Raw genomic sequence first — 113,440 nt, forward strand, 5'->3', positions numbered from 1 at the left:
CGCCCGCCCCACGCCCGGAGGCCGCTCCTCCCGCGTCCGGCGGTGAATGCCCGCCGCACGACGACTTCGACGACCCCATCGCGTCCTGGTAGGGAACCAGGGCATGAGCGTGCCCCGCCCCAACCCCCTGCTGTCGGACCGCGACGTGGACTTCCAGCTCTACGAAGCGCTGGACACCACCGCCCTCTGCGCGCTGCCTGCCTTCCAGGAGCACTCGCGCGACACCTTCGCGCTCCTCCTGGACAGCACCCGCCGCTTCGCCCGTGAGGTGCTCGCCCCCACCTACCGGCCCATGGACGCCGCCCCGCCCGTCTTCGAACACGGCCGCGTGCGCGTCCATCCGGCCATGCGCTCGCTCTACGCCGGCATGGTCGACCTGGGCCTGCTCACCGCCACCCGCCCTCCCGACGTCGGCGGCCAACAGCTCCCCCTCACCGTGCACGCCGTGGCCAGCGCCTACCTCATGGCCGCCAACCTCAGCGCCTATGGCTACCTGGGCCTCACCATTGGCGCCGCGCACCTCCTGGAGGTCTTCGGCACGCCCTTCCTGCGCGACACCTTCATGGCCCGGCTGTACCGAGGCGAGTGGACCGGCACCATGGCCCTCACCGAGCCCCAGGCCGGCAGCAGCCTCGCGGACGTGAAGACGCGCGCCATGCCCGCGCCGGACGGCTCCTACCGCCTGCAGGGCTCCAAAATCTTCATCAGCGGCGGCGACCAGGACTTCACCGACAACGTCGTGCACCTCACCCTCGCCCGCATCGAGGGCGCGGAGGGCGGCACGCGCGGCGTGTCCCTCTTCGCCGTGCCCGCGCGCAGGCCCCAGGGGGACACCTTCGTCCCCAACGACGTCCAGGTGGCCGGCGTCATCCACAAGATTGGCTGGCGCGGCCTGCCCAGCCTCGTCCTCAACTTCGGCGAAGCCAATGACTGTCACGGCTGGCTCGTGGGCCAGCCCGGACGCGGGCTCGCGTGCATGTTCCAGATGATGAACGAGGCGCGCATCATGGTGGGCCTCAACGGCGTGTCCACCGCCGCCGTCGCCTACCAGGAGTCGCTCGCCTACGCGCGAGAGCGCCCCCAGGGCCGCCCCGCCGGCATCCGCGACACCACGCGCGCCCAGTCCCCCATCATCGAACACGCGGACGTGCGGCGCATGCTGCTGCGCCAGAAGGCCATCGTGGAGGGCGGCCTCGCGCTCCTGCTCACCGCCTCCACGCAGGCGGACCTCGCCCACCACGCCCCGGACGAAGCCACGCGCAAGCGCGCGCAGCTGCTGCTGGACCTGCTCACGCCCATCGCCAAGACGTTCCCCGCGGAGAAGGGCTTCGAAGCCAACGCGCTCGCGCTCCAGATTCATGGCGGCTACGGCTACTCCAGCGAGTACCTCCCGGAAGCGTGGCTGCGCGACCAGAAGCTCAACAGCATCCACGAGGGCACCACCGGCATCCAGGGCCTGGACCTGCTCGGGCGCAAGGCGGTGGCGGAGGGCGGCGCCGCGCTCCAGGCGCTCGACGAGGAGGTGCGGGCCACCACCGCCCGCGCCCGCGCCGCCGAAGTGGAGCCCGCGTGGAGCGACGCGCTGGAGGACGCGCTCCAGCAGGCCGCGGCCCTCACGCTGGAGCTGGGCGCGCGCGGCATGGCGGGGGAAGTGGACGTGATGCTCCGCCACAGCACGGACTTCCTGGAGCTCTTCAGCGTGGTGGCCGTGGCGTGGCGCTGGCTCGCGCAGGCCGCCGCCGCGAAGGAGGGACTCGCGCGCGCGCCCACGCCGGAGGACAGCGCCTTCTACGAGGGAAAGCTCGCCGCCGCGCAGTACTGGTTCGCGGTGGAGGTGCCGCGCGTGCCGCTGCTCGCCCACCTGTGCCGCACGGGCGAGGACTCCTACGCGCGCATGCGCCCGGACTGGTTCTGACATGTCCGTCTCCTTCCACCTGTGCCAGCCCGGCGCGGGCGCCTCGTGTGGCGCCTGCTGCGGCCTCTACAACTTCCGGGACCACTCGCGCGCGGCGCTGACCCGGCGGCTCGCCACGCAGACGGAGCGGCTCTCCCGCACGCCCCACACGCCCGAGGCCTACGCCGACGCCGCGCGCGAGCTCACCGCGAACCGGGACGCCCCCGCGCTCTTCCCCATCGTGCGGGTGTGTCCCCTGCTGGGCTTCCTGGACGCGGAGCACCAGCGCGTGGGCTGCCTGGGCCACCCGCTGGTGACGGGCGGCACGGACCTGCGCGACTGCGGCGTCTACCGCGCCACCGTCTGTGAGACGTTCACCTGTCCGTCCTTCGGCTGGCTCACCGACGCCCAGGCCCGACTGGTCCAGGCCGCGTGCGCGGACTGGTACCTCTACGGCCTGGTCATCACCGACGTGGAGTTCGTGCGCGGCTGCCTGAAGCTCCTCGAGTGGGAGCTGGGAGGCCCCGCGTCCCCGGACCTGATGCGCGAGCGTCCCGAATCGCTCGCCGCCGTGCGCCGCCTCTTCGCCCTCAAGGAGACGGCCCCCGGCCGCGACGGACAGGCCACCGTGTTCGGCCGCTTCACCCACGACACGGAAGGCGAACCCGCCCCGCGTTCACTCGACTACGCGGCGCTGGGCACGCGCGCCGCCCCCGAGGACGACGTGGTGCTGTGCCTGGGCTACACGCCCTCGGATGCGACGGAGCTGCTCACCGCCAGGGCGCTGGTGCGCGAGCACGTGCGCGCCGTGGCCGCCACCTTCCCCGCGTAGCCTCCGCCATCCAGTAGCCAACACCCCGCGGCACGCCGGACGCTTGCAACGGCAGGGGGCCGTCCGCAGGTTCGCCTGCGGGAGGGTCGGCGGATGGGTGGACGGTGGATGTGGTTGGGGATGGTGGGGCTGTGCTCGCTTGCTTCCGGCTGTCGGGAGGATGACACCGAGGACGCGGTGCCGGCGTCACCGACGACGATGCAGGCCCGCGACTCCGCGAGCGGCGGGCTGTTGGTGCCGGCCACACCCGCGCTGGCGCGGAACACCGTGGACGGCAACCGCGCCCCAAGCGGCGACGCGCTGCCCGCTGCGAACGCGCAGGTGCCTCCGGACACGGCGCCGCCACCCGGTGCCCTGCCGCGGCCAGGCCCCCGCGTGAACGAACCCGCGCAGGGCACCACGGCGCAGGCCCCGGCCCGTCAGAACGCCCAGGCGACCCCGAACGCCGCCCGGCCCCAGCAGGCCGCCCCGGCGAATGCGAACACCCAGCAGGCGAACGCCCCGCAGCGGCCCCAGGCCAACCCGGACGGCACGCCCGCGACGCAGGCGCCCGCCGAGGGCCGCGTGATGATTGGCGCCCAGGCCGTGCAGGCCAACGACGACGAGTCCTGGTACGAGGGCGCGGCCAAGGCAGCGCAGGCGGCGGTGACGGACACCTCCGCCAACCGGCCGCTGGAGCAGGTCGTCATCGCGTCCAGCACGGTGAGCGGCCGGGTCACGCGCGTGGGCAGGGACACCCTGCACGTGCGCGACGGCGAGGGCACCGTCTACGAGCTCCAGCTCGACCAGCGCAGCCGAGGCCTGCGCCAGGGCCAGCGCGTTCCCCTCAAGGAAATCCAGGAGGGCACGCCGGTGCGCGCGCAGTTCGTCCTCATGGGCGGCCGCACCGTCGCGCGCGACGTGCAGGTGCGGCGCTAGCTCGCGTTTCGTCCAACGCCCGAAACGACGACACCCGGGAAGCCATGAGGGCTCCCCGGGTGCCTGTGTTCGTCCCGGCCCCCTTCACGCGAAGAGAGCCGGGCTGGAAGCGGATGCGACTACCAGACGGCCTTGAGCGTCACGCCCGAGTAGGCGCTGTAGCCACGGATCTTCACGTAGTACTTGCCCGCGGTCGTCTTGGTGATGCTGCACGACTCGTTGTTGCCGGACAGGTACGGACGGCAGTCGTACGAGGTGGTCGTCGGCGAGGAGCCGAACTTCACGTGCATGTCCGCGTCGCCCGTGCCGCCCGCGGTGGAGAAGGTGACCGTCTTGTTCGCCGGCACGTCCACGGTGATCCACTCGTTGGTGAAGGAGCCGGAGGCGCCGGAGATGCCCGTCACCGGCACGTTGTTCTGCAGCACGTTGCCGCCACCACCGCCGGGAGCCGTGAAGCTGCCCTTCAGCGTCACGTTCGCGTACGTGGCGTAGGCGTTCAGCATCACGTAGTAGGTGCCCGCCTGGATGTTGGTGATGGTGCACGTCTCGGCGTTGCCGCTGGCGTACGGACGGCAGTCGTAGGTCGAGGAGTCCGGCACCGCGCCGAACTTCACGTACAGGTCCGCGTCACCCGTGCCACCGGAGATGGTGAACGTCAGCGCCGTGGCGCCCGCGGGGACCACCAGCGAGAAGTACTTGCTGTTGCCCGAGCTGTCGGCAACCGTCACGGCCGTGCCGTTGGTCAGCGGGGTGGAGGTCGGGGGCGTCACAGTGCCACCCACGCCCACCGCTTCCCAGGCGGTCTTCACCGCGTCCTGCGTGGCCTGGTCGTAGCCCAGGTCCGAGGCGGCCTGGATGGTCCACGTCTTGGCCTGCGCGAACGTGGTGCCCGCCGTGTAGATGTCGGTGTTGGCCTTGTACCAGATGCGAGCGGCCTTCTCGACGCCGATGGCAGGCACCGTGGGGCCACCCGAGCGGCGCGGGTGCACGCCACCCTTGGAGAGCAGCGCGAACGCCAGGTTCGGCACGCCGGAGCTGTAGTGCACGTCCGTGCCGGACGTCACGTTGGCCGCCCAGTCCTTGGACGCGCCGTCCTTCGCCGGGTCGTCCATGTAGCGCAGGGCGTCGTTCGGCGTGCCCGGCGTCCACACGTCCTCGCCCACCATCCAGATGTCCGCCGCGGTGCTCCAGCCGTTGACGCGGCTCTCGCAGACGGCGCCGAAGGTGTCGGACATCGCCTCGTTGAGGCCGCCGGACTGGCCGGAGTACGTGAGGTTGGACTCGTACTCCGTCACGGCGTGGGTCAGCTCGTGGACGGTGACGTCCGCGTCCTTGCCCAGCTCGATGGAGTTCACGCCGTCGCCGTCGCCGTACACCATCTGGGTGCCGTCCCAGTAGGCGTTCACGTAGTTGCGGCTGTAGTGCACCGTGCTGATGAGCGCCGTGCCCGCGTTGTTCAGCGAGTCGCGGTTGAACAGCACCTTGTAGCAGTCGTAGGTGTAGCCCAGCATGTCGTAGTTCATGTCGACATGCGAGTCACCGATGGCCGCTTGGCCCTCGCTGCGCTTGAGCGTGCCCGGGGTGCTGGTGCCGTTGTTCGCGCTGTACACCTTGCGATTGAGCGCGGTGTGGATCTCCGGCGCGCGCAGCACGATGGAGCCGTCCTGGGCGCTCACGTACACGCGGTCGCGCAGGGGCATCAGGTCGTTCTCGCCCGTGACCTTCACCTCGTACGCCAGGCGCAGCGCGCCTTCCTCGGTGCGCACGTACACCAGGCGGGGAGCACCCTGGACCTCCAGGCCCGTGCCCACCGTGGAGCTCAGCGCCGCATCCCGCGCGGACGCGGACGCGATGCGCGGCAGCGCGGACACGCTCAGGCCGTCGCGCGCGGAGCCGTTGGCGCGGAACACCGTGCCATCCGGACGCACGTGCACCACCAGCTCACCGCCGACCACTTCCAGGCCGTTCTTCGTCTGCGTGAAGCGCAGGTGCTGGTTGCCCTGCTCGTCGGTGTTCGACTTGCGCAGCACCATGTCGTCCGCGTTCAGCCGGAACGCCGGCGCCACGCCCGCCACCGCCTGGCGGCTCGCGTCCAGCGTGTTCAGCGTCCGCTCCACCCGGCCCAGCTCGCCCCGGATGCTGTCGGGGATGCCGTCCGCGTGCACGCCCAGCACCTGGGCACCACCGAGCGCGTTCAGCGTGCTCTGGATGTCCTCGCCCGACTTCTCCTGCTCAGGCGCCTGAACCTCTTCGCCCGTGGAACCCTGCGTACCGCACGCCGTCAGAGCCACGCCCAACCAGGCCGCGCCAATCGTCTTCAACAGTCGATGAGCCAACGCGATACCTCCAAGAAGAAACAGCGGGATGATACGTGACACACTTGAAATCATCAGAGCAACTACTTTTTGGAGAAAGTACGTTTAGCTACTTTCACCCGCCCAGCCGAACAAGACCAGAAAACCTGAATTGCAGTTCTGGAAAATTTCAACAACTTTGCAGCTCTTCACCGGCTCTCCCGAGGAAACGGACCTGGCCCCAGGATGTCTCAAAAAATGTTTCATGAGACGGGCGGGAGGATGCATCAGGGGGCTGACATGACGCGGAACGCCGGGCGCCGGTGGACGGGAGGGCTGTGCGTGGGGGTGCTGCTGGCGCTCACGGCCTGCGCGTCCCGAGCGCCGGTGGTGACGGAGGTGCCAGCGCCACCCACGTTGTCGGTGGCGCAGGTGGCGCGGCTCCTGCCCGCGAAGGTGAAGGGGGCGGAGCGCGAGGGTTGGGCGGGCGACGTGCTGGCGGCCCTGGACGCGGAGGCGATTCCCGCCGCGGCGCCGGAGGTGTGTCAGGTGCTGGCCATCATCGAACAGGAGTCCGGCTTCCAGGCGGACCCCGCCGTGCCGGGGCTGCCCAGGATGGTGCGTCAGAAGCTGGACGGCACGGCGGGACGGCTGGGTCCCCTGGGACGCCGGCTGCTGGAGGACGTCCTCGCGGCGAAGCCGAAGGGGGCGAAGCGCACCTTCGGGGCGCGGCTGGACACCCTGCGCACGGAGCGGGACCTGGACCGGCTCTTCCGGGACATGCTGGCGTACTACGAAGCGGAGTACCCGGCGGCGTACGCGGCCGCGGACCTGGCCAGCTCGCTGTTCGGCCCGTCCTCGTTCGCGGGGCAGAACCCCGTCACCACCGCGGGCTCCATGCAGGTCAGCGTGCGCTACGCGGTGCGGAAGGCGGGCCCGGACGAAGATCCGGTGGCGGTGCGCGAGTCGCTCTACACGCGCGCGGGAGGCGTGCGCTACGGCACCGCCCGGCTCTTGGGCTTCGAGGCCGCGTACGACGCACCGCTCTACCGCTTCGCGGACTACAACAGCGGCGTCTACAGCTCGCGCAACGCGGCGCTCCAGGCCCAGGTCAGCCGGCTCACCGGCGTCGCCCTGGCGACCGACGGCGACCTCCAGCTGTACGACAAGGAGGGTGAGCCGCGCGGCGAGGACAGCCAGAGCCTCAAGGCGCTGCTCCTCTTCCGTCAGCGCTACGCGCCGGACCTGAGCGAGCGCCGGGTGCGCCGGGACGTGGAGGAGGAGAAGACGGCGGACTTCGAGAAGACGGACACGTACCTGGCGGTGAAGCGCGTGTACGCGAACCGGACGGGACAGGCGCCCGCCTACGCCCAGCTGCCCCAGGTGACGCTCAAGAGCGTGAAGCTGAGCGGGGAGCGCTCCACCGCGTGGTTCGCGAAGTCGGTGGACGCCCGCTACCAGCAGTGCATGGCCCGCCACCGCCAGCCTGCGCGGTAGCGGGCCGCCACGTCCGGACTACGGCGTGGTGAAGACGGCGCTGAACGTGTCCGCGGTGACGGTGGGCAGCAGCTCCGCGGTGACGTACGGGGCCCGCGAGGGCTCGTAGTTCGGAGAGCCGTCCGCCATCACGCGCACGTAGTAGGTCGACCCGGGCAGCAGCAGGCCCGGCGGCAGGCGGACCTGCGTCCGGTCACCGGGCACGTAGAAGCGCTGCGTCGGGTTGGCGGCGAAGGTGTCCATCAGCTGGATGACGGACACGGTGTAGTTCCGAGGCGTGCCCAGGACGGGGGCCCGCCAGGTGATGACCGGCTGGTTGGAGCCCACGACGCGCGACACATAGGCATCCACGCCGTCGATGCGCAGCTCCCGCGGCGGCGAGAGGTTCGGCTGGATGGGGCCGGCGATGAGGTGGTCCAGCCGGTCGGTGACGAAGATGTTGCCGCTGGGGTAGTGGGTCCGGCCTCCCACGACGACGGGCGTCGCGGACCGGAACGAATAGCCGGCGGAGCCCACCACGCCCCAGCTGGACGGATAGGGATTGCCGTAGGCCAGCCGGCTCGCGATGACGCCATTCTCGCCGCGCGGCAGCCACATGTTGAGCAGCTCCCCCTGGTAGCCCACCCAGCCGTGCTGGTAGCCGAACGGCGCGGGCACCAGCGACAACGAGGGATAGTTGAGCGTGCCGCTGGGGTTCGCGTCCGAGCGCCAACGGGTGAACTCGTTCAGGCGCCACTCCAGGGAGAAGGGCGTCTGCCTCACGGGCTCCAACGTGGCCGCCAGCGGCAGCGGAGTGGTGCCGTCCGGCGTGAACGAGAACGACGGCAGGTGCGCGCTGCTCACCAGCGACTGGTACGCCAGGGTCCCGCCGCTCGGCAGCGTCCCGGCCTGCACGGAGTTGAACTGGTTCACGTAGATGCGGTCGCCCTTCGACGCATCCAGGACGGGCGCCCCGTAGCCGGTGCTGATGAACGCGGAGGAGTACGGGTCGACGATGGACGTGTCCCCGGCCTGGGCCCACACGTTCAACGAGCTGTACAGGTCCACGTCCGCGCTGATGAGCTGCACGGAGCTGCCCGGCTCGGAGATGGACGAATAGTCCTGCCAGGGATCCAGGTTGAAGAGCTCCGCCGACACGGGGGACTCGGTGACGGGTACGTAGAAGGCATCCGGCCGGCCGATGCGGTTGACGCCCAGGTCGAAGCGGCGCTCGCGCGTCAGGAAGTAGTGCCGGCTCGAGCGCAGGAAGTACTCACCGTCCGGAACGTTGTCGAAGCGCATGCCCCCCGCCACCGGCGTGCCGGTGTACCGGTCGAAGGCGACGCCGTTGGGGACGAGGATCTCCAGGTCGCGGCCGGCCAGGTTCTGGGGCACCACTGTCACCCCGGCGCTGGAGTGGAAGCGCGTGTCCGCCGTCACCAGCACGGACGTGCCCGCATCCACCGGACCGGAGCCCGCGTCAGGCTCACCACAGCCCGGCAGCATGTCCTCGTTGGCGATGACCGCCGTCCCCTCGCGGGGGTCCAGGGCGATTTCGGGAGGGTTCACCTCCTCGGAGGAAGGCGCGGCTTCCCCGCAGCCCAGCCAGGCAGCGCAGGTGGGGACGAGCAACAACGACAGACGTCGCAAGGACATGATGGGCCTTCGTGACAAGCAATCGCAATGATTGTCGGGTCCCGGCCCAAACCAGACGCCGCCCTCTATACGCGAAGGGTCTGACTTTCTGGATATTTACTTTTTGATGGGTAATTCAGGTGGGCGCATTTCAAGGCTTGCGCCCACCTCCGTCTGGCATTTACCGGCCCGGCGCCGTCGGCGGGGCGAAGCGCTTGTCGGAGAGCTTCATCTCCGTGACAGGACCGTACTTGCGGGCCACGTCGCGCAGGGCCTCCGCCTTGCCAATGAGGACGAACGTCAGGTCCTCCTGGGCGGGCAGGACGCGCTGGAGCACGGTGTGCACGCTGTCGCGGGTGGCCGCGGACACGGCATCCGCGAACCCGTTCACGTCCTGTGCGTCCAGCCCGTAGAAGGCCAGCTCCGACAGCTTCATGGCCAGTTGCTCCCCGGTCTCCAGCGTCGGAGGGAACTGCCCCAGGACATAGGCCTTGGCGGAGGCGAGCATGGCGTCGTCCATGCCGTCCTGGCGGTAGCGCGCGAGCACGTCCAGTGCCAGGTCGATGGCACGGCCCGTGGAGGCCGTCTGGGTATAGGACGTGAGGACGACGGTGCCGGGCTGGAGGGCCGTGGCCAACGAGGAGCGCGCACCGTAGGTGAGGCCGGTCTTCACGCGCAGCTCGGTGTTGAGCAGCGAGGTGAAGCGGCCGCCCAGCACGGTGTTGCCCAGCTCCGCCACGACGCGGTCCGGGTCGGTGCGGCGGATGCCGGTGTTGCCAATGGCGAAGTAGGTCTGGGTGGCGTCGGGCTTGTCCACCAGCAGCACGTGGCGGCCCTTCGTGGGCGCGGTGGGAGCCACCGCGGCGAACGACTGTGCCGCCGGGGCCCATCCGCCCAGCGCGGCCTCCAGCTTCGCGGCCAGCTGCTTCGCGTCGAAGTCGCCCACGACGGAGAGGATGAGCCGGTCCCCGCCCAGGTTCGCCTTCGCCCAGCCGAGCACGTCGCTCCGGCTGATGCCCGGCAGCGACGCCTCACTGCCCACCGCGGATCCGCCGTACGGGTGCGAGGGGAAGTGGAAGGCGTTGAAGTACACGCCAATGAGAACGCGCGGGTCGCCGTCCTTGGCGGAGGCGAGCTCGGACACGCGCAGCGCGCGGGCCTTCTCCAGCTCCTGCGCGTCGAAGCGCGGGCGCACGAGCATGTCCGACAGCAGCTCCACCATCAGCGCGGTGTCGCGGGACTGGAAGCCGCCGTTGAGGACGAGCCCCTCGCGCCCGGGGATGATCTCCAGCTCGCCGCCCACGCCGTCCACTGCGTCAGCGAACTGCTGGGCGTTGCGGGAGCCCGCGCCCTTCTGGAGCAGCTCGGCGGTGAGCGCGGCCAGGCCCTCCTTGCCCGCGGGGTCGGTGACGGCACCGCCCTTGAGCCACGCGCTGAAGGACACCAACGGCAGCTCGTGCTTCTCCACGAGGAGCAGCCGTACGCCATTCTTCAGCGTGACGGAGGTCGTCTCCGGCAGCGTCACGCCCTTCGTGGACAGCGGGACCGCGGGCGCGGGCGTGGCCGGTGCCGGGGCTTCCGGCGGCGTGGGCGCGGAGGAGGGAGCGGGCGTCGGCGCGGTCGCGCACGCGGAGGTGAACAGCAGCGCGGCGAGGGTGGAGCGCATCATGTGGGGACCCGAGAAACGAAGGCGGAAGGAAGCACTCATCGCGCGGACTCCTTGCTGGCCGGGGCAGCGGGAGCCGTGGTGGGGACGAGCCAGCCCACGGTGCGGTGGTCGGGGTTGAAGATGCGGGCGGCCAGCGCCTTCACGCCGTCGCGGGTGACCTGCTCGTAGCGCGAGGGCGCGTCGAACAGGGCCTTCCAGTCTCCCCGGAAGGTGGCGGCGTTCCCCAGCTCGCGGGAGCGGCCGCTGTTGGTCTCCAGCTTGCGCCAGAAGGTGGCCAGGGCCACGTTGCGCGCCTTGCGCAGCTCCGCGTCGGTGACACCGTCCTTCACCACGCGAGCCAGCTCCGCGGTGAGCAGCGCCTCCGTCTTCGCCAGGTCACCGCCCGGCGTCAGGTCCACGGAGAACCAGACGAGCGACGGGTCGAATCCCCCGGCCGTGGAGCTCCGGACGCGGATGGCCACGCGCGCCTCGTCCACCAGCTTGCGGTGCAGGCGCGACGAGTCCCCGTGCGAGAGGATGAGGCCCAAGAGCTCCAGCGTCTCCATGTCCGGGTCGTTGGCGGCGAGGCCGTGGTAGGCGACCTGGAGCAGCGGGGACTGCGCCAGCTTCTTCACGACGATGCGCCGCTCGCCCTGCTGTTCGGGTTCCTTGGTGCGCACGGGCTCTGGCGCGGGCTGCGAGGGGATGGTGCCCAGCGTGGCCTCCACCTGCTCGAAGACGCGGGCCGGATCCAGGTCGCCCGCGAGGACGAGCGTGGCGTTGTTGGGGGCGTAGTACGTCTTGAAGTACTGCTGGAGGTCCTCCATGCGCCAGGACTCGATGTCGGACGGCCAGCCGATGACGGGAATCTGGTACGGATGCGCGACGAAGGCGGTGGCCTGCAGCTGCTCCTGGAGCGCGCCGTTGTTGTCATTGTCCACGCCCGAGCGGCGCTCGGAGTAGACGACACCGCGCTCGGACTCGATGACCTTGGGGTCGAAGGAGAGCGACTGGAGCCGGTCCTGTTCCAGGTCCAGGATGAGGGGCAGCGCGGAGGCCGGGAACCAGTCCAGGTAGACGGTGACGTCCTCGGAGGTGAAGGCGTTGTTGGAGCCGCCGTTGGCCTCCATGACGCGGTCGAACTCACCGGGGCCGTACTTCTTCGCGCCGTTGAACATCATGTGCTCGAAGAAGTGGGACAGGCCGGTGATGCCGGGGCGCTCGTTGCGGCTGCCCACGCGGAACCAGTTGGCGAGCGCCACGTTGGGGATGTCGTGGTCCGGCCAGACGATGACGGTGAGCCCGTTCTTCAGCGTGCGGGCCTGGATGTCCGAGCCCAGCTTCGCGACGGGGGTGGAGGCGGCTGCGGGCTTCGCGGAAGGCTCGGCGACGGCCTGGGCCCCGGCCTGGGGCGCACCCAGGAGGGCCAGACAGGCGAACCACGACAACGGTGGACGGAACATCCTTGCTCCTGGGGAGGGACCACGGCGGCGCCCGGGAACGGGCGGCCACGCACCCTATTCCAGAAACGCCGCGTGGGTGCGCGGCTCCGGCTCAATCCTCGGGGGTCCCCGCGCCGAAGCGCAGCAGCCCCAGGAGCTGCGTGGGGGACAGCGCGGCCGCGCCGTCCGCCTCGGACAGGAGGCTGTCCGCCAGCTCCCGCTTCTCCGCGTGGAGGGCGAGGATGGCCTCCTCGATGGTGCCTTCGGAGACGAACCGCGACACGGTGACGGGACGCGTCTGCCCGATGCGGTGGGCCCGGTCGGAGGCCTGGTCCTCCACCGCGGGGTTCCACCACGGATCCAGATGGAGCACGTGGTCCGCGCCGGTGAGGTTGAGGCCGGTGCCGCCTGCCTTGAGCGAGATGAGGAAGAGCGCGCCCTCCCCTCGCTGGAAGGCCTCCACGCGGGCCTGCCGCTCCGCCGCGGGCGTCCGTCCATCCAGGTACTGGAACGAAATGCCCCGCGCCTCCAGCGCGTCGCGCACCAGGGCCAGGTGGCGAACGAACTGGCTGAAGACGAGCGCGCGGCCTCCCTCCGCCATCAACTCGTCCACCCGCTCCAGCACGCGCTCCAGCTTGGAGGAGGACAGCCCCGTGTCCGGATCCACCAGGCGGGGATGACAGGCGGCCAATCGCAGTCGGGTGAGCGCGGCCAGCATCTCGAAGCGCTGGTCTCCGCCAGGAGTTCCCTCGCCCAGCCGGGCCAGGGCCGCGAGCCGCACGTCGTCGTACACGCGCCGCTCGGCGTCCGACAGCGTGACGGGCACCACCGTGTCCACGCGCGGAGGCAGCTCGCGCGCCACGTTTGCCTTGGTGCGGCGCAGGAGGAAGGGGCGCACCAGCCGGGCCAGGGACGCGCGCGCATCCGCGTTCCGGTCCCGCTCGATGGGGACGGCGAACCGCGAGTGGAAGGACTCGCGCCCGCCCAGCAGGCCGGGGAACAGCAGGTGGAAGAGGCTCCACAGCTCGGACAGGCGGTTCTCCACCGGCGTGCCGGTGAGCGCCACGCGGGCCTCGGCCTTCACGCCGCGCAGCGCGCGGGCCCGGGCCGTGTCCGGGTTCTTCACCGCCTGCGCTTCGTCCACCACCAGCGTGGCGAAGGTCACATCCGAAAGCTTCGCGGCGTCCCTCGCCAGGAGTCCGTAGCTGATGATCAGCACGTCCCGGGGCCCCAGCCGGGCCGGCAGGGCGTCCCGGTCCGCGTCCTGCCAGACGTGCACGCGCAGCGACGGCGCGAAGCGGGCGGCCTCGCGCACCCAGTTGCCGCGCAGGGACGTGGGCGCCACCACCAGCGCGGGGCCGGCCGCCGCGCGAAACAGCAGCAGGGCCAGCGCCTGGACCGTCTTGCCCAGGCCCATGTCGTCCGCGAGGCACGCGCCCGCGCCCCACGAGGCCAGCCGCGCGAGCCACACGAAGCCCTCGCGCTGGTAGTCGCGCAGCTCCGCCTTCAGGCTCCGGGGCACGCGCACCGCGCGCGCGTGGGCATCACGGATGCGCTTCGCCAGTTGGAGCCAGTCCGGGGGCGCCTGGACGCTCGCGCCCGCCTTCTTCAGCGTGTCCAGCGCGGGCGCCGCCGCGGCGCTCACCTCCAGTCCCTTGCGCCCCGGGTGCGCCACGTCCGCGAGCGGGGTCAGCTGCTCGCGCAGCGCCTCCGTCAGGCGCATCCAGCGCCCCTTCCCCAGCGGGACATAACGCTGGCGGCGGCGCACGGCCTCCAGCAGGACCGCCAGCTCCACGCGCGCGCCCTCCAGCTCCACGCCGCCCTTCGCGCCGAACCAGTCGTGCTCCCGCAGGATCTGGACCCGCACGTTCGAGGTCTCCGGGCGCGTCACGGTCCAGGGCTGCTCCGCCCACTCCACGCGCAGCTCCGGACCCGCGAGCGGCTCCAGCGCCTCCAGCAACTGGAGCGCGTCCTCGGCGGTGTCGCGCGTGAAGTGATACATGCCGGTCGGCAATGACAGACGCGAGAGGAGCGCGTCCGCCTCCTTCCGCTCCGCGTCCAGGTCGCGCCGGACCATGACGCGCTCCTTGTCCCGCTGGCCGCGGACCACGGGAGCGCCCTCGCCCACGGGCTGGGGAGGCGCCTCCGGCAGGGGCCTCACGAGGAGCGAGACCTCCAGCGCGGAGTCCTCCACCGCGCGCAGCCGCGCCAGCAGGCCCGGGCTGGCCTCCACGGGGCGGGGCTCCAGGGCCGGCGGCAGCGCCACCGGGAAGGCCGCCTCCAGCGTGGAGAGGTGCTCCAGGAACGCGCCGCGCTGCCCCTCGGAGACGTAGGTGCCGTGGCTCGCCAGGGATTCGAGCAGGGCCCTTGCGTCGGGGGGCACGTTCACCAGGGTGACCCCCGGCGCGGCGGGCTCGACGAGCAGCCACGGCTGGGAGGTCAGCGGCCCCTCGGGAGGCGGCGTCAGGGCCTCCGCGGTCACGGGGCGCCCGTCCACCGCGGGCCGCAGGCGCAGGGCCTGTCCGTCCTGCTCCAGGGCGAAGCCCAGCGACGCCTCCCGCACCCGCGCCGGGGCGTCCGCGCCGCCGGCGATCCGGAGCCGGGGGCTGCGCGCGAGCGACCGCAGCGCCTGGAGCAGCAGCGCGTACGGCGCGCCGCCCCCCATGTCGTCCAGGGGCCCGTCGTATATCCCATACATCGCCGAGTGCCGATCCATCCGCTCCCCCGCGTCGAGGAGGGACCAGGCGCGGCGCTCATCCGGGTCCTGGAGCGACTGGAGCAGCTTGCCGCGGTCGTACCCGGCGACGGACTGGCCCTGGGTCAGGCCCCCCTTCTTCGAGGGGAAGTGCAGATAGGGCCGGAGCCGCCAGCCGCGCGAGGACTCCGGCTCCAGCCGGAAGGTGACGAAGCGCCCTTCCGCCGGGGCCTCTTCGCGAACCGTCCGCTCCAGGGCGGAGGCCGTCAGCGCGGACAGCAGCTCACGCCCCGGCGCTTCGAGCAACAGCTCCGCCAGCCGCGCGGCGAGTGAGGCCTGCTTCGGCTGCACCAGGAACGCCAGCGCCGCGTCGACGGCGGTCAGGGCATGGGCGCAGGTGGCCTCGGCGTCCCCGGGGCTGCACTGACAGGCCACGCCCGGGCGGCCCTCCATCAGGGCGCGAGGGTCGAGCCCGGTGAAGCCCTCGGCCTGGGCGCTCTCGAGGTGGTGCGTGGGGCGCCACAGCGCGAGCTCCGGGTCCTTCACGAGCAGCCGCAAGGGGCGCTCCGCGAGGATGACCGTGGGAACCGGGGACAACGAGCGGGGCAGGGACTGCTCGCGGATCCGCGCGCGGGCCCGCGTCAGCGCCTCCATCAGCGGGGCGAGGCGGCCATCCGTGGGCGGCGGCAGGGGCTGCGCGGAGGCTTCATGGGCCAGCCCGCGCGACACGCGCCCGGCCTCGTCGCGGACCCACTGCCAGGCGGCCTCCGCGAGCATCTCCTGCTCCGGGGCCGTCGCGCGGCGGAGCTTCGAGCTGCCCTCCAGCGCGTCCACCACCGTGGCCTTGCGCAGCGCGGGGAGGACGTACCGCGTGGAGGGGGCGGACAACAGGGGCGCCAGCACGGCCAGGGGCACGGCGCGGGCACGTCCGACCTGGTGCTCCACCAGCCACTTCTGGATGTCGGTGGGCGCGGAGGGCCGCGCGGGGGCCTCCACGCGGCGCTCGGAAACAGACGGCTGGGGCGGAGCAGCGCGCCGCACCTGGAGCCTGGAGGTCTGGAGCCACGCGAGCCCGACCGCGACCGCGTGCGCACAGACCCCCTCGTCCCAGTACGCGGCGCATTCACACTCGAGCAGCAGCCCCCGGGAGTCGGGGTCCACGCAGAGGGCCGCGTCGAACATGCGCCCGGAGCCTTCTTCGGTGACGGTCCCCCGGACACACTCCTGGGAGGGCGGCCGCACGTCCACCACATCCTGAAGGAGCCACCGCCGGGCCTGGGCGAACATCTCCCGGTCGGCCAGCTCCTGGAGATGTTTCCGGGTGATCCGTTGCCGGAGCGAAGAGGAGGACGAGGCTGGCGCGGAGGCGGAGCGGGAGGGCATCGAATGGAAAAACTACCCATGGGGTGGCCTTCCAACGAGCCTTTTCCTCAAGTCGTCACGCTGGAGCCTCCACGAGTGGACACCCGGCGGCCCGGCGAGCGCTCCCTTGACGCTCAGGCGCCCAGCACCTCCCGCAGCACGACCTGGAAGTAGTTCGTGCTGCCGACGTGCGCGGAGTACAGCCGGGCGGACTGGTGGAGGCGCTGGGCGACGGCCTCGAACTCCGCCTGGCTGACGTCGCGCAGGGACAGGTACAGGCGGGCGGCGGCGCGCAGGTAGGAGAAGAGGGCGTTCTTGTGGTGGCCGTCGGGCCGGCGCGCGAGGTGCCGGTAGAGCTGGGAGAACTCCTGGTCGACCTCGGCGTGGCGGGTGTCGCGGCAGAAGCCGGCGGCGGTGGCCTCGATGAGGAAGAAGAACGGCTCGTATTCCGGGAAGGGAGGCCGGGAGAAGTCAGGGGGCTGCTTGTTCCCGGTCCACAGCGCGGAGATGGGCTGCAGGCGCACGTGGGCGGTGACGTCACCGAAGCGCACGGGCACCTCGTCGCCCACGACCTTCACCTGGCCCTGCTCGTCCCGTTCCACGGGGATGAACAGGCGCATGGGGTCCTCCACCTTCACGCCCGCCTTCTCCAGTTCCGCCACCACGTTCGCGTCCATTGCGTTGATGAACCTCCGGGACACCCATCTACCGCGTCGCGCCCGGATGTGCACCCGGGACCCTCCCGTATTCCCAACCTGCCCCGCGGGCCCCCGTACCGGGAGTGCCGTTGACAGCGCGGATGCGAAGGCCTCGAATGACACACAGTCCTTCCAGAGGTGACTCATGTCACAACGCATCCCCCCGATACTCATGCTGTGTTTGGCGGCTGGCAGTCTTTTCACGGGATGCGGCGGAGGCAGCCTGGAAGCGGTGAGCACCTCCGAGTGCTCCACGGGCATGAAGTGGACGGGCGGAGACAGCGGCAACGCCCTGATGCATCCCGGTGGCAACTGCATCCAATGCCATACAGACCGGGGCGAGGGGCCGAAGTTCGTGGTGGCGGGGACCGTCCAGGCCACCGCGCACGAGGCGGACGACTGCGCGGGCATCGAGGGCGCCCAGGTCGTCATCACCGACGCCAATCAGAAGGCATACACCCTGACGGCCAATGCCTCCGGCAACTTCTTCCTCAAGGCCGAAGACGCGAAGAACTTCGCGCTCCCCTACACCGCCCGCGTCACCCACGGTGGCACCCAGTGGGCCATGAACAGCTCACAGGGCACCGGGGCCTGCGGCTCCTGCCACACCGTGGCCGGCGCGAATGGCGCCCCCGGACGCATCAGCCCCCCGTAACGACGCCGCCCGCCAGCGCGGACAAAAACAAAGGGCGCCGGACCGGAGTCCGACGCCCTTCAGATTCTTCGTACTGGTGTGCCCAAGGGCGGAATCGAACCACCGACACGGGGATTTTCAGTCCCCTGCTCTACCGACTGAGCTACTTGGGCGTACCGCGCACCGCGAGCGGCAGCGCCGATTTACGGTTACTGGCCCGCGACGTCAACCTCTTTCCGCCAGCCCTCCCCCCTCGCTCGACACTCAGGCCGCCAGCCGGGGCGCTTCGCCATCCCAGGCCGTGCAGCCCGCCGTCAGCCGCTGGCGCAGCTTCTGGCGCAGCCCCTGCTCGATCTGCCGGATGCGCACCGCCGTCACCCCGAAGCGCTTCGCCAGGAACTCCGCGCTCACCCCGTCCTCCACCAGCATCCGCTCCTTCACCAGCGCCCGCTCCCTCGCGTCCAGCTCCGGCCAGGCCGCCGCCACGCTCTGGTGCAGCTTCTCCGCCCATTCTCCCCGGTCCGCCTGCTCCTCCGCCGAGTCCTCGTCCGACTCCAGCATGTCCAGCCGCGTCACGTCCCCTTCCAGGCCCAGGGGCGCGTTCAGGGACACGTCCTTCGCCAGCGCGTCCGTCCCCCGCACCACGTCCTCCTCCTTCTTGCCCAGCGCCTCGGCCAGCCGCTTCGTCACCTCCGGGTGGCCCTCGCCCCAGCGGGCCTCCAGCCGCGCTCGCTCGCGCCGGAGCTGGAAGACGATCCACGGCGCGCGGCCCCCCGCCATACTCCAGGTGCGGGACACGTACGCCCGGATGCGCGCGCGGATCCACTGCTGCGCGTAGGCACCGAACGGCACTCCCCGCTCCTCGAACCGGCGCGCCGCCTCCACCAGGCCGACGTTGCCCTCCGACATCAGCTCCTCCAGCGACAGGCCCGTCCAGCGGTACTTCCAGGCCAGCCGACGAACCAGCTCCAGGTGCCCCCGCACCCGCATCTCCACTTCCGCCGAGTCCACCTCGGTCTCCACTCCCTCCACCGTCGTGGACTCAAGCTCCTCGTAGATGGCTTCCATGACGCGTACCTCCCCAATCAGTCCCCCGCGCACCCATCGCGCGGTGACGGACGTAGAGATAAGCGGGGACGACACTTTAAAAAATGAGCTAGTTTGGATGAAACCCTTCGGTTATTTCTAAGTCATGGCGTGGCTCAACTACCACCATCTCCTGTATTTCTGGACGGTTGCGCGGGCGGGCAGCATCGCCAAGGCGAGTGAAGAGCTGCACCTCGCCCAGCCCACCATCAGCGCCCAAATCAAGCTGCTGGAGGAGTCGCTGGGCCACCAGCTCTTCGAGCGCAAGGGCCGCAAGCTCGTCCTGTCCGACGTGGGCCGCACCGTCATGCGCTACGCGGACGAAATCTTCCGCCTGGGCAACGAGCTGAAGAACGTCGTCTCCGGCCTGCCCACCGGCCAGCAGCTGCGCCTCAACGTGGGCGTGCTCGACGTCATCCCCAAGCTCGTCGCCGAGCAGCTGCTCAAGCCCGCGCTGGATGCCGGGCCCTCGCTGCGCATCATCTGCCGCGAGAGCCCCCTGCCCCAATTGCTCGCACAGCTGGCGCTGCATGAGCTGGACGTGGTGCTCGCGGACGCGCCTGGCTCCGAGCCCGTCAGCGTCCGGTCCTTCAACCACCTGCTGGGCAAGTGCGGCGTGACGTTCTTCGCCGCCCAACCGCTCGCGCACCTGCGCAAGGACTTCCCGCGCTCGCTCGACGGCGCTCCCATGCTGCTGCCGTCGGAGGAGTCGTCGGTGCGCCGCTCGCTGGACCTGTGGTTCGAGCGGCTCGGCATCCGGCCCCTCATCGCCGGCGACTTCGACGACAGCGCGCTGCTCCAGGCCTTCGGACAGAAGGGGCACGGCATCTTCGCCATGCCCTCCATCATCGACGCCGAGGTGCAACGACAGTTCAACGTCACCGCCATCGGGCACACCGACGAAATCGAGCAGTGCTTCTACGCCATCACCGTGGAGCGCCGCCTGCGCCACCCCGCCGTCGTCGCCATCGCCGAAGCAGCGCGCTCGCACATCTTCGGCGGTTGAACCGCGTCACCCGTCCGCGAGGAACACCTCCGCGCCCGACACCACCGTGGCCAGCACGCGCGCGTCCACCAGCGCCGCCGCGGGCCCCTCCAGCGGATCCTCCGACAGCGCGACGAAGTCCGCGTCCAGACCGGGCTTCAGCCTTCCGCGCCGAGCCTCCTCGAAGGACGCCCACGCGGGCCCCACCGTGAAGCCCTCCAGCGCCTCCGCCGCGCTCAGGCGCTCCTCCGGATACCAGCCGCCCTCCGGCCAGCCCTTCGCGTCCTGCCGCGTGCGCGCCGCGTAGAGCCCCGCGAGCACGTCCGGGTTCTCGATGGGGAAGTCACTGCCCAGCGCCAGGTGCGCGCCCGCGTCCTTCAGCGTGCGCCAGGCGTAGGCGCCCCGGAGCCGCTCGCGCCCCAGCCGCGTCTGTGCCCAGGGCATGTCGCTGGTGGCGTGCGTGGGCTGCACGCTGGCCACCAGGCCCGCCGCGCCCAACCTCCGGATGTCCTCCAGCCGCAGGATCTGCGCGTGCTCCACGCGGTGACGCAGGGCCTGCGTGCCCGTCCGCTCCGCGCCTCGCAGGAGGACGTCCACGACCAATGTATTGGCACGGTCTCCAATGGCGTGGATGCACACCTGGAAGCCCCGCGACATGAAGGCCTGTGCCCGCGCTTCGAGTTCCTCGGGCGACAGGAGCAGCAGGCCGCGCTGGCCGGGCTCGTCGCTGTAGTCTTCGTGGAGCGCCGCGCCCCGGCTCCCCAGCGCGCCATCCGCCAGGAACTTCACCGAGCGCATGGACAGGTGACGCCCCTGCCATGGGCCCTGATCCAGATAGGCGTGCCGCTCACCGCCCTGCCCCGCCGCCATCGCATACACGCGCAGGGGCAAGGTCCCCGCGGCGTCCCAGTCCTGCAACATGCGGAAGGCCTGCAGGTCCATGCCCGCGTCGTGCACGCCCGTGAGCCCGACCTGCGCGCACCGCTCCAGGGCGGCTCGCAACCGGGTCTCCAATTGTTCACGCGTGGGCGCGGGAATGGCGGCCTCCACCACGTCCATCGCGTTGTCCACGAGGACGCCGGTGGGCTCGCCGTTCGCGCCCTTGAGGATGCGGCCTCCTGGCGGATCCGGCGTGTCCCGCGTGATGCCCGCGCGGCGCAGCGCCTCGCCGTTCACCCAGGCCGCGTGATGATCCACCCGCATGAGGAATACGGGCGTCGTGGAGAAGCGCGCATCCAGGTCCTCGCGGCCAGGGAACTCGGCGCCGGGCCACTCGTTCTGGTCCCAGCCCTTGCCGAGCAACCAGTCCCCCTGGAAGCTCGACGCGGGCGCCTTCGCCAGGCGCTGGAGGACGTCCTCCACCGAGGGCGCCTTCTCCAGGCGCACCGTGGTCAGGCTCTTGCCCAGGCCGTGCAGGTGCGCGTGCGCGTCCACCAGGCCGGGCACCACCGTGGCGCGGCCCAGGTCCACTTCACGCGCGCCAGGCCCCGCGGCGGCGCGCGCTTCCGCGAGCGTCCCCACCGCGAGCACCCTTCCGTCGCGCACCGCCAATGCTTCCGCGCGCGGACGCTCCGCATCGAGCGTCCACACGCGCTCCGCCCTGTAGACCGTGGTCTCCGCCGTCATGGCGCGGAAGACTACCCGCCGCCCTCGGGGAAGCCACCGTCCACGTCCGGCGCATTGACGGGACCCGCGGGGCCCGCCGGTTCGTTGGGCACGTTCTGGATGACTTCGCGGTTCGTGTCCGGGCCCTGGATGGGCATCTGGTCCTCAGTCCCCGGGGGCTGGGTGGTCCTGCAAGCTCCCGCCCCAACAGCGGACAGGCCCAGAGCAGCGATGATCAGCACGGCGCGGCGCATGAAACCTCCTGGAAGAAGAGCGAGAGGCTGACCCTAAGGAGGTGCGTCCTTCTCCAGCAACGCGCATCCCCTCCATCGTCCAGGACTGGATGCACAAGCGGGGCGCCGGGCCCTCCCTGCCCGCCTGCCCTCCAGGCCCCCGGCATCCAGACCCGGTCATCCGAAGGTCCGATGCACATCGTTGTCCGAGTGCGTGTGCGCGAGGGGGCACGCATTCGGGGGCGGACATGCGGGACCACGTCGACAGGATGAGCTGGCGCCGTCACGTCCTCTGGGGCTGGCTCCTGGCCCTCCTCTTCGTGGGCCTCGCCGCTCCGGCGGCTCCGGATTCACCGTCCTTCGTCGCGCGGTGCGAGCTGGAGGGCGTGGTGGATACCGGCTCGGGCGCGTACCTCACGGACTGCGTGAAGCGCGCGGAGGACGGAGGAGCCTCGGCGCTGCTCGTGCGGCTGGACACTCCAGGCGGTTCATTGGACGCCACCCGCGCCGTGGTGCGCGCGTTCCTGGGTTCGCGCGTTCCCGTGCTCGTGTGGGTGGGGCCTTCCGGCTCACGTGCAGGCAGCGCGGGCGTGTTCATCGCGCTCGCGTCGAACGTGAGCGCCATGGCGCCGGGGACGAACATCGGTGCGGCGCATCCCGTGGGCCTCGGGGGCGAGGACGTGGAGCAGGTGGGTGGCGAGGAGCTCGCCCGCAAGGTGGAGAACGACACGGTCGCCTTCGCGGAGGGCATCGCCCGGCAGCGGGGCCGCAATCCGGAGTGGGCCGCGGCCGCCGTGCGCGACAGCGCCAGCGTCCCCGCGGACCGCGCCGTGGAGCTTCGCGTGGTGGAGCTCGTCGCCCCCACCGAGGCCGCGTTCCTCTCCTCCGTCGATGGCCGCCGCGTGGAGGTCGCGAACGGAGACACCGTGACGCTCGCCACCCGCGAGGCCCGCGTGGTGTCGCTGGAGCCGGGGCTGTCACAGCAGGTGGTGCATGCGCTCGCGCAGCCGTCCCTCATCTACCTGCTGTTCCTCGTCGCGGCGCTGGGCCTGGTGGTGGAGCTGTCCCATCCGGGCGCGGTGGCGCCGGGGCTCATTGGCGGCGTGGCGCTGGTGCTGGCGTTGATGGCCTCCGCGACGCTGCCGGTGCGCTCGGGCGCGCTGGTGCTGATGCTGGTGGGCGTGGGGCTCATCGTCGCGGAGCTGTTCGTCACCAGCGGCCTGCTGGGCGCCGCGGGCGTGGGCCTGTTGATACTGGGCGGCGTGTTCCTGGTGGACCGCTTCGAATCGGGCTGGTTCGTGGAGCCGTCCTTCCGCCTGTCGTGGGGCGTGCTGCTGCCCACGGCGCTCGTGTTCGCGGGGAGCGCGGCCTTCGTCGCGTACCGCAGCGCCCAGACGCGCAGGCTGCCGCAACGGGGGGGCGACGCGGGGCTCGTCGGCGAGGCCGGCACGGCGCTGGGCCCCGTCACGCCCTCGGGCGGCGAGGTGTTCGTCCACGGCGAGCGCTGGCGCGCCGTCTCCTTCACTCCCATCCGCGAGGGCGCCCGGGTCGTGGTGCGCGCCGTGGAAGGGCTCACCCTCACCGTCGCGGAGTCCCTGCCATGACCGAGTTGTTCGGAGCGCTGGGGTGGCTCATCCCCCTGGCCCTGCTGTTCGTCCTCTTCATCTCCGGCGTGCGCATCGTCACCGAGTACCAGAACGGCGTCGTGTTCCGGCTGGGCCGCTACGTGGGCCTCAAGCGCGCGGGCTTCCGCTGGCTCATCCCCTTCGTCGAGCGGATGGTCATCATCGACCTGCGCACCGTGGCGCGCGACGTGCCCCCGCAGGACGTCATCACCAAGGACAACGTCAGCGTGAAGGTCAACGCCGTCGTCTACTTCCGCGTCATCCAGGCGGACAAGGCCGTGCTCCAGGTGGAGGACTACCTCTACGCCACCAGCCAGATTGCGCAGACCACCCTGCGCGCCATCCTGGGCCAGGTGGAGCTGGACGACCTGTTGTCCCAACGCGAGCGCATCAACCACGAATTGCAGCAGGTGCTCGACGCGCGCACCGACCCGTGGGGCGTGAAGGTCTCCAACGTGGAGGTGAAGCACATCGACCTGCCGTTCGAGATGCAGCGGGCCATCGCGCGGCAGGCCGAGGCCGAACGCGAGCGCCGCGCGAAGATCATCGCCGCGGAAGGTGAACACCAGGCCGCGGAGAAGCTGGCCCTGGCCGCGGACGTGCTCAGCCGCAACCCCGCCACGCTCCAGCTGCGCTACCTGCAGACGCTGGTGGAGATCACCGGCGGCGGCAACCACACCATCCTGCCCATCCCCCTGGAGCTGCTGCACGCGTTCGGCGCCGTGCCCGCGCGGCCCTTCCGCCCGGAGGAGGCCCGCGAGGAGGAGGAGGACGAGGACGCGTCCCACGGCCCGTCTTGAAACGCCTCCGGCGGAAACGACGAAGGTCCACCCGCGCGCGAGGCACGGATGGACCTTTCGGGTGAGACGCAGCGGCGGGATTACAGCTGGCCGCTGTCCTCGATCTTCACGGGCTGGCGCGTCGCGCCGGACTGGCTGCCCACGCCTTCAATCTTCTTCACCACGTCCATGCCCTCGACGACCTTGCCGAAGACGACGTGCTTGCCGTCGAGCCAATCCGTCTTGATGGTGGTGAGGAAGAACTGCGAGCCGTTGCTGTTGGGGCCCGCGTTGGCCATGGAGAGGATGCCCGGGGCCGTGTGCTTGTGCTTGAAGTTCTCGTCCGCGAACTTCTCACCGTAGATGGACTCGCCGCCGTAGCCATTGCCGAGCGTGATGTCGCCGCCCTGGCACATGAAGTTCGGGATGACGCGGTGGAAGGGCGTGCCCTTGAAGTGCAGCGCCTTGCCACCGCGGCCGATGCCCTTCTCGCCCGTGCACAGGGCGCGGAAGTTCTCGGCGGTCTTGGGGACGTCGTCGGAGAACAGCTCCATCACGATGCGGCCGGCGGGCTGGCCACCAATCGACATGTCGAAGAAGACCTGAGCGTTTGCCATGTTCACGTGCTCCACGGTGAGGGTTGAGCCTGAGAGGCTGCGGAATCCTGCGCGATACCAGGCGCGCGAGCCGGGACCTACCAGACCCGCGCGTCTCGGAGGCACCCGCTAGCACCTTCGCGTGCGCTGCGGAACAAATTCAGGGCGCTGGCGGGTCGCCCGGCCGCCCGTCGCGGAAGAGCTCCGCGCCCTCCAGCGTGATGGCGCGGCGGCTCAAACGCAGCGACGCCAGGGCCAGCACCGCCGTGGAGCCCAACAGCCCCACGCCCAGGGAGAAGGACATCACCGGCAGCCCCTCCGGCACCGCGACGCTGCGGCGCAGCAGGTACAGGAGCGACGTCACCACGAAGGACAGCAGCGCCGCGTAGGTGAAGCCAATGGCCCGGGCGAGGATGGCGTGGCGGCGGTCCATGATGGCCACCTCCTCGCGCAGGAGCGAACGGCGCGCATGGCCCTCCGGCAGCGTGCGCCACTCCCGGACCATGTCCCGCATGCGCGCGGTGATGCGCGAAATCTGATTGTCCAGGCCGGTGGCCAGGATGCCGCACCCGGACACCATCACCGCGGGCGTCACCGCCGTACCAATGAGCTGGATGGAGGAGGGGTCCAGGCCGTCCATGCCGACGTTCATGCCCCCTTCTGTCCCACCGCCCGCCCGGCCGCCACCCCATGCATCCCGACACCATCACTGACAAATCGCCACCGACGTCTTGACACCTCCACTGTCACAACCTACTGTCAGGTTCGTGAGCACGCCCAAGACACAGACGGAGTGGAAGCTGACCGCGCTGGCGGAGGAGGTGGGCATCTCGCCTCGCACGGTCCGCTATTACGTCCAGCGGGGCCTCCTGCCCGCGCCGCCCTTCAAGGGGCCGGACACTGTCTACGGAGAGGAGCACCGGGTGCGGCTCAAGGCCATCCGGGTGCTCCAGGCGAGGTTCCTGCCACTGGACGCCATCCAGGCGGAGCTCTTGCGGTTGTCGCCGGAGGAGCTGCGCCGGCTGGCGGAGTCGCCGGTGGGCTCGGGGACGCTGCCGGTACCGGAGGACGTCCTCCGGATGCCCCCGAAGCGGCCGGGAAAAGACCCGACGGTGGAGGTGGCGCGTTACCAGCGCTGGCTCTTGGCGCCGGGGTTGGAATTGCACGTGTCGGAGCAGGCGGAAGCGAAGGTCCGGGCGCTGGCGGAGCGGGTGCGCGCCCTCATCGAGGAGTTCCAGGAAGGAACGCGGTCATGAACGAGCAGGCGAAGTGTGGGCTTTTCACGCGGGACGGGGCCCAGGTGCCCCTGCAGGGAGTGGAAGTCTCCGGTGAGCTGCTCGGGGGGCACGCGCGGGTGCGCGTGACGCAGCGCTACCGCAACGACGAGAAGAAGCCGGTGGAGGCCATCTACACCTTCCCTCTTCCCTCCGACGCGACGCTCAGCGCCTTCTCCATGACGTGCGCGGGCCGCCGCGTGGCCGGTGTGGTGAAGGAGCGCGAGGCCGCCTTCCGCGCCTACGACGACGCCATCACCGAAGGTCACGGCGCGGCGCTGCTGGACCAGGAGCGCGCCAACGTCTTCACCGCGCAGGTGGGCAACCTGCTGCCGGGCGAGGAGACGCTGGTGGAGGTGGAGTTCCTGCAGACGCTCACCGCGGAGGAGGGCAGCGTGCGCTGGATGCTGCCCACGCTGGTGGCGCCCCGGTACATGCCCGGCGCGGTGCACGGCGACCGCACCGGCCATGGCAGCGCGGCCCCGACGACGCGGGTGCCGGACGCGGACCGCATCTCCCCGCCCACGAGCATGAACGTGGACTACGGGCTGCGCATGGACCTGCTCATCGACGTGGGCCGTGACGTGGTGGTGGAGAGCCCGTCCCACCGCATCACCGTCGCGAAGGAGGGCACGCGCACGCGGGTGAGCCTGCAGCGCGATTCGTTCCTCAAGGACTTCGCGGGCAACGAGGTGGCGCTGGACCGGGACGTGGTGCTCACGATGCGCAACGCCAACCCGGACGTGATGCTCACGCCCGTGGTCACGCACCGGAAGGCGGAAGGTCCGGGCACGTTCGCGCTCACGGTGGTGCCGGACCTGCTGAACCTGGCGACGACGCCGCCCCGGCAGGAGGTGGTGTTCGTGGTGGACACGTCCGGCTCCATGGACGGCGACAGCCTGCCCCAGGCCCAGGCCGCGCTCCGGCTGTGCCTGCGCCACCTGCGCGAAGGCGACCGCTTCAACGTCATCGCGTTCGAGAACTCGTTCCGCTCCTTCTCTCCGCAGACGGTGCAGTTCACCCAGCGCACGCTGGAGCAGGCGGACGCGTGGGTCGCGGGGCTGAGGGCCTACGGCGGCACGGAGCTGCTGGAGCCGATGGTCACCGCGATGAAGGCCGCACCGGACGGCGTGGTGGTGCTGCTGACGGACGGCCAGGTCGGCAACGAGAATGAAATCCTCGAAGCGGTGCTCGCGGCGCGCGGGGCGGGGCGGGTGTTCTCGTTCGGCATCGGCACCAACGTGAGCGACGCGCTGCTGCGCGACCTGGCGCGCCGCACGGATGGCGCGGTGGAGTTCATCCACCCGGGAGAGCGCATCGACGAGAAGGTGGTGGCGCAGTTCTCGCGGGCGCTCGCGCCGCGCGTCACCGACCTGGAGGTGCGCTTCGACGGCGTGGAGGCCAGTGAGCTGGCGCCGGCCACGCTGCCGCCGCTGGTGGATGGCACGCCGTGGACGCTCTTCGGGCGCTATGCGCAGGCGGGCACGGGCAGCGTGACGCTGAAGGGGAAGTCGGGCCGTGAGCCCTTCTCCCTCACTGTGCGGTTGGATTTGCCCGCGCAGTCGGACCGGCCGGTGGTGGAGAAGTTGTGGGCCGCCGAGCGCATCCGGGGCTGGATGGACGCGGGGCTGGTGGGCCGGCGCGCGGAGGCGATGAAGGAGCGCATCGTGCGGCTCGCCGTCGAGCACCAGCTGGCCACGCAGTACACGTCCTTCGTGGTGGTGGAGGAGCGCCAGGGCGACCGCCGTGCATCCGGCACGCCGGACACGCGCGTGGTGCCGGTGAACGCGCCCGCGGGCTGGAGCATGTTCAACCAGGCCGCTCGGGACGAGGACGACGAACACGTGCCGGAGGGCGGGCTCGTGGACGCGCTCGCGGCGCCGCCGCGGCCCGTGATGAAGCGGCGGATGGCTTCGAAGTCGATGCCCGCGCCCGGAGCGGTCAGCCGTTCCCGGGGCGGCGCGGTCCCCCCGCCACCTCCGAGCATGTCCGCGCCCTCCCCTGCGCCCGCGCGCGACCTGGGGCCGGAGCCCACCACCGGGTCCTCCTTCCAGGCGGAGTTCGCGGATGGCTCCGGGCCCGGGGGCGCCAGCGCGCCCATGGAGCGCAGGGAACAGGAGGCCACGAAGAGCGCGAAGAAGGAGAAGGGCGGCCTCTTCGACCGGCTGATGTCCGCCGCGAAGCCGCGCAAGGACGCCGCCATGCAGGGCGCCCCGGAGCTGGAGCGCGTCGTCAAGGAGAAGGCGGAGGTGGTCTACGAGCAGGAGGAGGAGTCCCTGCCGCTGTCCGTGGCGGAAGCGTCCATCCCCACCGAGGACGTGGGCGGCATCCTGGGCCAGCAGCTCGCGAACGGGCTGTGGGCCGGCACGGGTGAAGGACCGGAGCCGGTGCGTCAGGCCCGCGCCACCGCGCGGGTGCTGTTGGTGCTCCTGCGCGAGGGCATCACCAGCAGCCACCCGCTGCACGGCGCGCAGGTGAAGAAGGCCGTGGACGCGCTGCTCGCGCTGGCCTCGCAGCTGGGCCAGGCGCCGGACGTGGCGGAGCTGGCGCTGGGTGTGGCGTGGCTGGTGGCGGCGGGTCCGCGTACGCGGGGCCGCATCGAGCAGGCCGCGAAGCCCCTTCCGGGTCTGGACGGGCGGCTGGGGGACATGGCCGCGCTCCGCCAGCACATGGAGACGTTGGCGACGCGGTAGGCCGTCACGTGGCGTCACCCGGGCCCCCGTGCCTCCTTTCCAGGAGGACCGGGGTCCCGGGTCTCCCGTCTTTCCGCGGGGGTGACTAGGGTGGGCGCCTGCATGTTCCTCGCGCCCTTCTTCCTGGCCGTCCTCGTCGCAGCGCAGCCCGATCCTTCGCCCCGGGAAGGCGCGGCACCTCCCGCCGTTACGTCTTCTGGGCCCGTCTCCGCGCCACCGCTCGTGGCGAGTGACGAAGCCTGCGCCGCCGAGTCCGACTACGCGGCGGGCTTCGACGCGTTGGTGCGCGGACAGGAGGCCCAGGCACTGGAGTTGTTGGAGCGCGTGATGCGGGTGTGCCCCGGGCATCCGTACGCGCCGGAGCTGGCGCGGCTGGCGCGGACACGGCTGGAGCCGGGCGCGCGGCTGGCGCAGGACACCCTGGCGCGGCCGGTGGTGGCGGAGCCAGAGGAGTCCTTGAAGGAAGGACCGTCGAAGGGGGCCCGCGCGTCGTTGACCGTCGTGCAGACGCTGCACGGCATCACCCAGGGCATCCTGCTGTGCTCCATCTCCAACTGCCAGGATGGGCGCGCGTACGTGGCGGTGTCGCTGCTGGGCGGCGGCGCGGGGGCGGCGATTTCGCTGCTCGCCACCCGGAGCGGAATGACGCAGGGGCAGGCGGCGGCCATCAACTCCGGCACGGTGTGGGGCTTCGGCTATGGCCTTGCGTCCATGAGTTCGTTCGACCTGGACGGAGACAGCGCCACGGGGGCGGTGATGGTGGGGGCGCTGGGCTTCACGGGCCTGGGCATCCTGGTGGCGGAGTTCGCGCGGCCCACCGCCGGACAGGTGTCGCTGGCGAACTCCGGCGGCCTGTGGGCGGGCGTGGTGGCGGGGCTGCTGATGGCCACCCAGAGCGGCGAGACGCGCGACTTCATCGGCATCGAGCAGGGCGTGGTGGGCGCGGGCCTGCTCACCTTCGCGCTGGTGTCACGCAACCTGGACATCTCCCGGGGCCGGGTGCTGCTCATCGACGCGGGCGGCATCCTGGGCGGCCTGGTGGGCTTGAGCGCGATGTTCCTGGCGCTGGACAGCGACCACGGGGACGCGCTGCTGGTGGGCACCGCCGTGGGCGTGCTGGCCGGCCTGGGGACCACGACGTTCCTCACGCGTGACTTCGATGCACCAGACAACACTCCGACCGTCTCTGTCGTCCCGGCGGCCCTGGGGCGGCATGGGGGGATGGGGCTCGCGGTGCTTGGGCAGTTCTAGACTGCGGCCGCAGTTCTCCTTCGGCCTTCCCGGAGCCGCCCATGCCCGACGAGTCCCAGGCGCTGACCCTCTTGCGTGACGAGCACACGTTGCGCGTGCGGCAGGTGAAGGAGTGGGGCGAAATCCTCACCGGCTTCGAGGGCCGCAACCGCTACGAGGTGGTGGGCGACGACGGACGCCCGCTCTTCTTCGCGGGTGAGGTGGGCAGCGGGCTGGGCCTGTTCCTCGTGCGCGGCTTCCTCAAGGCGAAGCGGCCCTTCACGATGGAGCTCAAGTCCGCGCGCGGGGAGACGCTCCTGCGGCTGCGCCGCCCGTGGCGCTTCTGGCTGTCCCGGCTGGAAGTGGAGGACGGCGAGGGACGGCACCTGGGCGCCATCCAGCAGCGCTTCCGCTTCTTCACCCGCGCCTACGACGTGCTCGGGCCCAACGACGAAGAGCTGGCCCAGCTGAGCGGGCCGTTCTTCAGGCCCTGGACGTTCAACGTGGAGCAGCAGGGCCGCGAGGTGGGGACCATCGCGAAGAAGTGGAGCGGGTTCGGCAAGGAGATGTTCACGGACGCCGACAACTTCGGCGTCCGGTTCAACGGCCTGCACGACCCGCACGTGCGGACGCTGGTGGTGGCCGCGACGTTCCTCATCGACTTCGTGCACTTCGAGGACCGCCGCGGCGGCAAGGACTGACGGCTAGGAGTGCCGGCGCAGCGTGGGCACGCGCGTCTGGCCCTGCTCGTCACGCGGGAGTCCGTCGAACGCCGGCTCACCGGCGGGCGGGGCGGGGCGCCAGCGCTGGACCTCGCGCACCATGAAGAAGGCGGCGGCCGATAGAACGCCCAGGTCGTCCAGCCAGCCGAACACGGGGATGAAGTCCGGAATCGCGTCCACGGGCGACACGAAGTACAGGACAGCCAGCAGCCCGGACAGCTTGCGCCACGTCGCCACCCGAGGGTCGCGCACGTAGTGGAAGAAGCGGGTTCCCATTCCTCGAAGGCCTGCGATGTTCATACCCCTCCCTACGCATGGGGGACGCGGGTGATTGCACCATCCGTGCCGGGCGCTTGCACGCCTGGTGTGCTAGCGGGCGGCGCCGGATGTCTCCTCCAGCACGTCCGCGCGGCCCGCGACCTCCAGGCGGGCACGGCTGCCCTCGCGAAAAGGGGCCGAGGAGGCGGCGCGCACCACCAGCGCCATGCCCGCGCAGGACACGGTGAAGTCCACGTGCGCGCCCCGGAAGGCGCGCTCCAGCACCTCCGCACGCAGGGCTCCGCCCACCGCGACGCCGTCCGTGTCGGGGACGAGCCGCAGGGTTTCCGGGCGCAGGGAGAGCATCACCTCGCCGCGCGCCTCCGTGCTCAGCGGCAGGTTGCCCAGCGCCGTGCGCGCGACGCGGCCAAAGGCTGAACCGGGCAGCAGGTTGGTGCCGCCCAGGAAGTACGCGGCGAAGGCGCTGCGCGGCGCTTCGTAGACGGACTCGGGCGAGCCCTGCTGTTCCACCGTGCCTCCGCGCAGCAGCACCAGCCGGTCCGCGAAGGCCAGCGCGTCCCCCACGTCGTGCGTGGCGAAGAGCACCGCGGTGCCTCGCGCCTTGAGCACGCGGCGCCACTCTCCGAGGACGTTGGCGCGCAGGCCGGCGTCCATGCCGGCGAAGGGTTCATCCAGCACCAGCAGCTTCGCTCCGGAGGCCAGCGCGCGCGCCAGCAGTACGCGCTGCCGCTGTCCGCGTGAGAGTGTTCCGCAGGTGCGCGCCTCCAGGTCTTCAAGCTGGAACAGCGCCAGCATGCCGCGCGCGTGCGCCAGGCCTTCGCCCTTGGGCTGCACGCCCAGCACCACGTCGCGCACGGTGAGGCCGGATTCGAGCTCCGCGTCGTGGAGGACGCGGCGCAGCGGACGCTGCTCCGGAGGCACGAACACGTCCGGCCCGGCGACCACGCGGCCCGCGAGCGTGATGGAGCCGGACGTCGGCTGCTCCAGGCCCGCCACCAGCCGCAGCAGCGCCGTCTTCCCGGAGCCAGAGGTGCCCATCAGCGCCACCGCGTCCCCTGGCTCCAGCGCCAGCGACACGTCGCGCACCGCGGGGGCGGCGGCGCCGAGGAACTTCAGGGTGAGGGTATCGAGCGAAAGGAAGGCCATGACGGCGGGCACACTACGGTGCGGCACCGGCCGGGCCAAGCACCGGGTCCCGTCCGCTGGGGAATGCCGGACGCCCGGCGGACATGGCTACGCGTAGATGTGCCACGACATGATCCAGGCGCACACGGCCGGAACCAGCGCGCACCAGGCAGGCCAGCGTGGCGTCCCGGAGCGGAACGCCCAGACCACGAATCCCACCGCCAGATAGATGAAGACGCGCTCCATCCGCTGCAATCCCTTCAGGAGCTCCTCCAATGGCATCTGCATCTCCACCGCCATCAGGGAAGGCTTGTTGAGGACAGGGTTCATCACCTTCCATTCCAGGTCGGTGTAGAGCAGGCAGGTGTTCATGGCCGCGGCACTGAGCCCCAGGCTCACCAGCGCCCGCGTGAACGACCTGGATTGCCACAGGCCCCGCCATCCCTGAAGCGCTTCGGGCTTCGGCTGTACGGTCTCCGCTGTGTCCGTTCCTGATGCCATTGCACGACAGCCTATCCCGGACCGGCTGCGGCGCTTCCCGCCGCGAGGCCAGGCTCCCGCCCCGCTCTTCCCCTCTTCCGGGAGTCCCCATGTCGCGCCTGCTCGTCGCTTGTGCCGTCCTGCTGGGAACCGCGTCCTTCGCCCAGGCCCCCGCTGCCCCTCCGCCCAAGGCCGCGGCCGCCCCCGCCGCTCCGGAGAAGCCAAATCCGATCAAGGCCTCCGCGGAGCGCATCCAGGCCGCGCTCGCCCAGCTGCCCAAGGCGAAGCCCGAGGATGTGAAGTCCCAGGACGCCATCCTCAAGGCGCTCTACGACGTCATCAGCGGACCGGCGGGCGCGGCTCGCGATTGGCAGCGCTTCCGCTCCCTCTTCTATCCGGGCGCCCAGCTCATCCCGCTGGGGAAGCCGCCGGGCGCGACCTCGCTGGCGGCCCGCCCCATCACCCCGGAGGACTACGTGACGTGGGGACAGGAGAGCACCGCGACGCACGGCTTCTTCGAGAAGGAGATTGCTCGCCAGACGCACGCCTTCGGCGCGCTGGCGCAGGTCATGAGCACCTATGAGGCGCGCGGCACGCAGGACGGGCCGCTCATCGCCAAGGGCGTCAACAGCATCCAGCTCTTCAACGACGGCCAGCGCTGGTGGGTGATGAACATCTTCTGGCTCGACGAGAAGACCGCCGGCCTCACCGTGCCCAAGGACCTCACCCAGAAGTAGTCCCGCGCACCAACGAAGAGGGCCGGGTCCCGGAGCGCGCATCCCGCGTCCCGTGCCCGGCCCTCCCGTGTTTCTACGGCCTGGACTCAGCCTTCCGAGCCAGGCTCACCTTCCGGACCGGGCGAACTGGACTCGTCCGCCGGAGCCTCCGGCGAAGACTCCTCCACCGGCGCGACCTCCGAGGAAGCCTCGGCGCCGGAGCCCTCCACCGGCGAGGTGGCCTCCGACTCCTCCGTCTCCTCCTCGGACTCCTCGCCTTCGGGCAGCTTGGAGATGGCCATCACCTTCTCCTCGCCGTTCTCCAGCGCGATGAGGCGCACGCCCTGCGTGTTGCGGCCGATGACGGAGATCTCCTTCACCTTCATGCGGATGAGCATGCCGCCGTTGGTGACGATCATCACCTCGTCGCTGTCCTTCACCTGCACCACGCCCACCACGCGGCCGTTCCGCTCGGTGGCCTTGATGTCGATGATGCCCTTGCCGCCACGGCCCTGCTGCCGGTACTCGGCGCCTTCGGTGCGCTTGCCGTAGCCGTTCTCCGTCACCGTGAGGATGGCGCTGCTCTGCTCCGCCGGCGCCTGGCCCTCCTCCGGCTCCTTGTCCAGGAGGTCCGCGCCCACCACCTCGTCGCCGTCCTCCAGGGTGATGCCCTTCACGCCGTAGGCCTGACGGCCCATGGAGCGGACATCCTCTTCCTTGAAGCGGATGCTCATGCCCGTGGCCGTGGACAGGAGGATGTCCTTGGTGCCGTCGGTGATCATGACGCCCACCAGCTCGTCGCCCTCGTCGATGCCCAGCGCGATGATGCCGCTGGCGCGGACGCTTTCGAACGCGCTCAGGTCCGTGCGCTTCACCACGCCCTTCTTCGTGACGAAGAAGACGTAGCGGTTCTCCGGGAAGTCGCGCGTCACCAGCACCTGCGCCAGCCGCTCCCCTTCCCCGAACTGCACCAGGTTCACGATGGCCTTGCCGCGCGACGTGCGGCTGCCCTGCGGAATCTGGTACACCTTCAGCGAGTACAGCTTGCCCTTGGTGGTGATGGGCATGAGGTACGCGTGCGTGCTGGCCACGAAGACCTTGGTGACGAAGTCGTCCTCCTTCGTCCCCGCGCCCGTCTTGCCGCGCCCGCCGCGCTTCTGCGCGCGGTACTCCGACAGGGGCGAACGCTTCACGTAGCCCGTGTGCGACAGCGTGACCACCATCGTCTCTTCGGCGATGAGGTCCTCGTTGGTGAGGTCATCCGCGGCGCCGGTGATCTCCGTGCGGCGCTTGTCGCCGTAGCGCTCGCGGATCTCCATCAGCTCCGCCTTGATGACGGAGAGCAGGCTCTTCTCGTTGGCGAGGATCTCGCGCAGGCGCGCGATGTCGCGCACCAGGCCAATCAGCTCCTTGAAGAGCTCTTCACGCTGCAGGCCGGTGAGGCGCTGCAGGCGCATCTCCAGGATGTTCTGCGCCTGGTCCTCGCTGAAGCCCGCGCCCTCGTACTTGTGCTCCAGGCCACCGTAGGCCGGCTCCTCGTTGCGCGCGCGGCTGACCAGCAGCTCCATCTGCGCCTTGGCCTTCACGTAGTCGATGCGGTCCAGGCTCTGGAAGCGCTCGCGCGTGTACAGCTCCGGCGACAGGATGTTCATCAGGCCCCAGCGCGCTTCATCCGGGTCACGCGACGCGCGGATGAGGCTGACCACCAGGTCGATGAGGTCCTGCGCGACGAGCAGGCCTTCCACGATGTGCATGCGCGCCAGCGCCTTGCGCAGCTCGTAGCGCGTGCGGCGCGTCACCACGTCGCGGCGGTGCGCGATGAAGCGGTCCAGCATCTCCTTCAGGGTGAGCGTGCGCGGCTGCCCACCGTCGATGGCCAGCATCACCGCGCCGAACGTCGTCTCCATCTGCGTCATGGAGAAGAGGTTGTTGAGCACCACCTGGGAGATGGCGTCGCGCTTGAGCTCGATGACGATGCGCATGCCCTGACGGTCGCTCTCGTCACGGATGTCGCTGACGCCCTCCAGCTTCTTCTCACGCACCAGCTCGGCGATCTTCTCGATGAGCCGGGCCTTGTTCACCTGGTAGGGGATCTCCGTGACGATGATGGCCTCACGGTCGCCCTTCTTGTTCGTCTCAATCTCCGTGCGCGCACGGGTGGTGATGGACCCGCGGCCCGTCTCGTAGGCGCGGCGGATGCCCTCGCGGCCGGTGATGATGGCGGCGGTGGGGAAGTCCGGGCCGACGATGAACTCCATCAGGTCCAGGACGGTGCAGTCCGGGTTGTCGATGAGGTGCAGCGTCCCGGTCACGACCTCGTTCATGTTGTGCGGCGGGATGTTGGTGGTCATGCCCACCGCGATGCCGCTGCTGCCGTTGACGAGGAGGTTGGGGAACTTGGCGGGCAGGACGAGCGGCTCTTCCAGCGAGTCGTCGTAGTTGGGGCCGAACTCGACGGTCTCCTTGTCGATGTCCCCCAGGAGGTCCTCCGCCAGCCGCTCCATGCGCACTTCCGTGTAACGCATGGCCGCCGGCGAGTCGCCGTCCACCGAGCCGAAGTTGCCCTGGCCGTCCACCAGCAGGTAGCGGAGGCTCCACTCCTGGGCCAGGCGCACCATGGCGTCGTAGACGGATGAGTCGCCGTGCGGGTGGTACTTACCGATGACGTCACCCACCACGCGCGCGCTCTTCTTGTAGGCGCGGTTGTGGAGGTTGCCCAGGTCGTTCATCGCGAAGAGGACGCGACGGTGGACGGGCTTCAGGCCGTCGCGCACGTCCGGCAGCGCGCGGCCGATGATGACGGACATCGAGTAGTCGAGATACGAGCGGCGCATCTCGTCTTCGATGTTGATGGGAATGAGCTCTCCAGCGCCGCTCGACGGAGGAGGCGCGGGGGGCGTTGCCGGCGTGTCGGTGGTGTCGTCAGCCATGGGCTCTGGAAGGTGCGGACGGGCCCCTCACGTGGGGGGCTCCGCCCGATGGGAGAGTGTTCGTAACCCCCGGATTTCCCTCAGTCAATAAGGGAAACAGGGGGGATTCGCCCCGGCTGCCCGCCCGCCCGGTTCCAGGGGTCGGAAAGGGCCTTTCCGGGGCACCCGGAGGGAACATCCGGGCGGTGCGTTTTCAGCCCCACCGGAGGCCGTTTCCGGGCCCGTTTTTCAGGCCTTGGGACGGAGGTTCGCGGCCAGCCGTTCGGCCTCCGCGCCCACACCGCCCTCGGGGTCCTTGGCCTTCGCGGTTTCGAACGCGGCGAGTGCCCCTTCGCGGTCGCCGCGGAGCCTCAGCGCCACGCCCACGTTGAGGTGCGCGGAGGCGTTGTCGCGGTCCATGGCGAGCGCCTCGCGGAACAGCGTGAGCGCCTGGTCCACGTCGCCGGACAGGAGCGCCTCGCGGCCCGCCTGGACGCGCTTGTCCGCGTCGTTGACCAGCTCCACCTCGAACACGCTCTTGCCCACCACGTTGGCCACGAGCACGCGCAGGATGCCGCCCCAGTAGAAGGACAGGCCCTCCGCGGCGACGACGGCGGCCAGGGGCAGGTCGGGCAGCAGCTGCTTGCCCCGGAACTTGAAGCGGACCTTGGTGTAGCGGCCCTTGTTGGTCCAGTGGACCAGTTCGCCGCGGAGCTTCTGGAAGCCGGCCTCCAGCTGGGCCGGGTCGATTTCGAAGGGCAGCACCCGGCCCTTCGGCTCGCCTGCGGGCAGGCTCTTGGGCGTGGACTCGCGGGGGTCGGCCACGGGGCCGGAGTCGAAGACGGGCTCGGCCTCCAGCACGGGGGGCTTCGGAGAGGAGGCGGAGGCGCGGCGGGGCTCCACCTTCTCCACCTTCGCCTTCACTGGCCGGGCCGGTGTCTTCGCGGGCGCGGCGGGGCGCGCGGGCTGCTTCTTGGCCTTCGCGGGGGACTTGCGGGATGCCGTCTTTGCCATGAGGCCACTCTAAGCGACCCACTCCCCCGCCGCTCGTGAAGTCGTGCGAAGACGGCGGCGCTAGACAGGGCCTGGACGGTGGCCCCAGACGCCCACCATGAGGCTGGGCACCAGCACGCCGCCGTTGGCGCGCAGCTCGGCGGTGAGGCGGGCGGCCAGCGTGTCGATGTCCACCTCCATGGCCAGCGCCACGCCCAACCGCTCCATGTGGGGCAAGAGCGTGCGCACGGTCTCCACCAGGGCGTGCGTGGTCTCCGCGTCCGGCGTCACGCCCAGCCGCCCGCCCACCACGCCGTCATCCACCACCAGCCCGGCCCGCCGCAGCGTGGACACCAGCTCCAGGCCCATGTGGACCTTGATGCCCACGCGTTCGCAGGTGGGCAGCATCCAGTTCCAGACACGGTTGAACAGCGGCAGCTTCGGGTGGGCCATGCCCATGGCCGCCAGCTCCAGTTCGTGCAGCGCCAGCACGCCGCCGGGGCGCAGGTGCTCCACCATGCGACGGACGAACGTCACCGGGTCCGGCTGGAACATCAGCACCAGCCGGCCGACGATGGCGTCGAAGGGGGCGCTGACGGGCAGGGACTCCATGCTGCTCTGCTGGAAGCGCACGTAGGGCAGGCCGCGAGACTCGGCGCGGCGCTGGGCGCAGGCGAGGACGCGGGCCTCGCGGTCCACGCCCACCACCTCGCCCGTGGGGCCCACCAGCTCCGCGGCGAGGAAGGACACGTCCCCCACGCCGCAGCCCACGTCCAGCACGCGCATCCCGGGCTTCAAGCCGGCCCCGCGCAGCACTCCCTCCGTCAGTGGCGAGTACACCTGGGCCTGGAGCATCAGCCGACGCAGCTCCCGGTCCTCGTTGCCCTGGACGTACTCCGCGGCGGAACTCGTTTCTTCGACACGCATGTGCGACTCCGGGGTTGGAGACGACGCGCACGGTCGCAAGCCCTGGCGCCGTTCGCTCCCTCCCGGCGGTCCCGGCGCAATGACAGACAGCCATCCGCGTCCGCGACCCGGGGGCAGGGCCACGTCCATCCGCGAACAGGCCCACGTCCCGGACATGTCTCTTGTGATTCCGGGACTTCCGGGTGAAGCGTCCGCGCGGTGCACGGCGTGTGGGTTGTCGCGCGGCGCGGCCGTGAAACAATCCGCGCGCCCTCCCACCGAAGGAACGCCTCTCCCATGTCCACGCTGACGCGCGTCCGGCCCGTGCTCCTCTCCGCCCTGCTCTTTGCCTCCCTCGCGCACGCCGCGCCCGCCGTGCCCGCCGCGGAAGGCGCGTGGCCTCGCGTGCGCAAGGAGCGCCTCCAGAAGCTGCTGCCCCAGGCCATGGCCCGCGCGGGCGTGGACGCGTGGGTGGTGCTCTGCCGTGAGAACGACAACGACCCGCTCGCGGCCCACGTGGGCGGGGAGAACGCGGGAGGCACCGCCGCGTTCCTGTTCCTGCGCGACGGCGACTCGCTGCGCTCCACCGCGCTCTCTCCCGAGGGCGAGGCCACCGCGCTCCGCGACATGGGCGTGGTGGACGAGGTGGTGGCCTTCGAGCGCGGCGCGGACGTGAACGCGCTCATCGCCGCGCGCCTCACCAAGGCGAAGCCGGCGAAGGTGGCCATCAATTCGTCGGAGCGGATGTCCATCGCGGACGGCCTGTCCGCCACGCAGCGCGCGAAGCTGGAGGCGGCGCTGTCCCCCGCGCTGCGCAAGAAGCTGGTGTCCTCCGAGGACCTGGTCTCCGAGTGGCTGTCCGTGAAGACGCCCGAGGAGGTGGACATCATGCGCAAGGCCGCGGACATCACCGCGAAGCTGGAGGAGGAGGCGTACCGCACCGTGGTGCCCGGCAAGACGCGGGACTCGGACGTGGCGCGCTTCCTCAAGAAGCGCATCGCGGAGCTGGGCGTGGGTGACGGGTGGCAGCCGGACCAGAACCCCAACGTGAACAGCGGGCCCACGCGCGGACACTCGAACGCCACCGACCGCGTCATCCAGCCGGGGGACTTCATCCAGACGGACTTCGGCATCCGCGTGGGCGGCACGTGGGTGACGGACATCCAGCGCTTCGCGTACGTGCTGGCGCCGGGGGAGAAGCAGCCTCCCGCGGAGGCGCTGGCGAAGTGGGAGAAGTCGAAGAAGGGCAGCCGCATCGCGCTCGCGGCGATGAAGCCCGGCGTGCGCGGCTACGACGTGGACAAGGCCCAGCGCGACTGGATGCGTGAAGCGGGCTCCGAGCCCGTGATGTGGGGCACCGGCCATCCCGTGGGCTACTGGGCCCATGACGCGGGCCCCGCCCTGTCCGGCGCGGCGTCCGGCAAGCCGCCCGCGGGCTCCGCGCTGCGCAAGCTCCAGCCCGGGCAGGTGTTCGCCTTCGACGGCTTCTACGCGTGGAAGGACGGCAGCAGCCCGGACGCGCTGCGCATCCTCTCCGTGGAGGAGATGGCCGTCGTCACGGAGACCGGCGCCGAATACCTCAACCCACCCCAGGAGCAGCTCATCCTCATCCCGTCCTCTGTCACGCCCGTGAAACAGTGAGGGCCTGAGGCCCGCCGAGCGCCCACACCCTCCGACGTGGGTGGCCCCGACCCCGGCAACTTGCACGGTGGGGGTGTGGCGCGCGGACGCGCGGGCTCGGATACACTCGTGCGCATCGCGCGCGCCGCTCAGGCGCTGGAGGAGCGCCATGCCAACCGTGCTGGTCATCGACGATGACCTCTTCGTGCTCGCGACCGTGGGAGACACCTTGCGGGACGCGGGCTACACGGTGCTCACGGTGCAGTCCCCCGCCGAGGCCTTCCACCTGGACCTCACGGGCATCGCCGCCATCCTGTGCGACTACAACATGCCGGACATGAACGGCTCCGACGTGCTCGTCGCCATACGCGAGCTGCAGGAGTGCCGCGCGCCGTTCATCTTCCTCACCGGCCACTCGGACCTGGATGACCTGCTGCCCGTGGCCATCCGCTACGGCGCGGAGCTGCTGCCCAAGCCGGTGGACCCCACGGAGCTGACGCGGCTGTTGCGCAAGCAGATCGCCGCCTGAGCCGTTCTGGCGTACGCGCGTCTGCCCGACGCCGTCTCCGACCACCACGCCGTGGTGGCCGAGCTGGCGGTTCAGCCGAGCACGGCGACGAGCTGACGGCACTGCGCGAGCAGCGTGCCGTCCTCCGCCCAGAGGAGCTGGGTCTCCTCTGTGTAGCCCTCCGCGGCCTGGCGCGAGCGCCCGGTGCGCAGATAGTGCGCGTCCGGCGCGATGCCCTTCACCGGGAACGGCTGGAAGAACTGCACGCTGAGGTCCACCGACGCCGCGGCGCGGAAGCCGTCCAGCCGTGACAGCACGGACGGCGGATACGCATCCATCAACCCCACGCACAGCGCCGGGTCCAACGCCGTGGGAACGCGAGGCCGCAACCACCCGCCCACCTCCGCCTCGGGACCGCCCGAGTACGGCGCCGAGCCCACGCAGTAGCGGTACTCGAAGAAGCGGCAGAAGTCCGGCATGGGCACGTCGTCAGGGACAGGCGTGAGCGCACCGGGCGCGGGCACCTTCGGCATGACGAAGTCCATGTACTCGGGGGCTCCACCGCGAGCGGCGCCGAAGGTCGCCGTGGCGACGGCCACCACGACGCCGCCGCTCTCCACTCGCGCGGTGGCGTGGGTGACGAACTTGCCGGCGCGCTCGATGCGCGTGTGCAGGTCCGCCACGCCCTCCACAGCGGGCGAGCAGAAGTGCACGGTGAACGAGCGCACCTGCCGCTGGGGGTCGTTCAGCTGGTGCTCCATCGCGCGCAGCACCTGCCCCGCCACCACGCCGCCGTACGCACCACGGCCCTGATACCAGGGCGCCTCGTAGCGCGAGCGGTAGTGCCCGGGTTCCAGCGGTTCAACGAGGGTGGCGACGAGGAAGGGCGCGGTCATGATGCACCGCATCCTAGTGTTCCCGGCGTGGATGTCCCGGGGAGATGCGGGCCCCCGGCGCTACTGGATGACGAGCTCGCGCAGGGTGGTGGTCTGCTTGAGGGGCACCCAGCTGAAGACGCCCTTGCTCAACCGGGGGTACAGGTTTCCGGGTTCCGCCAGGTAAAGGCTGCTGAAGTTCCCAGCGCCGGGACGCTTCTCCGTGGTGGAGACGAGCGTCTCCTGTCCCTTCCCATCGCTGTCGGAGAAGACGACCGTGATGGCCGCCAGCGCCGACGGAGGCTCCATGTCACCGTCATGGACCGTGACGCCCTCCCGCGGCTTGGGAACCAGCCAGCTCACGGGGAGCTCCACCTCGAACCGGTCGGGAGCGGTCCACCGGATGGAGGGAAGCGCCCTGTCCTTGCGGCCGGGAGGCTGGAACCACGTGGCGACGGGCTTGCCGTCGGCGGTGCGCGCCACGCCCAACTGCACCGCGCGCTTGGAGTCCGCGTTCGGCTCGCTCCACCACAGCTCCAGGTGATCCGCGCCAAGGATGGCCTTCGCGCTGGCATCCACCGCGGGCACCGGCTGGTCGTCCTGGAGCGTCGCGAGGAGCGTCACCGTGGTGCCCTTGCGCAGCCACTGCACCTTCAGGCCCGCGTCCGCGTCGCCGCTCCAGTTCTTCTTCCCCCAGCTCACCCAGACCGGCGCGGGCGGCGCCGGATTCTGCGTACCGGAGGCGAGCATCGAGGCGGACCGGTTCGGGACAGGGTCCTCGGTCTGCGATTCGGAGTATTCGTAGGACGAGAGCTCCGTCCGCTGGGAGACCAGGTCCATGCTCCACGCGTGGTACCGGTCACCGGTGTCGCCCCCCACCAGCAGGGGCCCCTTGTTGTCGAACAGCAGGGACACCGCCCCCACGTAGCCCGTCAGGCCATTGCCCGCGAGGCGGAGGGAGTTCGGCCGGCCCTTCGTCTTCGATGACGGCGCGCTGGGACAATTGACGTGATCAATCGGGCCCAGCCCTCCACCACTCATGGCGAAGCGCTCGCCGGTGGCCAGCCCCACCAGGATGACGGGCGTCGTGGTGCCGGGCCCTTCTGCATCCTTGAAGTCGTAACAGACGACATCGTCCTCCTTGCCGTCCCCATCCAGGTCAAGCTGGAAGCGTTCGCGGACGACGACCTTCTCCGCCTTCACGCGCGCATCGAACCAATCTCCGAAGGACTGTGGAGCCGAGGCGGCCGGAGTGGCCGTGACGAGGAGACCGAGCAGCGAAAACCAATGGGGCGTGTGCATGAAGGACCGTGGCTCAGCCCTGGTACGACTCGTCCTGTTCGATGCGGCTGAGCACCCAGTCGAACTCGCCGGACGTCACGCGCGCCTGGCAGTGCGTGCAGTGGCCCGCCATGTTGATGGACAGCGGGGCGCCGCACGACGGGCACTTCTTCTGCGTGGAGGGCTTGCCCTGCACGCCCCGGCCGCGGATGAGCGTCCAGTACTCGCTGTAGGCGCGCTCGCGGGAGCGGCTGCCCCCCACGACCTGTCCGTCCCGGTCCCGCACCGTGTAGTCCAGGCTGGACGCGAACACGCGCAGGGTGACGGCGTCGAAGTACTCATCCCGCGTCACCCGCGCGAGCACCAGGTTCGTGATGTGCGCGTTCTCCGTGATGTTGCGCAGGCCCGCCTCACGGTAGGCGTTGATCCAGTACAGCTGCGTCTGGAAGAGGTTGTCGCTGAGGAAGGGCCGCATGCCCTTCCACTCGCGCGCGGCCCACGCGGTCTGCATCTCGTGGAAGATGAACTCCAGGCGCTTGCGCAGCGCCAGCGGCGTCGCTTCCGGGTCGTCATGCAGCAGCGCGTTCAGCCGCTCCTGCGAGCGCGAGTCCTTGATGGTGGGCAGCTCCGTGCCCTGCTCCTCCGTGGTGCCGGTGAGCTGAGGGCCGCGCCGCTCGCGCTCCTGCGACGCCACGCGCGTCACCACCCAGTCGAACTCGCCGGTGTTCACCACCGTGTCGCAGTACGAGCACTTGTGGCCGTGCACGGACTCCAGCGGCGCGCCGCAGTTCGGGCACTTGAAGGCGCGCACGTCCTCGGGAGGCCGGGACTTCGCGGACGCGTCACGCTCCAGCAGCCACTCCTCCGCGACGTACCAGCTCTGCTCGGAGCCGGAGGAGACCTCCGTGTAGTTGGCCTCGAAGCGCAGGACGACGCGGACGCGCTGGCTGTTCGCGCTGATGCCCTCCACGGACTCGTACGTGACGGCGCCCACCACCACGGCCTTCACCGCGTCCGGTGTGCCCAGTTCGTGGAGCGAGTCGATGGCGCCGTCGGACAGCCAGCCGCCCAGCGTGTCCAGGCGGCCGCCGCCGCGCGCCTCGTGCACGCGGGCGAAGAGCGAATAGACGAAGTCCTCGAAGAGGACGATGGAGAACTCCGGGTCCAACGGCTGCACCGACCCGTCCGAACCCTTGGGCCCCACGCGGGCCAGACGCGCGAGCTTCGTGCGCAGCGAGCCCTGGCGTTGGGGCGGCGGAGGCGCATGGGGCGTGGTGGTGCTCCAGTCCCTCTGCCCCGCGCCCGACTTCATGTTCATGACGACGATGGCCACCACGCCCATGACGACGATGAGCAGGCAGAAGCCCCCGAACGCCCCGCCTCCACCCGAGGACGACGAGCTACTGGAGCTGTAGTGGGGGCCGGAGCTGTAAGAGGACCGGCTGCTGGAGCTGGACGAGCTGCGGCTGCTCGACGAACTGCGGCTGCTCGACGAGCTGCGGCTGGAGCCCCGATAGGAGCTACCACCGCCGGGGCGCGCCTCCGCGTCCGGGATGGAGGCGAGGCCCAGCCCGAGGAACAGCGCGACCGCGAGAAGGAGGAAGGAGTGGGAGCGCCTCACGCCACGGCTCCGGGCATGTCCGGCAGTTCGTTCACGTCATCCTCCAGGCGGGGCAGCACGCGCGAAAGCGGTGCCTGGATGCGGCGCAGGGCCTGGAGGAAGGGCTCGGGCGCGGTGGACGCGGCCAGCGCGGCGGACAGCTGCGTGAGCGCGTCCTGCCATTCCGCCCCCATGAGCGAGGTGTCCACGCCGTAGTCGGTGACGACCTCCACGCGGCGCTCGAAGAGGGAGACGAACACCAGGATGCCGGTGCGGCGCGACGTGTGCGAAACGCCCAGCTCCGTGAAGGCGGCCTTCGCGGCGGTGCGCACGGAGTCTTCCTGGAGCTTGCGCGGGGTGAGCGCGCGGCGCAGCGACGGCAGCAGGCGGCCGCCCATCACACCCGCGGCGTAGGCCAGGAGCACGACGGGCGGGAAGGCGAAGAGGTGGACCTCCTGCGGGATGAACAGGAGGACCAACAGCATGACGAAGGCGACGGCCGCGCCCAGCCGGGCATCGGTGTGGGCGTAGTCGCCGGAGGCGCGGCGCACGGACACCACGACCTCCGCGGCGGTCTGGGACTCAATGGCCGCGACGGCTTCAGCGGCCTGGGTGCGTGCGGCGTCTTCGAGGAAGGTCGTGGCCATCGTGGGCGGGCACTATAGCCAACCCACGCGACACGCTCCTATGAGGGCAGCTGCCAGTCGATGGTGTGCTGGCCGTGCTTCTTCAGCGCGGCGTTGGTGGTGCTGTACGGCTTGCTGCCGAAGAAACCCTTGCTCGCGGACAGCGGCGAGGGGTGCACGCCCTCCAGGACGACGTGGCGCTTCTCGTCGATGAGGGCCTTCTTCTTCTGCGCGGGCTTGCCCCAGAGCAGGAAGACGACGGGGTCCGCCTTGGCGCTGACAGCGCGGATGACCGCGTCGGTGAAGGGCTCCCAGCCGTGCTTCGCGTGGCTGTTGGGGGAGGCCTGGCGCACGGTGAGCACGGTGTTGAGCAGGAACACGCCCTGCTTCGCCCAAGGGATGAGCGACCCGTCGCGAGGCTTCGGCGCGCCCACGTCGCTCTGGAGCTCCTTGAACATGTTCACGAGCGAAGGCGGAGAAGGCACACCGGGCTGGACGGAGAAGGCGAGTCCATGGGCCTGACCCGGGCCGTGGTAGGGGTCCTGGCCCAGGAGCAGCACGCGCACGTCCGCGTAGGGCGTGAAGCGGAACGCGGAGAACACATCCTCCTCCGATGGGAACACGGTCTGTTCCTGGCGTTCCTTGCGCACGAACTGCTCCAGCTCCGTGAACGACGGAGCATGGATGGCGTCATGCAGCACTTTCTTCCAGTCCTCGGGCAACCCATCCGCCAGGCTCATTGCGTCCCTCCGTGGGCCGCACCCTAGACCAGCGCGCGCGTTCTGAGGGGGCCCGCTCAGGGATTGGGGCTCCCGGCGTCCAGCCATTGGGCTGGAAACGAGGGCTGCTGTTGGCCCCAGGAGGTGTCTCCCACGGGGATGGACGGGTGGTCCGAAGGGCCGGTGGGCACGCCCGCATCGGGGCCACCAGGGCCGAGCGGTCCCTCCGGCTCACCATCGTGGAGCCGCCGCAGGATGCGCCCGTCCGACAGTCGGACCGCGTACGTGACACCGCCGTCCAGCGACAGCCCGCCGGGCTCACAGGCACGCGGGTCCAGGTCCATGCGGATGAAGACGATGTCCCCTTCACGGAGGAGCCTGAAGCGATGGGCCTCCCTCCTGCTCCAACAGGACCGTCCCTCCGGCTGGCGGGGAAGGAAGTCATCAGCCGCCACGAGCATGGCCTGAAGCAGGCCGCCCTCCAGCGAGTACGGCTGCCCCGGCGCAGCGACGGTCAGCGCCTCTCGCGCGAACATCTCAGGGAAGACAATGGAGCGGTCCTCCGACGCCAGCGAGTCGGATGGATTCGCCTCGCGTCGCATGCACCCAGCGCACAGGACCGCGCCCACGAGCAGCAGCCGCTTCATGGTCTGGGCTCTAGCCGCACGAGGTCCGGGTCGAGCGCGGCGGAGGACGCGCAGCCCCCAAGCCAGCACACCAGGCAGCACCACCAGGGACCGCGCATGGGCTGGCACTCCTTCCTCGGGAACGGAGGGCGGATGGCCACCTCCGGGTGGCATCGTGCCGGAACGCCACACCGGAAAGCGAGCAGGCACTCAAGGCGGGAGCTTGGGGCCCGGGCCGGAGCGCGCTAGCCTTGCTCCCGCCATGACGATGTACACCGAGTCGCTCCGCGCCTTCCTCAAGCCCGTCCTCCTCTACCTGGATGACGAGTCGGTGTCGGAAATCATGATCAACGGCCCCACCGACGTGTGGATCGAACGCAAGGGCCGCTTGATCAAGACGGATGCCGCCTTCTCCGAAGAAGGTCTGATCGGCGCCGCGCGCAACATGGCCCAGTTCGTGGGCCGCCCCCTGACCGAGGAGCGCCCCCGCCTGGACGCGCGCCTGCCCGACGGCAGCCGCATCCACGTGGTGATTCCGCCCATCGCGCGCAACGGCACCACCATCTCCATCCGCAAGTTCTTCAAGGACAAGCTGAGCATCGACTCGCTGTTGAAGTTCAAGTCGCTGACCAAGCCCATGGCGCGCCTCATCGAGGCTGGCATCGCCACCAAGCTCAACATGCTGGTGGCCGGCGGCACGGGCTCCGGCAAGACGACGCTGCTCAACATCGTCTCGTCCCTCATCCCGGACGAGGAGCGCATCCTCACCATCGAGGACTCCGCCGAGCTCCAGCTCAACCAGTCCCACATCGTGGCCTTCGAATCCCGCCCCGCCGACAAGTTCGGCAAGGGCGCCGTGGACATGGGAGACCTGCTGCACTCCGCGCTGCGTCTGCGCCCCGACCGCATCGTGGTGGGCGAGGTGCGCGGCGGCGAGGCCTTCCACCTCATGCAGGCCATGAACACCGGCCACGGCGGCTCGCTGGCCACCACGCACGCGAACACGCCCACGGACACGCTGCGCCGCATTGAATCCCTGTGCCTCATGTCGTCCGTGGAGCTGCCCATGGTCGCCGTGCGCGCCCAGGTGGCCAGCGCCATCAACTTCGTCATCTGCTGCGAGCGCCTCCACGACGGCAGCCGCAAGACGATTGCCCTGTCGGAGGTGCTGCCCCTCAACGAGAAGGGCGAGTACCGCACCCAGGACATCTTCGTCTTCACGCCCGTCGCCAAGGACGAGCACGAGAACATCCTGGGCTACCACGCGCCCACCGGCATCATCCCCAACTTCATCCAGAAGGCGCGCGCGTACGGCTTCGACGACCTGGATGACGCCTTCTTCGACCCCGCCACCTACGGCGTGCCGCCCCCGCCCAGCTTCCAGGTGGGTGAGGCGTACACCCTGCGCTGGGCCCCCTCGCTGAAGCACCGCGAGCAGGGACTGCCGGACCCCGCGCACTTCAAGGAGGACTGGGCGAAGTTCGAGCAGGTGCTCCGCAACGCGGCCCCGGACGGCCCCGTCGCTGGCCCCAAGCCGGCGGCGACCCCGCCCAAGCCCGCCGCCGCGCCTCCGGCTCCGCCGCCCGCGAAGGCCGCTCCGGCGCCGCGCCCCGCCCTGCCGCCGCGCCCGCCGCCGCCGCAGGACGACGACAAGACGCCGCCGCCCACGCGCAACCCGTTCGCGGAGCAGGAGGACACCCGCTCCACGCCGCCCTCCGAGCCGCTGGTGCAGGTGTCCGAGGACCTGCTCGCGGAGGCCCCGCCCGCGCGCAACACGCCGCCGCCGCGCCGGCCGCCGCCCGCCCCCGTGCGTCCCGGCACACCACCGGCCAACACGCTGCGCGCGGGTGCCACGCCCACGCGCCGTCCGCCGGGACCTCCGCCGCCGCCCTCGGATAAGGACGAAGACGACGACCGGCCGAAGACGGAGCTGAACACGTCGGAGAAGACGCAGATCCGCCCGGCGCCGGATCGTTCGCGCCGGTAGCCGCCGACGGCGCGGGAGACCTTCCGGGTTTCCCGGGTCCGAGACGACGAAGTGCATCCACGCGGGGAGCCCGGCGCCGGACACCGGTGTCGCCCCCGGGTGGGTGGGGCCCTGTCCCACCACGCGGGTCCGCGAATCCTGACCTTGCGAGGAGGACGGGTCGGGGAGAAAGTGCTCCCGTGTTGATCCCCTTCATCGCCGCGCTCACCCTGGTGGTCGCCGCCCAGGCGCCCGCACCCGCCTCCTCCGCGAAACCCGTCACCGTGTTGCTGGCGCCCACGGACGTGACGAGGGGAACGCCGCGCTACCTCGTTGGAACCGCCCAGGAGCACGTGGCCGAGCAGCTCAAGGCCCGGGGCATGGAGGTGATCCGCGTGGAGGACGTGACGCGCACGCTTCCGAAGAAGAAGCGCACGGCGATGATGCGCTGCAACCGCACACAGCCGTCCTGCATCGCGTCGCTGGGCGTGGCGGCGAAGACGGACGTGGTGATGGTGACGGAGATTGGTCCGTACCTGAACGCGTACAAGGCGGGCGTGCGCGTGTACACGGCGCAGGACGGCGCGCCGCTCGTCGAGGAGTCGGTCCCTGGCGTGAGCGAGGACCAGGTGCTGGACGCGCTCAACAAGTCGCTGGACGTGGTGGTGCCGCGCACGCTGCGGGTGCTCCGTCCGGAGCCGGTGGCGCCGCCGGTGACGCCGCCCGTGGCGCAGCAGACGCCCAACGTGACGCCGGGCGTGAAGCAGCCGCTGCCAGGGCCGGACCTGACGCCGGGAGTGCAGCCGCCCACCGAGCTGGGACTGACGGACACGCCGACGGTGGAGACGCCGGGACGCCGCAAGTGGGCCTGGGTGCCGGCGGCGGGCGGCGTGGTGCTCGCGGGAGTGGGGACGGTGTTCTTCGTGCAGTCGCGGAGCAAGCTCAGCGACCTGAACAACAACGAGTATCCGAACCTGCAGGACGCGGAGAAGCTGCGCGACTCTGGCAAGCGGTCGCAGACGATTGGCGCGGTGGGGATTGGAGTAGGCGCGGCGGCCATCGCGGCGGGCGCGCTGATGTACTTCTTGCCGGTGAAGCAGACGAACGTTCAGCCGTCCGTGACGCTCACGCCGCAGGGCGGTGGTCTGAGCTTCGCAGGGACGTGGCAGTGAGCACGGGGAAAGCCATGCGGAACCTCTGGAAGGTCGGCGCGCTGGGCGCGGTGTTCGGTGCGGTGCTCAGCGTGGGCGGCTGCAGTGACTTCGACGCGGCCTTTGAAAACTGTGAGGGCGAGGGCCGCTGTGGGCCGCAGGCGAGCGGGGACGGTGGCACGGACGCGGGTGACGCGGGTGACGCCGGGGATGCGGGTGACGGCGGTGAGGTGGAGCCCCCCTGCGATCCTGTTGCTACAACAGACGAGCCCGATCCCGAGGGCAAGGACCTGAACTGCGACGGCGTGGATGGCATGGCGGAAGCTGGCTACTTCGTCGACCCGGTGCGCGGCAAGGACTCGCAAGACGGCACCAACGAAGCCCCGCTGCAGACCCTGCACAAGGCGTTGGAGTTGATCCAAGCCGCGGGTCCTGGCTCGACGCGCACGCACGTGTACCTGGGCGTTGGGACGTACAACGAGCCGGAGACCGTGGTGACCACGCCGGTGTCGCTGCATGGCGGCTACCGGTGGAACGGCGTGGACCGTTACTGGAGCCGGTTCAAGAGCACGATCCCCACGTTAGTGGACGGCGGCACGCTGGCGTTCACGGTGCGAGGTGTGACTGAAACAGGCGTGCTGCTGGATGGACTGGACGTCACCTCCGAGACCGCCACCGCGTTCAGCGAGCCGTCCATCGCGCTGCGGGTCATCGATAGCCAAGGCGTCATCCTCCGGAAGATGCTCGTCATCGCCGGAAATGGTGCCCCGGGCCGTGATGGTTCGAACGGAGCTGGCGGACTGGACGGTGGCCCAGGGGCCAAGGGAATGGACAGCAACAACAGCAGCGCCTTTGGCGGCAATGGCGGCACCGCCTCCTGTGACGCCACGCGTGTAGGCGGCCTCGGTGGAAAGGGGCTTCCAACCCTGGCTGGAGACATGGGGGCGGATGGAGGTCCCGATGCCGGAGGCGGACGCGGCGGAGATGGCGGCGCGCAAGCGGTTGTGAACGAAAGCAATTGCAGTCAATTCGACTGCAACTGCAACGGATTTGCAGGAGCCGCAGGCATCGCCGGCGCCACGGGTAGCGATGGTTTGCCGGGCAGTGGCGGCAAGGGCGATGGCACCGTGTCAGGAGAGATATGGGTGGCCAGCAACGTCCCTGGGCAGGATGGAAAGCCCGGTAAGCCGGGTACAGGCGGCGGTGGCGGCGGGGCGGGTGGCAGCTGCAATGCCGCTGCGAGCCCCATCGCAGGTGGTGCTGGCGGAGGAGGTGGCGGCGGTGCCGGATGCGGTGGCCAGGAAGGCAAAGGCGGAGCGAACGGTGGAGCCTCCATCGCCCTGTTGGTGAGCAATGCCCATGTGACTGTCGAGGCCACCACCACGTTGCAGACCGGGACTGGCGGCGCGGGTGGACGCGGAGGCCTGGGTGGACAGGCAGGTGTTGGCGGTGAACCCGGTCCTGGCGGCAAGACGGTGCCGCCCACCACAGGCGAAGCCAGCCCCAGCAATCCCGACCAACGCGATGTCCGGTCGACTGGTGGCGCGGGCGGCGTGGGTGGCGTCGGAGGCAGTGGCGGGAACGGTGGTGCTGGAGGCGGAGGCCGTGGAGGCCCTTCGGTGGTCAGCTGGTGCGCAAATGGAGGCGTCAGCCTCGAACTCCAGCCGACGCGGGTGGTGGGCAAGGGTGGGGCCGGCGGGATCAGCGATGGAGGGGAGGATGGGACTGAAGGTATCTCCCAACTCACCATGGGCTGCGTGACGCCCTGACCCACCGCATCGCCCGCTGTGTGACACCAGCGGGTGAGAAAACGCGACCCGGGGGCAAGTGCCTGTTTGCTTGCCCGGCGTGCCCCGGGCCCTGACTTCGCTTCCCGGGATTTCACCTGTTACGCTCCCCCGTGGTGGAGATGTCATCCGAGTTGATCTGCGAAACCTGCGGCCTCACCGTTCCGTCCGAGACGGCGGTGTGCCCTCGCGATGGCACCGTCGTGCTGTCGTCGTTCCATCCGACTCCACCGGAACCGAAGGTCATCGTGGAGCACCCCGGTACCGAAGCCGCCGCCATCACCGACCCCCTCATCGGCCTGAAGCTGGGCGAGTACGAGCTGCGCTCGCGCATTGGCGTGGGCGGCATGGGGCTCGTCTACGACGGCATCCAGCCCCTCATCGGCAAGCGCGTCGCCGTGAAGGTGCTGCGCCCCGAACTGGCGCACTCGTCCGAACAGGTGGCCCGCCTCCTCGCGGAGGCCCGCGCCGTCAACGCCATTCGCCACCGCGGCATCATCGACATCTTCGGCTTCGGCCAGCTCCCGGACGGCCGCCAGTACATCGTCATGGAGTACCTGGATGGCCAGCCGCTGGACGCCATCCTCGCGGAGAAGGGCCGCCTCCCCGTCCCAGAGGCCCTGTCCCTCCTGGATGAGGTGCTCGCAGGCCTGGGCGCCGCGCACGGCGCGGGCGTGGTGCACCGCGACCTGAAGCCCAGCAACATCTTCCTCGTGCGCCAGCCGGACGGCACGCGCTACGTGAAGCTCTTGGACTTCGGGCTCGCCAAGCGCGGCGAAGGGCCCACCGTCCGCACCGCGCAGACGCGCACCGACATGGTCGTCGGCACTCCGGAGTACATGGCGCCCGAGCAGGCCCGCGGCCAGTCCGTGGGTCCCATGACGGACCTGTACGCCATGGGCGTCGTCACCTTCGAGATCATCACCGGCCGGCTGCCCTTCATCGGCAGCTCCCCGGTGGACCTGCTCATGAAGCACGTGGAGGCGCGCCCGCCCCGGCCGTCGGAGTTCGTCCCCGACCTGCCGCCCGCCGTGGACGCCTTCATCCTGCAGATGCTCACCAAGGACCCGGAGACGCGCCCCAACTCCGCGGATGCCCTGCGTCAGCACCTGTCCAAGCTGCGCCGCACCCTGCGGGCCACGCGCACCAACCCCACCGCGCTCGCCCCCATCGAGCCCGCGCAGCCCAAGCCCGCCGCCGCGGTCGCCGTCAGCGACGCGGACGCGCGCCGCCCCACCACCCAGGTGCCGCCGCCGGTCCCGCCGGACGACCTGATGGTGCCGCAGGAAGAGACGTCCTCCCTGCGCCGCTTCGTCCCCATCGCCGTGGGCGCGGCCGTGCTGTTCGCCGCCGTGGGCGTGGTCATCGCCACGCGCGGGGGTGGCGAGGCGCCTCCGCCCGTCGTCGCCGTCGCCACTCCGCCGCCTCCCGCCCCGAAGGTGGAACCCACGCCTCCCGCGCCCGAGGTCGTCGCCGCGCCCGTGCAGGAGCCCGCTCCCACGCCTGTCGTCGAGGAGCCCCCTCCCGCGAAACCGGAGCCGCCCACCGTCAAGGCCGTGGCCGTGAAGACCGTCCGCGACGTCCCGGCGCCCAAGCGCACGGAGTCCTCGAGCGAGTCCGCCGTGAAGAATCTGATCCTCGACACCGTGAAGCAGGTCGAGAACAGCCCCTTGTACGCCGACAACAAGGTCCACAAGGGGCTCACCCGACAGGCCGCGCGCAACTACCTGGACCGGCAACTGAAGCGGCTGGAGAACGCGGACGACTCGGCGGGCCGCGCGGATATCCTCAGCGAGCTCCGCGGCTGGAAGCAGCAGTACCTCAAGTAGCCCACGCCATGACCGCGTCCCCAGGTCCTGCGTTGCTCGCGGTGGACCTGGGCCTGCGCTGCGGGCTCGCGCGCTTCGGCGCGGACGGGCGGCTTCAGGGGTACCGCTCGCGGAACTTCGGCACGCACGCGCGGCTCAAGCGCGCGGTGCCCGCCGTGCTCCAGGACGCGTCCCCGCTCGCGTGGCTCGTGCTGGAGGGCGGTGGCCCCATCGCGGACGTCTGGGAGCGCGAGGCCCTGCGCCGCGCCCTGCCCGTGCTTCGCGTGGCCGCGGAGGACTGGCGCCACCGGCTGCTCTACGCGCGGGAGCAGCGCAGCGGCTCGCTGGCCAAGGACGCCGCGGACACGCTCGCGCGGCGGGTCATCGACTGGTCCCACGCGCCCCGCCCCACCTCGCTGCGCCACGACGCCGCGGAGGCCATCCTGCTGGGCCTCTGGGGCGCGCTGGAGGTGGGCTGGCTTGCGCAGGTGCCCGCGGAGGTCCGGCGCTGACCGCCCGCTACTTCACCGACAGGCACGCCACCGGCTGCGCGATGGCGTTGCGCGCGCGCTCCTCGCTCACCAGCGCGTAGCCCGCCAGGTCCTGCAACAACATGTCGCGGTTCTGCCGGATGAGGCTCGCGTTCTTGCAGGCCTTGATGTCGCCGTAATAGCCGTACGGCGGCAGCGCCAACTGCAGCTCCGCCAGTTCCGCCAGCTGGAGCTCGCCCAGTTCGCGGTGGAAGAGCTTGCGGGCCGCGTCCTCCACGCCGACGACGCCGCGCTCGAGGCGGATGGTGGACAGGACGTACGCGACGAGCTGGTCCTTCTGGAAGAACGCGTGCAGCCGGTGCGCGGCCACGGACAGCTGCAGGTCCCCCTCGATGCCCATCTCCCGCGCGATGCGCATGGCCAGGCGCCGCTCGCAGGCTCCGTCCCCCGGGGGGGCCGTGCCCAGCGTCACGCCGGCGAACAGGCGCCACGCCCACGCGCGCCCATCCTCGCGCGGCGTCTGGAAGTAGGTGGGGCACTCGATCTGGCGGATATAGAGCGCCACCAGGTCCTTGGGCATCCGCGAGAAGTCCGGCCGCGTGAACGTCACCGCCGAACGATCCCGGATGCCCTGGTCCATCCGGCCGGCCAGCACGCTCATCCGGTCGCCCTCGATGCGATGGCGCAGCTGGCTCTCGACGTCGAACTCGCTCTCCAACCGCGGCAGCTTGCTGGCCGTGTAGAGGTACGTGATCGGAATCACCACGCCGGCCAGGCCGACGAGGAACATGAACAGCCAGAACACGGTCTTCACGGGCCCGACTCTAGCAGGGCAGGCACGCGCCAGGAGGACGGGTTAGAAAGTCCCCATGAGCGACTGGCACACCGCCACCGTCACCGCCCGCACCCCCGCGGCGGATGGCCTCACGGATTGGGTGCTCGACATCGGCGGGACGCCTCTCGTGGGCTCGCACGCCCACCCGGGACAGTACGTGCAGCTGCGCCTTCCCGGTGGGCAGCCAGGGATGTTCGCCATCGCCTCGCCGCCCGCTCCCAACGGCACGCGGTGGGAGTTCCTCCTCAAGGACGAAGGCACGCTGCCGTCCGCGCTCCTGCACCTGCCGCTGGGCGCGCACGTGGAGGTGACGCGTCCGGCGGGCCCCGGCTTCCCCATGGAGAAGGCGCGGGGCCGCGACCTGCTGCTGTTCGCCAGCGGCTCCGGCATCTCCGCCATCCGCCCCGTCATCGCCGCCGTGCGCCAGGAGCGCGGCGCGTTTGGCCGGGTGACGCTGTACTTCGGCGCGCGCACGGCGGGCGGCTTCGCGTACCAGCACGAACTGCAGCAGTGGCTGGAGGACGGCGTGCGCGTGCTGTGCACCGTGAGCCGCCCCGGCGCCAGCGGCTGGCAGGGCCTCACCGGCTACGTGCAGGCCCACCTGGGCGAGGAGCCGCTGGAGCACGCCATCGCGTTCGTGTGCGGCCCCTCGGACATGGTGCAGGACGTGATGGCCCAGCTGGCCCAGCGCGGCGTTCCGCGCAGCGCCGTGTTCCTCAACTACTGAGCCGCTCGCGTCTCGACCGCGGGGGACGCGTAGCGCACGCCCACCACCACCGCCGCCGGGTCGCTCTCCTGGCTGCCGGTGGCCTTCTGCGGCGTCCACGCGGCCACGCCCAGTTGATGCCCCTCTGGTGAGAAGCGCACGCGCCGCACGGACCAGCCGAACTCCAGCTCACCCGCCGCTTCCGGCGCGCCCTCGGCGAAGAGATACACGCGCCGGTCCCATCCGCCCGACGCCAGCGAGCGCCCATCCGGCGCGATGGCCGCGGTGGACACCACGCCGTGGTGCAGCTCCCACTTGCGCAGCACCTGCCCGGAGGCCGCGTCCACCAGCGCGCCCGCGTTCCACGGACCCTGGGGCTCCTGGATGCCCTTGCGCTCGCGCTCGTACACCGTGCGGTTGCGCTCCGCCTTCTCCTGGCTGAAGGCCACGCCCAGCCGCTTTCCCCGCGCGTCCACGGTGACGTCGTTGACGTGCGCCGGGAAGGTGAAGTCCAGCCGAGGCGAGAGCACCCGTGCCATCGCCGTGCTCGCCCCTTCCGGAGCGCCGCCCTTGAGCGTGAGCACCGCCTCCGCCGTCGTCTCGTCGAAGACCGTGTCCACGCGCTCGGCGAAGGGCGCGCCCAGCACGCCCTGGCTGCCCTGCGGCACGCACGCGTCACACACCGCCACGTCCACGCCCGGCAGCGTCAGCTGCTTGAAGCGCAGCGTGCTTCCACGCGACAGCCGCGCCACGGTGTTGCCCAGCGCGCCCGGCACGGTGACGGTGTCCTTCAGGAACGCCACGTCGATACCGGACGCCGTGGCCGCCGCCGTGGTGAGCACCACCACCGGCGTGCGCGAATCCAGCGCCAGCACCACCGGCGGCCCGCTGTCCACGCGGCCCTGCACCGCCGCGAAGCCGCCGCGCCGCTCGAAGTGCGTGCGCGCCACGTCCGGCTTCAGCACCTGCTCCGGCGTGTCCGACGCGCGCACGTGCCCGTCCCAGCCGCCCGAGTACAGCGTCCCGTCCGCCGCGAACGCCAGCGCGCTCACCGGCCCCACGTGCAGCCGCGCCTCCGCGCCGAACGACAGCTCCGGCACGGACAGCAGGGACACCAGGCCCTGCGCGCTGCCCACCGCCAGCCACTTTCCATCCGGATGGAAGGCCACCGACACCAGCGGCTCCTCCGTGGCGAGCGCCACCACCTGCGAGCCCGTCGCCGCGTCGAAGAGCTGCACCGCGCCGCTGCGGCTCACCGTGGCCACGCGCGAGCCATCCGGCGAGAACGTCACGCCCTCCAGGTCGTACTGCTGGACGTTGACCGAGGGATCCGCGCGCATCACCGGCGCGCGGGCGTCACCGGGCTTCGCCGCGGCGGGCGACAGGTCCCAGATGGAGACGTGGTACGCATTGTCCCCCAGGCGCGTGTACGCCACGCGCTGGCCGCGTGGCGCGAAGTCCAGCGCCCAGATGAAGTCCTTGCGGTTGAGGACGGTGGGCTCCCCGTCGAAGCCCTCCACCGCGCCGGAGAGGAAGCCTCCGGACGTGGACTCCAACCGGCCCAGCGTGTCCGGCGTCAGGCCCGCAGCCGTGTGCGCGCAGCCCGTGAGCGTCAGCACGCCCGCGAGGACGAAGCCCCCGGTGCGCTGTCTCATGAACCCGACCCGCGGACGGCGGCCTTCTCCTTGTCCACGTTGATCTCGTTCACGCCCTTGTTGTCCACGGACAGCAGGAACAGCTGCTTGTCCGCTTCACGCTTGTCGTTGAACGAGGTGCGGCCGGTGGCGCCGTCGAAGTCCTTCAGCCCCGCCAGGGCTTCACGCATCGCCGCGCGCGTGTTGGGCCGCTGCTTGTCCAGCACCTGCCGCACCATGCGCGCCGAGTCGTAGCCGATGGCCTCCAGCAGGCCCGGGTCGCGGCCCGTCTCGCGGTACGCGTCGCGGTAGCTCTTCACGAACTTCTGCGTGGCCGGCCGCTGCGAGTCCACGAAGAAGCCGTCCACGTACACCGAGCAGGTGACGAACTTGCCGCCGCGCTCCAGCAGCTCCGGCAGGCCCGAGCGGCCCTTGGGGCTGGACCACTGGTTGGTGCCGAAGAGCGTGACGGTCTTCAAGTCCTTCTTGCCCGTCGTCTTGCGGATGCGCTCCAGGTCGCGCGGGTCGCACGCGTTGGTGACGATGTCCTCCACCGCGAGCGCGGGCGTCACCAGGCTCACCCGGCGCCAGTCGTCCGGGATGAAGAGGCCCTCGAAGTCGATGATGGGCTCCACGCCGCTGCGTGCCTTCTCCATGGCCTTGCGGCGGCGGTACGCGTCCGTGATCTTCTCCCCCTGCACGTCGCGCACGGCCTCCGCCCAGTCGCCGCGGTCCTCCAGGTAGTAGCGGCCCACCAGGCGCTTCGCTTCACCGGTGAACGTGGTCTGGTCGTAGGAGTACGACTCCGCGCCGCGCATCACGCCGCCGCGAGACACCACGTCGTCCCAGAACTCGTTGGCCAGCTCCACGCCGTAGGGGATGTTCGGGTAGAGCACCGCGAAGCGCTTGTAGCCCTTCACGTTCATCGCGTAGTCCGCGATGGCGCGCGCCTGCGCGGAGTTCGTCAGCATGTTGCGGAAGACGTACGGGCCAATGTCCGTGATGCCTTCCTGACGGCTGAGCGTCAGCAGCGGCACCTGGAGTTCCTCCGCCAGCAGCGCCGCGCGCTTGGTGTCATCCACCAGCAGCGGGCCCAGGGCCGCGATGGCGCCGTCGTCGAACGCGAGCTGCTCCATCGCCGTGCCCGTCTTGTTGACGTCGCCCTGCGTGTCCTTCACCACCAGCTCGATGTCGCTGCCCTGCAGGCCCAGCTTCACGCCGCGCAGCACCGCCTCGCCAATGGGCTGGTAGCGGCCCGACATGGGCAGCAGCACCGCCACGGTGCGCGGACGCACCTCCACGCGGCGGGTGGCGCGCGCGAGCAGCTCCTTGGCCTGCGGCGCGAAGGTGCTGTTGGGCGCATCTCGCAGGAACGTCTGGAGCGTCTCCTCCAGGCGGGACCAGTCGCGCAGGTGGTAGTAGATGCGCGCCAGCTTGAACTGGAGCACCGGCCACGCGGGGTTGGACGGGGACAGCCCCTCCTGCACGCGGGCGATGTCGAGGAAGCTGGCGCGGCCCTCCACCAGCTGCTCCACCTTCTTCACCGCGGCGGCCTTCTCCTCCGCCGTCCGGGCGTCGCCCGCCTCTTTGACAGCGGAGGACAGCGCCTGCGTGTACAGGCCCGCGCCTTCCGCCGCGCGCGCGGCCTCCCTCAGCAGCTGCTCCTTCTCCGCGCCCTCCGCGCGCTCCGCCAGGCTGGTGAGCGTCTGGTACGCGTCGCGGTAGGCGCCCACCTCCATGGCGGAGACGGCCAGCTTGTGCTTGGCGTCATCGGCCTGGGCGTGGAGGGGGTTCTCGAAGAGCAGCTCGTTGAAGCTCTTGCGCGCGTTCGCGTAGTCCTTCGCCTCGAAGTAGAGGACGCCCGCGTTGTAGAGCGCGTCCTGTCCGGCGGTGGTGGCGGGGTACGCCTTGCGCACGGACAGGTAGGCCTCCGCGGCCTGCTTCTTGTCCGGGTTCGACTGCGCCTGGGTGCGGGCCTGCGCGAGCGCGGCGTTCGCGGTGGCGTCCTGCTTCACCTCCACGCGCGGGCGATTGGGCTGGGTGGAGTCTCCCCCGGAGGTTTCGTCCCGGCTGTCGGTGCGGGAAGGCGTCTTGGGGCAGGCGGTCAACGTCAGGGCCAGCGCGGCGACAAGCGCGCGGCGCGATGCGGAGAGGACTTCCATGGCGAGGTGCATAGCAGCGCGGGTGCGGCTCCGTCGACACTTGAGCGGGGGGAAGATTCCCCTGAAACGTCCGCTTCAATGCACCGCGCATGCCCGCGTGCGTCACCGAGGGGAAACTCCGGCCCCGTGGCCATGGGACCACAGCCTCGCGCGGCCCGGGACGCACGCCTGGCGGGCGACCGAAGACACATCGCGGCCCAGGTCGCGGACGCTCTAACATCGTGGCCGTGGAACCCCCCTCTTCCCGGTCCCCGCGATGGAGCAGCCTCGTCATGGTGGCCATGGTGCTTGCCTCCACGGCTTGCGGATCGGTCACCCCCTCATTGGTGGGCCCTGGTCGGAAATGGGTGGGGCCCCTGGTAGCCGTTCCCGGAGGGGGCCATTTCCGCACGGTCATCCACTATGGCCCATGGCAATGCAGACCCACGTTCATGCGCTCCTGCGAGAGCAAGTGCTCGGCGACGGGCAACATGCTCATGGGGTGCATCTGGCTGGCGGACATCAAGATGGACTTCGAAGGGCCGGTCGTCCACGCGGGCAGCCGGTACGGCGTGACGCACTGCTGCTGCAACTACACACCCGTTGCGCCGGCCTCGACACGAGCGAGCCGCAGTCGCTGGAACAACATCCGCGACACCTTTCGTCGTGAGTGGGCAAAGCGCATGGGCGCTTGGCCGAGCGACGCGGGCGGCACACCCTGGCAAGGGCACCACGTCTTCGACCTGGGCCATGGTGGTGACCCTGTTGACTGGGACAACGTGATTCCGCTGCCCCAGGACCTCCACCAGTACGTCACGGACTCCTATGGCCAGTGCTATGCCGGAGCGCCGCCATGGAACGGCGTGGGAGTCGACTATCCCTATGGCGAATAAGCCGGACCCGATGAGCGCGATGCTGCTGGAGATTTCCCAGCGGCATTTTCCGAATCCGCCCGCCGCGGCCGGGCAGATCGAAGCCTTTGAGCAGCGAGTGGGCTGGAAGTTGGATCCGGACCTGCGTGCGTTCTACCTGCACTGCGATGGAGCAGATCTCTTCGACCGGATTGATCCCCCGTTTCGCTTCCATCCGCTCGCGCAAATCGTCCGCGCGCGTGTCGCGATCCGCGGGAAGGACACCGACGACAGAGGGCCCGCTGACTGGTGGTCCATCTGCGCGGTCAAGGACGGTAACTGCATCATCCTGGATGTCGGGTCGCCAAGAGATGGCCGATATCCACTTCGCGATGGCTATCGCGAAATGTTTCCCGACCCAGAATACTGCATACAGATCGCCCCATCCTTCTCAGTCTTTCTAAAGGAAGCTCTCCCAAGCCAAGGAGCATGGTTCTGGCTAAACGCCCCTTAAGTCGCCGTTCAAACACGCAATCTCAAAGCTCAGCTTCCAACCCAGCATCGCCAAGAGAAAAGCCGCCTCCAATGCCGCCTATTCTTTCTCCAACTGACGGCCTGACACGCCTACAGCAACTCGACGAGCGCGCCGAGCGCTTGGCATCAACAGAGGTAGAATCCGCACAACTAGCAGCATTCAATGCCACACTCAAAGCAACCCTCACTGACACCTTCGGCAACAATTCCGAATGGATTGCCCGCGTCATTTCCGCAGGCGTTGTACATCGCTTTGTTGCCACGGACGCATACCAGCGGATGCTAGACCGGAGAACTGAGCTACGTGGCAAACGGCTCATGTTGGAGGAGGCGATGCAGTACCTCCGAACATCACCTGGGCGCACCACTGCCGACCAAACAGAAAATACGTCGTTGGAGAAGTTGGAAATAATTCTCCAACGATTTCATCGAGTCGCCTTACGACTACGCAATCGTCATGACGAACGGCCGACGCTTGCCATTACCGACGAATACGATGTTCAAGATCTCCTGCACGCGCTGTTGCTCGTATCTTTCAGCGATGTTCGTGATGAGGAGCCAGGCCCAAGCCACGCTGGAGGGCGGCCGCGTTTTGATTTCCTCCTCAAAGAGGAGCAGATCGTCATTGAAGTCAAAAAGACCCGACCAAGCCTTACCCACAGGGACCTAAACGACGAACTCATTGCGGACATCGCCCGCTATCAAGCGCACCCTGACTGCAAGACCCTGGTGTGCTTCGTTTACGATCCCGACCACCGGATTCCCAACGTCGCAGGCTTCATCCGGGACTTGGAGCGAACCGCCTCAAAGATGCCTGTTCGAGTCGTTGTCGTCCCAGTTGGATGACTCACCGCCAGAGGTAGCTCTTTCCTTCCGGCTTAGAAGGAAAGAGCCCCCAGGTAGATCAGCCGAAGAGTTCCTTCACCTTGTCGAAGAAGGACTTCGACTGGGGATGGGTCTCCTCGCCGGACACCTCCGCGAAGCGCTCCAGCAGCTCGCGCTGCTTGGAGGACAGCTCCGTGGGCGTTTCGATGATGACGCGCACGTGCTGATCTCCCCGCTGCTGGCTGTGCAGGTGCGGGATGCCCTTGCCCTTCAGGCGGAACACCTTCCCGGACTGGGTCCCCTGCGGAATGGTCATCTTCACCTTGCCGTCCAGCGTGGGCACGTCGATCTTCGCTCCCAGCGCAGCCTGCGTGAAGGACACCGGGACCTCGCAGAAGACCTCGTACTCCTCGCGCTGGAACAGCGGGTGCTCCCGCACGATGACCGTCACGTACAGGTCGCCCGGGGGCGCGCCCCGGTCTCCCGGCTCACCCATGCCGGACAACCGCACGCGCGTGCCGTTGTCCACGCCGCCCGGGATGGCGACCTCGATGACCTCTTCCGACGGCGTCTTCCCGGAGCCCCGGCACTTGGCGCACGGATCCGGAATGGTGGCGCCGGAACCGCCGCAGTCACCGCACGGACGCGACACCGCGAAGAAGCCCTGCGAGTAGCGCAGCTCCCCGCTGCCGCCGCACGCCGCGCACTGCCGGGGCGCCGCGCCGCTCTTGCTGCCGGAGCCGGAGCAGGTCTCGCACTTCTTCGGACGCGGGATGGTCACCTTCGGGCGGCAGCCGAACGCCGCCTCCTCGAAGCTGATCTCCAGGTTGTAGCGCAGGTCCGCGCCCCGGCTCTGACGCTGCCGGCCACGCCCGCCACCACCCCCGAAGATGTCGCCGAAAATCTCTCCGAAGATGTCGTTGATGTTGACGCCCTGGAAGCCGCCGCCCGCGTCCCCGAAGGGATTGCCCGCGTGTCCGAAACGGTCGTACTTCGTGCGCCGGTCTGGATCGCTCAGGACCTCGTAGGCCTCCGAGGCTTCCTTGAACTTCTCCTCGGCCTCGTGGTTCCCGGGGTTGCGGTCCGGGTGGTACTGCAACGCGACCTTCCGGAACGCGCTTTTCAGGTCCTGCGCCGTAACGCTCTTCTGGACGCCGAGGACCTCGTAGTAGTCGCGCTTCTGCCCTGCGGCCCCTGCCATTGAATCGAACCCCTGGAATTTGCTGGCGTTTTCAAGCTGCGTAGAGAATCGGAGTCACTATAACGCAGCGAAACACGCCAGCAATCCAGGCCGGAGTCCAACCCTGTGGGAAGCAGGGGTTTGCGCGCTACACGGTCCAGACGCGGTTGACCGTCAGCTCCATGCGGGCGAGCCGGCGCTTGAGGGCCGGGTCCACGGGGCCGTTCACGGACCACTTGGGGACCACGAAGTGCAGCTCCGCGTTGTAGAGCTTCGCGGCGCTCGCCAGCAGGCTCCAGCGGTTCTCCGCGGTCGGATCATCCACCATGCCTGGGGTGACGATCTCCAGGATGATGGGCGTGCGGGCGGAGTCGGACTGGCGACAGGTGAAGTCCGGCCGGTGGTCCTCGATGGTTCCGGAGAGCACGGGCGGCGGCATGAAGCCAGGGAGCCGGGCCTTGATGTCCGAGTAACCAATGGTCCGGAAGTACTCGGCCATCAGCCAGAGCAGACGGCGGCGCTCTTCGTCATCCACGACCGACTCGCAGCCGGGATTGAACAGGACTTCTTTCTCAGTGTTGGTTTCCATGGCGCATCTCAAGCTGTCCGCGTGTGTGGGATGCGGCAACGCAGGCGGGCGCGAGCGCTCCCTGGCCGGCCGTGGAGCGGGCGGCCATGCACGCGCGCTTCCCATGTCCCTTTCGCTTGGACGGCACCGTCGCCTCGGTGACAGAGTGCGCCCCCTCCCGTGGCCCCCCGTCCCTCCGCGCACGTCTATCGCCGGCTCCTGGGCTACCTGAGCCCGTACCGCCGGTTGCTTCTCGCGGGCACGCTGGCCTCGCTCACCGCCGCGGCCGCCACCGCCGCGTACGCGTGGATCGTCGGGCCCCTGCTGCGCGCCGTCCTCACCGGCGCCCCCGTCACCGTCGCGGGGATGACCCTGGCGCCGGAGGCCCTGCTGTCCCGGCTACCCCTGCTGGTCGTCGCGGTGGCGCTGGTGAAGGCCACCGCCCAGTTCCTCCAGGGGGGCCTGATGCAGCGGTTGGGCCAGCGGGTGATGGCCGACCTGAGGGGCTTCCTCTATGGCCGACTGCTCGCCCAGCCGCCGGCGTTCTTCGAACAGCGCCACTCTGGAGAACTTGTCTCCCGGTTCACCTCGGATGTGCCCCTGGTGGAGTTCTCCGTCACCCAGGCGCTGTCATCGTACGTGAGGGATGGGCTCCAGATTTGCGCACTGCTGGCGACCTGCTTCCTCATCGACGCGAAACTCTTTCTCTTCACGTTCGTCGTCGTGCCCGTGACGGTGGTGCCGGTGAGCCGCTTCGCGCGGTCGCTCAAGAAGGTGGCCACCCGCTCGCAGGCCAACCTGGGCGCGCTCAGCGCCATCACCGCCGAGCAGCTGCAGAACCTCCCCGTGGTGCAGGCCTACGGCACGGTGCCCCGCGCGCTGGAGTCCTTCGACGCGGAGGCGGAGGCGTACCTCACGGAGATGCGCCGCTCGCTCTTCATCCGCGGCGCCTTCAGTCCCACGGTGGAGCTGCTGGGCATCGTGGGCGTGGCGGTGGCGGTGGCGTGGGGCGCTCGCGCGGTGTCCATGGATCCAACGCTGGCCGGGCGCCTCTTGTCCTTCATGGCGGCGGCGCTGCTGCTCTACCAGCCGGTGAAGTCACTGAGCGGCACGCTGTCCCAGGTGCTCACGGGGCTGGCGGCGGCGGAGCGCCTGTTCTCGCTCGCGGACTCGCCGGTGCCGCCAGACGTGGGCGCGGAGGCCCCTCCCCTGTCGCGCGCCCTGGAGCTGTCCGGCGTGCGCGCCACCTACTCGGACGGACGCGAGGCCCTGAAGGGCGTGGACCTGACGATTCCCGCGGGCGCGCGCGTGGCGCTGGTGGGCCCGTCCGGCGCGGGCAAGACGACGTTGTTCTCCGTGCTGCTGGGCTTCCTGCCGCCGAGCGGCGGTGAAGTGAAGTGGGACGGCGTGCCGCTGTCCTCGCTCAAGGCGTCCAGCGTGCGCGCGCAGCTGGCGTGGGTGCCGCAGGAGCCGGTGCTCTTCTCCGGCACCGTGCGCCACAACCTGCGCCTGGGCCAGCCGGACGCGACGGACGACGCGCTGTGGGAAGCGCTGCGGCTGGCGCACGCGGAGGACTTCGTGCGGGCGCTGCCCGGCGGCCTGGATGAGCCCGTGGGCGAGCGGGGCAGCCGCCTGTCCGGCGGACAACGGCAGCGGTTGGCCCTGGCGCGCGCCTTCCTGCGCCGCCCGTCACTGCTGCTCCTGGATGAGCCCACGAGCGCCCTGGACGCCACCAGCGAGGCGGCGGTGGGCGCGGGGCTCCAGGCGCTGATGAAGGGCCGCACGGTGCTGATCATCGCGCACCGGCTCAGCACCGTGCGCGACGCGGACCTCATCGCCGTGGTGGAGGGCGGACAGGTGGTGGAGGCCGGCACGCACGAGCAGCTGCTCGCGATGCGGGGCCGCTATGCGCGCCTGTTGGGCGAAGGCGCCGTCGCCGCCTGAACGCCGCCCCGCGGGGCCATGGCCTTCGCTTCCGAAGGGGTGTTCATGGGTCCCGTGCCCATTCGCTCCACGCCATCGCTGACCTTGCGCGACCGGGCACGCCCTGCGAGCCTTCCGCCCTGGCCCATGCCCCAGACGCCGCCCCGCGAACGAGAGCCGCTGTCGCTCAACGCGCTCCTGCTGGTGCCCGCCCTGCTGCTGGCCGCGGGCGCGTGCGTCGCGGTGGCCGCCCGGCACTTCGCGCTGGCCGCCGCGTTCACCGGCACGCTGGTGCTCGTCCCGCTCGTCTTCCGGCTGTGGACGCGGCCCTGGTACCGGGGGCTCGTGCTGCGCGGCCTGGGCCTGTTCATCGCGGGCATGCACCTGCCCATGCTCACCGGCGGCGTGCTCGCCTACGGGCGCATCGGCTGCGAAGGCGCGGACTGCGGCCAGACACTTCTCTGGAGCATCGTGCTGGCTCCCGTGGCCGGCGCCGCCTGCTCTGTCGTGTACTGGCTCGTGGGCCGTCCCCCCGTCTGAATTACAAGGAATCACAGGCCCCCTATTCTCACTGGAAATGCTTGTTCCAGTCAGACCTCACGTAGCGCCCGGGCCGTTCATCGTGGCGTTGGCCGTCCCCACCACGGTGTGCGTGCTGGGGAGCACGCTGCCGTTGCTCCTGGGCAGTCCCGCCGGCCTGGTGAGCGTGGTGAGCTCCGCGGGGCCCTTCGCGGCGCTGCTGGTGCTGACGCTGGTGGTGGAGGTGCCCCTGCTCATGCTGGCGACGGGCTCCACGCTGATGGGCCGCACGGTGCCGCTGGCGGTGATGGTGGGCATGGCGACGGTGCCGTGGACGCTGGGGCTGCTGGGCACGGAGGTGGCGCTGGAGCGGATGCAGGTGGCGCTGCCGATGGTGTCCGCCACGGACGCGGGCATCGCGTTGACGGCGGGCCTGGGCAAGGCGATGGCGCCCCGGCTGCTGGGCGCATGGACGAGCGCGGTGCTGCTGGGCGCGCTGTCGGTGGCGCTGGGCATGGCGCGCTACAACACGGCGCGCGTGGTCCACGACAACACGCGCCGCAGCCTGCTGCTGGGCAGCCTGGTGTCCGCGGCGCTGGCGGGCATGGCGGTGGTGGGCACGCTGGAGGCGCACCATCTCTTCACGCTGCTGTCCCGGCTGTCTCGGGCCCCCGGCGCGCTCCGCCCGGACCTGATGGCGGAGGGCATGGCGCAGGCGGCGCGGCTGCGCACGGTGCGCTGGAGCTGCTTCTCCTGTCTGCTGGTGCTGGGCTTCGCCTGGCTGATGACGTACCGCGCGGCGGAGGCCCGGCGGACTCGAGCGCTGGAGTGGGTGGGCGGCCTGGTGCTCACCGCCGCGGTGGCCGTCCTGCTGGTGCTGGACGCGCACCCGCTGCACACCACGCTGGGCCCGGAGCGCGTCACCACCGGCCGCAGGACGTCCGGCCCCGTTCCCACCGACGCGGACGTGACACACCTGATGGGCGAGCGCTCGCCCGTGCGGCTCAGCTTCCCTTCGACAGCACGAACAGCATGATGAGCCCCACCACGACGAAGAAGCCGAAGACGGCCACCATCACCAGCCCCTCCGACTTGCGCACCACCGGGGGCAGGACCTCGTTGGGCAGCGGCTGACCGTGCCGCAGCACCACGGGCTCCGGCTCCGGGGCCACCCGCGGCGCGGGCGCTGCTGAAGCGGCGGCGGAGGGAACGGCCTCGCGCGGAGGCGGTGCCACCGGCGTGAAGGTCACGGTCCGGGTGGCGGTTGTGTCCCGCGTGCCGGGGTCGCGGCCCGACGGGTCCGCCAGGTGCTCTGGCGACATGACGCTGGACATCTCCAGCCCCTCGCGAGCGAGCGCCAGCACGCGCTGCATGTGCAGGATGTAACGGTCCTGGCCCTCGTAGGTGGCGAGCGCCTGCGCGGCGCGCACCAGCCGCTGCGGCACCAGCTCCGGGTCCGCGCGCACCTCCGTGGACACGGGCCGCGCCTCGCCGGCTTCCACCCGGCCGGTGCGCACGCCCTGTCCGCTGGCCCAGATGCAGTGTTCATCCAAGAGCGTCAGCTCCTGGCGGCGCACCCGGCCGTCCTCGTCCACCAGGGACATCAGCTCCGCGCCCTGGGGAGACAGGTGCCAGACGGTGCGCAGGCCGTTCTCCCCCAGCGGCCCTTCCACCGCGCGAGCGCGGTAGAGCTCCTGCATCGCGGACTTCAAGGGGTCGGACGAAGTTTCCACGGCCATGACTGCCGCAGAGTAGGGGCGCCGCGCCCGAAACGGAAGCGACGCCCGCTCCGGTGTGATTGCCCCGTGCGCGGATGCCCGCCTTGTGCCTACCGTCCATTCCACGATGAGCCGTTCCAAGAACCGAGCCCCCGACTTCATCCGCCAGTTCGAGGGTGCACAGACGCTCGACGGACTGCTGGAGCTGGCTGGCAGTCCCTGCGACACCGCCGACGTGCTCGAGCGCATGCAGGAGGCGCGCGCGGAAGGCGCCGATGCCGGCCAGGTGATTCCCACCCTCTTCGACGGGGAGCCCCGCTTCCCGGACCCGGAGCTGGCGCGCCGCCTGTACCAGAACCTGCTGGGCCTCTGGGACGTGGTGCTGGAGGGAAAGACGGTGCGGCCGGAGGACGGCCCCCGCCCGCCGCGCCCGAAGAAGGAGCGGCTGCAGCCGCCCGCGCCCTTCCATCCGGACGAGCCCTCCGGCGAATTCGTGGAGGCCGCCTGGCGTTACCTGGAGGACGACGACAAGGCGCGCACGCGGCTGATGCATGCCTACGAGAACCGGCAGGACAGCCTGCTGGGTGCGCTTGACGCCGCTGGCCTCACGGACGAAGGTTATGGGGTCGCCCGCCACCTGTTCTTCGAGCTGCACGCCATGCTGGAGCTGGGCTGGCCGCCGGGGCTCTTGGCCGTGGATGCCAGGGCCCTGGACAGGGAGCCGGATGCGCCGCCCGCGCCGGATGCCCTCCAGGAATACGTGACGGAAGCGCTGTTCGAGGCGGAACAGGACGAGGAGCACCCCCTCGCCCCCGAGGAGCTGGCGCAGGTGCGCACCCTCGTCCGGCGGGGACTGGCGGCGCTGTGGCGCGCCCGCAAGGGGAGATGAAGATGGCCCGAGACGACAACGACGGTGGTGGCTTCACCGGCAAGCGCAACAAGTCCTACCGCGAGCTGGACGCGCAGCGCGGCAAGAGCAAGTACCACTCGCGCCAGGACGACCCGGCGCAGCAGAAGCTGGAGCGCAGCGCCAGCTACCAGAAATACAAGACGGCCGCGGACGCCCTCTTCACCGGCGGCGAGCTGCCGGAGGGGTTGGCCAAGACGTTCGACCCCGAAGGCAAGCGCAAGGCCCAGAAGGACGCCCTGCGCAAGGTGCAGGAGTCGGAGACGCGCGCGGACTGGGTGAAGGGCGTGGTGGACTACCTGGAGAAGTATCCGGACCTGCCCGAGGACGCGTACTTCCTCGACAGCCTGCTGGACCACCCGCGCGAGCGCATCGTGGACAAGGCGCTGGCGAAGCTGGAGTCGCTCCAGGAGGCGGGCACGCTCCAGAAGAAGCTGCCCAAGAGCCTGGACCAGCGGCTGAAGTCCATCGAGCTCACCAGCCTGGACCCCGACATGCAGGGCCGCGCCAAGGTGCTGCGCGAGAAGCTGCGCGCCTGATCAGCGCGCGCGCTGCTGGTGGATGAGCACCACGTCGCGCTGACCCTCCTTGGAGGGCTGGTGCGTGAGCCGCAGCTCCGCGCCGGGCCGCGAGTACAGGCCGGGCTCGTCGCCGCGCTTCCACCCGGCCTTCGCCAGGGCGTCGTCGTAGAAGGCGTCCACCTGCGGGCCCGTGAGCGGCACCTGGAAGGTCAGCGTGCGCGAGCCCTCCGCGTTGACGCGCAGCACGCCGTTCGCTTGCGGCGGCAGCGGCGCGAAGTCCCCCGCCGCTTCCTGTGGACGCGCCAGCGCGTGGTTGGCCTCACCCAGGTACAGCGTGGTGGTGCCATCCGGCTGCGGCATCATCACCACGGTGTAGGTGATGCGCCGCTTTGGATCCAACGCGGTGAGCATGGCCGCGTTGTTCGCGTACTGCGCCTGCTCCTTGCCGGGCGGCACGTAGAGGCCGCCGTCGCGGAACGCGTCCGCGAAGCGCTGCACCAGGTCCCGGATGTTCTCCTTCACGTGCACCGCGCGCAGCGCCACCGGGATGCCACCCGCCTCCACGATGTCGCTGGACTCCACGTGGGCGATGACCTGGAGCCGGGGCCACGCGAAGCGCGGCGCGGCCTGCTGCACGCCCGCGTCCGGTACGCCCGCGTCGGGAGCAGCCTGGGCGGACAGCCCCAGCAGCAGCGAGAGCACCGCTCCCGCCACGCGCCCGGCGCGCATCAATGCGGCACGCCTCCCAGCCATTTGTTGCGCCGGCCGTCGTTCCGGTAGGTGGGGGAGAGGTTGTCCGCCACGAAGGGGGTGGTCTCCCAGACGGTCTGGTTGCCCGCGTGCGAGCCACCGATGCTCTGCTCGTAGTTGCTCTCCGAGCCACGGAAGCTCATGAAGAACTGGTCCTCGTTCACGCCGCCCACCGCGCCCACGCCCGCCATCAGCGCGGCGCCGGCGCTCCCACCGCCGCCGTTCTCGCGGTACACGCTCTCCGCCCACCCGTAGTAGTCCACGTTCCCGCAGGTGCCCCCGCTGTCAATCATGAGCGGGCACTCACGGCCCTCCGCCACGTTGGACAGGCCCCAGTCATCCAGCAGCATGAAGAAGCGCCGCGTGCAGCGCCCGCCCGACGCGCGCCCCGCCGCGCACACGCGGAACTGGTCGCTGGCGAGCCGGTGCGACACCTTGAAGAACTCCGGCTCCATGAAGTTGCCCAGCCGCTCCGCGCGCAACGTCGTGGAAGCGTTGCAGGAGATGCCGTCGGACTGGGTGGCCATGGCCAGCCCCAGCGCCGTGGAGCCTGGATCCGCGTCCACCGGGCGGGTGCCCAGGATGTCCACGGGGCTGCCCGCGGGCCGCGTCGGCTCGCAGTCCACGTTCACCCGCGTGGCGCGCGCGATGGCCAATTGGAAGGTCATCGCGCCGCTGGTGTGGCTGGCCCGGCCGTCGAAGTCCTGGTAGCGCCCCGCGGCCTCCGACGACGCCAGGGCCTCCGCGTTGGCGCGCTGGAAGACGCCGGCCTGCGGGTTGTGCATCACGTGCCCGGTGGCCTCCCACAGCGCGAAGTTGGCGGCCTCCTGCACCTTGAGCGTCAGCGCGCCCACCTCCGCGAAGTAGATGCCGAACAGGAGGATGGTGACGAACACCATGGAGCCCAGGGCCGTCTCGACGAGCGCCTGTCCCCGGCGCGACGTGGCAGCGCGCGCGCGCATCAGTACTTCCCTCCCGTGCTGCTGCCGCCCCGGTAGCCGGCGTTGTCCAGGCGGCGCAGCGCTTCCGCGTGCTCGGAGAAGCCCGCCTGCTGCAGGCTGTTCGCGGGCTTGTCGTCGCGAGCGCCCTCGGTGCTCACCAGCGTGGCGCGCCAGAAGGGGTTGAGGAAGTTGGGCGGCTCCTCCCAACCTCCGCCCACCGCCGCCGGCCGGGGCCGGTGGTAGTAGGCGAGCCCCGCGGCCAGGGCCACCTGGTTGCGCTGCACGTCCTCGCGGCCGGTGGGCAGGATGCGCCCGAGCGGCGCGGCGTTGTCGAACTCCGTCTCCTGGTTCGCGAACTTGAAGGTGAACAGCAGGTTCCAGGGGTCCGGCTTCGCGCGGCGCGCGTCGCTGGCGTAGTCGCGGTGGAGCATCGCGTACAGCTTGGGCTGACCGTAGTCGTTCTCGTCGGCGTTGCCGTGCAGGAGCCCCGCGTTGAAGCCCACGGAATAAGGCCAGATGCCGGGGCACACCACGCAGGCGCCCAGCGTGTGGCGTTCATCCACGGTGGTGTTGTTCTCCGCGCCCTGGCCGGGCGGCGCCTTCGCGCCGTAGACGTGCTGGTCCTCGGGGGACTGGCGCTCGTCGGACATCACCCACGCGTCCGTCGCCCCGGCGGTGTAGGGGGTGCCGTCCGGGCAGACGCCGGTGACGGCGCGGCCGTGGTCGTGCGCCCACGAGTTGCGGCCGGAGATGGTCTGATAGGTGGAGGAGTCCATCGCGGACGCGCTGCCGTAGTGATGGAAGCCCGGGTTGTGCGCGGCGGCGCCAGAGCCGAAGCCCGCGCTGCCGCTCCCCCGGTTGTGCACCCACGTCCAGCCCAGGCTGCCCATGGTGGCGTTGAGCGTGGCGGTGCCCTGGCCTCCGCCCGTGGGCATCACCGCGCCGGAGGTCGCCGGCACCGAGCCCGTCTTCTCCTGCTGCATCAGCTCGTCGTAGCTGGAGCCGGAGGACGCGCCGCCGGACACCTCCGACAGGGACTTGTTGGCGCCCTCGGGCTGGGCGGCCAGCTCCGGGTTGATCTCCTTGGCGATGAGCCGGGTGAGGTTCTGGTTCGCCAGGTGCGTGCCCACCAGATGGTTGTAGATGGCCAGCTCCGCGCGGAACATGGAGCCCGCGCGCCCCTGCAGCACCTGCACCTGCGTGGCCGCCGCCTGGTCCAGGGCGGACCAGTCGTTGCCGGGCATGGCGCACGGGGACGTCTGCCGCGCGGCGTACTGCTGGCTGCCGTAGCTGATCATCGACTGCGTGCCCGCCATGGCCACCATGTGGGCAATCTGGGCGCGGTTCATCACCGCGATGGCGTTGAACGTGCGCGCCGTGGACACCGCCTGGCTGTAGGCCGCCGCGTCCGCCGCCATCTGGATTTCGACGCGCTCCTTGGCGCGCATGCCGAAGCCCAGCGTGAGCAGCACCATCAGCGTGAGCAGGAGGAACGTCAGCGAGAACAGCACCAGCGCCTGGCCGCGCGCGCCGGACTTCAGAAGCCGTGCAGGCTGCATCCGGCACCTCCATTGAAGTTCGACGCCTTCACCGGGGTCATCATCCGCATGGCCGCGTGGACCTGGATGGGGAACAGGTAGTGCCCCTGCGCGTTCCAGCGCAGCATCCGCTCACCCAGGTCGCCGCCGGGCCAGTCATCCGGCCCCAGCTCCACGTCGGTGTCCGCCCACCAGTCAGACTGCTTCTGCGCCGGGTTGAGCGGGTTCGCGTCCGTGTAGTTCTTGAGGTGGAACTGGGCCAGGAACATGCGGCTCATCACCCAGTCCGCGAACGGGATGCGCATGTAGTACCAGGCCACCATGCGGATCTCGAGCGTGCGCCGCTGCATCTCCGCATTGGAGTCCGTGGGCACGTCGAACAGCAGGTCCTCGTCGCCCGCGAGGCTGCGCACCCAGGCGGGATCCGGCGACTCGCGGACGATTTCCACCATGGGCCCTTCGGTGAAGAGCGTCCCCCGCGAGCCGCGCACGCGCAGGTAGTTGCGCTTGCGTTCATCAAAGGCGTTGGCCAGCTGCGCGGGCGTGCGCGTGTGCTCCACCGTGGGCAGCATCGTCACCAGCGCCGCGTGGGTCATCGCCTCGCAGCTGCCGTGGTTGAGGCTGCCCGCGCGCACCGCGCGGTACACCGCCACCTGCGCCAGGATGCGACCCTGCAGCAGCATGAAGAGCTGCAGCGAGCCCAGCACCATGAACACCACGAGCGGCATGCACAGCGCCGCTTCCACCGCGGCCTGACCGGATTCGCGCTGCCGACGTGGGGGGTGGGGAAGGGCCATGGGGGAGGCTGCCTTCCTCCTAGATTCTCGGTGATTGGGGAATCGGTCAAATGGACGAAGCCCCGACAGGACCGATTCCATTGTGACACAACTGTTTACTCACCGATTGAGGGTGAACCCGCAGGCCGCGTCCAGCGCCACCTTCGCCCCCGCGAGTGCCTGGAGCAGGCGCTCGTAGTGATTGCGCTCCGCGTCAACCTGGGCCTCCACCTCCTCCGGGGGCAGGCCCTGGTGGGAGAGGGAGAGGCGCAGGCGGGCGGCGGCCGAGTCGCGCTCCGCCTCGATGGCCGCCCGGGCCTTCTTCGCGGACCGGCCGAGCTCCGCCTCGGCGGCGGCCTGGGCCACGGGCAGTGCGGCGTCCACGAAGGCGCCAAAGCCAGGGAAGGCCTGGTGGACTTCATCCCCCTTCAGGGCCTTGCCGTCGGATTCCAAAGCGGTGAGCACGGAAACGTCCGCCACGGGGCCCTGGGGGCCCTCCACCACGGCCACGGGCAGGAGGGTGCGCGCGAGGAAGCGGGCCAGCTGTCGGCTGGGCACGCGGGCGCCGGGCGAGGTGTCCTGGGGCTCCGGCAGCTGGACGTGGAAGAGCAGCTCCAGGCCGCGCGCGGGCTTCTTCACGCTGCGCTTCTCGATGTGGCGGAAACCACTGCGGCCGTAGGGGCCGTCCTTGAGGAAGCCGAACAGCGCCTCCACCAGCGGGTGGCCGGTGGCGAAGTACTCCAGCTCCTCCGCTTCCACCGCGGTGTCGCGCCAGAAGGTGCCCAGCAAGGTGCGGTCCTGCATCACGTCGATGCCGGGCAGGCCTTCCACGTTGAGCGCGTGGCCGAACTGGAAGGCCACCTGGAAGGCCTCCACCTGCTCGTCGGTGTCCACGCCAATGCCCACGCGGCGCGCCAGCTCCGTGACGGTCTCCTCCAGGCGCTCGTCCAGGTCGCGCGCCACGCTCCACAGCCCGTCCTCCAGCGGCGGAGCCTCCTCGTCGGAGTCCTCGTCGCCAGGCTCATCCCCCATGCGCTCCTGTGCGCGCGCCACCAGCCGGGCCACGGCGGGCTTGTCGAAGCTGCGCACGTCCAGCAGCGGGTCGTACGCGCGCTTCACCTGCTCACGCGCCGCCTCCACGCGGGTCTTCAGCTCCGCGGCGTACTCCACGCGCGCCTCGCGGGGCAGCAGGGCCAGGTCCGCGATGCGGTCCTCCACCTCCTCCAGCACCGCGTCCAGGCCGCCCACCGTCTCACCGAAGACGCCCACGGCGTCCGCCAGCAGCATCAGCACGTCCGACGCGAGCGTGCCCGCGGGGTCGAAGACGTGGATCTCCACCGGGTGCGCCTGCCCGATGCGGTCCAGGCGGCCGATGCGCTGCTCCACCGTGGAGGGGCTCCACGGCAAATCGTAGTGGACCAGGTGGTGCGCGAACTGGAAGTTGCGGCCCTCGCCGCCCACCTCCGTGCACAGGAGCACGCGGGGGCCCTCCGGGTCGCGGAAGCGCGCCACCTGCCGGTCGCGCTCCACGAGCGGCAAATCGCCGTGGTAGCCCAGCGCCTCCACGCCCTCGCGCGACAGCTCCGACTGGAGCGACTCCAGCGTGTCGCGGCTCTCCGTGAACACGAGCACCTTCGCGCGCGGCTCCGCACTCCAGATGCCGCGCAGCACGCCCACGAACGCGATGAGCTTCGCGTCCCGGCCGGTCAGCTTGAGGTCCGCGCCCTTCAGCGCCGGGTTGGACTTCACCGCGCCCATGAACGCCGCGGGGCTGGACTCCAGACGCCGGAGCACGTTGGCCAGCGGCGCACCACGAAGCGTGCCCTTCGCCAGCGTGGCGAGCGCCGTATCACGCGCCGTCAGCTCCTCCGGCGTGAGCCGCACCGGGTGCCGGTGGAGCTTGCGCGTGGAGAAGCCACCCACCACCGCGCGCCGGTTGCGCACCAGCCGGTCCGACAGGCTGTACGTCTCCGCCAGGTGCGCGAGCAGCGCCTCCTTCTCCTTCAGCGTCTGGAGCCGCGCGTCCTCCGGGAAGCGCTTCGCCAGCGCGGCCACGGCGGCCTTCGCGGCCTTGCCGTCGCCCTTGCCTTCCATGAGCGCGCGCACCGCGGTGGACAGCTCCTCCTGGCGCTGGAGCCGCGCCTCGAAGCCGTCCACGGACGGCGCGGTGGCCGCGTCGATGAGGGTGAGCAGGCCGTGGTACTCCGCCGGATCCAACTGCATGGGCGTGGCGGTGAGCAGCAACAGGCCCCACGAGTTCGCGGCCAGCCCCTTCGCGGCGGCGAAGGCCTTCTCGCCCTTGAGGTGGTGCGCCTCGTCGATGATGACCAGGTCCCAGAAGGCGTCCTCGGCGGACACCTCTTCGCGGTGCTCGCGGGTGCGGCTGAGCAGCTCCAGGCTCGTCACCACCAGCGGGAAGCGCGCCCACGGAGAGACGTCCGGCGCTTCCTTCAGCGACTGCTCGTAGCGGTCCGAGTCCATCAGCGTGAAGAGCTGGTTGAACTTGTGGAACAGCTCCACCAGCCACTGCACGGTGAGGTGGCTGGGCGCCACCACCAGGCACCGCCGCGCCAGGCCCACCAGCCGCAGCGCGCTGAACACCATGCCCGCTTCAATCGTCTTGCCCAGGCCCACTTCATCCGCCAGCACGAAGCGCGGCCGGCGCGCGGACAGCACGCGCTGCACCACGCCCACCTGGTGCGGCTTCACCATCACCCGGCTGGCCAGCAGCGCGCCCAGCGCGTCACCCCGGCGCTCGTCGTCCAGCACCAGCGCCTGCTTGCGCAGCATGAACGCCTTCGCGTCACCCACCCGCCCGTCGCGCAGCGTGGACAAGAGGTCGGAGCGCGGCGCCAGCGCACGCACCTCCGACTCCGGCAGCTCGTCCTCCTCGCCCGTGTCCTCGAAGCGCACCACGTAGCGGCGCAGCCCGCGCGCGCCCGGCTCCTCGCCCAGGACGGTGGCCTTGCGCCCCTTCGGCGTCTGGATGGGCTCGCCCTTGGGCAACTGGTAGGGAACCAGCGCACCGCCGCGCGTGGACACCAGCACCGGCTCGTCCTCGCGGGACGGGAAGGCGATGAGGGCCTTGGCCCCCTGCTCCTGCAGCGACAGCAGATGCCCCACGCCCCACTCGGGCTGCGGGAGGTAGCGGACCTTCAGACCTTCGACGAGAGACGCCATATGCCGTGCAACACCTGGGTGACGAGGTGGGGGCGCTGCATAACGTCCCGGCGCCCGGAAGGCCATTTCACGGGCACCTCCACCCCTTCCAACCCCTTGATTCCAGGCCCGAGTTCCCGGAAAGCGCCGGGGCATCGTCCACCATCCGACAGCCCCGCCGCGTCCTGCCCGTCAGACCTTTCCCATCCCTGCGGGTAGGGTCCATGATTTCATGACAAACAGGTAAAAACAGGGTTATAGGATACCCTGCCCGACAGGGCGATGTCGCTCACCCCACCTTTTCGGTGATGTTGAGCGTCCTTCTGCACAGAAGCGCTCGGTGCCGTCGGGGGGGAGTGCCACATGCTGCGACGTTGGACCTTCGCTCAGCGGGTCGGGGCAGGTCTGTCCGTATGCCTTCTGGCCGGACTCATCCTGCTTGCCACCCTTGTGTCCACGGCCCACACGCTGACGGTGGACGACGGGGCCGTCCTCCATCACGCCTCCGACATCCTCTCCGGCCTGCTGGGCCTGGGCGCCCTGGTCGCGCTGGTGGTGGTGCTGCGCAACGCGCTGGGCCCCATGCACGCGGAAGCCGTGCAGAGTGAACAGCGGTTGCACCTGTTCATGGATGGCGTGAGCGACTACGCGCTGTGCTTCCTGGAGCCGGATGGCACGGTGTCCTGCTGGAGCACGGGCGCGGAGCGGCTCACCGGGTGGACGTCCTCCGACATCGTGGGCCAGCGCGTGGAGGTGCTGCACGTGCCGGACGCGGTGGCGCACGGCCTGCCCACCTCCCACCGCGAGCGGGCCGCGCGCGAGCGGCGCCTGCAGGCGGAGGGCTGGCGGATCCGCAAGGACGGCTCGCGCTTCTGGGCGGAGACGCTGCTCACCGCGCTCTACACGGAAGGCGGCACGCTGCAGGGCTTCGCGGAGGTGACGCGCGACATCACCGAGCGCAAGCGCACGGAGCGCATGCAGGCGCTGCTCGCGGAGGCGGGACGCGTGCTGCAGCCGCAGGCCGGCGCCAAGGAGCTGGGAAACGCGCTCACCCGCCTGTGCGTGCCGGAGATCGCGGACGCGTGCGTGCTCTACCTGCCGGACGGCCAGGGCGGCGTGCGCCCCGGCGCGGTGACGTGCGCGGACGCGGCCACCCAGGCGCGGCTGTGGGAGCCGCTGATGCGCAGGCCCTCGCAGGACGAGCCCGGCCCCGCGCGCGTCATGCACACCGGCCGCGCCGAGCGCTTCGCGGAGGTGGATCCAGACCGGCTGCCCTCCTCCGTCAGCGACAGCACCTGCGCGGAGCTGTGGCGCGCGCTGGGCGTGCGCTCCGCGCTGAGCGTGCCGCTCGTCGTGGACAACCGCGTGCTGGGCGCGCTGTGCCTGCTGTCCACCCGGCCGCACCGCCACTACGGCGCGGTGGACCAGGCCTTCCTGGAGGAGCTGTCCGCTCGCGCCGCGCTGGCGCTGGACAACGCCCGCCTGCTGGCGGCGACGCAGAACGCCCTGGAGCTCATTGGCGTGGCGGCGCACGACCTGGGCACTCCGCTCAGCTCGCTGCAGCTGCGCCTGCGCCGCATGCGCCTGCAGTGCGCGCCCGCGTACACGGAGGACCCGCGCCTGCGCGAGGGGCTGCTCCTGGCCGAGGACGAGACGAAGCGCCTGGGGCAGTTGGTGCACAACCTGCTGGACCTGTCGCGCCTGTCCGGCGGCCGGCTGGTGCTGGAGGCCCGGCCCATGGACCTGGCGGAGCTGGCGCACGAGGTGGCCGCCCGCCACGAGGACCAGGCCGTCGCCGCCGGCTGCGCCCTCACCGTCCACGCCCGCGACGCGGCCCGCGGACGCTGGGACCGCCAACGCCTGGACCGCGTCCTCACCAACCTGGTCAGCAACGCCCTCAAGTTCGGCCGGGGCCAGCCGGTGGAGGTGCATGTGAACGTGGACGAGGACTCACACCGGGTCCAGATGTCGGTGCGGGACCACGGCGCCGGCATCCCCGCCGAGGCCCAGCAGCGCCTGTTCGCCCGCTTCGAGCGGGTCACGACGGACAGCCGCGCGCCGGGCTTCGGCCTGGGCCTCTACATCGTCCGCCAGCTCGTCGAAGCCCATGGCGGCACCATCCGCGTCCACTCCCGGCTGGGAGAAGGCTCGGAGTTCACTGTCGAACTCCCGTTCACCCCGGAAACACAGGAGGAAGTGGGAAAAGCGATTCGAGTATGACCCTCCAGGGTGGGTTGCGCCCCAGAAGCCCTTCCCATCCAGTCACGGACAGTTCGAGTTCGCCTCTGGGTGGAATAATTCTCAGAAGTTGAATCGCTCTGTTGATTGTGGATATTCTCCGTGTGGCTAGAACTGCTCGTTTCCGGCAAAAGCCGGATTTGAGAGTGACCCTCCGCCAGCGTCCCCCCGACGCAAGGGCACCCGGGTCCACTGGCCGCGACGCTGCTTCGGCAGCCGTCCGCACATACGCGTTCGGAGGAGTCCCCTCATGGCTGGAACTGACACGATTCGGGAGCGGTGTTCTCGCACTTCCCCCCACCTGTTCACGGCGGGCCGCGCGAGCCTGCTGGCGACGCTCGCCAGCCTGACGGTGGCGTGCGGTGGTGCGGAGTCCACGGAGCTGGAGTCCTCCGCCAACGTGGAGCCGCGGCTCGCGGTCCAGGGCCAGGACCTGTCGCTGGGCGACATCCTGGGCGGCGGCAACCGCGAGCCGCCCGTGGGCCTGGCGCTGGAGGTGGACAACGGCAAGGGCGTGCCCATCAAGGTGAAGGCCGGCCAGAGCTTCTGGGTGAACCAGATTGACCTGCGCGCCTCCATCACCGCGTCGAAGGACGAGGGCGTGGACGGCCTGCGCCAGAACAGCGACTTCCTGGCCATTGGGTGGTCGGGTGTGCGCCTGGCGGACCAGGAGTTCGTGGGCCTGTCGAACCCGGACGGCACCTTCACCCGCCGCCGCTTCTACCGTGACGCCGCGTGGATGAAGGCGACCAGCCTCTTCACGGTGGAGCCGGTGGACTCCCGCGGCGTGCTGACGGGCGCGCCGGTGCTGCTGAACATCGGCAGCGACGACACCCGCCGCACGGAGCGTGACGACTTCTTCATCCGCCGCATGCGCGCCATCCAGTGGACGCGCGACTGCCGCTCGCTCACGGACTGCAACGGCGCCACGGCCTATGAGGAAGAGGCCCTGGTGGAGCTGCGCAACGCGTACGACCACGCGAAGAAGCAGACCCTCACCTTCAACTCCCGCACGGCGGGTCTGCGCCTGCGCTGGAGCCTGCGCCCGTTCGCGCCCTACTACATCCCGGTCACCCAGGTGTCACAGCCCGAGTTCAGCTACGGGTTCGGCATCGACATCAAGCCCGTGACGGCGCCCCGCAAGGACGGCACGTACGCCCCCGGGTCGAACGTCACCTTCCAGATGACCCTGAAGGACGGCCAGGGCAAGCGCCTGCACAAGGCCGGAAGCCTCCCAACCTACAATGAGGTCGCACCTCCGGGCGCTCCCGGTAGCCCGGGCGGCATCCAGTACTATCAGGCGTTCTTCAACCCCACGACGACCTACTATCGCCGCAAGCACCAGGAACGGATGATGATGACGCAGCTCATCGGGCCGGCGCAGGACATCCAGCCCATCCGGACCATCGTCGACCTGGAGGCCTTCCTGGATGACTCGCAGGACGTGCAGACCATCGCCACCCCGGCGCGCGACGGCGTCTATGCGCAGTTCATGACCTTCCCCCCCGCCAACAAGCTCTTCGGCGGCGCCTTCTTCCCCAATGACGGTCGCTGGGACGCGCCCGTGAGCGATACCTGGACCTACACCCTGCCCGCGGACGTGAAGCCCGGCACCTACCTGGTGACCGCCAAGGCGCGCCGCAATTACCTGGGCGAGGACATCCCGGCGTCGCGCACCATCGAAATCCAGGTGGGGACGAAGACGCACACCAGCGCGGCCCTGACCACGGGTCCGTGCAACACCTGCCACAGCAAGGGCGGCGATCTGGGTGAAGTCCTCCATGCGAACGACAACCGCGCCGCGTGCGCGTCGTGCCATGCTCCGCTGGGCTTCGAACTGGAAGGTCCCATCTTCGTGCGCACGCACTTCATCCACTCGCGCTCCAACCGCTTCGACGCGCCCCTGGAGAAGTGCTCGTCCTGCCACCTGAAGCAGGAGACCACGCAGCGCACCAGCAAGGCCGCCTGCCTGTCGTGCCACAAGAGCTACCCTGAGAGCCACGTGGCGAAGTTCGGCCCCATCGAGAGCATGTACGTCGGCGGGGGCCGCGAGTCGTTCCAGCAGTGCACCGGCAGTTGTCACAAGACACACCCCGGCGCCGGCTTCTAGCCGCCGCCGGTTCGCAAGGAGGTCCTCATGGCGCACGTGAAGATGCAGACGGCTCGTTCCACCCTCACGGATCCGGTCGCCGTCGCCGAGGACCTCCTGGGCCAGTTGCACGGCCCCCCGCCGAAGCTGGTGACGCTGTTCGCGGCCCGCCAGCGGGACCAGCGCGCGCTCAACCGCGCGGTGCGCGAGCGGCTGCCCAAGGACACCCGGCTGGTGGGCGCCACCACCGCCGGGGAGCTGGACAACAACGGCATCCACGAGAACAGCGTGGTGATGGGCGCGCTCTCCGGCGACTTCGAGGTGGGCCTGGGTCTGGGTTCGGGCCTCACCGGGGACGCCATCGCCGCGGGCGCGCAGGCCATCAAGCGCGCGTGCGAGGAGCTGGGCGTGCGTCAGCAGGACCTGGACGCGCGCCGGTACGTGGGCCTCGTGATTGACGACGGCTTCCGTTACAAGAAGGAAGAGCTGCTGCTGGGCATCCTGGAGAAGAACCAGACCCTGGTGCTCGTGGGCGGCGGCGCCAGCGATTCAGAGACGGACCCCGCGCGCCAGTCCGCCCTCATCCACGTGGATGGCGAAGTGGCCGGCGACGGTGTGCTGGTGGCCCTGTTCAAGACGAACGCCCCCTGGGCCGCGCTGCGCTCGCACTGGTACGTGCCCACCGGCGAGCGCATGACCATCACCAAGGTGGACGAGACGCACACGCGCGCCTTGGAGATCGACGGCCAGCCCGCCGCCCGGCGCTACGCGGACATCCTGGGCGTGGAGAACATCGCGGACCTGGAGTTCGGCCGGCCGGGTGGCTTCGCGCTGCGCCCCACCGCGCTCAAGGTGGGCCGCGAGTACTTCATCCGCGCCGCGTGGCGCCCCCTGGAGGACGGCTCCATCCTGTTCGCCAACCTCCTGGAGGAGGGCAGTGAGCTGGACCTGATGAAGGCCGGCGACCTGGCGGGCATGACGCGGGACTTCTTCCAGGAGGAACTGCCCAGGCGGGTGCAGAACCCCCAGGCCGCCCTCCTGTTCCACTGCAGCGGACGCCTGTGGTACGCGCAGGCCCAGGGCATGTTGCCAAAGCTCTCCGAGGCCATGAAGCTTGCACCGTCCGCTGCTGGGATGAACGTGCAATTCGAGATCTACTCGGGCTTCCACATCAACACCACGCTGACCGTGCTCGCGTTCGGCTCCAACTAAACAGACCATGGCCCACCACCCGTTCGACGTGGCCCAAGCCGAAGCGCCCCTCGGTTACACCCTGTCCCTGCTCCTGGTGGGCAGCGAGCGTGAGACGCGCGCCATGCGCGACGCGTTGGAGAAGGAGGACATCCTCTCCATGCTCACGCTGGAGCCCGTCAGTACGCGGGAAGCCCTGGAGCAGGCGCTGGAGCGCCCCTGGGCCCTGGTGCTGGTGGGGTCCGAGCTGCCGGGCATGACCTGGGAGGACGTCCAGGCCGCCTGGGTGAAGCGCGGCCGTGAGACGGCCTTCGTGGTGAGCGCGCCCACCTGGAGCGCGGACACGCTGGCCGCCGTCATGCGCGCCGGCGCGCGCGACTACGTCAGCGAGGACCGCTACGGCCACCTGCCCTTCGTGGTGGCGCGCGAGCTGCGCCTGCACGCCGAGCGCGCCCAGCACCAGATGACGGGCGTGGAGCTCAAGCGCACCAACTACCTGCTCAGCAACATCATCGACGCGCTGCCCTTCGTGCTGTTCGTGAAGGACGCGGAGACGCGCCGGCTGGTGGTGGTGAACAAGACGTTCGCGGACGCGTTCCGGGTCACCAAGGAGTGGTTGCTGGGGAAGCTGGACCACGACTACTTCCCCAAGGAGCAGGCGGAGTCGTTCATCGCCATCGACTCGGAAATCCTCGAGACGCGCAAGATGAAGACGTTCGAGGAGGTGGCCCGCGCGGATGGCGTGGACCGCATCTTCGCCACGCGCAAGATTCCGCTCCTGGACGACCAGAACGTCGCGCGCTTCGTGATGGGCGTCACGGAGGACATCTCCGACCGCAAGCAGAACGAGGCGGCCCTGCGCGCCTCCAGGGATGAGCTGGAGGCCGCCAACAAGCAGCTGGCCGCCAGCCTGGAGGAGATCAAGAAGACGCGCGCGGTGTCCGCCCGCTCCCTGGCGAGCTACCAGCAGCGCGCGCTCCAGATGGAGATCATCCGCCAGCAGAACGAGGACCTGGACCGGCTGGCCCAGGAGCTCTCCGTCGCCAAGCGCAATGAAGAAGAGCGCGCTCGCGAGGCGGAAGGCGCCGTGCGCCTCAAGAGCGAGTTCCTGGCGAACTTCAGCCACGAAATCCGCACGCCGCTCAACGGCATCATCGGCTACTGCGACCTGCTCATGCGCGAGGAGGGCAGCCGCCTGACGCCGCACGGCCGCCGCGACCTCAACGTGGTGAAGACGAACGCCAAGACGCTGCTGGCGCTCATCAACGACATCCTGGACCTGTCCAAGATTGAAGCGGGCCGCGTGGAGGTCGTCACCGAGCCGGTGGACGTGCAGGAGCTGGCCGACGAGTGCATGGCCACCGTGAAGGAGTACCTGAAGGGCAAGGACGTGGCCCTCACGGTGAACGTGGACACCGAGGCGAAGGAGATCCGCACCGACGCGCTGAAGCTGCGGCAGATCATGCTCAACCTCTTGAGCAACGCGGCCAAGTTCACGGACACGGGAGAGGTGGCGCTCACGGTGGTGCCCGCGGGCGGCGGCGAGCTGCTGATGACGGTGGAGGACACCGGCGTGGGCATCCCGTCGGATCAGCTCGCCTTCATCTTCGAGAAGTTCCGCCAGGTGGACGGCACCACCACGCGCAAGGTGGGCGGTACGGGGTTGGGGCTCGCCATCGTGCGCGAGCTCACCCGCGTGCTGGGCGGCACGGTGGACGTGAAGAGCACGCTGGGCCGCGGCTCCACCTTCACGGTGCGGCTGCCGGACGTGCTGGCGACGACGGTGGGCGCGGACAGCCCGCACGCCACGGAGCGCCTGGTGCCCTTCCACGACGTGGCCCAGAAGCTCGCGCCCATGGCGCGCCCGGGCAGCACGGTGATGGTGGTGGACGACGACGTGCTCATCCAGCAGCTCGTCACGGGCCAGCTGGAGCCCGCGGGCTTCAGGGTGGTGACGGCCAATGACGGCCTCGCCGCGCTGAAGCTGGCCCGCGAGGTGAAACCTCAGGCCATCCTGCTGGACATCCACCTGCCGCGCATGGACGGCTGGTCCGTCCTGAGCCAGCTGAAGAGCGACCCGACGCTGGCCGCCATCCCCGTCATCCTGGTGTCGGTGGAGGAGCAGCGCGCCCGCGGCTTCAGCCTGGGGGCGTGCGAGTACCTGGTGAAGCCGGTGGAGCCGGAGCGCCTGGTGGACGTGGTGCAGAAGAGCCTGGCCTCCGCGGGCGCGTCCGCCGCCACGGGCGACGTGCTGGTGGTGGACGACGACGCGGCCACGCGCGAGCTGGTCAGCCGCAACCTGCGCCGCGCGGGCTTCTCCACCAACGAGGCGCGCAACGGCGAGGACGCGCTGCTCAAGGCGCGCGTGTCTCCGCCGTCGCTGGTGGTGCTGGACCTGATGATGCCGAACCTGGACGGCTTCGAGGTGCTGCGCCGGCTGCGCGCGGAGAAGCTGTCCGTGCCGGTGGTGGTGCTCACCGGCAAGACGCTGTCCACCGAAGAAGAGTCGCTGTTGCGCGACGGCTTCGCGGGCTTCGTGCGCAAGGGCGGCCACGCGCTGGAGGACGTCATCGCGCAGGCCAAGGGCCTCTTGATGACCCAGCGGGCGGCGTCCGCGGGGAAGCTGCCTCGCGTGCTGTACGTGGAGGACAGCGAGCAGAACCGCGACATCGTCCGCAGGTACCTTGGCGGACTGTATGACCTCATCGAGGCGGAGGACGGCGAGCAGGGGCTGGAGCGGGCCCGCAACGACGCGCCGGACCTCATCCTCATGGACCTGTCCCTGCCGCGGCTCGACGGTTGGGAAGTCACGCGCAGGCTCCGCGCGTTGCCGGATGGGCAGAATGTGCCCGTCATCGCCGTTACGGCGCACGCGGGTCGCGAATACCAGGACAAGGCGCAGGCGGCCGGTTGCACGGCCTACATGACCAAGCCCCTGGACCGCGATCAGCTCATCGAGACGATTCGTCAGTACCTAGGGAGAAGCCATGGCTGAAGCCAAACCGCGCGTCCTTGTCGTGGACGACGATCCGGACCTGCTCGACCTCGTGCAGCGCTCGCTGAGCGCGTACGGGTTCGATGTGCAGACCCACACGTCCGCATTGGGCGTGTCCAACATCGTGCGCGCCTCCGAGCCGGACTTCGTGCTCATCGACGTCAACTTCCCCGCCCTCAAGGGGGACAAGGTGGTGGGCCTGGCGCGCCAGTACGCGCCCCCCGGCACCCGCTTCATCCTCTACTCCGCCTCGGACGAGGCCAAGCTGCGCTCGCTGGCCGTCGCCTCCGGCGCGGACGGCTACATCTCCAAGAGCGTTCAGGGCGCGGAATTGGCGCAGAAGCTCAACGCCATGCGCCTCAAGCCTCGCCCGGCGTCGCCCAACCGGAATCCCTCACCGGTTGAGAGCTGACCCACCCCCTGGGTGAGCCCGACCCCTCGGGCCACCCCGTACTCCGGACGGATGGGAATCTCAAAAATCGATAACCCGCAAGCCCTGTATGACTTGAAGTTCACCAAAAGGGCTGTAAGGTAGTCGCTTCTAGAGATTTACGCGCTCACTGTTCCTCCCGACTGGGGCGCGCTCTACCCACCACGAACTGCCTGCGTCCCCCCGGAGGCACCTTGCATACGTCGACCAATTACAGCCACGCCGAAAAGCTGAAGCAGGAGCTGACTCAACCCCTGTTCAACGTGATGCTGAAGAAGTGGGTGGGCAAGGGCGAGCTGGACTACGAGCGCTACCTGCACACGGACACCCTGCTGTCCCTGCAGTCGCCGGAAGGGGAGCTGGTTTCCCATGACGAGCTGATGTTCCAGATCGTCCACCAGTCCCAGGAGCTGTACCTGAAGCTGGCGTCGCGGGAGATGGTGGAGGTGGTGGCGGAGATGGACCGCGACGCGCTGTGGGCGGTGGTGGCCCGGCTGGCGCGTGTGCAGAAGATCATCGCCGGCATCAGCGCGGAGATGGCCATCCTGGAGACGATGACCCCGGCCGAGTACCAGGTCATCCGCCGCAGCCTGGGCAACGGCAGCGGCCAGGAGTCGCCGGGCTACAACACCTTGCGTCTGGCGGCGGACGGGCTTGAGTCCGCCATGGAGCGCATGCTGGCGCGTCGCGGGCTGACGCTGTTCCAGGTCTATTCGGCTGGGGGGCCGAAGGACCTGCAGCACGTCTGCGAGCAGCTGGTCACGGTGGATGAGAGCTTCCAGGGATGGCTGTACGCGCACTACCAGCTGGTGCGCCGGACGATTGGTATCGACCGCACGGTGAAGGCGCTGGACGGGCTGCCGTCGCAGGTGCTGCAGGCGCGGATGACGCTGCCGCTGTTCCGCGCGCTGTGGGACGTGCGCGTGGAGCTGACCGCGGGCTGGAAGCGCGAGGGTGGCTACACGCCGGGTGAGTCGCGCGGCGGCGGCTGCCCGATGGCCGCGATCAACGCGATGAAGGACACGGCGGTGAACATGCCGGCGGCCCAGGCCCAGGCGGCGCACGCGCATGTGGCGGCGCACGCGCAGCACGCCTCGGCGGCGCAGGTGCATCACACCGCGACGGCGCACGCGGCCCCGGCCCATGCGCATGAGGCGCGCACCGGCGGCGGCTGCCCGATGAACGCGCAGCACGCTCCGGCGGCCCACGCGGCCCCGGTCCACGCTCCGGCGGCCCACGCGGCCCCGGTCCACGCTCCGGCGGTCCACGCGGCCCCGGTCCACGCTCCGGCGGCCCACGCCTCCGCGGTCCATGCGCACTCCGCCACGGCCCACGTTCAGCACGCCTCGGTGGCTCACGCCGTCATGGCGCATGCTTCGGAGGTCCACGCGGCCCATGCGCAGCACGCCTCGGCGGCGCACGCGGCCCCAGTCCCTGCGCACGAGGCTCGCACGGGCGGCGGCTGCCCGATGCATGCTCAGCACGCGCCGGTGGCCCATGCTCCGGCCGCCCACGCACAGCCGGCTCTGGCTTCACACGCTCCGCACGCGGCGGCCCATCCTCCGCATGTGGCGCACGCGCCGGTGGTCCACGCCCCGCACGCGTCGGTGCCGCACGTGCCCGCTCCTCATGCGGCGGCGGCTCCCGCGCCGGTGATGCACGGGCCGCATGCGGCGGTGCCCCACGCTCCGACTCCTCACGGGCCTCACGCGCATCCGCACGCCGCGCATGTATCGGCGTACACCCACGCCCAGGAGCTGCGGAGCCAGTCGTGACCGTGGCGGCACTCCCGGCAGCCCTGCGCGCGGAGTACCCGCTGCTCCAGACCTGCACGTACCTCAACAGCAACTCGACCGGGGCGCTGCCCCGGGCCGTGGAGGGCGTGCTGGCGCAGTACTGGAACACGATGCGCGCGTGGCGCGATGACACCTGGGACATGTGGCTGTCCCAGATGCAGGCGTACGCGGACGGGGTGGCGGAGCTCATCGGCGCACCCGCCGGCTCCGTCGCGCTGGACACCAACCTGAGCGCGCACCTGTCGCGCCTGGCCTCGTGCCTGGAGTTCACCGGAGAGCGCCGCCGCGTCGTCATCACCGACCTGGAGTTCCCCACGGTGCCCTTCATCTGGAAGGGCTTCGCGCGCTACGGGGCGGAGCTGGTCGTCGTCCCGTCGAAGGACGGCCGCGTGGACGAAGCCGCGCTGGAGGCGGCCATCGACGAGCGCACGCTCATCGTCTGCGTCGCGCACGGGGCCTTCGCCACCGGCGCCGTGCTGGACGTCGCGCGCATCGCCAGGGCGGCGCACGCGGCCGGAGCGCTCATCGCCACGGACGCGTACCAGACCGTGGGCACCGTCCCCGTGGACGTGCGCCAGTTGGACGTGGACTTCCTCATGGGCGGCGCGCACAAGTGGCTGGGCGGCTCCGAGGCCGCCTTCCTGTACGTGCGCCCCGGGCTCCTGCCCACGCTCCGGCCCGCGGTCACCGGATGGCTGGCCGGCGCGTCACCGCTCGGCTTCCAGCAGACGACGGACTACGCGCCGGACGCGCGCCGGATGATGGGCGGCACGCCCGCGCCGCTGATGGTGCTGCTGTCCCGTCCCGGCCTGGAGCTGCTCAAGGGCGTGGGCATCCACGCCGTGCGCGAGCACTCGCTGAAGCTCACCGGCCGGCTGATGGCGCGCGCGGACGAGGCAGGCCTGCGCGTGGTGACGCCGCGCGAGCCGCACCAGCGCGGCGGCGTGGTGGCGATGAGCTTCCCCGGCGACGCCCAGGTGACGACGCGGCTGGTGGCGCGCGGCTTCATCTGCAGCCACCGGGGCTTCTTGCGCGCCGCGCCGCACTTCTACAACACGCCCGAGGAAGTGGACGCCTTCATGGACGCGCTCATCGAAGCGCAGCACAATGAAGCCGCATGAGCAGCCAGATGCCTCCCTTCACACGTGAGGCGCCGTCGCCTCGCGCCCTGCTGCACCTGCTGTTCAACGGCGCCCGCGCGATGGACGTCGTGGAGACCGCGCTGAAGCTGGGCCTGCTGGACGCGCTGGAGCCCGGCCCGGTGACGCTGGGCGAGCTGGCCACGAAGTACGACCTGCGGCCCACGCGGCTCTACAAGTTCCTCGACTGCCTTGAGAGCCTGGGGCTGGTGCAGCGCGAGCAGACCAGCGATGCGCTGGAGGCGGCGCGCTACCGGGGCGTGCCCGGCCTGCGCGAGGCGGCGGAGCTCGTGCTCGGCGCGGGGTCGCTGGAGCGCGACCGCGAGAAGTACGACTGGAAGGCCCTGTACGGCCGGCTGCCGGAGACGCTGCACGGCGAGCACTCCATGTCCGCCACGTCGTTCGACTGGCCTCCGCGCACGCCCGAACAGGTGGAGGGCTTCGAGGCCAGCATGTCCGCGGGCCTGGGCCCCATCCTGGAGACGTTCCGCGCGCACGCGAGCACCCTGTGGCCCTCCGAGGCCCGGCTGCTCGACGTGGGCGGCGGGGACGGCACGCTCGCGGAGCACCTGCTGCGCCAGCACCCGATGCTCTCCGTGGACGTCTACAACCTGCCCGCCACGGAAGCCCTCGTCGCGCGCACGCGCGAGCGCGCGGGCCTGTCCGCCAAGCGGCTGGGCTTCGTGGGCGGCGACTTCCTGAAGGAGCCGCTGCCCCGGGGCTACGACGCGCTGTCGCTCGTGCGCGTGCTGCATGACTGGCCCGCGGAGGTGGCGCGGTCGCTGATGCAGGCCGCCTTCGCCGCCCTGCCCTCCGGCGGACGCGTGCTCATCTGCGAGGAGTTCCGCACCCCGGAGCGGCTGGCGGCCCAGTTCTTCTGGTCCTACTTCCTCATCGGCGTGGACACGTGCGTGAGCCGGCTGCGCGAGGTGGAGTTCTACCTGGAGGGGCTCACCGCCGCGGGCTTCACGGATGCGCACGTGCTCCCCGGCCCCTTCGAGCTGGTGGTGGCCACGAAGCCCTGACCCTCCCCGGGGCGTCCTGGCATGCCCCGCGGGCCCTGTCCTACGCTGGACACCCAGCCCCATCCGGCAGGTCACAACGGGTGGGGCCATGTTCAGACTGTGTCTCAGCCAGACGCGGTAACCAGCCACACGCAGACGGGAGGAGCCTGTATGCCAGGTCCCCGGTCACGAACGGGGTTGAATGCGGTAGGGCAGGACCACGGGTGGGAAGAAGCGCGGGAGTCCCAAGCGCGACAACGTGGTGTCGGACCAGCGGCGCGCACGCATCTGGAGCGCGAGGTGATGGTGCCGGTGGATGACGCCGTCCTCGTCCGAGGACGGCTGGCGGTGCCCTCGGGGGCCCGGGGCGTGGTGGTGCTGGCGCGCGGCAGCGACAGCAGCCTCCAGAGTCCACGGCTCGCGCAGACCGCGCGCCTGTTCCAGGCGATGGGGCTGGGCACCTTGTTGATGGACCTGCTCACCCGCGAGGAGATGGAGGAGCGCAGGACGCGGCAGTTGCGCTTCAACGTGGGCCTGCTGGGCATGCGCATGGCGGGCGCCGCCCGTTGGCTGAGGCGCGAGGGCCCCTCCGCGGGCCTGAACGTGGGCTACTTCGGCGCGCACACCGGCGCGGGCGCGGCGCTGGCGGCCGCGGCCTTCCGGCCTGATCAGGTGGAGGCCGTCGTGTCGCGTGGCGGCCGTCCGGACCTGGCCGGCGCGGTGCTGCCCAAGGTGCAGGCCCCCACCCTGCTGCTGGTGGGCGGCGCGGACACGCTGGGCCTGGACATCAACCGCCGGGCCTACGAGGCGCTCCGCGCCGACAAGCGCATGGACATCATCCCGGGCGCCACCCACCACTTCCAGGAGGACTCGGAGCTGGAGCAGGTGGCCGAGCTCGCCGGGGAGTGGTTCCTCCAGCACCTGGGCGACCCCCGGGAAGCGCTGGAAGACGGCGCGGAGGAAGCCGCGCCGCCTTGAGGGAACAGCCTCAGGCCAGCACGGGACGGGTCACGCCCAGCTCGCACGCCATCACCGCGAGCTGGGCGCGGTTCTCCGGTCCCAGCTTGCGGTAGATGCTCGTCAGGTGCGCCTTCACCGTGCGCTCGGTGATGCCCAGGTGCGCGGCGATCTTCAGGTTGTCCGCGCCGGCCGCCACGTAGCCCAGCACCTCGCGCTCGCGCAGGGTCAGCCGTGACAGCGCGGAGCCCGGCATCTCGAGGTCGTCCAGGTGCAGGGCACTGGCGTGGAGCATGTCCACGGGCAGCAGCCGCTCGCCCCGGGCCACACGCCCCACGGCCCGCACCACGTCGTCAACGCCCGCGTTCAGCTTGCACAGGTAGCCCGCCGCTCCCGCCTGGAAGCAGCGCTCCACCACGTCCGGCTCCTGGTGTCCGGACAGCACCAGCGCGCGCACCTGCGGATGGAAGTCATGCAGGTACCTCAGCGCGTTCAATCCGTCCTCCGCGCCCTCGCGGCCCATGTGCTCCAGCCGCAGGTCCACCACCGCCACGTCCGGCGCGGCCGCGCGCACGTTGGAGAGGAACGTGCCTGTCTCCGCGCACCGGGCCACCACCTTCATCCCCGCGCCCTCGAGCAGGGCCACCAGGCTCTCGCGGAACACCTGCTGATCCTCCAGCAGCGCGACACGGATCTCCCGTCCCGTTGAGTTCAATTCCATGGATGACACCCTCGCCTTCCCATCGTTTGGTCATCACCCCCTGGGAAGGGACATCCACGCTATGCCATCGCGCCGCCCCCTGTGAAACCACCCCCGGTATGCGCGCGGCGGAGGAGAAGAACAGCGAACGTTTCGTCGTCCGAGACCCAGACGAAGAGTATGGCCGACAGTGCTCCCGCAAGAGCGGAAGTACAGGTCTTGCCCGGTCGGTCTCACTGGACTACGTCCTTTTGAATGGCGACCAAGCCTCCACGCGACAGCGAGCTCGAAGCCATCCTGGAGAAGGTCCGTCAGGTGCGGAACTTTGATTTCCGCAATTACAAGCGGGCCACGCTGCACCGGCGCATCGAGCGGCGGATGCAGGCCACGCGCTGCCGGAGCCGGGCGGCCTACCTGGCGCTGCTGGAGCGGGACCCCGCCGAGGTGAGCACGCTGGTCTCCTCCATGCTCATCAAGCTGACGACCTTCTTCCGGGACCGGGAGGTCTGGCAGGCCCTGGAGCAGAGCATGGCGGAGTTCGTGCGCCAGCGGCCGGACAAGGACCTGCGCATCTGGAGCGCGGGCTGCGCCACGGGCGAGGAGGCCTACTCGCTGGCCATCATCGCGGCGGAGGCGCTGGGGCCGGGCTACCCCGGCGCGGAGCTGAAGGTGTTCGGCACCGACGTGGACGAGGACGCCATCGCCACGGCCCGCCGGGGCGTCTATACGCCCGAGCAGTTGGAGAATGTCTCCCCGGAGCGGCTGGCGCGCTTCTTCGTGCGCACGGGCAACAGCTTCACGGTGCGCAAGGAGATCCGCCGCGCCGTGGTGTTCGGCGTGAACAACCTGGTGTCGGACGCGCCGGTGTCGCGCATCGACCTCCTCCTGTGCCGCAACGTCTTCATCTACCTGGACTCCGACCTGCAGAAGCGGGTGCTGGCGCGCTTCCAGTTCGCGCTGCGCCGCAACGGCCAGATGGTGTTGGGCCGCTCGGAGCTCATCCCCTTCGCGGCCCGGCTCTTCCGGCCCATCGACCTGGCCCGGCGCATCTACCGCAAGGATGGGCACGTGGAGCTCACCAGCACGACGCAGGACCGCCTGCCACCGGAGCCCATGAGCCTGGCGCGCATCCTCGAACCCAGCCTGGACTTCGAGCGCTCCTTCCTGCGCAACCTCCTGGACTCGCATCCCTGTCCGCACATCGCGACGGACAATGACGGCACGGTGACGCTGTGGAGCCGCGCGGCGGCCCGGATGTGGAACCGCAACGAGGGGGAGATGCTGGGCAAGAAGCTGGCCGCGCTGGGCCTGGCGGGCCTCAGCGGCGACCTGCTCGTCGAACAGAGCCAGCGCGTGCGCTCCGGCAGCTCCGAGCGGGAGGTGGCCGACGGGGTGATGGAGGTCTCCAACGGGGAGCCCCTCGCCCTGCGCGTCCAGGTGGTGCCCCTGCGCGAGTCGGCGGGAGGGCGGCAGGGCCTGCTGTACACCGTCCACGACATCACCCACCTGCGCGGCGTGGAGCAGAACCTGCGCACGGCGCAGGAGGAGCTGCAGGCCATCCAGGTGCGGATGCAGTCCTCCACGGAGGAGCTGCGCGCGTCCAACGAGGAGCTGGAGACGACCAACGAGGAGCTCCAGTCCGCCAACGAGGAGCTGCAGACGACCAACGAGGAGCTCCAGTCCACCAACGAGGAGCTGGAGACGACCAACGAGGAGCTCCAGTCCGCCAACTCGGAGCTGGACGCCACCAACCGCGAGCTGGCGCACCGCACGCTGGAGATGGACGCGCTCACCTTCTGCCAGCGCACCATCATCCGCACCCTGTCCGCCGCGGTGCTGGTGCTGGACGGCGACGGCCGCATCACCACCTGGAACCTGGCCGCGGAGCGGCTCCTGGGCCTCACCGAGCGCGAAACGGTGGGCCAGCTCCTGTGGTCCCTGCACGTGCCCGCGCTGAAGCGCGCGCTGGTGCTCAAGCTGCGCCGCCACCTGCAGGAGAATCGCTCGCTGCGTCTGGATGGCATCCCCTATCAGCTGCCGCACGGGGGCAAGGGGAGCGCCACGCTGGTGGCCACGCCGCTCGTCACCGACACGCACGTGCTGGGCTCCATCATCCTCTTCGAGGACACCACCCGGGCCTCCGCCCTGCTGGAGGAGAACCAGCGCCTGCGGGAGAAGCTCAAGGCATGAGCCCGCGCCGCGAGCCCCCGCCCTCCACCGTCCCGGGCCCCAGCGTCCGGGAGTCCCAGGGACTCCTGCGCAAGTACCGCGAGCTCATGAAGAAGCACACCGCCCTGGTGCGCAAGTTGGGGGAGAACACCCGGCGGCAGGTCATCACCCTCAAGCTGTCGCGCTGGGCGCTGGAGACCAGCGACAGCGCGCTCGCGATGATGAACGCCACCAGCGTGGTTCTGGCCAACAGCCGCTGGCACGCGCTGGGGCGGCTGCGTGGCCCCTGGAGGCGCGAGGACGACGGCGCGGAGCGGATGGCCCTGCGCGACGTGGGCCAGGCGGAGGCCGCGGTGGTGCTCGCGCTCACCGAAGGCGGCGCGCGCATCACCCGCTACCGTCAGGCGCGCGAGGCCCAGCCCCGGGTGCTGGAGGTGCGCATCGAGCGCGTCACCGGCCAGATGCAGGGACAGGTGCTGGTGCTCGCGCGCGACATCACCGAACAGGCGCGCGCCGAGGAGGAGCTGGCGAGCGCGCGCGCCACCCTGCTGGAGCGCGAGAAGGTGCGCGCCCTGGGGGAGCTGGCGGCGGGCATCGCGCACGACCTGCGCGCCACGCTCAACGCCATGCGGCTGCGGCTGGAGCTGCTCCAGCGCGAAGTGAGCCCCACGGGCCAGGGCCAGCAGCACATGGACGCGCTCGTGAGCATCGTGTCCGACGCGGAGGCGCGCGTGGGCCGGCTCCAGGACTTCTCCCGCGGCAAGCACGGCACCGCCCTGGAGCCCGTCCAACTGGCCCACGTGGTCCACGACGCGGTGGACATCGTCCGGGGCGGCATCGAGCACCAGGCGCGCCAGGGCGGCCATCCCCTGAGCCTGGACGTGGCGCTGCCCGAAGGGCTTCCCCGCGTGGCAGGTTCGGCCATGGAGCTGCGCTACGTCGTCATCAACCTGCTCATCAACGCGCGCGACGCCATGCCCCGGGGCGGCGCCATCCGCGTGCGGGCCTTCAAGGCCGGGAAGGCCGTGCGGCTCGTGGTGGAGGACGAGGGCACGGGCATCCCGGAGGAGCACCTGCCGAACATCTTCAAGCCCTTCTTCACCACCAAGGGCGAAAAGGGCACGGGCCTGGGGCTGTCCATGGCCCACGGAGTGGTGACGCAGGCGGGCGGCACGCTCACCGCGGCCAACCGCCCGGAAGGGGGCGCGGTGTTCACGCTCACCTTCCCCGCGCTGAAGGCCGCTCCGGCGCACGGCGGAGCGCGCTGACCCGGAGCTTCAGCCCGTCTGCTCCGACTCGTCGGAGACCCCGAGCTCCGGAGGCTCCACGGACGCCGCGCCGGCCGGAGGCGCCGCGAGCACCGCCCGGCGCAGCAGCTCCACCTGGGACTCCGCCGTGCGGGCGCGCTCCTCGAAGCGTCGCGCGGAGTGGTCATGGCCACGCTCCCGGGCCCGGGCGGCCAGCCGGCGCGACAGGGACGCGCTCTCCTCCAGCGCGCGCAGCGCGGCCCACAGCGCGCCGTCCAGCTGGTTCTGCTGCGAGCCGGACAGCGCCTCCCCCGTGTACGCGTGGCCCGTGCGGCAGCGGAAGCGCAGCAGGCTGCCCTCCTCCAGCTCGAAGAGCACGCCGCCGCAGTCCGGGCAGCCGTAATAGGACGGCTTCGCGTACTCCACCGGCGAGGGAGGATCGCCCATGGCGGGAAGGTCCACCGACATCACCTTCACCTCCGTCTCCGCCTGCCGCGACCGCTTGCGCGAGCGCGGAGCCACGGGCGTGTCCACCAGCTGCGTCAGCAGCGCCCCCATCTCCGCCAGGGGCACGCAGTAATCCACCGCCACGAGCTCCAGCGCGCTCCGGGGCATGTCCGGGCAGAGCGCGTCGCGCGGTTCCTGCACCACCGCCAGCCCGCCCTCCCGCTTCACCGCCATCAGGCCGCTGGTACCGCAGTCCAGCGCGCCGGTCAGCACCACGCCCACCACGCGCGTGCCGTACGTGAGCGCGGCCGAGCGGAACAGCGGATCCACCGCCGGCCGGTGCCCGTTCTCCCTGGGCCCCTTCACCACCTTCACGCGGCCCGGCTCCACCAGCAGATGTCTGTCATTGGGCGCCACGTAGATGCGGCCCGGCGCCAAGGCCTCTCCGTCCCGAGGATGGTGGGCCGGCAACGGACCGGCGCGGGAGAGGATCTCCGGCAGGTAGCTGCGGTGCTGGGCCGGCACGTGGAGCACCAGCAGCACGCTGGCGGCCAGGTCCCCAGGCAGTCGCCGCACCAGTTGGGTCAGGGCCTCCACCCCGCCCATGGAGGCGCCGATGACGATGATGTCGTGGCGTTGCAAGTTCCCATCCCCCAATCCGGAAGCGCGAACAGACCTCGCCGCGTCTGTTTCAAGCTAGGCAGGCATGGAACCCCGTGCGGACGGGCCCGGGGAGGCACGGCACCGCCGCCTGGCAGGGGGTCAGCCTGGGTCCTCCGGAGGGGCGCGCCCCGCGGACATCGCGAGCGGCGCCAGGTGGGCCCTCTGCGCGGACACCGCCGCCTCGGCGTCCGCTCTCGCGGCCTCGGCTTCCGCCCGGCGGGCCTGGGCCGCGTGGACGGAGGCCTCGCGCTCCATCAGGCCGACGTGGACCCGGGCCCGCTGACCGTCCCCCGCGGCCCACGTCCGCTCGGAGTCGTTGCCCCCCAGCATCGCCACGGCCTGATCCGCCAGTGAGACGACCTTCAGCGCCTGGGCCCGCTGCACGCAGGCCTGGGAGAGGACGCCATAGGCCTCCGCCTGCGCCCGGGCCGCCGTGGCCTCCTGCCGCCGGGCCGCCGCCCGGGCCTCCAGGGCGTGCCCCCGCGGGTCCGTCCGCCCTGCCTTCCGTTGGGATGTCATCAGGTCCTTCCTGGTGGGAGGCCACCTACATGCCCCGTGGCGCGCACACCCCTCAAAGCTAGGAACGCCCTCCAGGGCTGCCCACCCGCCAGGACGAGGCGTGTGGTTCCAATCGGAAGTTTCCAGAAAATTCCAGGGAGGCTGGCCAGGAAGGAGAGGGGTGGGTCATACTCGGGAAGTGCCCGGGTCACTGTCATCCTTGGGGCGGCATCCTGCCGACCAGGGCACCCAACTGTCGGTTCCAGGGGGAGCCACCATGTCGGAGATCAAGATTCGCGTCCTCATCGTGGACGATGACCCGGACCAGCTCGCGCTGACCGAACGCTCGTTGTCCTCGTACAACTTCGAGGTCCGCACCCACCGCTCGTCCCTGGGGGTCTCCAACCTGGTGCGCACCACGGCGCCGGACCTGGTGCTCCTGGACGTGAACATCCCCGCGCTGAGCGGCGACAAGGTGCTGGCGCTGGCCCGGCAGCAGGCGCCGGAGAACACCCGCTTCGTCCTCTACTCCGCCTCCGACGAGTCGAAGCTGCGCGCGCTGGCGCTGGCGGCGGGCGCGGACGGCTACCTGTCCAAGAGCACGCAGGGCGCGGACCTGGCGCGCAAGCTGGAGCGGCTGCACAAGCGCCCGCGCGTCGCCGCCGGCACCTGAGGCCCGCTACAACGGGGCTCATTCGCCCACGAGCGCGCCGACCTCCAGGAACACCTGCCGGAAGTCACCCTGCGCGCCCACGAGGCGCAGGTTCTGCGCCAACCCCCCGGTGGCCCGGAAGAACATCATCGCCTCCGGGGGCGGCCGGATGCGCATGATGCGCGCGGCGTTGCGCGTGAAGTGGTTGCGCATGTCGCGGTTGATGTCGCAGGTGCCGTAGTCATACGGCGAGCTGCGCATGGGCCGCCCGGCGATGTGGAGCACCTCGCGCAGGAGCAGCTCCGCCTCCGCCTCCGGCAGCTCCACGGAGAAGCCCACCTCGCGGCACAGGCCCAGCACGTCCAGCGTCTCCAGCCGCAGCGCCTGCTGGAACATGCGGCGGTTGGCCGTGACGAAGCCCGGGCTGAAGCGCTTGATGGAGCCGAAGTCCAGCAGGCCCATGCGCCCGTCCGGCATCACCATGAAGTTGCCGGGGTGCGGGTCGGCGTGGATTTCGCCCGCGTCCAGGAAGGGCCCGTAGGTGGCGCGGATGAGCTGGCGCGCGACCCGGAAGCGCTCGTCGGGGCCCGGCGACGTCGTCACCCAATCCTTGAGCGTCTGGCCTTCCAACAGCTCCAGCGTGAGCACGCGGTGGGCGCTGCGCTCCTCGATGACCTGGGGCACGTACAGGTCCGGCAGACGCGCCACGCTCTTCGCGAAGCTCCGCGCGAGCTTCGCCTCGCGGCGGTAGTCCAGCTCCAGCATGAGCTCGTCGCGGAACTCCTGGAAGTACGCGGTGCCGTCCATCATCCGCGACGTCTTGGACACCGTCTTCACGACGAAGCCCAGGTTGTCCATGTCGTGGCCCATGGACACGTCGATGCCGGGGTACTGCACCTTCACGGCGACGGGGCGGCCGTCGTGCAGCACCGCGCGGTGCACCTGACCGAGCGACGCGGCGGCGAGCGCTTCCGGGGAGAACTCCTTGAACAGCGCCTCCGGCGGCGCGCCCAGCTCCTCCTGCACCACGCGCGACACCTGCGCGTAGGACATGGCGGGGGCCTGGTTCTGCAGCCGGGCCATCATCTGCCGCACCTCTGGCGTGAGCAGGTCCGGGTCCATGGACAGGGCCTGGCCCAGCTTCATGGCCGCGCCCTTCATCTCCCCCAGCGTGGCCACCAGCTTCTCCGCGGTGCCCAGGCTGAGCAGCTCCGAGGGGTTCGTCCCGGAGAGCTTCTTCGCGCCCGTCTTGAGCACCTCCGAGCCCACGTGCAGGGAGAGGCCCGCCAGCTTGCGCAGGCGGTTGAAGCGCCCCTGGGGCGGCAGCTTGTCGTCGGGTTCGGAAGCCATGGGAGAGGAAAGGATTAACGAAGACTCCTCTCCCATACGCAAGACGCCCCGGGGTGAATGCGAGCCCGGCACCCCTACCGGGGAGCGGCCGAGCCCCGCACCCGGGCCCGGAGGAAGCGCCAGCGCTTGAGCCCCTCCAGGTCCAGCGGGTCCGCGCGGACCGCCAGCTCGTAAGCGGCGAGCGCCTCCTCCAGCCGGCCCACGGACGCGAGCGCGTCTCCGGACAGGCGGTGGACGGCGGCGCGGCCCTCGCGGCCGGTGTTGCCCGCGAGGAAGCGGCGGCGGCACTGCTCCAGCATGGTGGCGGTGAGGCCCGCGGCGAGGCACCGCTCGATGCCCTCCACGTTGCCGAGCGTGGCGTCGTACTCCACGCGCCGCTCCACGTGGCCCAGCGTGTGGAGCGCTCCGGCCATGCGCTCCAGCGCGCGGTCCACCTGGGCGCGCTGGCCGTCCGACAGCGGGCGGGCCTTGAGCAGCTCCAGCGCCCCGCGAGCGCGCTGGGCCGCGGTGCGCACGGACTCCAGCGTGGCGTCGCGCGGCAGCTCCAGCACGGCGTACGGGTCCCCGGCGAGCCGCCGGCGGAACCCCTGGAGGACGGCCTCTGCTTGCGCGTCCTCGGGCGTGGGGATGGCGGCGGTGGCGGCGGCCTGCGCGGACGTGGCGCGGGGGGCGTTGCGAAGCTGGGCCAGCTGGGCCTGGAAGGCGGGGCTGGCGTCGCGCAGCTGCACGCCGAAGCCCGGGGACATGTTCCACGACTGGGCCTGCTCGGCGGTGACGTGGCGCACCACCTGCGCGGTGCACGGCAGCTCGCCGCCGGGCAGCCGCAGCACCAGCGACACCTCCGACAGGAGCGCGGGCGGCGGGGTGGCCAGCTGGAAGAAGAGGCCGGAGCGGCCCACCCACTCGCCCTTGAGCTCCACGGGGGCCTGCGTGCCCTGGCCGCGCAGCAACACGGTGAGCGGAGGTGCGGAGGGTGCGGGCGGCGGCGCGAGCGATGCCTCCAGGGCCGTGCGCAGCTCCGCGGCGGAGGCGAAGCGGTGTTCGGGCCGCTTGGCCAGCGCGCGCAGGAGCACCCGCGACAGGGCCTCCGGCACGGCGGGGTTCAGTTCGTGCGGCGGGACGGGCTCCTTCTGCAGGTGACCCACCAGGATTTCGGCGGCGGTGCGGCCGTAGAAGGGCACCTGGCCGGTGAGCAGCAGGTACGCGAGCACGCCGGCCGCGTACAGGTCGCTGCGCGCGTCCACGATGCCGTCGCCGCACTGCTCGGGGGCCATGAACTCCGGCGTGCCCAGGAGGACGCCCACTTCGGTGGTCATCTCCCCGGCGGGGCGGGACAGGAGCTTGGCGATGCCGAAGTCGAGCAGCTTCACCCGCTGCTTGCCGCTGGGGCTGGGGACGAGGAAGACGTTGGCGGGCTTCAGGTCGCGGTGGACGATGCCGTGCGCGTGCGCGGCGCCCAGGGCGTCACACACCTGCACCATCAGGTCCACCACCAGCGCCGCGGCCATGGGGCCGCGAGCGAAGTTGGCCAGGCTGTCGCCCTCCAGGTACTCCATGACCAGGTACGGGCGCCCTTCGCGCGAGTCCAGGTCATAGAGGGTGACGACGTTCTCGTGCTGCACCAGCGTGAGCGTGCGGGCCTCGGAGAGGAAGCGCGCGACGAGCTCCGGGGCCTGGGCCAGGTGCGCGTGGAGCACCTTGATGGCCACCCGCTTCTGGATGAGCGTGTGCTCCGCGAGGAACACGGTGCCCATGCCGCCGCGGCCCAGCTCGCGCACGACGCGGAAGCGGCCGAACTCCTGGCCCACGAGGGAAGGCACCACGGGCGTGGGAGACGACATGGGCGTGGGCGGAGCGGGCAGCGACGCCGCGGGTCCCGGCGGCGGCGTGCCAGCGTAGAGGAGCGTGCCGCCGTTGAGGTCCAGCCCGCGCATCAGCGTGGGACACGCCTCCGCGTCCGAGTGGGGCTGACCGCAAGAGCAGATGAGAGGCGACTGGGCGAGCACGAGGGACCGGTAACCAGGGAAGGCGATGCGGGGGTAAGGACAGCGTCAGCGGCCGATGCGAGCGGTGTGCCAGGAACCGGGATTTTCCGGTTCGCGCGGACGGGCGCGCCAACCGGTTGATCCGCTTCGCTTTTGCGACACTCGGATGCGGCCTGGGTCCCAGCTCATCGGCAGACACCCCTCGGTTGCGGGGAGTTTTTACAGCCCCGGGACGGAACAGTTTTCCGTCCAGCACATCCCAATACGTTCAGCCCGCAAGACCTTGGGCAACTTCCGCCCTGCCTTCCCTTCAACCGTCCTGCCGCGCCGCGAAAGTCCCTCAACGATGACAGCACGCGGTGCGGGTTTCCAGTGCGCAGCGACACGAACATCCACGCTGGAAAACATCTCGTTCAGTCTCGAAGTAAGCCGCGATTGCGCGGATGGCAGTGGGAGCCTGGAAGGCCCTGTAGCGCGTGAGGAACGTACGGATCCGATGGTGTCAGGAGGCCGACAAATCGGCCTGGGATGAAGTGTCCTGCGCGGATGGCGGGGGTTTCCGGGCTTCTGGCGGGACGCGGCTGCGTGCGGTGGGGACGCGGGGTCCGTCACCCGTCCTGCATCAACTTCTTCAGCCAGAACCAGCGCCCGTTGGAGCGGAGCGCGCCGGCCAGGAACTCGGAAAACGAGCTGGCTATCTGGGGGCACTGCGCTGGATCCGGGAAGCGTTCGCGGAAGCCGTCGCGCAGGGGATAGCGGCCGTCGTGCTGCTGGCTCACGTCGAGCAGGACGTAGTTCCCATCGCGGACCTCGCAGAGGGCGTACCAGGACGCGGGCCCCGCCCGGTCCGTGTCGTCCTGGCTCATGACGATCCGCGCGCGGCGGAGCTCCGACAGCGGGGGGAAGGAGAACGCGGGGTCGACGCGGTCGAACAGGTCCGCGCCGTCGCAGTGCAGGTAGAAGGCGCGGAGGTCCGGGTCCAAGCGCCATCCGACGCGTTGCTCGAAGGCATCGAGCTGCGCGGGGGTCGCGGGAGGGCGTGCGTGGTGGAGGCGCGAGACCTCTTCGAGCAGGGCACTCATCGACATGGGGTTACTCGCCATAGGGGTAGTTCGGGCCCACGCCGGTCCACGGGGGCTGGTTCGCGTAGCACTGGGCCTACAGCCCGTTCAGCGTCTGATGGATGTCCTTGGGGAACGGGATGATGTTGTCCCAGTCCGTGGGATTGCCACCATGGCTGAGGTCCCGGATGTGGTGGCCCTGGTAGGGCTTCCCGTTGGCCTCGGTGGGCCATGCACCGAAGCGCTCGGCCCAGCGGCCTCGGAATCCGTCGCGGATGTTGTCCCAACGGTCGCGGGCCGCGGCATTCTGGGCCGTGGTAAGCGTCCCGTAGTTGCAACAACATTGCGTCATGCCAAACCGGCTCCCTGCTCGCACAATCGAGCCCTCGAAGTCCATCTTCACGTCCGCGAGCCACATGCAGCCCTGAAGGACATAGCCGGTGCCAGAACACTTCTCCCGGCAGTAGTCCATGAGCTGGGCGCTGCACTGCCATGGGCCGTAGTGAATGACGGTGCGGAACTGCCCACCTCCGGGCACGTTCACCAAGGGGCCCACCCACTTCCGGGCACTGCTGGTGGGAGTGGGCGTCGGCCCTTCGGCGCATGTGCTGAGGAATAAGGTACTCACCAGCAGGAATCTGCACGGCCAGGCGGGTTCATTGCTCTTGATTGTCATGGCCGCACCCTGCTGCTCGCCGAAGCGGACCGAGTTCGCGGGCGTGCGGTCGACCGGGGTGCCGTTCGTCCTGTCACCGGAAACGTCGTGGGCTCGCGGCTGGCGGACCGTGCGTTGATGGCCACCCTTACGCCATGAGCACGCAAGCCCCGCGCAGGCTGAACGACGGGAACTCGCTTCCTCCCATGGGCTTCGGCACCTGGCCGCTCACGGGCGACGAAGCGGCGGTGGCGGTGGAGACGGCGCTGGACCGGGGCCACCGGTTGGGCGGCGACCCGAACGTGCACGTCGAGCTGTAGGGGGAGCAGGCCATGAGGTTCCATCGCAAGGTGGGAGTGCTTGCATTGGCGCTCGCGTCGCTCACCGCGTGGGCGGAGGACGCGGTGGACTTCTCCACGCGTCCCACCGGCACACTGGAGGTGGTGGCGCGCTTCGATGGGCCGGGCCCATCGGGCATCGCGGTCACGCCGGACGGGCGCGTGTTCGTGGGCTTCCCGAGACACGCGGAGGACCACAAGGGCGCGACGCTGGCGGAACTGGTTCGAGGCACGCTGGTCCCCTTCCCCAACGCGGCCATGAGCCTGCCGTCGAACCTGCCCGCCGCGCAGCGCCTGCTGTCCGTGCACGGGATGACCACCGATTCAAAGGGCAACGTGTGGGTGATCGACGACGGCAAGCGCGCGGGCATCCAGGGCATCCCGGATGGCGGGGCCAAGGTCGTGGGCTTCAACCCGGCGACTCGCGAGGTCATCGCCAGCGTGGTGATCCGCGCGCCCGCGCTGCTGCCTGACAGTCACCTCAACGACCTGCGCGTGGACCTGACCCACGGCGCGAAGGGCACGGCGTACATCAGCGATTCCTCGTTCGGCACGTCGCCCGCGCTCGTGGTGGTGGACCTGGCCACGGGGAGGCAGCGCCGGGTGCTGGCCACGCATCCGTCCACCCAGCCGGAGCAGGACTTCCTGGCGCTGCTGGAGGGAAAGCCGCTGCGCTACGACCCGAAGCACCCGACCTTCCCAGTGGGCGGAGCGGACGGCATCGCGCTGAGCACGGACTCACGCCGTCTGTATTACGCGCCGCTGACGAGCCGACGGCTCTACAGCATTCCGACGGACGTGGTGTCGGACCTCGACGTGCCGGAGCGCACGTTGGCGGCGGCGGTGAAGGACGAGGGAGAGAAGGGCTTCGCGGATGGCCTGGCCATGGACACGCAAGACCGGCTGTACATCACCGATGGCGAGCACCACTCCATCCTGCGCCGCTGGCCAGATGGCCACTTCGACGTGGTGGCGCGGGATGCGCGCATTGTCTGGCCTGACGGCATCTTCGCCACGGCGGGACATGTCTACGTGACGCTCGGGCAGTGGAACCGGCTGCCGTCGTTCAATGGCGGCAAGGACCTGCGCGAACCGCCCTATCTGTTGATGCGCGCACCCCTGGAGACAACGGCTCCGGTGGATGCCACACGGATGAAGAAGTGAGGAGCAAGGCCATGCGTTTACGGTTTGTGTGGAGGGTGGCCCTGGTGACCGTGCTGGGGCTGGGCGGAGCCGCCTGGGACCGCGAATCCGCTGCCACGGCGCCAGGACAAGCACCTGTCTTCAGCTACTGGCACAACTGGACGGATGACCATGGGGTCAGCCACATGACCCGGTGTCCCGTGCGGAGCTTCGACCTGAAGAGCATGTCTCCGCCCGCCGATCCGCAATGGCAGGCACACCAGCCGCCCGGCGGGGCCCAGGTCGTCTTCACGGTCCAACCCAACGGATGGAATGGATCCTGGCACGAGGACCCGAAGGTCCAGTGGATCATCCCCCTCTCCGGAACATGGTTCGTCGAGGCGATGGACGGCACACGCGTGGAGCTGGGGCCAGGTCAGGTGTCCCTGGGCGAGGACCTGAACACCCGGCCGGACGCACAGGGCCGAAAGGGCCATCTCTCCGGGAACGTCACCCCCGGTCCCGTGACGCTGATGGTCGTGCAACTCGCGGAGAAGCCCACCGTCAATCAACCGTGCCGGTTCAAGTGACGGCGGATGTCTTCGCTATGGCGGCGCGAACTGGACGTCTGGCTTCACGTCCGCCAGCAATCCGAGCACTTCATCCCGGTAGGGCAATCCCGCCTGCGCCCCCAACCGCGTCGTCGCGATGGCGGCGGCTGCATGCGCGAAGCGCGCGGCGGAGAGGAGCGGCTGGGACTCGGCGAGGGCGACACAGAGGGCAGCGGAGAAGGCATCCCCCGCTCCGGTGGTATCCACTGTGTCCACCGGCAGCTCAGGCAGCCACGCCTCTTCCTCCCGCGACACCAGCAGACTGCCCCCAGGCGCCGCGATGATGGCCGCCCCCACGCCGCGCATCAGCAGATTGCGAGCAGCCCGCCGCGCGGAAGCACGGTCATGCACCCGGACGCCCGTCAGCGTCCGCGCCTCGGAGGCGTTGGGCCGGATGACGTGCACATCCTCCAGCAACACCTCCGGCAGCGGCACGGCCGGCGCGGGATCCAGCACCACCCGGACACCGGCCGCTCGCGCCAGACGGACCGCCGCCTGGACCGCGTCCAGCGGCACCTCCAATTGCACGAGCAATACCCTCGCGGTGGCGATCCGCTCCGCGCTCCGCAACACATCCCGGATGGAAAGTCTGTGATTGGCGCCCGGGGAGAAGAAGGTCTGCTTCCTCCCGTGTCCATCCACCATCACCAGCACCGCGCCAGAAGGCGCCTTCGGATCAGGCACCACCCCCTCCAGCGCGACGCCCTCCCGTTCCAGCAACGCCACCTGCCTCAGGCCACGCCCATCCGTCCCCACCCGCGCCACCAGCGAGGCTCGCGCCCCCAGCCTCACGGCGGCCACCGCGCCGTTGGCTCCCTTGCCTCCGAGCGCCTCCTGGAAGACGTCACCCTCGGCGCTGCCTCCCGGCTCAGGCAGCGACGGCCCGCGCACCAGGTAGTCCGTGGCCACGCCCCCTACCACCACGATGTGCGGGCTCATGGCGGAGCCTCGCCGGACGGCTGTTGCCGTGCTGCCGTGGCCAGGTGCTGGAGGAACCAGTCCCGGGCCAGCCGGGCCGCCTGCTCCAGCGTCCCCGGCTCCTCGAAGAGGTGGGTCGCCCCGGGGACAATCTCCAGCCGTTTGTGCGTGCGCAGCGCCGCCAGCGCCTCCTGATTGAGCGCAATCACTTGCGTGTCATCTCCACCCACGATGAGCAGGGTGGGCGCCCGCACCGCCGGCAGCACGGCACCCGCGAGATCCGGTCGACCGCCCCGGGACACCACCGCCTGGATGGCTTCGGGCATCCGCCCCGCGGCCACCAGCGCCGCACCCGCCCCCGTGCTCGAACCCATCAACCCCAGCGGCTGGCCTCCCAGCCCTGGCACCCGTTCCAGCCACCGCGTGGCTCCCACCAGCCGCCGCGCCAGCAACTCGATGTCGAAGCGCAGGTGCCGCGTCCGCCGCTCCGCCTCCTCCTCCCCCAGCGTGAGCAGGTCCATGAGCAGGGTCGCCAGCCCCGCCTGCTGCATCACTCCCGCGACGTACCGGTTGCGCGGACTGAAGCGGCTACTGCCGCTGCCATGCGCGAACAGCACCACGCCCGAAGCCGACTCCGGCACGCTCAGCGTTCCCTCCAACCCCACGCCGGGCTCCGCCTCCAGCCGCACCGCGTGCTCTGAAATTCTGTGCTCAGCCATGTCTCAAACCTCCGCTGGACTCACGGCGCCACCGTGCGCCGCGCGCGCCAACAGCTCGCGCACCTCGTCGTCGGTGGTCTGCGTGAAGTCCTCGAACCATTGGCCCACCGCGTAGAACGGCTCTGGGGTGTGGACGCAGACGACCGCGTCCGCTTCGCGCTCGAACTCCGCGCACGTCTCCGGCGCGCCCACCCCCACGCCCACCACGATGCGCGCGGGCTTCTGCTGACGAAGCGCCCGGAGCGCCGCCCGCATCGTCGAGCCCGTGGCCAGCCCGTCATCCACCAGGATCACCGTGCGCCCTTCGACCCGCGCGGGAGGCCTGCCGTCGCGGAAGAGCTGCTCCCTCCGGACCAGCTCCCGCCCCTCGCGCTCGGCGGCCGCGGCGATGGCCGACTGGGAAATCCCCAGCCTTCGCACGACACCCGCGTTGAGGACCGTGACGCCTCCGGTGGCGATGGCCCCCATGGCCAGCTCCTCGTGCCCCGGCGTGCCGAGCTTGCGCACCACGAACACGTCCAGCGGCACCCCGAGGATTCGAGCGACCTCGAAGCCCACGGGCACACCGCCGCGCGGCAACGCCAACACCAACAGGTCACCCCCTCCGCCAAGCAGGACGCGGAGCCGTTGGCCCAACGCACGGCCGGCGTCGACGCGGTCTCGAAACAGTTGCATGCCATGCCCCAGGGTCCGGAGAAGACGTCCTCCTCCTTGAGGTGGAAGACATGTCGGATGGCAGCAAGGGCACCCTGCCCGCCCGCTCGCATCACGCCCGAGTGACTGATTCAGCCATCAACCATTAACAAACATTTACATCCGACTTCGTGCACATGACGCGAGGCGTTACCTGCCTATGGTCTGTTCCGCGTCAAACCCCGCACGAGTGCGTCAAAACCCAACGCAGGGAGTCCCCATGTCGAAGGTCTACGAAGCTCCGGGTCAGAAGGGCAGCAAGGTCGAGTACAAGAGCCGTTACGGCAACTACATCGGCGGTGAGTTCGTCCCGCCCGTGAAGGGCCAGTACTTCGAGAACATCAGCCCCGTCACCGGCCGCCCCTTCTGCGAGATTCCCCGCTCCACGGCGGAGGACATCGAGAAGGCGCTCGACGCCGCGCACAAGGCGAAGGACGCGTGGGGCCGTACCGCCGCGGGCGAGCGGGCCAACATCCTGCTGAAGATCGCCGACCGCATGGAGCAGAACCTGGAGATGCTCGCCGTCTCCGAGACGTGGGACAACGGCAAGCCCATCCGCGAGACGCTCGCCGCGGACCTGCCGCTCGCCATCGACCACTTCCGCTACTTCGCCGGTTGTATCCGGGCGCAGGAAGGGTCGCTCAGCCAGTTGGATGACAACACCGTCGCGTACCACTTCACGGAGCCGCTCGGCGTCGTGGGGCAGATCATCCCGTGGAACTTCCCGCTGCTCATGGCCGCATGGAAGCTGGCCCCCGCGCTCGCCGCCGGCAACTGCGTGGTCCTCAAGCCCGCGGAGCAGACCCCCGTCACCATCCTCAAGTTCGCGGAGCTGGTGGGCGACCTGCTCCCCCCCGGCGTGTTCAACATCGTGAACGGCTTCGGCATCGAGGCCGGCAAGCCGCTCGCCAGCAACAAGCGCATCTCGAAGATTGCCTTCACGGGTGAGACGACCACCGGCCGCCTCATCATGCAGTACGCCTCCGAGAACATCATCCCCGTCACCCTGGAGCTGGGCGGCAAGTCCCCCAACATCTTCTTCGAGGACGTCTTCGCCAAGGACGACGACTTCGCCCAGAAGGCGCTGGAGGGCTTCGCCATGTTCGCCCTCAACCAGGGCGAGGTCTGCACCTGCCCGTCCCGCTCGCTGGTCGCCGAGCGCTTCTACGACGACTTCATCGCCAAGGCGGTGGAGCGCACCAGGCGCATCGTGCAGGGCAACCCGTTGGACGTCTCCACGCAGATTGGCGCGCAGGCGTCCAATGATCAGCTGGAGAAGATCCTCAGCTACCTGGACATCGGCAAGAAGGAGGGCGCCAAGGTGCTGACCGGCGGCGGCCGCAAGTCGCTGTCCGGCGCGCTGGCGGAGGGCTACTACGTGGAGCCCACCATCTTCGAGGGCCACAACAAGATGCGCGTGTTCCAGGAGGAGATCTTCGGCCCCGTCGTCGCGGTGGCGAAGTTCAAGGACGCCGAGGACGCGCTCGCCATGGCCAATGACACGCTCTACGGCCTGGGCGCCGGCGTGTGGACGCGCGACAACAGCACCGCGTACCGCATGGGCCGCGGCATCCAGGCGGGCCGCGTCTGGGTGAACTGCTACCACCTGTACCCCGCGCACGCGGCGTTCGGCGGCTACAAGCAGTCCGGCATCGGGCGCGAGACGCACAAGATGATGCTCAATCACTACCAGCAGACGAAGAACCTGCTCGTCAGCTACGACCCGAAGCCCATGGGCTTCTTCTAAGGACGCCCCGCATGCCCGTGCCGCGCGTCGAGGTCACGCCGGCCGCCGAGGCCCTGCTCCACAAGATGCAGGGCCTTCACGGTCCGCTCCTCTTCCACCAGTCCGGCGGCTGCTGCGACGGCAGCGCGCCCATGTGCTTCCCGCGCGGCGACTTCCGCGTGGGCCAGGAGGACGTGTACCTGGGCGACATCGTCCGCACGCCCTTCTACATGTCCGGCCCGCAGTTCGAGCTCTGGCGCCACACCCACCTCACCGTGGACGTGGTGCCCGGTCGCGGCAGCGGCTTCTCCGTCGAAGCCCCTGAAGGCGTGCGCTTCCTCATCCGCTCACGCCTGTTCACCGACGACGAGTACCGCGCGCTCGAACAGGAAGGGCCGCCGCCCAAGGGGCCCCAGCACTGAAGAGGCCGCGCCCTTCGCCTCCCTCACGTCTCCGGGGGAGGCGGGGGCGGCGCTTCGACCGTGTTCCGGGGCAGCCGCAGCGTGAAGGTGGCGCCCTGCCCTGGCTGGCTGTCCACGTCGATGCGGCCGCCCAGCGCCTCGACAATCTGGCGGCTGATGTAGAGCCCCAGGCCCATGCCGCCGTAGTGCCGCTCGCTCACGGCGCGCTCGAAGCGGCCGAAGAGGCGCGGCAGCGCGTCCGCCTCGATGCCGATGCCCTCGTCGCGCACCTCCACCCAGGCCTCGTCGCGCGAATCCACGCCCGCGCGCACCGACACCGGGTGGCCGGCGCCGTACTTCGCCGCGTTGGAGAGCAGGTTCACCAGCACCTGGTCCAACCGCAGCGCGTCCCACTGGCCCGTCAGCGTGCGCGGCAGCTCCAGTTCGAGCGTGCACCGCGCCTGGGCGAACACGTCCCCCAGGCGCTCCACCGCGTCGCGCGTCAACTGCACCAGGTCCACCTCCGCGCGCTCCAGCGACAGCTTGCCCAGGGACAGCCGGCTCACGTCCAGCAGGTTGTCCACCAGCGCCGTCAGCCGGAGCACCTGCCGCTGCGCGGTGTTGAGCCTCCCCGTCACGGGCCCGGGCGTGCCCACTGTCTCCAGCGCCCGGCCAATGAGGTTGTGCTGGAGGATGAGGCTGGTGAGCGGCGTCTTCAATTCGTGGCTCGCCACGGAGAGGAACTCGTCGCGCAGCCGCACCGCGGACTGGGCGTCGTGGAACAGGCGCGCGTTCTCCAGCGCCACGCTCACGCGCAGCGCCAGCTCCTCCGCCATCGTCACGTCCGCGGCCACCAGCGTGCGCTGTGGCTCCGCGGTGAACAGCGTGATGACGCCCAGCGTGCGGCCGCGCGCACGCAACGGCACCGACAGCACGGACGTGGGCGCCAGGCGATCCACCAGCGACCGGTGCTCGGCGCTCGTGGAGACGTCGTCGCAGCGCTTGAAGTCCAGTCGTGACAGGAAGCAGACCTCCCCGGTGCGGAAGCACTGGAGCGCCGGGTGCGCGGGCCCCCGGTCCGTGCCTCCCAGGGCCGCATGGAGGCGCGCGTCGTGCTCGGCCACGCGGTGGGCCGCTGTCACCCGCCGCAGGGTGCCGTCCGGCGCGGCCAGGTCCACCAGACAGCCGGTGGCCACGTGGTCCACCACCAGCCGCGCCACCTCCGGCAGCGCCTCCTCCACGTCGTCCAGGCGCAGCGCCAGCACGCGGCTCGCGTCCAGCAACAGCTGCAACCGCTCCTCGGCCTCCTTGCGCCGGGTGACGTCCGCCATGGCGCCGGTGAGCTCCGTCACCTTCCCGTCCGGTCCGCCGATGGACTGCCCCACGCTGTGCAGCCAGCGCACGCCGCCGTCGCGGCGAATCACCCGGAACTCCAGCTCGAAGAAGCCCGGCGGCTCACTCTGGTAGCGGTGGAACTCCGCCTCCACGTGCGGCCGGTCCCCGGGATGCAGCCGCGCCAGCATGTCGCCCACCGGCACCGACGAGTCCACCGCCGGCAGGCCCAACATGTGGTTGAGCGCCGCGTCGCGCAGCTCCTTGCCGCGCACCAGGTCCAGGCGCCAGGTCCCCATGTCGCCCGTCACCAGCGCCTGCCGCAGCCGCTCCGTGCGCTCGCGCAGCGCTTCGTAGAGCGCGGCCCGCTCCAGCGCCTGCGCGCACTGGTGCGCCAGCGCCTCCAGGAACGTGCGCTCCTCGGCGGGGAAGACGCGAGCCTCCGGCCACCCAAGCAGCAGCAGGCCCCGCGCGCGGGTCTCCCCCCACAGCGGCACCACCGCGCGAGCCCCCGGCCCCTGGCGGCGCGCGAACTCCGCGCCCTCCGGGTGGCGTGCGACGAACTCCTCCAGCGTCCCGAACCACTTCGCCTCGCGCCGGGGGGCCGGGTCCGTCCCGTCCGGCGGCCGGGTGAACGACGCCAGCGCGTCTTCCGGGTAGCCCAACACGCGCAGCGGGCGCATGAGGCCGTCCTCCTCCAACGCCAGCACCGCGACGCGCGTGGCCCCGCTCGCCTCCCACACCTCTCGCGCCAGCACCTGCGCCACCGCGTCCTCGGTGGCCGCGCGGGACAGGGCCGCCGTCACCGCCTGCAGCCGCGCCGTGCGTGCCTGGGCCTGACGGGCCTCGCCATACAGGCGCGCGTTGTCCAGCGACAACGCCGCCCGGCGGGCCAGCTCGCGCGCCAGCTCCAGGTCCTGCTCACCAAAGCGTCCGGCCGTACCGGACATCAATGACAGACTTCCCAGCACCCGCCCGCGCGCCACCAGCGGCACCACCATCACGGAGCGGCACCCCAGGCGCCACGTCTCCTCCAGGGCCGCGTTCCCCCGTGCCGCCGCCAGGAAGGCCTGTTCGGGCACGTCCGGGATGAGGCGGGCCTCGCCGGTGCGCAGCACGTGGGCCATGTTCTGGGAGCCGTTCTCCTGGAGGGCCCAGCGCTCTCCAATGGCATACACGGTGGGTACGAGCGAGGGGTCCCGGTGCGTCGCGGCCCTTCGCACCACCTGGTTCGAAGGCGTGACGACGTCCACCGCGCACCAGTCCGCGAACACCGGCACCACCAGCTCCGCCAATTCGCGCAGCACCGTGGGCTCGTCCAGCGACGACGCCAGCACCTCACCCGCGCGGGCCAGGAACGCGAAGCGGCCCTCCTCCGCGGAGGATGACACCTCGCGCGTGACGGACAGGGACACGGGCGCGACAGTCTCCACGGCGGCGGCCTCACGCGTGACGGCCTCGCCTCCGCTCCCGGACACGGGGACCCCGTCGTCCGCCGTCACGGCGGACGGCGGCGGTAGCTCGGTCGAAGGCTCGATGGACGGTTCGGGCATGGAGCGCGGGCCACGGCGTCACGGGGATGACGCCTCACCAGTGGGATGTTCCGATAATGACGGCCCCGACCTGCCACAAGCCTCCCCGGCCACCGGATTCCTGGCGAGTGTCCGGCAGGCAACCCGCCCGGCCTGCCTGCCCTCGCGCAGTGCCTCAGCCCGCCGCGACGTCCGGTGAAGGCGGGTTCCACCACACCGCCCCCTTCTCCTGGATGGCGGTGTGCGCCCGCTCCCGCAGCACCGCCTGCATCCTCGCGGCGTCCAGGGGCTGGAAGGCCGCGGCGGATTGCAGCGCGGCGTCCTGTTCGTTCGGGAAGCCCATCCCCATCAACATCACGTCCGGAGCCAACGTCAGCGTGTATTGCACGCACTCCGCCACCGACAGGTGCGGCGGCACCGGCGTGTCGCGCGTCTCTCCGCCGGAGCTCCCCGTGTCCCCCAACAGCTTGCCCGCGCCGAACGTCTTGAAGGACACCACGCCCACTCCGTGCGGTCCGCCAGGTCGCCAATGCCCACCGCCGTCGCGGTGAAGCCCGTGCGCCCGAGCACGCGGCGCGGGGTGAAGCGGGGAAGCGATGTCGTGGTCATGAGCAGTCCCTCCGTCAGGCCAGGGAGGAGAACAGCACCTCACCGCGCCTGGCGCCCCGTGCGGTTCTTGTCCCAGATGGCTCCGAGGATGAGCAGGTAGGCCATCAGGCGGACGACATACAGGTAGTGGATGCGCTCGGCGTCAAGGGTGGGCGCCAGCAGCGCGCCCAGCAGGTTGTGGACGCCCATCAGCGTGAAGGCCAGGGAGAACAGCGCGAACAGCCGGTCCTTCGACTGGCGATAGAAGCGCAGGAAGAACAGGGCGCACGCCAGGTACGCCATCAACACCGCGCCATCCAGCAGGATCTTCATCATGGCGTCCCCCCCATTGCGTCAGGACACGTCCCAGATGAGGCCGAAGAGCAGCACGCCGGCCCCCACCAGCGATGTAACGGTGCGCTCCAGCGACAGGTCGCTCGCGGGGATCAACACCAGGTCCACGAAGAGCAGCACGTTGTTCAGCGTGAAGACCGTGAAGCACAGGCCGCTGTAGAGCAGCAGCTTCATCCGCGTGCGCCGCCAGGCCCGCAGCAGCAGCACCGCGCACGCCAGACTCGTCAACGCGCACAGGATGTAGACCGCCTCAGCCATGTCCGTCGCCGTCCTTGTCCTTCTTGATCACGAACGCGTCCGCGAAGCCCCTCACCCTGTCCATGGGGCGTGAGAAGATGAACGAAATCACACTCACGCGCCGCGCCGAGTACGCCATCGCCAGCTCCGCCGTGGCCTGAACGTCCTCCGAGCGGCCGGGGCTGAAGCGGTAGGCGTCCTCCGCTACCCCATCCTGGAGAAGCAGCCCTCCTGTCTTCAGCTCCGCCATGCGGCGGGCCGCTGAGGCTTCGGTGATGCGCAGTTCCAGGGCAACCGCCGGCGCCGACCACGCCCGCTCCGTCCGGGCGCGAAGCAGGAGGAGCACCTCCAGCTTCTCGATGGAATCGATGTGCGTCGTGAGGAAGCGCTGGACCCGTGGTGAGAGGCCGGCGTCAGTCACGTCTCCACCTATGGACCCAGATACTTTGTGAATCAACCTTTTCGGTGGGGGCGGTTGTTCACAGTTACACACGAGCCCGGCCGCCTGCCTGGTCAGGGTACGTCACGCCAGGGGCCGCCTGATTCCGCCTAGTTGCGAACGCGGGGGGCGGGGGCGCGGACGCGGACGTCCATGCGCGCGTCGCCGGCCACCATGCTGCTCAGGGCCTCCGGCTGGGCCGGGGACAGGCGGGCCACGGCGCGCAGGGCGGCCACCAGGATGAGGGACTCCAGGCTGGAGGGCACGGACAGCCCCTCGGGGCCGGCCTTCACGGGCAGGGGCAGCCGGGGCGCGCGGCCGGCGGCGGTCAGCGCGTCCACGGCGTAGGCGGGGCGGGCCTCCAGCGACACGGTGATGGCGGGCAGGGCCTGCGCCTCCTTGTCGGCGCCGTGCACCTGGAGCTCCAAGAGCCGCCCCAGTGAACCGGGGGACAGGTAGAGGGCCAGTCCCGACGGGCCCTCGTCGTCGCCGTGGAATACGCAGCCTTCGTAGGTGTGCTCGTGCGCGCCCGTCACGTCCACGGTGAAGGCCTGGCTGTCATCCCAGTGCGTCCAGGGCTTCGCGTCCCAGAACTCGGTGGCGGCCTGGACGAAGAGCAGCGCCTTGTCGCTGCCCAGCCCGGACACCCCCATCTGGCCCCACGCGAGGAAGGTGGCGATGGCCGCCCGGGCGGAGAGCGCCGCCAGGGACGGCGGCGCCACGGACAGGCCCAGCGCCTCGGCGGCTTCCGCCAGGGCGGGCTCGCATGACACCTGGGATGGCTCCAGGCCGGCGATGAGGGCGCGCACGCCAGAGAGGTCCGTCTGTTCGAAGACGGGGGCGGACGGGTCGCCCGAGTCACCGATGCGCAGGTAGACGCCGGTGGTGCCCACGGAGAGGGGCACTGGACCCAGCTTGAGCAGGTGGAACATGGCGGACCCTCCGGGCACGCGGGCTTTCGCGTCACCCTCCCAGGACGCGAGGGTTCGCGTCCAGGGCCCTGCGGACCATCTTCATCAGGGCGCGGATGTCGAACGGCTTCTGGAGGAACTCCATGCCCGGGTGCAGGCGCTTGAGGCCGCTGACGTCCACTGCGCTCATGCCCAGCACGGGAATCTGGCGCAGCGTCGGGTCCTGCTGGATGCGCGCGATGAGCGCGGGGCCGTCCAGCACGGGCATCATCCAGTCCGTGAGCACCAGGTCCGGCTTCACCTCCGCCAGGCGCTCCAGGGCCTCGCGGCCATGGGACGCCGTGAGCACGCGGTAGCCCTCCTCCCTCAGAAGGTCCGCGAGCGCCTCCAGGATGCCCTGTTCGTCGTCCACCACCAGCACGGTCTCGGTCGCGGGAACCACGGAGCCTCTGGGGTCAGGAGTGGTTGCCCGGGAAGCGGGCGATGCCGGTGAGCAGCAACTCGGGCGACGGCTGGAAGGGCGGCTGGATCTCGATTCCCTGGGAGGTGATGAGGAACTCGCGCAGCGTCGGGTCGTAGTCCGCGTCGCGCAGCTTGAAGATGGACAGCAACCGCCTCAGGCGGCCATTGAGCTCCAGGTGGCGCATGAACAGCAGGTTCTCCGCCACGCCGGACAGGCCGGTGCCCAGGGGAACATCCATGTCCGGACCGAAGAGGCGCGGCGTCTCCAGCGTGAAGACGGTCGTCACACCGTGGCGTCGCAATTCCTGCGTGAGCGCGGCGAAGAAGGGGCTGATGCGCGCCGGCTCGTTCGTGGTCTCCACCATGGCGCTCAGGCCGTCCACGAACAGGCGTTTCACACCGCGTCTGCGCACGTCCTCCAGCAGCGTGTGCGCCACCAGGTCCAGGTTGCACTCGGCGGGCATGTTCCACTGGAGCACCAGCCGGCCGTCCTTCACCGCGCTGGCCAGGGACAACCCCACGTTGGCCGCCTTGTGCATCAGCCGGTCCGGCCCCTCGTAGAAGCTCACCATCAGGCAGGGCTCGCCCAGGCGCAGCCCTTCCGCCAGGTGGCTCACGCCGAGGATCGTCTTGCCGCACCCCGGGGGCCCCATCACCAGCGTGGTGGACGCCGCGGCGAAGCCCTCCGGAATCATGGCGTCCAGCGTGGGCACGCCGAAGCGCACGCGCTGCGTGCCCCAGTCCGGCGGCTGCGAGCGGCTGACCATCGTCTCCAGGCGGGGGAAGACCTCCAGGCCCGCCTCGGAGATGCGGAAGTGGTGCGAGCCATTGAGGCTGGCGCTGCCCCGGAACTTGCGCACCTGCAATTCGCGCCACGAACGCATGGCCGCCGTGCGCTCGCGCAGCTCCAGGATGCCGTCCACCATGGTGTATTCCGGGTGAA

The 113,440-nt window shown here is 70.5% G+C and carries 98 protein-coding genes and 1 tRNA gene (1 of these 99 cut by a window edge); 46 read left to right on the top strand and 53 right to left on the bottom strand.

The window, feature by feature from the left end:
- Nucleotides 1–103: 103 nt before the first annotated feature.
- The 3 genes from D7X99_RS09585 (at nt 104) to D7X99_RS09595 (ending at nt 3,644) form a co-directional block, all read left to right on the top strand.
- Nucleotides 104–1,915 carry an acyl-CoA dehydrogenase gene (locus D7X99_RS09585; protein WP_121777503.1) on the top strand — a complete coding sequence of 604 codons (1,812 nt, stop codon included), beginning with the start codon at nt 104–106 and terminating at the stop codon, nt 1,913–1,915.
- Nucleotide 1,916: 1 nt separating this feature from the next.
- Entirely contained in the window at nt 1,917–2,726 is an 810-nt protein-coding gene (locus D7X99_RS09590) for a hypothetical protein (RefSeq protein ID WP_121777504.1), read from the top strand.
- A 93-nt stretch (nt 2,727–2,819) separates the two neighbouring features.
- A complete protein-coding gene (locus D7X99_RS09595; RefSeq protein WP_147476096.1) occupies nt 2,820–3,644 on the top strand; it encodes a hypothetical protein in 825 nt (274 codons plus the stop codon).
- A 119-nt stretch (nt 3,645–3,763) separates the two neighbouring features.
- Here D7X99_RS09595 and D7X99_RS09600 read toward each other — a convergent pair whose 3' ends face one another.
- On the bottom strand, nt 3,764–5,980 hold the full coding sequence (locus tag D7X99_RS09600; RefSeq protein ID WP_121777506.1) for a M4 family metallopeptidase: 2,217 nt from the start codon (nt 5,978–5,980) through the stop codon (nt 3,764–3,766).
- 258 nt (nt 5,981–6,238) lie between these two features.
- Here D7X99_RS09600 and D7X99_RS09605 point away from each other — a divergent pair, with 258 nt between their 5' ends.
- The gene (locus tag D7X99_RS09605; RefSeq protein ID WP_121777507.1) at nt 6,239–7,435 is read left to right on the top strand and encodes a DUF1615 domain-containing protein; all 1,197 of its coding nucleotides are present in this window, start codon (nt 6,239–6,241) and stop codon (nt 7,433–7,435) included.
- 18 nt (nt 7,436–7,453) lie between these two features.
- Here D7X99_RS09605 and D7X99_RS09610 read toward each other — a convergent pair whose 3' ends face one another.
- The 5 genes from D7X99_RS09610 to D7X99_RS09630 all read right to left on the bottom strand — a co-directional run bounded on the left by D7X99_RS09610 (nt 7,454) and on the right by D7X99_RS09630 (nt 16,873).
- Complete coding sequence (locus tag D7X99_RS09610) at nt 7,454–9,070, bottom strand: fibronectin type III domain-containing protein (RefSeq protein WP_147476097.1); 1,617 nt, start codon at nt 9,068–9,070, stop codon at nt 7,454–7,456.
- Nucleotides 9,071–9,230: 160 nt separating this feature from the next.
- Nucleotides 9,231–10,718: a pitrilysin family protein gene (locus D7X99_RS09615; RefSeq protein WP_233613243.1), complete on the bottom strand. Its 1,488-nt coding sequence runs from the start codon at nt 10,716–10,718 to the stop codon at nt 9,231–9,233.
- A 35-nt stretch (nt 10,719–10,753) separates the two neighbouring features.
- On the bottom strand, nt 10,754–12,160 hold the full coding sequence (locus D7X99_RS09620) for a pitrilysin family protein (RefSeq protein ID WP_121777510.1): 1,407 nt from the start codon (nt 12,158–12,160) through the stop codon (nt 10,754–10,756).
- 91 nt (nt 12,161–12,251) lie between these two features.
- Nucleotides 12,252–16,217, bottom strand: coding sequence for a DEAD/DEAH box helicase (locus D7X99_RS09625; RefSeq protein WP_121777511.1), 3,966 nt, complete (start codon nt 16,215–16,217; stop codon nt 12,252–12,254).
- 113 nt (nt 16,218–16,330) lie between these two features.
- Nucleotides 16,331–16,873 (bottom strand): hypothetical protein, encoded by a 543-nt coding sequence (locus D7X99_RS09630; RefSeq protein ID WP_121777512.1) that lies wholly within the window; start codon nt 16,871–16,873, stop codon nt 16,331–16,333.
- Nucleotides 16,874–17,126: 253 nt separating this feature from the next.
- Here D7X99_RS09630 and D7X99_RS09635 point away from each other — a divergent pair, with 253 nt between their 5' ends.
- Nucleotides 17,127–17,549 (top strand): hypothetical protein, encoded by a 423-nt coding sequence (locus D7X99_RS09635; protein ID WP_121777513.1) that lies wholly within the window; start codon nt 17,127–17,129, stop codon nt 17,547–17,549.
- 79 nt (nt 17,550–17,628) lie between these two features.
- Here the strand turns inward: D7X99_RS09635 and D7X99_RS09640 are convergent.
- Nucleotides 17,629–17,701 (bottom strand) — tRNA-Phe (locus D7X99_RS09640).
- A 91-nt stretch (nt 17,702–17,792) separates the two neighbouring features.
- Nucleotides 17,793–18,596 carry a sigma-70 family RNA polymerase sigma factor gene (locus D7X99_RS09645; RefSeq protein ID WP_121777514.1) on the bottom strand — a complete coding sequence of 268 codons (804 nt, stop codon included), beginning with the start codon at nt 18,594–18,596 and terminating at the stop codon, nt 17,793–17,795.
- A 124-nt stretch (nt 18,597–18,720) separates the two neighbouring features.
- Here D7X99_RS09645 and nhaR point away from each other — a divergent pair, with 124 nt between their 5' ends.
- Nucleotides 18,721–19,620 carry a transcriptional activator NhaR gene (nhaR, locus tag D7X99_RS09650; protein ID WP_014393518.1) on the top strand — a complete coding sequence of 300 codons (900 nt, stop codon included), beginning with the start codon at nt 18,721–18,723 and terminating at the stop codon, nt 19,618–19,620.
- A 6-nt stretch (nt 19,621–19,626) separates the two neighbouring features.
- On the opposite strand, the gene D7X99_RS09655 is transcribed toward nhaR, so the two are convergent.
- Together D7X99_RS09655 and D7X99_RS09660 are read right to left on the bottom strand one after the other, a co-directional pair.
- Nucleotides 19,627–21,225, bottom strand: coding sequence for an amidohydrolase (locus D7X99_RS09655; RefSeq protein WP_121777515.1), 1,599 nt, complete (start codon nt 21,223–21,225; stop codon nt 19,627–19,629).
- An 11-nt stretch (nt 21,226–21,236) separates the two neighbouring features.
- Nucleotides 21,237–21,458: a hypothetical protein gene (locus D7X99_RS09660; RefSeq protein ID WP_120577435.1), complete on the bottom strand. Its 222-nt coding sequence runs from the start codon at nt 21,456–21,458 to the stop codon at nt 21,237–21,239.
- Nucleotides 21,459–21,706: 248 nt separating this feature from the next.
- On the opposite strand from D7X99_RS09660, the gene D7X99_RS09665 reads away from it, so the two are divergent.
- Together D7X99_RS09665 and D7X99_RS09670 are read left to right on the top strand one after the other, a co-directional pair.
- Complete coding sequence (locus D7X99_RS09665; RefSeq protein ID WP_233613245.1) at nt 21,707–23,041, top strand: nodulation protein NfeD; 1,335 nt, start codon at nt 21,707–21,709, stop codon at nt 23,039–23,041.
- The gene (locus D7X99_RS09670; RefSeq protein ID WP_121777517.1) at nt 23,038–23,862 is read left to right on the top strand and encodes a slipin family protein; all 825 of its coding nucleotides are present in this window, start codon (nt 23,038–23,040) and stop codon (nt 23,860–23,862) included. The genes D7X99_RS09665 and D7X99_RS09670 overlap by 4 nt, the downstream gene beginning before the upstream one ends.
- 80 nt (nt 23,863–23,942) lie before the next feature.
- Here the strand turns inward: D7X99_RS09670 and D7X99_RS09675 are convergent, their stop codons facing one another.
- A complete protein-coding gene (locus D7X99_RS09675; RefSeq protein ID WP_121777575.1) occupies nt 23,943–24,458 on the bottom strand; it encodes a peptidylprolyl isomerase in 516 nt (171 codons plus the stop codon).
- Nucleotides 24,459–24,597: 139 nt separating this feature from the next.
- Nucleotides 24,598–25,089, bottom strand: coding sequence for a DUF2721 domain-containing protein (locus tag D7X99_RS09680; protein WP_169826509.1), 492 nt, complete (start codon nt 25,087–25,089; stop codon nt 24,598–24,600).
- A 115-nt stretch (nt 25,090–25,204) separates the two neighbouring features.
- Here D7X99_RS09680 and D7X99_RS09685 point away from each other — a divergent pair, with 115 nt between their 5' ends.
- The 4 genes from D7X99_RS09685 (at nt 25,205) to D7X99_RS09705 (ending at nt 30,335) form a co-directional block, all read left to right on the top strand.
- Nucleotides 25,205–25,693: a MerR family transcriptional regulator gene (locus D7X99_RS09685; protein WP_120577439.1), complete on the top strand. Its 489-nt coding sequence runs from the start codon at nt 25,205–25,207 to the stop codon at nt 25,691–25,693.
- On the top strand, nt 25,690–28,404 hold the full coding sequence (locus D7X99_RS44415) for a VIT domain-containing protein (RefSeq protein ID WP_121777518.1): 2,715 nt from the start codon (nt 25,690–25,692) through the stop codon (nt 28,402–28,404). Before D7X99_RS09685 ends, D7X99_RS44415 begins: the two co-directional genes overlap by 4 nt.
- Nucleotides 28,405–28,506: 102 nt before the next feature.
- A complete protein-coding gene (locus tag D7X99_RS09700; protein ID WP_147476098.1) occupies nt 28,507–29,655 on the top strand; it encodes a hypothetical protein in 1,149 nt (382 codons plus the stop codon).
- A gap of 41 nt (nt 29,656–29,696) precedes the next feature.
- Nucleotides 29,697–30,335 (top strand): phospholipid scramblase-related protein, encoded by a 639-nt coding sequence (locus D7X99_RS09705; protein WP_121777521.1) that lies wholly within the window; start codon nt 29,697–29,699, stop codon nt 30,333–30,335.
- A gap of 3 nt (nt 30,336–30,338) precedes the next feature.
- On the opposite strand, the gene D7X99_RS09710 is transcribed toward D7X99_RS09705, so the two are convergent.
- The 3 genes from D7X99_RS09710 to D7X99_RS09720 all read right to left on the bottom strand — a co-directional run bounded on the left by D7X99_RS09710 (nt 30,339) and on the right by D7X99_RS09720 (nt 32,261).
- On the bottom strand, nt 30,339–30,632 hold the full coding sequence (locus tag D7X99_RS09710; protein ID WP_120594675.1) for a YkvA family protein: 294 nt from the start codon (nt 30,630–30,632) through the stop codon (nt 30,339–30,341).
- A 93-nt stretch (nt 30,633–30,725) separates the two neighbouring features.
- Nucleotides 30,726–31,781 (bottom strand): ABC transporter ATP-binding protein, encoded by a 1,056-nt coding sequence (locus D7X99_RS09715; RefSeq protein WP_121777576.1) that lies wholly within the window; start codon nt 31,779–31,781, stop codon nt 30,726–30,728.
- Between the two features lie 87 nt (nt 31,782–31,868).
- A complete protein-coding gene (locus tag D7X99_RS09720) occupies nt 31,869–32,261 on the bottom strand; it encodes a hypothetical protein (protein WP_121777522.1) in 393 nt (130 codons plus the stop codon).
- Nucleotides 32,262–32,350: 89 nt separating this feature from the next.
- On the opposite strand from D7X99_RS09720, the gene D7X99_RS09725 reads away from it, so the two are divergent.
- Complete coding sequence (locus D7X99_RS09725; protein ID WP_121777523.1) at nt 32,351–32,977, top strand: nuclear transport factor 2 family protein; 627 nt, start codon at nt 32,351–32,353, stop codon at nt 32,975–32,977.
- An 86-nt stretch (nt 32,978–33,063) separates the two neighbouring features.
- On the opposite strand, the gene gyrA is transcribed toward D7X99_RS09725, so the two are convergent.
- The 3 genes from gyrA to D7X99_RS09740 all read right to left on the bottom strand — a co-directional run bounded on the left by gyrA (nt 33,064) and on the right by D7X99_RS09740 (nt 37,785).
- Entirely contained in the window at nt 33,064–35,886 is a 2,823-nt protein-coding gene (gene gyrA / locus D7X99_RS09730) for a DNA gyrase subunit A (protein ID WP_121777524.1), read from the bottom strand.
- Between the two features lie 228 nt (nt 35,887–36,114).
- Nucleotides 36,115–36,879: a tetratricopeptide repeat protein gene (locus tag D7X99_RS09735; protein WP_121758243.1), complete on the bottom strand. Its 765-nt coding sequence runs from the start codon at nt 36,877–36,879 to the stop codon at nt 36,115–36,117.
- Between the two features lie 60 nt (nt 36,880–36,939).
- A complete protein-coding gene (locus tag D7X99_RS09740; RefSeq protein WP_158626966.1) occupies nt 36,940–37,785 on the bottom strand; it encodes a class I SAM-dependent methyltransferase in 846 nt (281 codons plus the stop codon).
- Nucleotides 37,786–38,070: 285 nt separating this feature from the next.
- On the opposite strand from D7X99_RS09740, the gene D7X99_RS09745 reads away from it, so the two are divergent.
- Nucleotides 38,071–39,405, top strand: a complete 1,335-nt coding sequence (locus D7X99_RS09745; RefSeq protein WP_121777577.1) for a Xaa-Pro peptidase family protein — start codon at nt 38,071–38,073, stop codon at nt 39,403–39,405.
- A 148-nt stretch (nt 39,406–39,553) separates the two neighbouring features.
- Nucleotides 39,554–39,913, top strand: a complete 360-nt coding sequence (locus D7X99_RS09750) for a response regulator (RefSeq protein WP_121777526.1) — start codon at nt 39,554–39,556, stop codon at nt 39,911–39,913.
- Nucleotides 39,914–39,984: 71 nt separating this feature from the next.
- Here D7X99_RS09750 and D7X99_RS09755 read toward each other — a convergent pair whose 3' ends face one another.
- From D7X99_RS09755 to D7X99_RS42740, 6 genes are read right to left on the bottom strand one after another with little or no spacing between them, the layout of a single operon-like run.
- Nucleotides 39,985–40,788 carry an acyl-CoA thioesterase II gene (locus D7X99_RS09755; protein WP_120580049.1) on the bottom strand — a complete coding sequence of 268 codons (804 nt, stop codon included), beginning with the start codon at nt 40,786–40,788 and terminating at the stop codon, nt 39,985–39,987.
- Nucleotides 40,789–40,848: 60 nt separating this feature from the next.
- Nucleotides 40,849–42,069 (bottom strand): hypothetical protein, encoded by a 1,221-nt coding sequence (locus D7X99_RS43550; RefSeq protein WP_233613249.1) that lies wholly within the window; start codon nt 42,067–42,069, stop codon nt 40,849–40,851.
- Between the two features lie 13 nt (nt 42,070–42,082).
- Nucleotides 42,083–43,669: a TIM44-like domain-containing protein gene (locus tag D7X99_RS09765; RefSeq protein WP_121777527.1), complete on the bottom strand. Its 1,587-nt coding sequence runs from the start codon at nt 43,667–43,669 to the stop codon at nt 42,083–42,085.
- Complete coding sequence (locus D7X99_RS09770; protein ID WP_121751580.1) at nt 43,666–44,295, bottom strand: hypothetical protein; 630 nt, start codon at nt 44,293–44,295, stop codon at nt 43,666–43,668. Before D7X99_RS09770 ends, D7X99_RS09765 begins: the two co-directional genes overlap by 4 nt.
- A 38-nt stretch (nt 44,296–44,333) precedes the next feature.
- Entirely contained in the window at nt 44,334–45,014 is a 681-nt protein-coding gene (locus D7X99_RS09775; RefSeq protein WP_121777528.1) for a uracil-DNA glycosylase, read from the bottom strand.
- A 56-nt stretch (nt 45,015–45,070) separates the two neighbouring features.
- Nucleotides 45,071–45,640, bottom strand: coding sequence for a hypothetical protein (locus tag D7X99_RS42740; protein WP_158626967.1), 570 nt, complete (start codon nt 45,638–45,640; stop codon nt 45,071–45,073).
- A gap of 241 nt (nt 45,641–45,881) precedes the next feature.
- On the opposite strand from D7X99_RS42740, the gene D7X99_RS09785 reads away from it, so the two are divergent.
- From D7X99_RS09785 to D7X99_RS09805, 5 genes are all read left to right on the top strand, one after another.
- The gene (locus D7X99_RS09785; RefSeq protein ID WP_121777530.1) at nt 45,882–47,606 is read left to right on the top strand and encodes a CpaF family protein; all 1,725 of its coding nucleotides are present in this window, start codon (nt 45,882–45,884) and stop codon (nt 47,604–47,606) included.
- 179 nt (nt 47,607–47,785) lie between these two features.
- Nucleotides 47,786–48,757: a hypothetical protein gene (locus D7X99_RS09790; protein ID WP_147476099.1), complete on the top strand. Its 972-nt coding sequence runs from the start codon at nt 47,786–47,788 to the stop codon at nt 48,755–48,757.
- Complete coding sequence (locus D7X99_RS09795) at nt 48,748–50,505, top strand: hypothetical protein (protein ID WP_147476100.1); 1,758 nt, start codon at nt 48,748–48,750, stop codon at nt 50,503–50,505. Before D7X99_RS09790 ends, D7X99_RS09795 begins: the two co-directional genes overlap by 10 nt.
- 140 nt (nt 50,506–50,645) lie before the next feature.
- Complete coding sequence (locus D7X99_RS09800) at nt 50,646–52,352, top strand: serine/threonine-protein kinase (protein WP_121777533.1); 1,707 nt, start codon at nt 50,646–50,648, stop codon at nt 52,350–52,352.
- 8 nt (nt 52,353–52,360) lie between these two features.
- Entirely contained in the window at nt 52,361–52,843 is a 483-nt protein-coding gene (locus tag D7X99_RS09805) for a hypothetical protein (protein WP_121777534.1), read from the top strand.
- Between the two features lie 7 nt (nt 52,844–52,850).
- On the opposite strand, the gene D7X99_RS09810 is transcribed toward D7X99_RS09805, so the two are convergent.
- A complete protein-coding gene (locus tag D7X99_RS09810) occupies nt 52,851–53,636 on the bottom strand; it encodes a transglycosylase domain-containing protein (protein WP_121777535.1) in 786 nt (261 codons plus the stop codon).
- 55 nt (nt 53,637–53,691) lie between these two features.
- Here D7X99_RS09810 and D7X99_RS09815 point away from each other — a divergent pair, with 55 nt between their 5' ends.
- Complete coding sequence (locus D7X99_RS09815) at nt 53,692–54,384, top strand: NAD-binding oxidoreductase (RefSeq protein WP_121777536.1); 693 nt, start codon at nt 53,692–53,694, stop codon at nt 54,382–54,384.
- Here D7X99_RS09815 and D7X99_RS09820 read toward each other — a convergent pair.
- Entirely contained in the window at nt 54,378–56,018 is a 1,641-nt protein-coding gene (locus D7X99_RS09820) for a WD40 repeat domain-containing protein (protein ID WP_121777537.1), read from the bottom strand. The two genes, D7X99_RS09815 and D7X99_RS09820, sit on opposite strands and share 7 nt — an antisense overlap.
- A complete protein-coding gene (locus D7X99_RS09825) occupies nt 56,015–58,159 on the bottom strand; it encodes a penicillin-binding protein activator (RefSeq protein ID WP_233613250.1) in 2,145 nt (714 codons plus the stop codon). The genes D7X99_RS09820 and D7X99_RS09825 overlap by 4 nt, the downstream gene beginning before the upstream one ends.
- A 431-nt stretch (nt 58,160–58,590) precedes the next feature.
- Here D7X99_RS09825 and D7X99_RS09830 point away from each other — a divergent pair, with 431 nt between their 5' ends.
- The 3 genes from D7X99_RS09830 to D7X99_RS42260 all read left to right on the top strand — a co-directional run bounded on the left by D7X99_RS09830 (nt 58,591) and on the right by D7X99_RS42260 (nt 60,369).
- Entirely contained in the window at nt 58,591–59,031 is a 441-nt protein-coding gene (locus D7X99_RS09830; protein WP_233613251.1) for a hypothetical protein, read from the top strand.
- Nucleotides 59,032–59,041: 10 nt separating this feature from the next.
- Entirely contained in the window at nt 59,042–59,503 is a 462-nt protein-coding gene (locus tag D7X99_RS09835; protein WP_121777579.1) for an SMI1/KNR4 family protein, read from the top strand.
- A 71-nt stretch (nt 59,504–59,574) separates the two neighbouring features.
- Nucleotides 59,575–60,369: a hypothetical protein gene (locus D7X99_RS42260; RefSeq protein WP_147476101.1), complete on the top strand. Its 795-nt coding sequence runs from the start codon at nt 59,575–59,577 to the stop codon at nt 60,367–60,369.
- 58 nt (nt 60,370–60,427) lie between these two features.
- Here D7X99_RS42260 and dnaJ read toward each other — a convergent pair whose 3' ends face one another.
- Nucleotides 60,428–61,549, bottom strand: a complete 1,122-nt coding sequence (dnaJ, locus tag D7X99_RS09845; RefSeq protein WP_121777540.1) for a molecular chaperone DnaJ — start codon at nt 61,547–61,549, stop codon at nt 60,428–60,430.
- A gap of 127 nt (nt 61,550–61,676) precedes the next feature.
- A complete protein-coding gene (locus D7X99_RS09850; protein ID WP_120593914.1) occupies nt 61,677–62,117 on the bottom strand; it encodes a hypothetical protein in 441 nt (146 codons plus the stop codon).
- Nucleotides 62,118–62,276: 159 nt separating this feature from the next.
- On the opposite strand from D7X99_RS09850, the gene D7X99_RS09855 reads away from it, so the two are divergent.
- The 3 genes from D7X99_RS09855 to D7X99_RS09865 all read left to right on the top strand — a co-directional run bounded on the left by D7X99_RS09855 (nt 62,277) and on the right by D7X99_RS09865 (nt 65,574).
- Complete coding sequence (locus tag D7X99_RS09855) at nt 62,277–64,040, top strand: ABC transporter ATP-binding protein (RefSeq protein WP_121777541.1); 1,764 nt, start codon at nt 62,277–62,279, stop codon at nt 64,038–64,040.
- A gap of 45 nt (nt 64,041–64,085) precedes the next feature.
- Nucleotides 64,086–64,559: a hypothetical protein gene (locus tag D7X99_RS09860; protein WP_233601251.1), complete on the top strand. Its 474-nt coding sequence runs from the start codon at nt 64,086–64,088 to the stop codon at nt 64,557–64,559.
- Between the two features lie 82 nt (nt 64,560–64,641).
- On the top strand, nt 64,642–65,574 hold the full coding sequence (locus D7X99_RS09865; RefSeq protein ID WP_147476102.1) for a hypothetical protein: 933 nt from the start codon (nt 64,642–64,644) through the stop codon (nt 65,572–65,574).
- On the opposite strand, the gene D7X99_RS09870 is transcribed toward D7X99_RS09865, so the two are convergent.
- On the bottom strand, nt 65,543–66,277 hold the full coding sequence (locus tag D7X99_RS09870; protein WP_121777543.1) for a hypothetical protein: 735 nt from the start codon (nt 66,275–66,277) through the stop codon (nt 65,543–65,545). The two genes, D7X99_RS09865 and D7X99_RS09870, sit on opposite strands and share 32 nt — an antisense overlap.
- Nucleotides 66,278–66,383: 106 nt before the next feature.
- Between D7X99_RS09870 and D7X99_RS09875 the strand changes: the two genes are divergently transcribed.
- Both D7X99_RS09875 and D7X99_RS09880 read left to right on the top strand, forming a co-directional pair.
- A complete protein-coding gene (locus D7X99_RS09875; RefSeq protein WP_121777544.1) occupies nt 66,384–67,145 on the top strand; it encodes a hypothetical protein in 762 nt (253 codons plus the stop codon).
- Nucleotides 67,146–67,147: 2 nt separating this feature from the next.
- The gene (locus D7X99_RS09880; protein ID WP_169824949.1) at nt 67,148–67,702 is read left to right on the top strand and encodes a hypothetical protein; all 555 of its coding nucleotides are present in this window, start codon (nt 67,148–67,150) and stop codon (nt 67,700–67,702) included.
- Here D7X99_RS09880 and D7X99_RS09885 read toward each other — a convergent pair whose 3' ends face one another.
- The 5 genes from D7X99_RS09885 to D7X99_RS09905 form a co-directional block, all read right to left on the bottom strand.
- Nucleotides 67,703–68,413, bottom strand: a complete 711-nt coding sequence (locus D7X99_RS09885) for a hypothetical protein (RefSeq protein ID WP_120575144.1) — start codon at nt 68,411–68,413, stop codon at nt 67,703–67,705.
- Nucleotides 68,413–69,396 carry a hypothetical protein gene (locus D7X99_RS09890; protein WP_121777545.1) on the bottom strand — a complete coding sequence of 328 codons (984 nt, stop codon included), beginning with the start codon at nt 69,394–69,396 and terminating at the stop codon, nt 68,413–68,415. Before D7X99_RS09890 ends, D7X99_RS09885 begins: the two co-directional genes overlap by 1 nt.
- Nucleotides 69,396–70,934: a pilus assembly protein TadG-related protein gene (locus D7X99_RS09895; protein WP_121777546.1), complete on the bottom strand. Its 1,539-nt coding sequence runs from the start codon at nt 70,932–70,934 to the stop codon at nt 69,396–69,398. Before D7X99_RS09895 ends, D7X99_RS09890 begins: the two co-directional genes overlap by 1 nt.
- On the bottom strand, nt 70,913–71,710 hold the full coding sequence (locus D7X99_RS09900) for a TadE/TadG family type IV pilus assembly protein (protein ID WP_120575147.1): 798 nt from the start codon (nt 71,708–71,710) through the stop codon (nt 70,913–70,915). The genes D7X99_RS09895 and D7X99_RS09900 overlap by 22 nt, the downstream gene beginning before the upstream one ends.
- Before the next feature lie 99 nt (nt 71,711–71,809).
- The gene (locus D7X99_RS09905; RefSeq protein ID WP_121777547.1) at nt 71,810–74,869 is read right to left on the bottom strand and encodes a helicase-related protein; all 3,060 of its coding nucleotides are present in this window, start codon (nt 74,867–74,869) and stop codon (nt 71,810–71,812) included.
- A 342-nt stretch (nt 74,870–75,211) separates the two neighbouring features.
- On the opposite strand from D7X99_RS09905, the gene D7X99_RS09910 reads away from it, so the two are divergent.
- From D7X99_RS09910 to D7X99_RS09955, 9 genes are all read left to right on the top strand, one after another.
- Nucleotides 75,212–77,068, top strand: a complete 1,857-nt coding sequence (locus D7X99_RS09910; protein ID WP_121777548.1) for an ATP-binding protein — start codon at nt 75,212–75,214, stop codon at nt 77,066–77,068.
- Nucleotides 77,069–77,336: 268 nt separating this feature from the next.
- Entirely contained in the window at nt 77,337–79,196 is a 1,860-nt protein-coding gene (locus D7X99_RS09915; protein WP_121777549.1) for a cytochrome C, read from the top strand.
- A gap of 27 nt (nt 79,197–79,223) precedes the next feature.
- Nucleotides 79,224–80,387, top strand: a complete 1,164-nt coding sequence (locus tag D7X99_RS09920; RefSeq protein ID WP_120562383.1) for an FIST signal transduction protein — start codon at nt 79,224–79,226, stop codon at nt 80,385–80,387.
- A 7-nt stretch (nt 80,388–80,394) separates the two neighbouring features.
- The gene (locus tag D7X99_RS09925; protein WP_121777550.1) at nt 80,395–83,361 is read left to right on the top strand and encodes a response regulator; all 2,967 of its coding nucleotides are present in this window, start codon (nt 80,395–80,397) and stop codon (nt 83,359–83,361) included.
- On the top strand, nt 83,354–83,773 hold the full coding sequence (locus tag D7X99_RS09930) for a response regulator (RefSeq protein ID WP_121777551.1): 420 nt from the start codon (nt 83,354–83,356) through the stop codon (nt 83,771–83,773). Before D7X99_RS09925 ends, D7X99_RS09930 begins: the two co-directional genes overlap by 8 nt.
- Before the next feature lie 212 nt (nt 83,774–83,985).
- On the top strand, nt 83,986–85,566 hold the full coding sequence (locus tag D7X99_RS43105; RefSeq protein WP_199756328.1) for a tryptophan 2,3-dioxygenase family protein: 1,581 nt from the start codon (nt 83,986–83,988) through the stop codon (nt 85,564–85,566).
- 2 nt (nt 85,567–85,568) lie between these two features.
- A complete protein-coding gene (locus D7X99_RS09945) occupies nt 85,569–86,708 on the top strand; it encodes an aminotransferase class V-fold PLP-dependent enzyme (RefSeq protein ID WP_233613253.1) in 1,140 nt (379 codons plus the stop codon).
- 8 nt (nt 86,709–86,716) lie between these two features.
- The gene (locus D7X99_RS09950; RefSeq protein WP_121777581.1) at nt 86,717–87,751 is read left to right on the top strand and encodes a methyltransferase; all 1,035 of its coding nucleotides are present in this window, start codon (nt 86,717–86,719) and stop codon (nt 87,749–87,751) included.
- Between the two features lie 282 nt (nt 87,752–88,033).
- Nucleotides 88,034–88,708: a dienelactone hydrolase family protein gene (locus D7X99_RS09955; protein ID WP_121777553.1), complete on the top strand. Its 675-nt coding sequence runs from the start codon at nt 88,034–88,036 to the stop codon at nt 88,706–88,708.
- Between the two features lie 10 nt (nt 88,709–88,718).
- Here D7X99_RS09955 and D7X99_RS09960 read toward each other — a convergent pair whose 3' ends face one another.
- Complete coding sequence (locus D7X99_RS09960) at nt 88,719–89,408, bottom strand: response regulator transcription factor (protein WP_121777554.1); 690 nt, start codon at nt 89,406–89,408, stop codon at nt 88,719–88,721.
- 234 nt (nt 89,409–89,642) lie between these two features.
- Between D7X99_RS09960 and D7X99_RS09965 the strand changes: the two genes are divergently transcribed.
- Both D7X99_RS09965 and D7X99_RS09970 read left to right on the top strand, forming a co-directional pair.
- Nucleotides 89,643–91,577, top strand: coding sequence for a CheR family methyltransferase (locus D7X99_RS09965; protein ID WP_121777555.1), 1,935 nt, complete (start codon nt 89,643–89,645; stop codon nt 91,575–91,577).
- Nucleotides 91,574–92,824: a sensor histidine kinase gene (locus D7X99_RS09970; RefSeq protein ID WP_121751594.1), complete on the top strand. Its 1,251-nt coding sequence runs from the start codon at nt 91,574–91,576 to the stop codon at nt 92,822–92,824. Before D7X99_RS09965 ends, D7X99_RS09970 begins: the two co-directional genes overlap by 4 nt.
- 9 nt (nt 92,825–92,833) lie before the next feature.
- On the opposite strand, the gene D7X99_RS09975 is transcribed toward D7X99_RS09970, so the two are convergent.
- Nucleotides 92,834–93,892 (bottom strand): chemotaxis protein CheB, encoded by a 1,059-nt coding sequence (locus tag D7X99_RS09975; protein ID WP_121777582.1) that lies wholly within the window; start codon nt 93,890–93,892, stop codon nt 92,834–92,836.
- Nucleotides 93,893–94,012: 120 nt separating this feature from the next.
- A complete protein-coding gene (locus D7X99_RS09980; protein WP_121777556.1) occupies nt 94,013–94,432 on the bottom strand; it encodes a hypothetical protein in 420 nt (139 codons plus the stop codon).
- Nucleotides 94,433–94,688: 256 nt separating this feature from the next.
- On the opposite strand from D7X99_RS09980, the gene D7X99_RS09985 reads away from it, so the two are divergent.
- Nucleotides 94,689–95,084 (top strand): response regulator, encoded by a 396-nt coding sequence (locus D7X99_RS09985; RefSeq protein ID WP_120593894.1) that lies wholly within the window; start codon nt 94,689–94,691, stop codon nt 95,082–95,084.
- Between the two features lie 18 nt (nt 95,085–95,102).
- On the opposite strand, the gene D7X99_RS09990 is transcribed toward D7X99_RS09985, so the two are convergent.
- The 4 genes from D7X99_RS09990 to D7X99_RS10005 all read right to left on the bottom strand — a co-directional run bounded on the left by D7X99_RS09990 (nt 95,103) and on the right by D7X99_RS10005 (nt 100,003).
- Nucleotides 95,103–96,413: an AarF/ABC1/UbiB kinase family protein gene (locus D7X99_RS09990; protein ID WP_121777557.1), complete on the bottom strand. Its 1,311-nt coding sequence runs from the start codon at nt 96,411–96,413 to the stop codon at nt 95,103–95,105.
- Nucleotides 96,414–96,487: 74 nt separating this feature from the next.
- A complete protein-coding gene (locus D7X99_RS09995; protein WP_211483838.1) occupies nt 96,488–98,347 on the bottom strand; it encodes a serine/threonine-protein kinase in 1,860 nt (619 codons plus the stop codon).
- A gap of 659 nt (nt 98,348–99,006) precedes the next feature.
- Nucleotides 99,007–99,486, bottom strand: coding sequence for an SMI1/KNR4 family protein (locus D7X99_RS10000; RefSeq protein WP_121777559.1), 480 nt, complete (start codon nt 99,484–99,486; stop codon nt 99,007–99,009).
- Between the two features lie 70 nt (nt 99,487–99,556).
- Nucleotides 99,557–100,003, bottom strand: coding sequence for a hypothetical protein (locus D7X99_RS10005; RefSeq protein ID WP_233613254.1), 447 nt, complete (start codon nt 100,001–100,003; stop codon nt 99,557–99,559).
- A 266-nt stretch (nt 100,004–100,269) separates the two neighbouring features.
- On the opposite strand from D7X99_RS10005, the gene D7X99_RS42745 reads away from it, so the two are divergent.
- Genes D7X99_RS42745 through D7X99_RS10015 form a run of 3 tightly spaced genes read left to right on the top strand, consistent with a single transcriptional unit; the run spans nt 100,270 to nt 102,164 of the window.
- Nucleotides 100,270–100,434: a hypothetical protein gene (locus tag D7X99_RS42745; protein ID WP_158626968.1), complete on the top strand. Its 165-nt coding sequence runs from the start codon at nt 100,270–100,272 to the stop codon at nt 100,432–100,434.
- A 12-nt stretch (nt 100,435–100,446) separates the two neighbouring features.
- The gene (locus tag D7X99_RS10010) at nt 100,447–101,616 is read left to right on the top strand and encodes an L-dopachrome tautomerase-related protein (RefSeq protein ID WP_121777560.1); all 1,170 of its coding nucleotides are present in this window, start codon (nt 100,447–100,449) and stop codon (nt 101,614–101,616) included.
- Nucleotides 101,617–101,627: 11 nt separating this feature from the next.
- Nucleotides 101,628–102,164: a cupin domain-containing protein gene (locus D7X99_RS10015; protein ID WP_121777561.1), complete on the top strand. Its 537-nt coding sequence runs from the start codon at nt 101,628–101,630 to the stop codon at nt 102,162–102,164.
- Between the two features lie 15 nt (nt 102,165–102,179).
- Here D7X99_RS10015 and D7X99_RS10020 read toward each other — a convergent pair whose 3' ends face one another.
- Genes D7X99_RS10020 through D7X99_RS43560 form a run of 3 tightly spaced genes read right to left on the bottom strand, consistent with a single transcriptional unit; the run spans nt 102,180 to nt 104,497 of the window.
- Nucleotides 102,180–103,124, bottom strand: coding sequence for a ribokinase (locus D7X99_RS10020; RefSeq protein ID WP_121777562.1), 945 nt, complete (start codon nt 103,122–103,124; stop codon nt 102,180–102,182).
- A complete protein-coding gene (locus D7X99_RS43555) occupies nt 103,121–103,822 on the bottom strand; it encodes a dienelactone hydrolase family protein (RefSeq protein WP_121777563.1) in 702 nt (233 codons plus the stop codon). The genes D7X99_RS10020 and D7X99_RS43555 overlap by 4 nt, the downstream gene beginning before the upstream one ends.
- Nucleotides 103,823–103,825: 3 nt before the next feature.
- Nucleotides 103,826–104,497, bottom strand: a complete 672-nt coding sequence (locus D7X99_RS43560) for a phosphoribosyltransferase (protein WP_121777564.1) — start codon at nt 104,495–104,497, stop codon at nt 103,826–103,828.
- Nucleotides 104,498–104,735: 238 nt separating this feature from the next.
- Between D7X99_RS43560 and adh the strand changes: the two genes are divergently transcribed.
- Both adh and D7X99_RS10040 read left to right on the top strand, forming a co-directional pair.
- Entirely contained in the window at nt 104,736–106,262 is a 1,527-nt protein-coding gene (gene adh / locus D7X99_RS10035; RefSeq protein ID WP_121777565.1) for an aldehyde dehydrogenase, read from the top strand.
- Nucleotides 106,263–106,273: 11 nt separating this feature from the next.
- Nucleotides 106,274–106,663, top strand: a complete 390-nt coding sequence (locus D7X99_RS10040) for a DUF779 domain-containing protein (RefSeq protein ID WP_120593884.1) — start codon at nt 106,274–106,276, stop codon at nt 106,661–106,663.
- A gap of 23 nt (nt 106,664–106,686) precedes the next feature.
- Here the strand turns inward: D7X99_RS10040 and D7X99_RS10045 are convergent, their stop codons facing one another.
- The 8 genes from D7X99_RS10045 to D7X99_RS10080 form a co-directional block, all read right to left on the bottom strand.
- Entirely contained in the window at nt 106,687–109,527 is a 2,841-nt protein-coding gene (locus D7X99_RS10045; protein ID WP_121777566.1) for a GAF domain-containing protein, read from the bottom strand.
- Between the two features lie 154 nt (nt 109,528–109,681).
- Nucleotides 109,682–110,002, bottom strand: a complete 321-nt coding sequence (locus tag D7X99_RS10050) for a hypothetical protein (RefSeq protein WP_199756329.1) — start codon at nt 110,000–110,002, stop codon at nt 109,682–109,684.
- Between the two features lie 152 nt (nt 110,003–110,154).
- Entirely contained in the window at nt 110,155–110,427 is a 273-nt protein-coding gene (locus D7X99_RS10055) for a DUF5985 family protein (protein ID WP_121777583.1), read from the bottom strand.
- Nucleotides 110,428–110,448: 21 nt separating this feature from the next.
- Nucleotides 110,449–110,706, bottom strand: coding sequence for a DUF5985 family protein (locus D7X99_RS10060; protein WP_121777567.1), 258 nt, complete (start codon nt 110,704–110,706; stop codon nt 110,449–110,451).
- Nucleotides 110,699–111,106 carry a hypothetical protein gene (locus D7X99_RS10065; RefSeq protein WP_121758212.1) on the bottom strand — a complete coding sequence of 136 codons (408 nt, stop codon included), beginning with the start codon at nt 111,104–111,106 and terminating at the stop codon, nt 110,699–110,701. The genes D7X99_RS10060 and D7X99_RS10065 overlap by 8 nt, the downstream gene beginning before the upstream one ends.
- 128 nt (nt 111,107–111,234) lie before the next feature.
- The gene (locus D7X99_RS10070; RefSeq protein ID WP_121777568.1) at nt 111,235–112,056 is read right to left on the bottom strand and encodes a hypothetical protein; all 822 of its coding nucleotides are present in this window, start codon (nt 112,054–112,056) and stop codon (nt 111,235–111,237) included.
- A 31-nt stretch (nt 112,057–112,087) separates the two neighbouring features.
- Nucleotides 112,088–112,477 (bottom strand): response regulator, encoded by a 390-nt coding sequence (locus D7X99_RS10075; protein WP_120575175.1) that lies wholly within the window; start codon nt 112,475–112,477, stop codon nt 112,088–112,090.
- Nucleotides 112,478–112,490: 13 nt separating this feature from the next.
- Nucleotides 112,491–113,440, bottom strand: partial view of an ATPase domain-containing protein gene (locus D7X99_RS10080; RefSeq protein WP_121777569.1) — the 3' portion only. Its footprint extends 523 nt past the window's final position; the window shows 950 of its 1,473 coding nt (coding positions 524–1,473); its start codon lies beyond the right edge, outside the window — the gene reads right to left on this strand; it ends in the stop codon at nt 112,491–112,493.

The organism is Corallococcus sp. AB032C (assembly GCF_003668935.1).
Lineage (GTDB): Bacteria > Myxococcota > Myxococcia > Myxococcales > Myxococcaceae > Corallococcus > Corallococcus exiguus.

Excerpts from the sequence above, each read along its gene's own strand:
- D7X99_RS09585 (WP_121777503.1), top strand. The coding sequence starts at position 104 with ATGAGCGTGCCCCGCCCCAACCCCCTGCTGTCGGACCGCGACGTGGAC.
- D7X99_RS10045 (WP_121777566.1), bottom strand. The coding sequence starts at position 109,527 with ATGCCCGAACCGTCCATCGAGCCTTCGACCGAGCTACCGCCGCCGTCC.
- D7X99_RS42745 (WP_158626968.1), top strand. The coding sequence starts at position 100,270 with ATGAGCACGCAAGCCCCGCGCAGGCTGAACGACGGGAACTCGCTTCCT.
- D7X99_RS09860 (WP_233601251.1), top strand. The coding sequence starts at position 64,086 with ATGGGTCCCGTGCCCATTCGCTCCACGCCATCGCTGACCTTGCGCGAC.
- D7X99_RS09700 (WP_147476098.1), top strand. The coding sequence starts at position 28,507 with ATGTTCCTCGCGCCCTTCTTCCTGGCCGTCCTCGTCGCAGCGCAGCCC.
- D7X99_RS09895 (WP_121777546.1), bottom strand. The coding sequence starts at position 70,934 with ATGCAGCCTGCACGGCTTCTGAAGTCCGGCGCGCGCGGCCAGGCGCTG.
- D7X99_RS43560 (WP_121777564.1), bottom strand. The coding sequence starts at position 104,497 with ATGCAACTGTTTCGAGACCGCGTCGACGCCGGCCGTGCGTTGGGCCAA.
- D7X99_RS09905 (WP_121777547.1), bottom strand. The coding sequence starts at position 74,869 with ATGGCGTCTCTCGTCGAAGGTCTGAAGGTCCGCTACCTCCCGCAGCCC.
- D7X99_RS09925 (WP_121777550.1), top strand. The coding sequence starts at position 80,395 with ATGGCCCACCACCCGTTCGACGTGGCCCAAGCCGAAGCGCCCCTCGGT.
- D7X99_RS09850 (WP_120593914.1), bottom strand. The coding sequence starts at position 62,117 with ATGGAAACCAACACTGAGAAAGAAGTCCTGTTCAATCCCGGCTGCGAG.
- nhaR (WP_014393518.1), top strand. The coding sequence starts at position 18,721 with ATGGCGTGGCTCAACTACCACCATCTCCTGTATTTCTGGACGGTTGCG.
- D7X99_RS09705 (WP_121777521.1), top strand. The coding sequence starts at position 29,697 with ATGCCCGACGAGTCCCAGGCGCTGACCCTCTTGCGTGACGAGCACACG.
- D7X99_RS09890 (WP_121777545.1), bottom strand. The coding sequence starts at position 69,396 with ATGCGCGCGCGCGCTGCCACGTCGCGCCGGGGACAGGCGCTCGTCGAG.
- D7X99_RS09930 (WP_121777551.1), top strand. The coding sequence starts at position 83,354 with ATGGCTGAAGCCAAACCGCGCGTCCTTGTCGTGGACGACGATCCGGAC.
- D7X99_RS09805 (WP_121777534.1), top strand. The coding sequence starts at position 52,361 with ATGACCGCGTCCCCAGGTCCTGCGTTGCTCGCGGTGGACCTGGGCCTG.
- D7X99_RS09645 (WP_121777514.1), bottom strand. The coding sequence starts at position 18,596 with ATGGAAGCCATCTACGAGGAGCTTGAGTCCACGACGGTGGAGGGAGTG.
- D7X99_RS10040 (WP_120593884.1), top strand. The coding sequence starts at position 106,274 with ATGCCCGTGCCGCGCGTCGAGGTCACGCCGGCCGCCGAGGCCCTGCTC.
- D7X99_RS42260 (WP_147476101.1), top strand. The coding sequence starts at position 59,575 with ATGCCGCCTATTCTTTCTCCAACTGACGGCCTGACACGCCTACAGCAA.
- D7X99_RS10060 (WP_121777567.1), bottom strand. The coding sequence starts at position 110,706 with ATGGCTGAGGCGGTCTACATCCTGTGCGCGTTGACGAGTCTGGCGTGC.
- D7X99_RS09880 (WP_169824949.1), top strand. The coding sequence starts at position 67,148 with ATGGCCCGAGACGACAACGACGGTGGTGGCTTCACCGGCAAGCGCAAC.
- D7X99_RS09900 (WP_120575147.1), bottom strand. The coding sequence starts at position 71,710 with ATGGCCCTTCCCCACCCCCCACGTCGGCAGCGCGAATCCGGTCAGGCC.
- D7X99_RS09660 (WP_120577435.1), bottom strand. The coding sequence starts at position 21,458 with ATGCGCCGCGCCGTGCTGATCATCGCTGCTCTGGGCCTGTCCGCTGTT.
- D7X99_RS09750 (WP_121777526.1), top strand. The coding sequence starts at position 39,554 with ATGCCAACCGTGCTGGTCATCGACGATGACCTCTTCGTGCTCGCGACC.
- D7X99_RS09630 (WP_121777512.1), bottom strand. The coding sequence starts at position 16,873 with ATGGACGCGAACGTGGTGGCGGAACTGGAGAAGGCGGGCGTGAAGGTG.
- adh (WP_121777565.1), top strand. The coding sequence starts at position 104,736 with ATGTCGAAGGTCTACGAAGCTCCGGGTCAGAAGGGCAGCAAGGTCGAG.
- D7X99_RS09800 (WP_121777533.1), top strand. The coding sequence starts at position 50,646 with ATGTCATCCGAGTTGATCTGCGAAACCTGCGGCCTCACCGTTCCGTCC.
- gyrA (WP_121777524.1), bottom strand. The coding sequence starts at position 35,886 with ATGGCTGACGACACCACCGACACGCCGGCAACGCCCCCCGCGCCTCCT.
- D7X99_RS09835 (WP_121777579.1), top strand. The coding sequence starts at position 59,042 with ATGAGCGCGATGCTGCTGGAGATTTCCCAGCGGCATTTTCCGAATCCG.
- D7X99_RS09755 (WP_120580049.1), bottom strand. The coding sequence starts at position 40,788 with ATGACCGCGCCCTTCCTCGTCGCCACCCTCGTTGAACCGCTGGAACCC.
- D7X99_RS10015 (WP_121777561.1), top strand. The coding sequence starts at position 101,628 with ATGCGTTTACGGTTTGTGTGGAGGGTGGCCCTGGTGACCGTGCTGGGG.
- D7X99_RS09885 (WP_120575144.1), bottom strand. The coding sequence starts at position 68,413 with ATGCGCGCCGGGCGCGTGGCGGGAGCGGTGCTCTCGCTGCTGCTGGGG.
- D7X99_RS43550 (WP_233613249.1), bottom strand. The coding sequence starts at position 42,069 with ATGCACACGCCCCATTGGTTTTCGCTGCTCGGTCTCCTCGTCACGGCC.
- D7X99_RS09915 (WP_121777549.1), top strand. The coding sequence starts at position 77,337 with ATGGCTGGAACTGACACGATTCGGGAGCGGTGTTCTCGCACTTCCCCC.
- D7X99_RS09735 (WP_121758243.1), bottom strand. The coding sequence starts at position 36,879 with ATGGCAAAGACGGCATCCCGCAAGTCCCCCGCGAAGGCCAAGAAGCAG.
- D7X99_RS09615 (WP_233613243.1), bottom strand. The coding sequence starts at position 10,718 with ATGATGCGCTCCACCCTCGCCGCGCTGCTGTTCACCTCCGCGTGCGCG.
- D7X99_RS10010 (WP_121777560.1), top strand. The coding sequence starts at position 100,447 with ATGAGGTTCCATCGCAAGGTGGGAGTGCTTGCATTGGCGCTCGCGTCG.
- D7X99_RS09870 (WP_121777543.1), bottom strand. The coding sequence starts at position 66,277 with ATGGCCGTGGAAACTTCGTCCGACCCCTTGAAGTCCGCGATGCAGGAG.
- D7X99_RS09955 (WP_121777553.1), top strand. The coding sequence starts at position 88,034 with ATGGTGCCGGTGGATGACGCCGTCCTCGTCCGAGGACGGCTGGCGGTG.
- D7X99_RS09655 (WP_121777515.1), bottom strand. The coding sequence starts at position 21,225 with ATGACGGCGGAGACCACGGTCTACAGGGCGGAGCGCGTGTGGACGCTC.
- D7X99_RS09985 (WP_120593894.1), top strand. The coding sequence starts at position 94,689 with ATGTCGGAGATCAAGATTCGCGTCCTCATCGTGGACGATGACCCGGAC.
- D7X99_RS10000 (WP_121777559.1), bottom strand. The coding sequence starts at position 99,486 with ATGTCGATGAGTGCCCTGCTCGAAGAGGTCTCGCGCCTCCACCACGCA.
- D7X99_RS09785 (WP_121777530.1), top strand. The coding sequence starts at position 45,882 with ATGACGATGTACACCGAGTCGCTCCGCGCCTTCCTCAAGCCCGTCCTC.
- D7X99_RS09610 (WP_147476097.1), bottom strand. The coding sequence starts at position 9,070 with ATGTCCTTGCGACGTCTGTCGTTGTTGCTCGTCCCCACCTGCGCTGCC.
- D7X99_RS09820 (WP_121777537.1), bottom strand. The coding sequence starts at position 56,018 with ATGAGACAGCGCACCGGGGGCTTCGTCCTCGCGGGCGTGCTGACGCTC.
- D7X99_RS09620 (WP_121777510.1), bottom strand. The coding sequence starts at position 12,160 with ATGTTCCGTCCACCGTTGTCGTGGTTCGCCTGTCTGGCCCTCCTGGGT.
- D7X99_RS09665 (WP_233613245.1), top strand. The coding sequence starts at position 21,707 with ATGAGCTGGCGCCGTCACGTCCTCTGGGGCTGGCTCCTGGCCCTCCTC.
- D7X99_RS09965 (WP_121777555.1), top strand. The coding sequence starts at position 89,643 with ATGGCGACCAAGCCTCCACGCGACAGCGAGCTCGAAGCCATCCTGGAG.
- D7X99_RS09770 (WP_121751580.1), bottom strand. The coding sequence starts at position 44,295 with ATGGCCACGACCTTCCTCGAAGACGCCGCACGCACCCAGGCCGCTGAA.
- D7X99_RS09830 (WP_233613251.1), top strand. The coding sequence starts at position 58,591 with ATGCGCTCCTGCGAGAGCAAGTGCTCGGCGACGGGCAACATGCTCATG.
- D7X99_RS09970 (WP_121751594.1), top strand. The coding sequence starts at position 91,574 with ATGAGCCCGCGCCGCGAGCCCCCGCCCTCCACCGTCCCGGGCCCCAGC.
- D7X99_RS10020 (WP_121777562.1), bottom strand. The coding sequence starts at position 103,124 with ATGAGCCCGCACATCGTGGTGGTAGGGGGCGTGGCCACGGACTACCTG.
- D7X99_RS09625 (WP_121777511.1), bottom strand. The coding sequence starts at position 16,217 with ATGCCCTCCCGCTCCGCCTCCGCGCCAGCCTCGTCCTCCTCTTCGCTC.
- D7X99_RS09715 (WP_121777576.1), bottom strand. The coding sequence starts at position 31,781 with ATGGCCTTCCTTTCGCTCGATACCCTCACCCTGAAGTTCCTCGGCGCC.
- D7X99_RS09740 (WP_158626966.1), bottom strand. The coding sequence starts at position 37,785 with ATGCGTGTCGAAGAAACGAGTTCCGCCGCGGAGTACGTCCAGGGCAAC.
- D7X99_RS09590 (WP_121777504.1), top strand. The coding sequence starts at position 1,917 with ATGTCCGTCTCCTTCCACCTGTGCCAGCCCGGCGCGGGCGCCTCGTGT.
- D7X99_RS09675 (WP_121777575.1), bottom strand. The coding sequence starts at position 24,458 with ATGGCAAACGCTCAGGTCTTCTTCGACATGTCGATTGGTGGCCAGCCC.
- D7X99_RS42740 (WP_158626967.1), bottom strand. The coding sequence starts at position 45,640 with ATGAAGCGGCTGCTGCTCGTGGGCGCGGTCCTGTGCGCTGGGTGCATG.
- D7X99_RS09815 (WP_121777536.1), top strand. The coding sequence starts at position 53,692 with ATGAGCGACTGGCACACCGCCACCGTCACCGCCCGCACCCCCGCGGCG.
- D7X99_RS09720 (WP_121777522.1), bottom strand. The coding sequence starts at position 32,261 with ATGGCATCAGGAACGGACACAGCGGAGACCGTACAGCCGAAGCCCGAA.
- D7X99_RS09710 (WP_120594675.1), bottom strand. The coding sequence starts at position 30,632 with ATGGGAACCCGCTTCTTCCACTACGTGCGCGACCCTCGGGTGGCGACG.
- D7X99_RS09990 (WP_121777557.1), bottom strand. The coding sequence starts at position 96,413 with ATGGCTTCCGAACCCGACGACAAGCTGCCGCCCCAGGGGCGCTTCAAC.
- D7X99_RS09920 (WP_120562383.1), top strand. The coding sequence starts at position 79,224 with ATGGCGCACGTGAAGATGCAGACGGCTCGTTCCACCCTCACGGATCCG.
- D7X99_RS09595 (WP_147476096.1), top strand. The coding sequence starts at position 2,820 with ATGGGTGGACGGTGGATGTGGTTGGGGATGGTGGGGCTGTGCTCGCTT.
- D7X99_RS09775 (WP_121777528.1), bottom strand. The coding sequence starts at position 45,014 with ATGAGCCTGGCGGATGGGTTGCCCGAGGACTGGAAGAAAGTGCTGCAT.
- D7X99_RS44415 (WP_121777518.1), top strand. The coding sequence starts at position 25,690 with ATGAACGAGCAGGCGAAGTGTGGGCTTTTCACGCGGGACGGGGCCCAG.
- D7X99_RS09605 (WP_121777507.1), top strand. The coding sequence starts at position 6,239 with ATGACGCGGAACGCCGGGCGCCGGTGGACGGGAGGGCTGTGCGTGGGG.
- D7X99_RS10070 (WP_121777568.1), bottom strand. The coding sequence starts at position 112,056 with ATGTTCCACCTGCTCAAGCTGGGTCCAGTGCCCCTCTCCGTGGGCACC.
- D7X99_RS09825 (WP_233613250.1), bottom strand. The coding sequence starts at position 58,159 with ATGGAAGTCCTCTCCGCATCGCGCCGCGCGCTTGTCGCCGCGCTGGCC.
- D7X99_RS09725 (WP_121777523.1), top strand. The coding sequence starts at position 32,351 with ATGTCGCGCCTGCTCGTCGCTTGTGCCGTCCTGCTGGGAACCGCGTCC.
- dnaJ (WP_121777540.1), bottom strand. The coding sequence starts at position 61,549 with ATGGCAGGGGCCGCAGGGCAGAAGCGCGACTACTACGAGGTCCTCGGC.
- D7X99_RS09670 (WP_121777517.1), top strand. The coding sequence starts at position 23,038 with ATGACCGAGTTGTTCGGAGCGCTGGGGTGGCTCATCCCCCTGGCCCTG.
- D7X99_RS09950 (WP_121777581.1), top strand. The coding sequence starts at position 86,717 with ATGCCTCCCTTCACACGTGAGGCGCCGTCGCCTCGCGCCCTGCTGCAC.
- D7X99_RS09995 (WP_211483838.1), bottom strand. The coding sequence starts at position 98,347 with ATGCGCGGGCTGGACCTCAACGGCGGCACGCTCCTCTACGCTGGCACG.
- D7X99_RS09875 (WP_121777544.1), top strand. The coding sequence starts at position 66,384 with ATGAGCCGTTCCAAGAACCGAGCCCCCGACTTCATCCGCCAGTTCGAG.
- D7X99_RS10055 (WP_121777583.1), bottom strand. The coding sequence starts at position 110,427 with ATGAAGATCCTGCTGGATGGCGCGGTGTTGATGGCGTACCTGGCGTGC.
- D7X99_RS09960 (WP_121777554.1), bottom strand. The coding sequence starts at position 89,408 with ATGGAATTGAACTCAACGGGACGGGAGATCCGTGTCGCGCTGCTGGAG.
- D7X99_RS09910 (WP_121777548.1), top strand. The coding sequence starts at position 75,212 with ATGCTGCGACGTTGGACCTTCGCTCAGCGGGTCGGGGCAGGTCTGTCC.
- D7X99_RS09980 (WP_121777556.1), bottom strand. The coding sequence starts at position 94,432 with ATGACATCCCAACGGAAGGCAGGGCGGACGGACCCGCGGGGGCACGCC.
- D7X99_RS43555 (WP_121777563.1), bottom strand. The coding sequence starts at position 103,822 with ATGGCTGAGCACAGAATTTCAGAGCACGCGGTGCGGCTGGAGGCGGAG.
- D7X99_RS09680 (WP_169826509.1), bottom strand. The coding sequence starts at position 25,089 with ATGAACGTCGGCATGGACGGCCTGGACCCCTCCTCCATCCAGCTCATT.